Here is a 115,343-nt window from a genome sequence, read left to right as displayed (position 1 = left end):
AAGACCTGCTTGAGCTGTTTGCTTGGGATGAAGCCACTTTTTTAAAAAACACCGAAGGCAGCCCTATTCGTCGTATTGGCCACGAGCGTTGGTTGCGTAATTTGGCTGTAGGCTTAGGTAATGCTGAATTTAGCCCTAGCATTATTCATGCCCTAGAAGATAAAAGCTTAGCTTGCAGTGAACTGGTTTTAGAGCATATAAATTGGGCGCTGCAACAGCAACGCAATAAGCAAGGTACTATACTGCGTAAAACCGCAAGGCTTATCAGAATTGTTGAAAAAGGCCTACCCCGCGACGCTTAAATGTTTAGGTGTGGAGTAAGCACTTTTAATTAATCGCTACGGTTATAGGTGCTTACCAAAAATAGTTAAGCTGTAAGGGTTATTATCCATAATGGCCACCTGTGGTAACTCGCCCCACACACTAAAATTAAAGTGTTTAAATAGTTTAATACTGGGTAAATTATGACTAAAAATGAACCCTAGCAGCACTTTAATGTTAAGTTGCTTAGCTTGCGTTTGGGCAAACTCCATTAGTGTTTTACCTAAACCTTTGCCTTGTGCTTTAGCGGTAATATAAATACTTATTTCTACCGTCCCTTCGTAAGCTACGCGCCCATAAAACGGTTTATAACTAAGCCATGCTAACACTTGGTCATTTTCAGAATATACATAAATTGGCCGCTGAGAAGTGTGACTATCAAACCAAGCTTGCTTGTCGGTAACGCTTACCTCTTCGGTATCGGCGGTAACCATTCTGCTGGCAATGGTTTCGTTATAAATTGCGACTATAGTTTTTAAATCTTCTGGGCGTGCTAAACGGATTGTCATAAGGTCTAGATAAGGTTGATCAGTTGCGTTTATATTAGCGTATCATTGAGGCTATAAACAATATGTAACCTTTTAACTTTAGGCATTAAAAATGATAAAAATAATATTATTAGCATTAATGGCGTTACTTGTACCCGCATTAGCTCAAGCGCAAAGCACGGCTGAGCACCCCATTAAAAAACAAAATAACTGCCAAGACTTTACTAACGTTACTTTGCGTAAACTACGCTCAAAAGAGTTTGTTAACTTATGCCAATTTGAAAACCAACCGCTGCTAATTGTTAATACAGCGAGTAACTGTGGCTTTACGCCGCAATTTGCAGGGCTTGAAGCGGTTTATAATAAATATAAAGATCAAGGCTTAGTGGTATTGGGATTTCCTTCTGATGATTTTTTTCAAGAAGAAAACAACGAACAAGACACCGCCAAAGTCTGCTTTGTTAATTACGGGGTTACTTTCACTATGCTTGCCACCAGCGCAGTGCGCGGCAGCGATGCAAACCCTATTTTTAAACACTTAAATAGCCAAACCAGCTCACCTAATTGGAATTTTTATAAGTATTTAGTGTCTGCTGATCGTAAAACAATTACGCGCTTTAACAGTAAAGTAGCCCCCGAATCAGAAAAACTAACTGCAGCAATTGAAGCGACATTAGCTATTAACTAGGTTAAAACCGTTACAATTAGTTTAAACTAACTAAAATACACGTTAGTATGATTAAAAAACAACCAGATTAATTATTAGGAGATTTTATGACAGTGGCAAGCGCAAGACATATATTAGTAGATAGTGAAGCACAGTGTTTAGATTTAAAAGAAAAAATTGAACAAGGTGAAGACTTTGCTGTGTTAGCAAAAGCACACTCTAACTGTCCTTCAGGTCAAGATGGCGGTGCTCTTGGTGAGTTTGGCCCAGGTATGATGGTGCCAGAGTTTGATAAAGTGGTGTTCTCTGCGCCAATTAATCAAGTACAAGGCCCAGTACAAACACAGTTTGGTTACCATTTACTTGAAGTAACCAGCCGTTCAGAGTAACTTATTCTGTACTGTAAATTTTGAAAAAAGCCGCTTATGCGGCTTTTTTATGGAGTAATTATGCAACTATTTGGTTCTGTTACCTCGCCTTATGTACGCCGTATTAGAATATGGGCGCTGGAAAATAACTGCGATTTAGAGTTTATTAATCTGGATATTTTTTCAGCGCAAGATCGCCCAACTATGGTGAGCAAAAACCCAGCACGCAAAATCCCTATTCTCGTAGATGGCAATTTAACCCTTAGTGATTCAAACTCAATACTGCGTTATTTACTTGAAAAAACAGCACAGCCAAAATTAACTTGGCCGCAAGAGCACTTACTTACCACTATTAATGCCTGTAATGACTCTTTAGTGGAAATGCTTTTATGCCAGCGCTCTGGTTTTGATACGCAAAGTGATGCGTTATTTTTTAATTTGCAAAACGAACGTATTGTTGAAACATTACACTTTTTAAATGATCATTTAACTGATGATGAATTTAAAGGCTGTGAATACCTCAACATCAGTTTATACTGCCTGCTTGATTGGATTTGCTTTCGTGAACTAACCGACATTAGTCAGCATTCAGCGCTTGTTGCTTTTTATGAGCAATATGGCCAACGCCAAGCAGCAATAAATACCAGTCCTAGTCATTAATTTAAAAAGGTAAACACATGAGCGATATCGAGATTGAATCAGAACTAGTCAACTTTGTTGAAAAAGTACGTATGAGCGAAGTAATTTGGGCACTAGGTGCAGAAGATAATGGCTTTGTAGTGTGTGATTCAAATCAATTTGACGAGACTGACGTATTACTACTTTGGGAAAGCGAAGCGGCTGCTAAAGCTCAGTGTAAAGACGAGTGGAAAGAGTACAGCCCAGTAGAAATTGGCCTTGATGAATTTTTAGATGAATGGGTTGAAGACCTAAACGAAGACAATGCTTTAGTTGGCCTTAACTGGAATGACGACCAAGTATGCGTAGAAATTGAACCAGTAGGTTTAGCACGCGCATTAAGTGAATAATTCACTATAGCTTAATTAATAAAGCATAAAAAAAGCCAACTGCATTCGTGCTAGTTGGCTTTTTTGTTTTAATTAATTAGGTATAAGTATTTATACCCAAAACATACTCGCATCTTGCTATGTTTTGGGTATAAAATGTATTTTGTCATTATTTTCAAGGTACACCGTTGAAAACCCATCTTGGTCGCCGTCCTTTTTCAGCTATGGAGCTGCACACACTTTACACTGGCTATATTTATGGCGATATGCGCGTGGTGCGTGAACAAGCAAAACATTGGCATTTTTGGTTGCCATTAATTGCTTACTATACGGGCGCTTATAGTGACGAAATAGGCTGTTTAACACTTGATGACTTAACTGTTGAGCAAAACATTTTATGTTTTAGTTTTCATACCCACGGAAAAATAAAACCGCGACTTATTCCTGTACATCAAGCGCTAATTAATGCTGGCTTTAACGACTATTTAGCATTTATAAAAAGCCAAAACCAACAGCGATTAATGTTCGACTTGCCAGCTAAAACCGGTCGCTACAGCGAAAAAGTTCGCATTTGGTTTAGCGGCGAAGGCGAGCGCGCTGGTTACTTACAAAAATGTGCAATTCCAAACATTGACCAACTCGGAATGAAAACCGCTATAAGTAGCCTGCGGCTTAACTTTGAGCAGCAAGTACGTATTTATGCACTGCAAGCCAACTCTAAAGACGCGTTTAATTATTTAATGGGCTTTAACGAATACCCACACCCAAATTATAGCAATGTAGCAGTGTTAAATAGCATAATTGGGCAAATTCGCGTTATTAACTCACAACTGCATTGGCAGCGCTTTATCAATCGCGATAGTCACTGACAAACTTTGTTACTCTTTACTCGTCCAAATCCGGGGTTATTCGATTACTCCATAAAAGAAAGCTGCTAGGATATCCGCATATAATACCGTTTCTATTGAAGTAGCGTGGTAACGCTGTCTGCTTTAGTCATTTATAACAATAATAAACTAGGGATACTATGTTTCTTAAAAGCCTCTTAACCGTAAGTGTTGCATTCGCGATGAACGCAGCAAATGCTAACGAATTCGTAATTGAAAAACTCGCAAAACCAAGCAGTCAATCAGTGTCGTTAACACTCGATCCAAGCCAAGATACCTTTACTGGAATGACTGAAATTATTTTAGAAGTACTCAAGCCAACTAACTACATAGAACTAAACGGCGTGGCTTACGCAACTAAAATGGCACAATTACTTGGCGAGCAAAATTGTGACTTAAACAGCGAAATGCTCAAAACCGGTAAAGTAAAATTTAGCTGTGATGAGCAAATTCAGCCGGGTAAATACACCTTAAAAATTGATTTTTCAGCGCCATATAATCGCCAAAGTGTTGGGCTATATAAAACATTAGATCAAGGTACACCTTACTTATTTACTCAGTTTGAAATGAGTGATGCGCGCCGTGCATTTCCGGTGTTTGACGAGCCAAGCTACAAAATTCCATTTCAGCTCACTATTACCGCGCCTACCTCACAAAAAGTATATGCCAATACACCTGAGCTTAAAACTACAGTAAATGGCGACATGACCACCCACTTTTTTGATAAAACACCGCCTATTCCTTCTTATTTAGTAGCAATGGCTGTGGGCCCTTTTGAAGAGCTTAATGTTGAAGGTATGTCGGTGCCAGGGCGCGTAATTACCCCACAAGGTAAAATTCATTTAGCCCAGTACGCAAAAGAAAACATGCCAAAAGTACTAGGCGCACTTGAGGCGTATTTTGGTATTCCTTATGTGTATCAAAAACTAGATTCGGTGGCTGTACCTGAATTTCCGTTTGGTGCCATGGAAAACTCAGGACTTGTAACCTACCGAGAAGATATTTTATTGGTTGATTTAGCTGCCGCTACGCGCAGTAAAAAACAACGCAATGTGTCTATTATTGCTCACGAACTTGCACACCAATGGTACGGTAACTTAGTAACGATGAAGTGGTGGAACGATTTATGGTTAAACGAAGCGTTTGCTAGTTGGATGGCGGCAAAAATTACCAAGCAACTAAACCCTGAATTTGAATCGCACCTAGATTTACCACAAAATAACGTTATGCCACTTGATGCACGTTTGAGTACTAAACCAATTCGTAAACCAATTAAAACCGAAGCCGATATTATGGATGGTTTAGGCCTTGCTTATAGCAAAGGTAGCTCGGTACTTGCTATGGTTGAAAACTGGATAGGTGAAGAGGCCTTTCAAAAAGGTATTCAAAATTACTTAAAAGAATTTTCCTATAAAAATGCCGAAGCTGCCGATTTATGGCAAGCACTTGGCAAAGCTTCTAATAAAGATGTAGCGAGTGTTTTAAAATCGTTTATTGAGCAATCTTCCTACCCACTGATTAAAGTAGCTCAGCAAGGTAGTAAAATAACTATATCGCAAAGTCGCTTTGTAAATGCCGGTGTTGATGCGCCTGAGCAATTATGGAATGTGCCTGTTGCAATTAAATATGGCGCGGGCGATAAAGTAAAAACAGCGAACGTATTACTTAATAAACAAAGCCAAACGCTAGATTTAGATTTTGCACCCGAGTGGATTTATCCCGATCAAGGCGCATTGGGTTATTACCGCTGGGTGATGGACGATGCACAGTTTAGTGCGCTTATCGACAATGCTGCTGACAAGCTAGATGACCGCGAACGTTTAGCGTTATTATCTGCTACCGATGCACTACTTGATGCTGGTGTTATATCGGCCGCTAAGTTAATGCAAACGCTTGAAGTATTTATAAGCGACAGCCACCCTCGCGTTGCTAATACCGCGCTGGGCTATTTAGTATCGCAACAACGCACCTTTAAAGACGATAGCAATAAAGACTTATGGCCTAAATTTATTCGTGGTGCAGTAACCCCCGCGGCTAAAAAATACGGCTTAGAGGCAAAAGTAGGTGAAGATGGCGCTATTTCACAACTTCGAGCTGCGGTTGTATCGCGTTTAGGTTTTGATGGCGAAGATCAAAATGTGATCAATAAAGCAAAACAGCAAACTCAGGTTTATTTAAACGATCCACAAAAAGTAGACCCGTACTTAGCAGGTACTTATTTAACTTTAGCTGCTTTTAACGGCGATAAAGCGTTGCTTGATCAATTTATGGCAACCTTTAAAACCACCAAAGATCCACAAGTACGTACTAATATGCTCTCGGCTATGGGCTACTTTGCAAAACCTGCACTGCAAAAAGCAGTATTGGCTTACAGCTTAACAGATGAAGTAACCGCATCCGACATGCGCACTATTTTAGCAGGACAAAGCTATACTGATGAGCGCCAAGCGCTGTTTATTGACTGGGTTTACAGTAATTACGATAAAGTAACAGCAAGCTTACCGCCGTTTTTTATCCCTAACCTACCGTATTTTACAACTGCAAATTGTGATGCAAATAGCTTTGCCACAACACAAAGCTTCTTTAATACTAAGTTAGCTGAAATACCAGGTTACGCTCGTACTTTAAGTAAACTAGAAGAAAGTACTAATGATTGTATTGCACTGAAAAATCGTGAGCTTGAATCGGTTAATAACTTCTTAAAAGGTAAGTAGCTATATTAGGGTTCTAGGTTTTATTTTAGAGCGTAGAGCTGATAACAAAACCAAGCTTCGTAGCTAATAATTTACTGCGAGCTTGGTTTGTTTTTTACTAATACCTAGCATTTTGCGCTGTGGTGTTAAATTTACCAGGCTTTAAAAAAGCGCGGCATACTGCCTTGCCTACTTATAACCTAAACCCAGCTTGGCCGATATTTTGTTAAATCTGAAGCCTGAAAGCTGATTTATAAACCTTTACTATTACCCGCCTAAAATCATCGTTAGTTTAGCAATAAAATCTTTTGCTGCTTGCTCAGAGTTTATTTTAAACGCGACACCATAATGAATCGGCTGTGCACTTTTATAAATGCGCGTAGGAAAACGCGTCATTTCGCTACTATGAAAATAACCCTGAGTACGCACTACCCCATCAATATCGGTAAAATCATCACTAAACACTTCAAATGCTGGGCGAATTATAATTTTACCTTTGCCGCCTTCACTGTGCGTGTAAAACGCTTCTTTTGAATTAACTAACATGTATTCGGCAATATTCTTTATTTTAAAATTACTTCTACACTCTAATTTAATTAGCTGCTCAGTAAGCTCGTCTGCACTATAAGCCACGTTGTAATCCCTATTAGTTAAATTTGCGCATAACCTTAACGCATACGCATTATAAAGTCTGAAATTTATTTAAATTAGTCCTCAGCTACATCACAAACAAAAGCAAGTTTGTCGTTGTTATAACTCATACGGGTAATATTGGTATGGCAATAGGGTGTTAAATCCAGCCATTGCGATACAGTGTTATTGCCACTAAGGTTACGTTGGTAAACACGGTTGTTAAGCGCATAAGCCAGCGTACTGTCGTCTTTTAAGATAAAGTCTTGTACTTGTAGCGGCAATCTAAGTAAGTTTTCTACCTGCTTAGTTTGTGGATTAAAACGCGCTACAATATGTTGCTCATTTTGGGTGTAACTAAATATAAACTGCGCCATTGTATGATTGTAAATAAGCGTACGACCAATGTTTTTTGCCACAACTTGCCCTTTTGCCGCTGCAACCAAGCTATATTGTAATGTATGTGGCTCACCTAAAATAAACATTACTAAATCGTTATTTATACCCCATGCGTGATATCCCACTGGCTCTATCCAGTCAAAAATACGACTTGCTGCAACTTCGCTATCAAGCGGATATTGCCATAGCTTTTGCTTGCCATTGGCCTCTACCACAATTGCCGATAAGCTTTGTTTATTTGGCATTACGGTTGGTGAGTATTCGCTTACTGGCGTATTGGTTATATTAATAATTTGTTTTGTTGCAAAGTCGTAGTAAGCAATATCGGTTTGGCTTTGCTCAATACTTAATACTTCATGGGTAAAGTAAACACCATTATTGTGTATATGAGGCTGATTATTATAACTATCACTGTCGCTCACAATAGTAACTTGCAGGCCATAAGGAGTATTTAAATCGGCTAATAATACTTGGCTTTTGGGCATACTTGCCTGTGCTACTGAGAGCGTTAAAGCGCTTATTGAAAACAACCCTAGTAGTGGTTTTAAAAATTTCATGCTCTATCTCGTTTTATTTTTAAGCACCCCATGATAACGTTATTTGCTGATTACGTCACTTGACCTAGACCAGCAACATCTTTATAACTAACCGGGTCTTATAAAAGAGAATTAATATGTCAGCTAAACATCCTATTATTGCAATAACCGGCTCTTCAGGTGCGGGGACAACTACCACCACGAATGCAATTAAACATATTTTTCGTAGCCTTAACATTAGTGCGGCTTTTATCGAAGGGGATAGCTTTCATCGTTACACTCGCCCTGAAATGGAAAAAAAAGTACGTGACGCGCAACAAGAAGGCAAACATATTAGCTACTTTGGCCGCGAAGCCAACGACTTTGGTTTACTAGAAACCCTATTTGATAGCTACGGTGAAACCGGCCAAGGTAAACTGCGTCGTTATTTACATACCTTTGACGAAGCGGTGCCTTACAACCAATTGCCCGGCACATTTACTCCGTGGCAAAACCTAGAGCAAAATACCGATTTATTATTTTACGAAGGATTGCATGGCGCTGTTGTAGATCAAGAGCACAATGTGGATGTAGCAAAACATGTAGATTTACTTATTGGTATGGTGCCCATTATCAACCTTGAGTGGATCCAAAAGCTGATCCGCGACACCTCTGATCGTGGTCACTCACGCGAAGCGGTAATGGGATCTATAGTGCGCAGTATGGACGATTATATTAACCATATTACTCCACAATTTTCACGCACCCATATTAACTTTCAACGAGTCCCTACCGTAGATACCTCTAACCCGTTCAGCGCAAAAGACATTCCATCACTCGATGAAAGCTTTGTGGTGATCCGCTTTAGGGGCATTGAAGATGTCGATTTTCCGTACTATTTACAGATGATCCAAGGTAGCTTTATGTCGCGTATTAATACCTTGGTAGTGCCTGGCGGTAAAATGGGCTTGGCAATGGAGTTGGTACTTACCCCACTCATTAAAGATATTATTTTAAAAAAACGAGCATTAGAAAACCTAGCACCACTGGATTTACCTATTTGATATTGGATAACCCACAGCCCTTTTTTGTTAAAGCCAACTCACGTACACTGCTGATTTTGCTTAAAGTGAGATCAGCATGTCGCAACCATTAAAAGTTATTGTGGGCTCTAAAAACCCAGTAAAAATAAATGCTGCTAAGTGCATTTTTAGCATATATTTTCCAGAGCGTGACATTGACTGCCAAGGTGTAAATGCTCCCTCGGGTGTGCCTGATCAACCTATTGGTGAAGAGCAAACTCGCATTGGCGCACAAAACCGAGTGAATTACTGCAAAGAGCACTACCAAGCCCACTATTATGTGGCCATGGAAGGCGGTGCAGAGCAATTTAGTTACGGTGCCGCAACCTTTGCCTATGTAGTTATCGATAACGCGGTAAATCAAGTTGTAGGACGCAGTAGCAACCTACCTTTGCCGCAAATACTGTATAACGCATTACTTAATGGTGCAGAGCTTGGCGATGTTATGGATAAGACTTTTAATACCACCAATATAAAGCAGCAAGGCGGCGCTATTGGTTTACTCACTAATAACCACGCCACCCGCGAAAGTACCTATACTCAGGCACTTACTTTGGCCATGGCACCTTTTTTACATTCAGCGCTTTATTGCCAAACAAATTAATTTTAGGAAGTTTAATGAAATACAGTTACGTGCTGTTTGATGCAGACGAAACCTTGTTTAGATTTGATATTTTAGCGGGCATGACTCGCATGTTTAAAACATATAACGTAGATTTTAGCCAAGCCGACTATCTTCATTATCAAAAAACCAATAAGCAACTATGGGTTGATTACCAAAATGGCGACATTAGTGCCGACTACTTGCAGGTTACTCGCTTTAGCGAATGGGCTACTAAACTAAATGTGCCAGCAAAAGAGCTTAATGATGCATTTTTAGATGCTATGGCAGAAATATGCGAGCCGCTACCCGGTGCCATAGAGCTGTTAAATAAACTTAAGCCCCACGCTAAGTTAGGTATTATTACTAATGGTTTTGCACGTTTACAAACCGTGCGCCTTGAGCATACTGGTTTAAAAGATATGTTTGAATGGTTAGTCATTTCTGAATTAGTGGGCATAGCTAAGCCTAATAAAGCTATTTTTGACCATACCTTTGAATTAATGGGTAACCCAGATAAAAGCCAAATATTAATGGTTGGCGATACTGCCACAAGCGATATTTTAGGCGGTAATAATGCGGGGATTGATACCTGCTGGTTACAACACCCAAACGAGCAGTTGCCCGAGGGTATAAAGCCTACCTATACCGTTACTCATTTGAAGCAGTTACAAAGTATTTTAGAGCTGTAGGTAGCTACGCACTTAAAGTATTTTCAATAGGCAAAAAAAATGACGCTAATTAGCGTCATTTTTTATAACTGTGTGAGCAATAAATTAGGCTGGCGCTAATTCAAGGCCGGGTGCAGGCATCGTTACAGGCGTTTCAAAGGTTGCCCACTCCCATGCTGACTCAGTAGCCATTAATTTACGTAGTAATTTATTATTTAAATCGTGACCCGATTTAAATGCAGTTACTTTACCTAAAATGTTATGACCTGTCATAAACATGTCACCAACACAGTCTAATATCTTATGCTTAACAAACTCATCGCTGTAGCGTAAACCGTTTGGATTTAACACTTTAAACTCATCAAGTACTACTGCGCTATCCATGCTGCCACCTAATGCTAGGTTGTTAGCATGCATATATTCAATGTCTTTCATAAAACCAAAAGTACGTGCACGGCTAATTTCTTCAATAAAGCTTTTCGTCGTAATATCTAAACCAATACGTTGGCGACTTTCATTGATAGCTGGGTGATCAAAGGCAATTTCAAAGTCGATATGAAAACCGTCATACGGTTCTAACTCGGCCCATTTATCGCCTTCTTCAATACGTACTTTTTCTTTAATACGAATAAAGCGTTTTGCTGCATTTTGCTCTTCAATACCGCCTTTTTGTAACAAATAAATGAATGGTAATGCACTACCATCCATTATTGGCACTTCTGAGCTATCTAATTCTACAATTAGATTATCAATACCCATTGCAGCAACAGCGGCAATAAGATGCTCAGTAGTTGATAAGCGAACACCATCTTTGTTAATTAAACAGGTACATAATTGCGTATCACCAACGGCTTCAGGTGTTGTTTCAAAATCAACAACCGGATCAAGGTCGACACGACGAAATACAATCCCAGTATTTGCGCTCGCAGGTCGGAGAGTTATTGTGACCTTCTCACCTTTATGAAGTCCAATTCCTATGGCTTTGACTACTTGTGCAATCGTTCGCTGTTTAATCATAGGTTCGCTCACTTAAATTCAGTTACAGTTAGACGGCGGATACTAACATAAATACGCCGCAATTGCAATATTCGTTCACATTTCAAACGAAATACTGTTTATATTAATCAGCTTGTTTACGTAAAAAAGCAGGAATATCAAAATAATCTCCGCCTTCTGACTTATCTGATTTTTTGTTACTTGGCGCTGCAGCACTCGTTGTGCTTTTGTTAGCACTAGATGAAGTTGTTTTTTCGTCACTTTCAACTTGCGTCTTTGCTGTGTTTTCTTCAGCGCTTGTGCCTTGGCTTGCAAAGCTTGGTACGTACATGCTGCTACTTTGGTTTGAAGTGCTGGCTACATCAGAACCTGATGCTTTTTTAAAGCCATTATCAACAATGCCAAACTGCGGACGACGATCGCCACCTAAGCCAGTTGCAACTACAGTTACACGTAATTCATCGGTCATTTCAGGGTCAATTACTGCACCTACAACCACAGTAGCGTTTTCTGATGCCAATGCTTTTACGTGGTTACCAACGATCTCAAATTCTTCAATCGCAATGTCCATACCCGCAGTAATATTAACCAAGATACCTTTAGCACCAGTTAAATCTACGTCTTCAAGTAATGGGCTTGAGATAGCCGCTTCTGCTGCTTCTTGTGCACGATCAGGACCTGATGCAGACGCTGTACCCATCATTGCAGGACCCATTGCTGACATTACTGTACGTACGTCGGCGAAATCCACGTTGATCAGACCAGAGCGAGTAATTAACTCTGCAATACCCTGAACCGCACCAAATAATACGTCGTTAGCTTTAGCGAAGGCATCTAAAAGTGTAGTCCCTTTTCCTAAAACTTTAAGCAGTTTATTGTTTGGAATTGTAATAAGTGAATCTACAATTTCTGACAATTCATTAATGCCTTGTTCAGCAGCTGCAGCTCGCTTTTTACCTTCAAAGTCAAAAGGACGTGTAACTACTGCTACGGTTAAAATACCAAGCTCTTTTGCAATTTTTGCCACTACAGGCGCTGCACCAGTACCAGTACCGCCGCCCATACCTGCTGCAATAAATACCATGTCGGCACCTTCAAGGCTGGCACGAATTGTATCAGCATCTTCTTCAGCTGATTGACGACCTATTTCAGGGTTTGCACCGGCTCCTAACCCTGAGGTTATTTGCGTGCCTAATTGTACAGTAACGTGCGCTGCTGAGTTACGTAATGCTTGTGCGTCTGTATTAGCAGCAATAAAGCATACGCCTTCAATTTGCTGTTTTACCATGTGCTCAACAGCGTTACCGCCGCCGCCGCCCACGCCAATTACTTTTATTACAGCTTCTTCGCTATGTTGTTCCATCATATCAAACATGTTTACTCTCCGACTTGAGTACTAAAACTCGCCTTGGAACCACTTAGTAATGCGGCTCCATAAATTATTATTCCCTTCTGCTTTCAACTTTTGTGCATTCATTGATTGCATGGTACGCCCGTATTGTAACAAACCAACAGCGGTTGCGTACGAAGGATCGTCCACATAGTCTGTCAAACCAACTATCCCAATTGGTTTGCCTATTCTTACCGGCATTTGGAAAATATCTTCTGCTACTTCCATTGCGCCGGCCATTTTAGCAGTTCCGCCTGTGATAACGAGACCTGCTGCAATTTGGTCTTCTAACCCTGAGCGACGAATTTCTTCCATCGCTAATTCAAATAATTCTCTAAATCTTGGCTCTACCACTTCCGATAATGTATGACGCGACATTAATCTAGCTGGGCGTCCGCCTACACTCGGTACTTCTATGGTGTCTTCATTACTGGCCATTTGGCTACTAGCACAGGCGTATTGTACTTTGAGTGCCTCTGCATGTGATATAGGTGTGCGAAATATTTTTGCTATATCGCCAGTTACTTGGTTACCCGCCACCGGAATAACCGCTGAGTGACGCAGTGCACCATTAATGTATATAGTGATATCCATAGTGCCACCACCAATATCAAGTACTGCTACTCCCAGCTCTTTTTCATCATCGGTCAGTACCGAGTAACATGAGGCAAGTGCAGTAAAAATAAGCTGGTCAACTTCAAGCCCACAACGCTGTACACATTTTTCGATATTTTTTGCCATATCGTTTGAGCACGTAATAATGTGAGCACGTGCTTCCATACGTACGCCGCTCATACCGAGTGGATTTTTAATCCCCTCTTGCATGTCGATACTGTATTCTTGTGGTAACGCATGTAGCATTTTACGCTCTGCTGAAATAGGCACTGAGCGGGCAATATGAATCACATTTTCAATGTCTTCATCGGTTACTTCGGTGTTGTTAATTGCTACTACACCGCTTTCGTTTTGGCATTGTATATGCTTGCCAGAGATACCAAGGTACACTGAGCTAATACGACAATCAGCCATCAATTCGGCTTCGTCTATGGCTCGGCGAATAGACTCAGATACTAAGTTTAAATCGTTTACGCCGCCTTTATCCATACCTCGGGATATTTGCGTGCCTACACCAACAATACTGAGTTTGTTGTCTGCGGTGATTTCACCTACCGTTGCAATCACTTTTGAGGTGCCAACGTCTAATCCAATCACTAGGTTTCTTTCTGCTGACTTAGTCATGCCTTACTCTTATTTTGTAATTGTTCTTCTTGCAATGGCTTAAAGCTGACTGCAAGGCCAGTATCGTAGCGTAAATCGATTGCATCTATTTGAGCATCTGCACGCTTTTCCATGCGTGGATAAACGTCTATAAAACGCTGTACACGCTTAGCTTTGTCTTTGCGCCCTAAATTTAAGCGCACTCCATTATCTAGCCACAACTGCCATGAGAAACGCTCCGATAACGCTAAACTTTTTAACGTTAATGCGTTTACTTTTAGCATTTCGTCAAATTGCTGAAACGCAATCCATGCTTCTTGCTCACTGCCCTCTGGGCCATATAGTTGAGGTAAGTTTTTACTTAACTTATTACTTTTAGCTTCAAATGCATCGCCGTTTTGATTAAGTAACAAGTCACTATTCCAATGCGCAACAGCGCGGTGCTCAACTACATAAACTTGCAGTGTGTCGGGCCATTGTTTACGCACCGATACACTTGCCACCCAAGGTAAATCTTGTACCAATTGCTGTACATGCTTTACATTAAGGTCAAAAAAGCTAGTTAAATCTGCTTTTTTAATCGCCCTAATAATAGCGATTTCGTCGGTATATTTAGGATTACCCTGCACCATTAAGTGTTTAATTTGGGCATCTTTATTTTCTACCAACCAATCCGATACACCTGTAGTAATTTGCACTAAGCCGATTACCACAGCTAGAAAAAAACTCACCCCAAAAATTAGCGACCAGTTAAGTTGCTGTTTGATTTGTAGCGTTTTTTCTAAAAGGGGATGCATATTAAAGTGTTTGCTCCAAAATGCGAACAACTAATTGCTCAAAACTTGCACCATGTGCTTTTGCCGCCATAGGTACAAGCGACTTTTCGGTCATACCGGGTACTGTATTTACTTCTAATAAGTAAAAATCACCTTGCTGATCTTGCATTGCATCTACGCGTCCCCAGCCGCTAGCACCTACTAAATCAAATGCATCGAGTGCCATTGCTTGTAAATGCTCGGTATCTGCAGGCGATAAATCTGCCGGGCAATGATACTGCGTGGTGGTTGCCTGATATTTAGCTTGGTAATCATAAAAACCATTGGGGGTTGTCATTTCGATTACTGGCAACACTTCATCGCCTAATACCGTTATGGTAAATTCGCGGCCACTGATCCACTGTTCAACTAGCACTTGGCTATCAAACTTAAACGCATTACTCAGTGCATCTTCAAGCTCTTGTGGCGTGCTTGCTTGTGCCATACCAATACTTGAGCCTTCGTGTGACGGCTTTACCATCACTTTTTTAAATTGCTGCATTATTGCCGCTGCATCAAAGCCTTTTTTGGCATCAACCACGGTATAAGGAGCGGTACTTAACCCTGCCGATTTAAATAAATGCTTACAACGCACTTTATCCATAGCCAGCGCTGAGCCTAGTACGTTACTGCCAGTATACGGCAGGTTCATAAATTCAAGCGCACCTTGCACTGTACCGTCTTCGCCACCACGACCATGCAGTGCAATGAACACTCTATCAATTGCTAACTCATTTAGCTCCCATAACGGGCGCTCTTTTGGGTCAAAGGCAATGGCGTTTATGCCATGATTTTGCAATGCATTTAATACCGCTTGTCCTGATCTTAATGACACTTCACGCTCTGCTGAGTTACCCCCTAACAGCACCGCTACTTTACCAAACTGCGTATTTAACTGTGTCATACTTCACCTTGTTTAAGTTTTTCTATCGACATACCCGTAGCGGCTAAGGTTTTTACTAATTGCCCTATGTTGCCAGCCCCTTGGGTTAATACTAAATCGTTATTTTGTAAGCAATCAGCTAATACGCTTGCCAACTCTGCGCTATTAGCTACGTGGCGGGGCTCTTTACCGCGCTGGCGTAAACTACGGCATAAGCTTTTACTATCTGCGCCTACAATTGGCTCTTCGCCAGCACTGTATACATCGAGTAGTAACAACTGATCAACCTCGGCTAATACCTTTACAAAATCCTCGTACAAGTCGCGAGTACGAGTAAAGCGATGAGGTTGATACACCATAACTAAACGCTTATCTGGCCAGCCTTCACGAGCAGCGGTAATAGTGGCGGCCACTTCTGACGGATGATGCCCATAATCGTCAACTAACATTACGCTGCCACGTTCGTTTTCAAATTCACCGTAGTGCTGAAAACGTCGGCCAATACCTTCAAATTTTTGCAATGCTTCTAAAATAGCGAAATTAGCAATATTTTGATCTTTTGCTACCGCTATAGCTGCAGTGGCATTAAGTGCATTATGCTTGCCTGGCATATTTAGCGTTGCGGTTAAGCTCTCGCCTTGTTTATTGGTTACCGTAAACTTGCACGTGTTTGCCGACTGGCTAAAGTCGCTCATGCGATAATCCGCATCGCTCGACTCGCCATAAGTAATCACTGGGCGACCAAAACGCGGTATAAGCTCGCTCGCGACTTCAGAGTCAATACACACTACAGCTAAGCCATAAAACGGCAGGTTATGAATAAAGTCCACATAAGTGTCTTTCATTTTTTCTAGGCTGCCGCCATAGGTTTCCATGTGATCTTCTTCAATATTAGTGATCACCGATACCATTGGCTGTAAGTGTAAAAATGAGGCATCGCTTTCATCCGCTTCGGCGATTAAAAAGTCGCTTTTACCTACTTTTGCATTGCTGCCGGCACTATTTAACAAGCCACCAATTATAAATGTTGGATCAAGGCCAGCTTGTGCATAAATACTGGCAATTAAACTGGTTGTTGTAGTTTTACCGTGTGTACCCGCAATAGCTATACCGTGGCGAAAGCGCATTAGCTCAGCGAGCATTTCGGCGCGGCGTACCACAGGTACTCTTGCGACCTTTGCGGCTATAATTTCTGGATTTGTTTCATCAATAGCACTGGAAACAACCACTACATTGGCATCTTTTACGTTATTTTCGTGATGCCCAATAAACACCTCTGCACCGGCTTTAATTAACCTGTCTGTCATAGCGCTGTGCGCAATGTCTGAACCGGTAATCCTATAACCTTCAAACGCGAGTACTTCGGCAATGCCGCCCATGCCTGCGCCGCCAATACCAACAAAGTGGATGGTTTCAATGCGACGCATTGCTGGTCGTGTATATTGCTCTCTTATTGACGTTTGTTTCACTTATGCTCTCTTATTGGTTACTTGCTCACAGTGCATAGCTACGCTTGCTGTGGCATCTAAAATGGCTTGCTGTTTTGCATTTGCCGCCATTTCTTTAATTAATGAAGGTTTAGCTAAATATGGGCTTAAAAGCGCAACAATTGATTGTTGATTAAACTGCCCTTGTGGCATTAGTAATGCACCATTTGCCACAACTAAATACTGTGCGTTAGCTGTTTGATGGTCGTCCACCGCATGCGGAAAAGGAACAAACACTGCCATTTTACCAGCAGCGGCAATTTCACTCACAGTGAGCGCGCCCGAGCGGCAAATAACAATATCAGCCCAGCCGTAAGCTGTGTCTATATCATCTATAAATTCAGCTACTTTTGTATTTTCAGTGCTAAATTTATGCGACTTATAAGCAGCTTCAACACTGCCTAAGTGCCCTTTACCCGTTTGGTGCCAAACACTTATAGCATTGGTATTACCCAGCTCTGCAAACGCAGCAGGCAAAGTTGTATTAAGTACTTGCGCTCCTAATGAGCCGCCTACCACTAAAATATTAATTGGGCTTGATACTTCTCGCACTGCAATATTTGCCACGCTTTCTCGCACTGGATTACCAACTAACTCGGCTTGCCCTGTAGCAAATGCACTTGGAAAAGCCGCCAATACCCGATTAGCAAACTTAGCAAGCCACTTATTGCTCATACCGGCAATGGCATTTTGCTCATGGATCACCAGCGGAATACCTAAACTTTTAGCTGCAATACCTGTTGGGCCAGTTACATAACCGCCCATAGCGAGTACCACATCGGGCTTTTCGCTTTTCAATACTTTACGCGCTTGTAATATTGCATTAAGCACCATGAATGGGGCTTTAATAAGACGCTTTATTCCGTTACCACGTACGCCTTTTACATTAATAAAATTGATATCAATATTATGCTTAGGAACAACCGTTGCTTCCATTCTATCGGGAGTGCCTATCCAACTTACTTGCCAGCCTTGCTGCTTTAAGTAGTCGGCCACAGCAATACCCGGAAATATATGTCCGCCAGTACCACCGGCAACTACAACACACTTTTTACTCATCGCTTAGCTCCACCTGACGTGGCTTGTTTGGTCGCCATTTTAGTTTCAAAATCAACACGTAATAAAATACCAGCAGCAATTGTCATCATGAGTAAACTCGACCCACCGTAAGAAATAAACGGCAGTGTTAACCCTTTAGTAGGTAAAATACCCGCACTTGCGCCTACGTTCACCATGGTTTGAAAAGCAAACCAAATACCTATTGCCAACGCTAAATAGCCTTCGTATTCTTTACCATTTTTAAGCGCATTTTGGCCAATTAGTAAGGCTCTAAACACTAAGGTGCCTAATACTATTAATATGCTCGATACACCAACAAAACCAAGCTCTTCGGCTATTACCGCAAAAATAAAATCGGTATGCGCCTCGGGTAAGTATTGTAGCTTTTGTACGCTGTTACCTAGGCCTTGGCCAAACCAATCACCTTGACTGTAAGCCATTAACGATTGCACTAACTGATACCCTTTGCCAAATGGATCGTCCCACGGTTCTAAAAAGCCAATAACCCGCGCCATACGGTATGGTTCTAGCACTATTAGCCCGATAACCAAGGCAACACCGGTTAGAATTAATACAAAAAACTGCCAAAGTTTGGCTCCAGCTAAAAACAATAAACCCACGGTAGTTACAAACATAACGACCACAGTACCTAAGTCAGGCTGCATTAAAATTAATCCTGCATAAGCCGCAAATACTAGTATTGGCTTAATAAAACCTTTTATGTTTTCTTGGACTTCGCTACGTTTACGCACCAAATAACCTGATATATAACTAAAAAAGAATAGCTTAGCCAGCTCAGATGCCTGAATGTTAAACGGCCCTATGGGTATCCAACGAGTTGAACCGTTTACTTCTCGGCCAACAATAAGCACTATAAGTAATAAGCCTAAACCCACTAACAACAAGTACGGATTCGCTTTTTTCCACCAGCTCATAGGCACTGAAGTGGTGATCCAAAATAAACAAAACGACAAAGCTAAAAATATACCGTGCCGAATAGTAAAATGATAAATATTACCAAATAATCTGTCTGCTGTAGGCATAGATGCACTGGTAACCATGACAAAACCCACCCCCATTAACATCAGCATGCAATACAATAATGGTACATCGTAGAGCTGCGCCGAAGGCTTGGGCGTTAGTGCTTCTTTAATATCGGCAAAGGCCATCATGGCTGTTCCGCCATAACACATTGTATAAAGTCATCGCCGCGTTGCATGTAGTTATTGTACATATCAATACTGGCACAAGCTGGGGCAAGTAACACAATATTACCGGGCTCGCTTAATTGCTTAGCCAGTGTTACCGCTTCGCTCATATTATTGGTTAAATGGCTTTTATTGGTTAATGCCATTAAATCTTTGGCATCTTTTCCAAAGCAAATTAGCGCTTTAACATGCTGCTGTAAGTAAGGTGTAAGGGCGTTTAAATCGGCCCCTTTTGCATCCCCACCAGCAATAACTATTAATTGTTGACCATTAGTTGCAAGGCTATCTATTGCAGCAATAGTAGCCCCCACATTAGTGGCTTTAGAGTCATTAAAGTATTTAACTCCAGCACGTTCAGCAACAAACTGACAGCGGTGTGCAAGGCCATTGAATTGGCTAAATGCTGTACTGTATTGTGTTTTACTAATATTAAACGGGCTAAGTAGCGCCATTACCGCAAGAGCATTTAAAAAATTGTGCTTGCCTACTACTGCCAAGCTAGTTACTGGTAAAAAGGCTTTGTTAGCCTGCATAAAATATGTTTGTTGCTGATATTCGCCTAGGCTGTAATCGCCCTGGTTAGCACCAAAACTTAATTGGGATTTTGCTTTACTATGCGTGGCTTCGTCGTCTGCATTGGTTATCACTAAAGCTGCGTTATTATAAATACTCAGCTTGGAATCTATATAAGCTTGATAACTGGCGTAACGATCGAGGTGATCCTCTGAAACATTCAGCACGGTGGCGCTAATTGGCTGTAAACTTGTTGTGGTATCTAGCTGAAAACTAGACAACTCCAATACGTACACATCAACGTCGTTGTTACTTAAATCACTTTGTAGTAAATCAAGCACTGCGGTGCCAATGTTGCCACCTAATGCTGCTTTATAGCCAGCAGCAAGTAATACCTGCTGCGCCAGTGTGACTACTGTGGATTTACCATTAGATCCCGTAACAGCAACCACAGGTTTAGTATTGATGCGGGCAAACAACTCAACATCACCAATCACTTCAACGCCTGCGTTTATAGCTTTAGCAATTGCTGGAATTGTTAAGCTAAGGCCTGGGCTAATAATGATCATATCGCTGGCGCAAAGATCGGCACTGTCCAAATCACCAAAACGGGTAGTTAAGGTTGGCGTATTTTGTTTTAGCCAATCAATTCCCGGTGGGTTTATTCGGCTATCAACCACGGTTGGTGTTAAACCCTGAGACACTAAAAAACGCACAATGCCCAGACCGGTTACACCGAGTCCGAGCACTGTTATTTGTTTGTTTTTTATCTCACTTAAGTATCGCATTTATCGAATCTTTAACGTCGCAAGGCCAGCTAACACTAGCACGATTGAAATAATCCAAAAGCGCACAATAACCCGCGGCTCTGGCCAACCTTTTAATTCGTAATGATGATGGATAGGCGCCATTCTAAAAATTCGTTGCCCGCGTAATTTATACGAGCCTACTTGTAAAATAACCGACAAGGCTTCCATTACAAATACCCCCCCCATAATAATAAGCAGTAACTCTTGGCGAACTAATACGGCAATAATACCCAATGCACCGCCTAATGCTAATGAGCCTACATCGCCCATAAATACTTGCGCTGGGTAAGTGTTAAACCATAAAAAGCCCAGCCCTGCGCCTACTATTGCGGTACATACCACAACAAGCTCACTGGCCAGCGGTAAATATGGAATATGTAAGTAATTCGAAAAATTCACATTACCAGTTAAGTAAGCAATAATTGCCAGTGCTGCTGCCACTAAAATAGTGGGTACTATGGCAAGGCCATCAAGTCCATCGGTAAGGTTTACCGCGTTTGATGTTCCTACTAACGCAAAGTAGGTAATAACAATGTAAAACAAGCCTAGTTGCGGTAATACATCTTTAAAAAATGGTACAACTAACGAAGTTTCATTGGCTTGAGTGCTGGTAAAAAATAATGCACAAGCAACAACTAAGGCTATAACTGATTGCCAAAAATACTTCCACTTAGCAATTAAACCTTTAGGGTCTTTACGAATAACTTTTCGGTAGTCATCCACAAAGCCAACCACTCCTAACGAGCCAATAACAAATAACGTTGCCCAAACATATTTATTTGATAAATCGGCCCATAATAAGGTACTGGTAAAAATAGCCGCTAAAATCAGTAAGCCACCCATAGTAGGTGTTCCCGATTTTGATAAATGCGATTGTGGACCGTCATCGCGCACTGTTTGCCCTATTTGCATACGTTGCAAAGCGCGAATTAACTTAGGCCCTAAATAAAGCGACATCATTAATGCGGTTAAAATCCCTAAAATCGCACGTAGGGTTAAGTACGAAAAAACATTAAAGCCCGTGTAATATTGGGTTAAATACTCTGCCAGCCAAACTAACATTAAAATACTCCATTGATGGCTTGTTGCTGGCCATTAACTAAATCGGTTACTAAAAGCTCCATGCGAGAACTGCGTGATCCCTTCACGACTATGGTGGTTTTTTTATCTACTTTTTTAATACTTGTTTGAATTTGTTGCAGCATTTGCTCACGGTTTGAAAAGTGCCTATTTGGCAGGCCATACACATCACTGGCATAGCGACTTAATACACCTAAAGTAAACAGCTCATTGATGCCTTGCTCTAATGCATATTCGCCTACTTCTTGATGATATTGACGTGCTTCTTCGCCAAGTTCACCCATGTCGCCCAGTGCTAAAATACGATGCCCTTGCATGTCACTTAGTAAATCAATGGCGGCTTTAACCGATTTAACATTGGCGTTATAGGTATCATCAACCACAGTTAATAAGTCTGAAACATTAATTAAATTAACGCGGCCTTTTACATCTCCCATGGTTGCCAGCGCATTGGCTATATCCTCAAGGGTGACATCAAACTCACTGGTTAGTGCTGCTGCAATAAGTGCATTACTAATATTATGCTTACCTGGTAGCGCAAGCTTAACCGGTATTTGTGCGTTTTTAGTGCATAGGGTAAAGCTAGCGCGAGCATTTTCATCTAGGCTAATATTTTCAGCCCAAATATCGAGTTTTTCACTGCTCGAAAAACGCGTTACTTTACGGCCATCGAGTTTATCTAGCCAATATTGGCTAAACTCACTGTCGCAATTAACAATGGCAACGCCATCATCTTTAAGCCCATCAAAAATTTCGCCTTTGGCTTTAGCCACACCCATTAAGCTGCCAAAACCTTCTAAGTGAGCGGCGGCTACATTACATACCACAGCAACATCGGGTTTGGTCATAGCGGTGGTATAAGCAATTTCACCTAAATGATTTGCACCCAACTCTATAACGGCAAAACGGTGTTGCGGCTCTAAGCGTAACAAGGTTAGCGGTACGCCAATATCGTTATTAAAATTACCTTTAGTGGCTAGTACATCACCATGCACAGATAAAATTGCAGCGCACATTTCTTTTACAGTGGTTTTGCCAACGCTGCCAGTAATGGCAATAGTTTTAGGGGCTACTTGCGCCATTACTGCGCCGCCTATAATTCCCAATGCTAAACGGGTATCGGCAACTATAAACTGTGGAATATCAACATCAACTTTGTGCTGCACAATAACGCCAATCGCGCCATTTTGTTTTGCTTGGGCAATAAATTTATGACCATCAAAATTTGGCCCTTTTAGTGCTAAAAACACTTCACCACTGCAAATGCTGCGAGTATCTGTATTTATATTTAGCACTGGTTGATTATCACCTTGATAATCGGTTGCCAGCACGTTAGCTAGCCAATCAAAATCCATCGGGATCATGCTTGAGTCCCTCTTACTGCTTTTTTTAGTTGTTGTTGTACGTAACGGCGATCGCAAAAATCGATGCGCTGATCACCTATTATTTGATAGTCTTCATGGCCTTTACCAGCAATAAGAATAACCTCGTCTGCTTTGGCATTGCTTATAGCGTAACTAATAGCTGTTGCTCTATCGGCCTCTAAATAAGCTTTTGTTGGCTGCGCTAAACCTTGTGCTACATCGGCAATAATGGCGTCAGGATTTTCTGAACGTGGATTATCACTGGTAATAATAACCTTATCCGCATTTTGCTCTGCCGCTTGTGCCATTAATGCCCGCTTGCCTTTATCGCGGTCGCCACCACAACCAAATACACAACTTACTCCACCAGGTACATGCTGCTGTAATGCTTGCAGCGCAAGCGCAAGCGCCTCGGGTGTGTGAGCGTAATCAACAATACAGGTTGGCTTGCCTTTGGCGCTAAATGCTTGCATGCGTCCGGCTACCGGTTGCAATTGCGCACAGCCTGCAATTAATTGTGCTAGCGGATAACCTAGCCCCAATAAAGTTGCAAGTGCCGCAGTTAAATTATATAAATTAAATTCGCCAAATAACGGCGACTTTATAGCAATATCGCCCCAGCTTGTAGTTAATTGTGCTGCTATGCCTTGCGCTGAATAAGTAACGTCTGAAAAGTACACAAACTGTGCATTTTTAGGTGGTAAGTTTTTTCGCCCGTAACACACTAAACTGTTAAAGCTGTATTTTTCGAGCCACTGTTCTGTTTGTCCATCATCTTGATTAAGAACCACAAGTTCAGGCTCAAAGTCTTTAAACAACATTAGCTTAGCATCACCATAACGCGCCATGTCACCATGGTAGTCGAGGTGATCGCGCGATAAATTAGTAAATACCGCCGCTTTAAATTGACACTGTGCAACCCGCTGCTGTACTAATCCGTGGGATGACACTTCCATCGCCACTAGCTTGGTATTTTGCTGCTTTAAATCATTTAAAATTCGTTGTAAATCAACCGACGATGGCGTGGTATTTATTAGTGGTGTTAGATTATCTGGATGACCATAGCCTAAGGTGCCAATAATGGCCGACTGGCTGTTACAAAACTGCGCTAAATGAGCGATCATAGCCGTGGTGGTCGATTTACCGTTTGTACCTGTCACACCAATTAAATCAAGCATGTGGCTTGGCTGCTGGTAAAAGCGACTCGCCAGCTCAGGGAGCTTTTTAGTCAGCTCTGACACTAAGTAAAGTGGCTCAAAACTAGTTTCAAATTCGCATAATCTGTCGGCAATAATTGCAACCGCGCCATTTTCAATTGCCTTCGCAATAAATTGTCCGCCATCTAATTGATGACCTTTAATTGCCACAAATACATCACAGGGCGTTACTTCCCGGCTATCAAGGCGTAGGTGCCCTACCTGCTGCGAGGGGGCATCTATCTCTATATATTTTAAAATTGCTTTTAAATCACGCATCGTTCTCTTTACCTTTTACGTACGCTACCTCTTCCTTATCGGGCGCTACGTTTAATATTCTTAATGCGTTAGAGACGATTTCTGCAAATGCAGGGCCAGCAGTGGCACCTCCATAGTACACATCGCCGCCGGGTTCGTTAATCATCACTACCACTGCTAATCTAGGATTACTTGCAGGTGCAATACCGGCAAAGTAGCCTACATATTCGTCACCGTAGCCACCAACAGCTGCTTTTTTAGAAGTACCTGTTTTACCAGCAGCGCGATAACCATCTACGTTAATTCTGCGCGCTGTACCGTCTTTTTCAAATACACTTTCCATCATGTGTACAACCGCTTCTACGTCTTTTTGTTTAAAAACACGCTCCCCCTCAGGGATGTCATCTTGCTTTAAAATGGTTAATGGCCGATTAATTCCGCCTGCGCCTAACATGGTGTAAAAACGTGCCATTTGCGCGGTACTTACCGCAATAGCATAACCAAATGATAATGTAGCAATTTCGAAGTCAGACCAACGGCGATTTGGATAAAACAACCCACTGCTTTCACCCACCATACCGGTGCCAGAATCCGATCCAAATCCTACCTTTTGAAATAATCCCACTAAATAATCTTTGGGTACCAACTGAGTTACTTTAGCAACGCCCATATTTGAGGAATATTTTAAAATTTCGCGCAGCGTCATCTCACCGTGGTTACGGGTATCTTGTACTAAGCTGCCGCCTAATCGCATCCAACCTGGGTAGGTGTCAATGGTGTCATCGGCCTTAATTGCGCCGTAGTCTAGCCCAGCTAAAATGGCTAGAGGCTTAACGGTTGAACCTGGTTCAAACAAATCTGTAATAGCACGGTTACGGCGCTTATGCGGGGCAGCGTCATTTAAATTATTAGGATTAAACGATGGGCTATTTACCATAGCCAATACTTCGCCGGTTTTAACATCTACCACCATGGCAGAGCCAGATGTGGCTTTATAAGTAAGCACTGCCGATTTTAGCGCTTTGTAAGCAATACCTTGAATGCGCTGATCAATACTTAAGTGAATGCTTTCGGGCTCTACACGCTCTCGCTCGTCAAGTACTGCAACTTCACGGCCTTGGGCGTCTTTACGAATTGTACGACGGCCTTCTTCACCTGTAAGGGCATTTTCGTAAAGCTTTTCTATGCCTTCAATACCCTTACCATCAATATTTGTGAAGCCAATAATATGCGCAGTTACTTCGCCTGCGGGATAATAGCGTTTTGACTCGTCGAGTAAATGAATGCCTGGTAGGCGTAAATCACCAATGTAATTTGCCACTGCGGGGGTTACTTGACGCTTTAAATATACAAAGCGGCGCGTTGGATCGTTTAGCAAGCGTGAGTTTATTTTTTTAGGTTCTAAACGTAAAACATCGGCAAGCTCACGCCAGCGCAAATCGTTTTTATAATAAAGTGCAGTACGCTTATCTAGCTCAGCAGCATTTTCTGCTAATGCTTGGTGATCTTCACCATTTTTACGTGCTTGCCTTAGTACTTTAGATACCAATGATTTGTGCAGTGCTTTGGGGTCTGCATACACACTCACTACAGGTACACTTACCGCTAATTCTTTACCATTGCGGTCAAATATCATGCCTCGTTGTACATGCAGTTTTTCAACTCGCACCGTACGCTTATCGCTTTCTGAGCGGGCTTTATCTGGTTCTAATATTTGCAAATAAGCAGCACGGGCTACCAGTGTTACAAACACTAAAAACACCACTGCGCAAACTAAAGTAAAGCGCCATGTGATTAAATTATTAACCGGTTTTTTGCCGCGAGTTCTCATTGTAGTATTATCACCTGCTCATCTTGGCTGGTTGGCCGTTTCATTTTTAACTGCGATATAGCAACTTCTTCAATGCGTGCATGCTGAGAGTAAAACTCTTCTTCTACTAATAAGTAACGCCACTCTAAATCTAATTCGTCGCGTTGTTGCAGTAACGAGTCTTGCTCGATAAGTTGCCCTCGCGCAAGGTGCGTTATTTGCACCAAAGTTAAACTAGAAGCGAGTATCACAACCAATAAGGCCGAGGTAAGCTTATTAGCACCTAGGCCTTTAATTATTTCAAAAAATAAATTAGGTTGACGATAGCTCGCTTTTTTCCTCATCCCAGCCTCTGCGCAATCCTAAGTACAGAGCTACGTGAACGTGGGTTACGCTCTACTTCTGCAGCGCTTGGCTTAATGGCTTTACCCACAGCTTTTAATGTCAAATTTTGATTTATTTGTGCGTCAGTTAAAGGTAAACCTCGAGGTAGCGTCTCGCCACGGCTTTGCTTTCTAATAAATTGTTTTACAATACGATCCTCTAAAGAGTGGAACGAAATAACAACTAAGCGACCACCTGGCTTAAGAACTTTAATCGCAGATTGTAATGCTGTTTGAATTTCTTCTAATTCACTATTTATATAAATGCGAATAGCCTGAAAAGTTCGTGTAGCTGGGTGTTTAAATTTATCTTTAACCGGTACCGCTTCATCTACCAAGTCGGCAAGCTGCTTAGTGGTGGTAATTGGCGTATGTTCGCGAACTTCCAGCACTTTGTGCGCAATGCGCTTACCAAACTTTTCTTCACCTAGTTTTTTAATAACATGGGTAATATCGTCAAGTTCAGCTTCGGCCAGCCACTGTGCAGCACTGCGCCCTGTGGTTGGATCCATGCGCATATCCAGCGGGCCATCTTTCATAAAGCTAAAGCCACGCAGTGCATCGTCAAGCTGTGGCGACGACACGCCAATATCAAGTAAAATGCCATCAACTTTGCCAATCAGATCGTTCTGCTCAGCCACATCGTATAGGTTTGAAAAGCGTGTATGAGCAATTGCAAAGCGTGGATCATCTGCAAATTTTTCAGCCGATTTAATTGCTTGTGGATCTTGATCTATGGCCTGTAGGCGACCTTCACTACCAAGGCGCGCTAATATTTGACCTGAATGACCGCCACGTCCAAAAGTGCCATCCATGTATATACCGTCTGGCTTAATTGCAAGTGCATCTATGGTTTCGTCCATAAGCACGGATACGTGTTCAAATTGTGCTGTCATTAGCTATTGTTTGCCTTTTATTGTGCCGTTAGAGTGTGAAATTATCTAAATCTGGGTGTGGTTCAAAATCACCAAGCCTTTCAAGCTCTGTATCTTGGCGCATTTGCTGATGCCAACGCGCTTCATCCCATATTTCAAATTTATTCATTAAACCAACTAGCATGATTTTTTTGCCAAGATCTGCATGGGCGCGCAACGAAGGCGCTAGCAAAATCCGGCCATTTTTATCAAGTTGATATTCAGTAGCATTACCCAGCAACATGCGCTGCATACGACGGGCTCGTGGGTTCATATTAGATATTTTTGCTAGGCGGCTTTCTATTTCTTGCCATTGTGCCAATGGATATAACCATAAACACGGCTCATTTAATGCGACGGTACAAATAACCGTTCCCTGATCTTCAGACAATAGATCGTCTCGGTACTTAGTGGGTACCGCAAAACGTCCTTTATCATCCAAACTCAGCGAACTTGCGCCACGAAACATAAAAAGCCTACTTTAAAATTGTTTTAATCAACACTTTTGATTAACCCGATCCATTTTGATCCACTATAAACCACTTTTTACCACAGTGCTCCAGTTTAGGGCTTGACAAGGCTTTTTGTCAAGTAATCAGGCTTCCTTTAACGCGTCTCAAAGCTAGAAAAAATAAGGCTTAGCGTAAAGCGATTGAATTAAGTGGGAAAAAATGGAATTCGTGGTGAGATTTTTCCTTATCATTTTAAGTAACCTTTCGTTTACACTTTTTGCTTACTGAATAACCAGTGAACAATTACAAATTTTAAGGCATGATTTAGCCATTTGTAAAATTTACTCAATTATATGGCAATTGTTACGACTCAAGTTAAAGCTGGCCAACCGTAAAACACATATATTAATATAAATCATGTAGTTAAAGTTATTTTAAAGTTGGTTTGATCATTGCAGCTATATACTTACCAATAAATTTTTTTAACTTTATTTTTATTAAGGATTGATTATGGCTACTGCAACAAATACTAAAACATCAACAACTACAGCGACTAAACCTGAAGTTAACGAAGCACCCTTTACAGAAAAAGCAACATCGGCTGCACACGACGCAGTAGATGCACTTTCTAGTAAAGCAGCCGTAGCAGAGAGCAGCGTAAGAAAAGGGGCAACTAGCTCTGCTGAAACACTGAGTGAAAAGCAACTCATTGCCCGTGAAAAACTAGGTGAATATACATCTAAAACACGCACCCTTGCAGCAGAGAACCCATTAGCAACAGCTGGAATTGCATTTGCCGCAGGTATGCTAGTAACTGCATTGTTTCGTCGTAAGTAAACAATGATGAATAATCCACAAACAACAGCGACCAAGGATGGTGACGCTCAAAATCAAACGGCCCAAGACGCGAGCCAAAAGGAAGATTGGCAAGATCATATTGCTAAGCTTTTATCCTATTCTGAGCAAATAAAGGATGACTACAAAACGCAAGGCAAACTTACCAAACAATTAGCAAAAGCTGAGTGGCATTTGTCGCTCAGATCACTTGCACTCATTACTATACTTTTGGGTTGTTTTGCCAGCGGTTTGATTTTGTTGTGGATTGTTTTATTGGGCGCAATTGGCTTTGGAGTTTATGAGTTATTTGCCTCTGTATGGCTAAGTATAGCAACCGCAACTTTACTACAAGTTATAGGCTTAATTTGGCTTTGGAAAAGTGCTATTTATTTAAGTAACAAAATTGGCTTTAGTAAAACATTACGTAGCTTAAAACAGTTATTTAACCTGAACTCTGGTTAAAAGATTTACTAACGTATTGAATCATAGCTATGTTTAAATTTATTTTTTCTAGCCAGAAACTTTCAGTGAAAACAAGACGAATTGACGCGTCAATAGCTGGCCTATTGCAAGTAAATTCAACGCAGTTAGCGCTTAAAGTAGCTGTTTGAGATAGATTTATTATCCAAAATTCAGGTTATTTAACCTTCAAGGAGATAACAATGCTGGTTAACTATTTAATTCAGTCGCCAAACAAAGCGGTGAATAATCTTAGTAAACAAATGGATTTACAAAGTGAATTAAAACGCCAACATCACATGGCGTTTAAGTACAGATTAAAACGCTTTGCGGTTACCAAAGTTGGTATTTCAAGCGCATTTTTAGCCGGTGCTGTTGTGCAGGCTAGTAGTACTAAATCTGGTTTAATCAAAAAATATGCTTGGCTAGCAAGATTATTAGCTTAATGGATAAAACCAGTGCCGCGCAATAAATAATAGCGCAACACTAATTGATAGCTTTAGCCTTTGTTAAGCGGCTTAATTGATCATTGATCATTGATCATAAATCGGCGATTCTAAATATTACCAAACTCACCGTTTTGATAATCACGAATAGCTTGCTGAATTTCAGCTTCAGTGGTCATCACAAATGGCCCCATGTGAGCAATTGGTTGTTGAAGCTCATCACCAGCTAAAATAAGCACACCTGCTCCTTGCTCTGTATATAAGTCAATGTCACTACCTGGTTCTAGTATTAACAGCTGTTTTGCTGCAATAACGTTACCTGCTTGCGTAGTTAACGAACCGGTATGAATATATAGCATCACTTTTTGCTGGCTCAGTGGTGGCAACTCAAAACGCTGTCCTGCAGGTAAAGTTACATCAGCTAAAGCGGCATTTGCAGCGAGCGTTTGTAGGCTTGATGTTAAAGCCTGATCGGCAAACTGCCATGTGCCTGCCAATGCTTTAAGTGTTACTCCATTATCATTGGTGGCAACTGGCGCAGGGTGCGCTGTTGTATCTTGGTAAATTGGTGCGCGCATTTTTTCTGCACTGGGCATATTGATCCATATCTGAAAACCATGTAACCCTTCATTGGCATCTGCCAATGGCATTTCACTATGCATTACCCCTTTACCTGTACTCATCCATTGTACATCGCCTGCTTTTATGGCCTTTTTATTACCCATTTGGTCACGGTGTTCAAAGCCACCTTTAATAATATAGGTAAAGGTTTCCATACCACGATGAGGATGCGCAGGAAAACCGCCAATGTAATCGTTTTTATTATCTGACTTTAGTTCGTCAATCATTAAAAAGGGATCTAGGTGCTTGCCATCAAAACCGGGAATTCTACTAATATTAACGCCATCACCATCTTGGGTTGCGTGCGCACTTAGTTGTTTAATTACTTTCATTTTATTGCTCCAATAAAGTAGATAACACTATTTAATCACACTGAAAATTTACGTATATATGTTTAATTCGTACCATTTATTCTTTTTAAACGAATTTTAGTTTTTATTCTAAAACATTACAGTTTGCTATAACCATTATTAAATGACTTGCTGTTAAAGTAGTTATTACAGCTGATTTTTGTTTAATAAGTAACACTTTAATCCTTATTATTTATATGGTTATTAAACAAAAAGTTAGCTACAATTATTTTTGGCGTAAATCTCTATTAAGGCATTATTATTTTTACCACTTCACTTAAAAATCAGCTGTACCGTTTGCTTATTTTATTTAGCATTCCTGGGGTCGCTGTGATCATTTTTACGTTATTACTAGAACGTAACTATTCAATTAAGCAAAGTGAGCTACAAGCAACCAATATTGCCAACCGTTTTTCATTACAACAAAAAAATATGCTTGATGATATTGAGCGTTTAGCGCGCTATATCGCACAACAAGAAAGCAAGCATGATGAGCTGCTAACCACCTGTCCTAACTATTTTGAGCTATTTAAGTCACTCTACAATAATGTTGCTAATATTGGCATGATTGACTTGCAGGGGAATGTTAGTTGCGTCACATCGGGGCAAGTAACAAATATAAATATTGCAGATAGAGATTATTTTAAAAATGCATTAAATAGCGACATGTTATCTGTAGGCTATTTTCAGCTAGATCGAAGTTTACAAACAACAACGGTGAATTTTGCGCTGTCGTTAAAAAATACCGCTGGGGTTACCAAAGGCGTTATTGTCATAGTAATTGCCTTAGATTGGTGGAATGCAGCAATAAATGAAATTAACTTACCTGATGGATCGTTAGTTGCCATTGTTGACTCTAACACTAATATTTTAGCTCACTACCCCAAAAACACTGCTTTAATAGGTAATAGTATTGCCCAAAATTATGTGGAGTCGATGCAGGCTGATTCTCATTTTATTACAGATGAGCAAGGTGTTACCCGTATTTTTTCTCGCTCAACTCTTTATAACGATCCACATAATAACAACTTAGATATTTATATTGGTTTACCCGTCACCGATGTTTTAGCACAAATAAATCATAACTTTATAATCTCTTTAACTGTATTTATAACCTTTTTATTACTGCTAACATTTATTGCCTACAAACTACTAAAAGTAAGTATTTTTACACCTATTAATAATCTAACTAAAGCAACCGACAGCTTAGCAAATGGCGTTATGCCATCTGAGCAAAATGACACTCCTAACAGCCCCGAACTCAAGGTTTTATATCAACGCTTTAAAATAATGGCTGAAACTCGCTTAGCTACTGAGGCTAACCTTAAAAATAAACACGATGAGTTAACCAGTTTATTAAGTGCACTGCCAGATAGTTACTTAAAGATTAATAACAAAGGTGATGTTTCTAATATTGGGGGCTCATTTAATATTCCTGATGTTACGCAATCGGTAAACAACTTAACTTTAGCTAGTTTTGTTACTGAGCGTAATGCACAGCTAATTCTCAATAACCTCCCTACTTCAACTTCAAATAACTCAAGTAACTTAGAGTTTACCTTGCAAAGCCAAACTGATATTAAAAACTTTGAAGCCAGAATAAACCCAATGCAAACTAACCATGAGTTTGTAGTAGTGCTACGCGATATAACCCAGCGCAAACAAAATGAAGAAGCCCTACACTTAGCGGCGCTTGTGTACGGTAACAGTAGTGAAGGAATGGCTATAACCGATGAAAATGGCATTATATTCGATGTTAACCCTGCTTTTAGTAAAACCACGCTTTTTTCTAAAGAAGAAGTAATTAATAAAACGATCAGTGTTTTGTCCTCTGGCAAGCACGATAAGACATTTTATCAGGCTCTGTGGGCAGAACTAACAAGCACGGGGCGTTGGCAGGGAGAAATTATTAATCGCCGTAAAAATGGTGAGCTTTACGTGGAATGGTTAACTATAGATACTGTGTATGATGACAATAACATGCCGGTTCGTCGTATAGCCATATTTACAGACTTAACAGAAAAAAAACAAGCCGATGCGCTTATTTGGAAACAAGCTCACTTTGATCACCTTACTGACTTACCGAATCGATTAGAGTTAAAAAAACGTTTAAATGAATGTTTTACGCGTGTAGAAAATAATGCCGAGCAACTGGTTATTATGTTGCTCGACATAGATCACTTTAAAGACGTTAACGACACTTTAGGGCACCATTATGGTGATGCTTTACTTAAATTTGTGTCGCAGCGTATTTTAGAGTCAGCAAAAAATGCCGAGTTTGTTGCCCGCATTGGCGGCGACGAATTTGTAATCGTATTTAGTAAAATTAAAGAACAGCATCTAAAGCAAATAGCTGAAAATATTTTACTTAGCTTGTCATCGGCTATTTATATTGAAAACGAAGAGTTGTTTATTAGTGCCAGTATAGGTATTGCCTCAGCCCCTAATGATGGCGAAAATACTGAGCAGATACTCAAAGCAGCCGATCAAGCAATGTATAAAGCAAAAGTTAATGGCCGTAATGGTTTTGAATTTTTCTCCCATGACATGCGCGAAAAAGCGCAAATGCGCATGCTGCTACTTAAAGAATTACGAACAGCAATAGAGCTTGAGCAGTTTGAATTGTTTTATCAACCTATCGTCTGCCTAAAAGACTTGCACGTACACAAAGCTGAAGGATTAATTCGTTGGCGTCACCCTGAAAAAGGCTTAATAAGCCCTGCTGACTTTATTCCGTTAGCTGAGGAAACCCGACAAATAAATATACTTGGGCAATTTGTTTTCTCCCAAGCATTACAAACACTCAATGATATAAAAGCACACATAACCAATGATTTTCAGCTGAGCGTTAATGTATCGCCAATACAGCTATCTACCCCAGATAGCGGGATAGATGAGTGGGGAGCTATGCTTAATGCAGCAAACCTGCCTGCATCATCAATTGTTGCTGAAATAACAGAAGGCTTAATGGTCAACCCTGAGGCTTTAACACAAAGCCGTTTAAAGGCACTGGTTCAGTCGGGAATGCAATTAGCCCTTGATGATTTTGGCACCGGTTACTCTTCTCTCGCTTACTTACAAGAAATGGATACCGACTACCTTAAAATAGATAAACGCTTTGTTGATAACATTAATAAAGGTAGCCAGGAGCTGGTATTGTGCGAAACCATTATCGTTATGGCGCATCAGTTAGGGTTAAAAGTAATTGCTGAAGGAATAGAAACCAAACAGCAAATGCAACTGTTACTTGAAGCTGGTTGCGACTATGGGCAGGGCTATTTATTTTCAAAACCCTTACCTAAAGAGCAGTTTATGAGCTTACTAACCACAAGCCAAATCATTGCACTAAAATAACCACAGCGTTAGGCACCAAACATTACCCAAGTACTCTATTATGAGTACTTGTAAAGTTACTTACCTATTAGGCTCTTTCACATCAAGATGATCGGCAACATAGGCTCCGCGCTCACCTCTTTTTTTATCTGGGCCTATTGTACTATCTATTGCAGTTTGTTGCTCTGAGGCAGCATTAATTGTCGCCCCTAAAATTACAATATAAGCACTAATATATAGCCACATCAGCATAATAACCACCCCACCTAACGAGCCATAAGTTTCGTTATAACTGGCAAATTTCGATACATAAAATGAAAAACCAATTGAAGCGACTATCCATAAAATTGTCGCAATAACAGATCCTAAGGTGATCCAACGCCATTTAGCAGGTTTACGATGCGGCGCGTAACGGTATAAAAGCACTAAGGCAAAGTTAAAAGTAAATGCTAATAATGGCCATGAAATAAACGTGATGAGTAAATCTATATTTTCTTTTAATCCCACTAAATTAAGTACTACCGGTAAAATACCAATAATTAACAGCGCAAAAATAGCCACTACAATAGCGCCAATCGAAAACAGAAAGCGTACAAGTTGTGCTTTAAAAAATGAGCGTTTTTCATATTCCTGATAACTTATATTACAGGCTGTAATTAATGCTTGGCTGCCCTTTGAACTACTCCAAATAGTTAATATTAATGTGCCAATTGCGCTCAAACTCAAGCTAGTACTTGAGCTTTGGGCGATACTGGCTATTTGCGACAAAATTAACTCTCCGGTACTCTCTGGTAGCAGCTCAATTACCTGACTTAAATGCGCCCCTATATCTGTAGGTGATGCAAAATAGGCATAAATAGATACAAGTGCAGCAAGCGCTGGAAAAATAGCCAGTAACGCATAAAATGCCACGCCAGCGGCCACTAACGATAAATTATCACGACTCATTTGAGTAAAAATACGCTTAGTAATATCCCACCAACCAAGCAACGGAATATTTACTGGTTGCTGTGCATCTTGACCACGTTTTACATCGCTCATTTTAACTCCTTTGTTATATAGCAGTAAGAGAGCAAAATGTTTGCCAACACCAATGCGCTTGGTATTAAACTTGCTATTATTGTTTATAAAGATGATTTAACACGGATAACCCCCATGCTCAGTGCTTTAAATAACATTATAACTGCAGTTAATGCAGCCCCTGCTACTCCAAGCATTAAAGCCGATGTATTGTCGTGGGCGTTTTTGCAAGAGCAAAGCATGCAATTCCTACATGTAGTAGTGCAAACCTTACCCACCCTATTTTTAGGGATTATTATAGTTGTAATAAGTTACATCCTTGCCAGGCCGTTATCACGCCTATTAATTAAACCTATTGAATATTTAACCGATAGTGCACTTATTCATCTGGTTATAAGGCGAAGTATAAGTATTTTAATCCTACTATTGGGTATTTACTTGTTTTTACGTTTAGCTGGGCTGACACAGTTTGCCGTAGCTATAATGAGTGGCACAGGTTTGATAGGGCTTATTCTCGGTTTTGCATTTAGAGATATTGCCGAAAATTTTATAGCTAGTTTATTATTAAGCATACAACGCCCTTTTAAAATAGATGATGTAATTGAGGTAGAAGGCCGCCTCGGCATAGTTAAAAAAGTAACCGCTCGCGCAACCACTTTAGTTGACTACGACGGTAACCATATTCAAATACCTAATGCCACTGTGTACAAAAATATTATTAAAAACCTCACTGCCAACCCTAAAATGCGCGGCAAAGTAGAAATAGGCATAGGGTATGATAACGATATACGCAGCGCACAAACCCTAGCCCTCACAATTGCAAACCAACAAAACGCAGTATTAACCGATCCACCTGCGCAGGTATTAATTAAAAACCTAGGCTCATCAACAATTAACTTTACGTTATTTTTTTGGGTTAATAGCGAGCAGTTCAGTACCGCTAAAGTGGCCTCACAGCTAATGCGAGAATTAGTAAACGAATTTACTAGTCATAACATCAGCATGCCAGACGATGCCAGAGAACGCATTATACTTAGCGATCCTAACCTTGAAGCTGTAACCCCAGAAAAAAGTGAGCCTATAGCGCCAACTAAAAAAGTATCAGAAACACAAGCTCAAGCCAAAAACTTAGATGACGTAAGTAGCGACACCGATGAAATACGCGAGCAAGCAGATCAATCCCGCGATCCCGAGCAAGGTAAAAATATTATCTAGTTAAAAATCAGGGAGCTAGTTTTATAAGGTCGTATCAGGTTATATCGAGCCTACTTTTATTTTAGACACAAAAAAGCCCGCAGTTTGCACTGCGGGCTTTTTATTGAATGAGTGAGTTAGCCGTATAAGCCGGGTTCTGTCCTTTCCGAAGAAAGTGATAATCATTCGTCTAGGCCATAAATCGCTCTATGGCTCAAGCAACCTACCCGGTTCTGACGTGGGCCACGCGTTCATTATTTAAAATGATAGAACCCTATTTGGTCTTGCTCCGAGTGGAGTTTACCTTGCAACCGACTATTACTAGCGGCCCGGTGCGCTCTTACCGCACCCTTTCACCCTTACCAATCCGAAGATTGGCGGTCTTCTCTCTGCTGCACTTGTCGTGGGCTCGCGCCCCCCAGCCGTTAACTGGCACTCTGCCCTATGGAGCCCGGACTTTCCTCCCCCTGATCATTTTCGTCACAGGCAGCGATTATCTTGGCTAACTCGGCGCGGATTATACCTGAGGATAATGCCAAGCGCAGTAAAGATTTACCCTTTTTCGTCAATTATTGTTTTATACAGCGCATTTTTTTTCATACCAAAGTAATCGGCTACAATACCGCAGGCTTTTTTCATTGGCATTTCGCTTTCAAGCAGCGCTAGCATTTTACGCGCTTCAGGCGGTACGTCGTCTATTAGCTTAGGTTTACCCGGCAACATGAGTACTATTTCGCCGCGCTGCTTGGTAGGATCGTTAGTTAAAAATGCTTTTAACTCACTCACACTGCCATTAAAAAATGTTTCAAAGGTTTTAGTCAGCTCTTTAGCAAACACCACTTGCTGATCATCGCCAAGTGCCTCGGCTAAGTCATCAAGGCTTGCCATAATACGATGGGTACTTTCATACATTATGCTAGTAATGCCAGAATTAACTGCATCAATAAAAAATTCTTGGCGTGCTTTACTTTTTGCTGGTGTAAAACCAACAAATTGAAAGCGATCAGTTGGTAAGCCAGAACAGCATACAGCGGTTATTGCAGCGCATGCTCCAGGAATGGGTGTAACATGTGCGCCTTGCTCGCGGCATAAATTAACCACCGCATAGCCAGGATCGCTGATCAAAGGTGTGCCTGCGTCTGATACTAAGGCTATATTTAAGCCTTGATTGAGTTGGTCGATAATTTGTTGTGCTTTTTGCTTTTCGTTATGATCGTGTAAAGCAAAGGTTTTAGCCTTGATACCAAAGTGGCTAAGTAGCTTGCCAGTATGGCGTGTGTCTTCAGCAGCGATTAAGTCAACTTGCGATAATGTCGCGATTGCACGCTGACTTAAGTCGTCATAATTGCCAATTGGGGTGGCTACAATGTAAAGAGTGCCAATTTTCTGTGAATTCTCCTCATTTAACATTGAGGTCTCCTGCGTCAGTCAGTAATATAAGCAAATCGCGTTAACGTATTGGGAAATCATTGTGCGACTTAAACTAGTTAGTCTATTAATTATATTGTCAGGGTTATCGGCGTGTAGCACAACCGAAAAACCAACTAAAAACAGTGATAACTTCAGTAACAGTGCCAATGCACTAAAAAACCAAGCTAATAGTGCGTTATCTATCTACCAATTGGCGCAAAACCGCCAAGGTGCCGATAAAATACAGCTACTTTATAGTGCCCGCGATGCTGCAGTGAATGAGCAAAGTTGGTCGTTATTAGAAAAGGTATGCGGTGAGTTAGAATTAACCCCAAGTGTTGATCAGATTCAAAATCGTCTTTATATTGCGTTTGCGCAAAAGCAGCAAAATAAAAACGCTCAAGCGTTAGTTATTTTGCAGTCTTTAGATGGTCAACTTAAACAGCCTGAACATTTTGCCTGGCATCAATTTTTAACCGCCAGTGTGTATGCATCGCAAGACTTTGCGAAACGCGCAGCCCCTTACTTTTTTGCAGCGTCTGAGTCTGCTACTAAAAACAATATTGATATTGCACAGCTAAACCAAAACTTATGGGATAACTTAAAAAAGCTTTCCTCTTATACACTTGAACGCTTTAACAGAGGGTCGGTTATTCAACAAGGTTGGGTTAACCTTGCTTTGTACCATCAAGTTTATGCTGGCAGTGCCGTTGAACTTGACCAAGCTATTAATAATTGGTTGAGACGCTACCCCGGGCACCCTGCTAAAGTAGTTTTATCTAAACAAGATGAGTTAGTGAATGACTTAACGCCTGTAATAATAGAGCGTTTAGTTGTACTACTGCCGCAATCTGGTGCTAATGAACGCTTAGGTGATGCACTTAAAGCCGGCGTGCTCGCAGCACTTGATCAGCAAAGCATTAATGAAACCATTTTTATTGATGAAAACAGTGATGTTGATGAAATTACGGCTAAAATAGCGCAAATAAAACCCGACTTTGTTGTTGGTCCACTGTTAAAAGCGAATATAGATAAACTTGCTAATGCGCAAGTGCTTATAGACATACCTACTATGCATTTAAATACCTTTGATGGTGAGCGGCTTTCGTTACAGCACTACTTTTTTGCCCTTAATCCCGAGCATGAAGTACAACAAGCATTAGAGCACTTTTTAGCTCAGGGCTACCAAAAGCCTATGTTACTTGCGCCTAATAATGCAAACGGGCAGCGTTTGGTTGATTACTTTAACCTGCAGTGGCAACGCTATAGCGAAACCAAACCACAAATTGGCTTTTATAACAGTAATCAAGACATGCCTGATACGATTACCAGCTTACTTGAAGTTGATAAAAGTAAAGAGCGGATCAAAACCGTTAAAACTTTATTTAAGCAAGAAGTCGAAAACGAAACACGCTCGCGCAGCGATATAGACGCTATTTATATTTTAGGCGATGCAATAGAAACCCGTTTAATAAAGCCGTATTTAGACGTTAATGTAAGTACATTTGCTGATAGGATCCCGCTTTATGCTAGTTCTAAAAGCCATAGTAGCCAAATTGATCGTACCGATAAAGGCGACTTAGATGGCTTATACTTTACCGAACTTCCTTGGATGTTAAAGTCGCAAATTAAACAGCATAATCTTCGCCAGCAATACGAAACATTGTGGCCAGAGCACGCCGATATAAGCCAGCGTTTATTTGCTATGGCCTACGATGCAGTAACTATATTGCATGACATTAAACAACTAAGTCTTTCCCCTGGGAATCAGTTTAGCGGTTTAAGTGGTAAGCTCTCGGTTAATACCAGCGGGCATATTGAACGCACATTAGACTGGGCACAATATACCAATCGTCGGATTAAGGCTGTGCAACTAAAAACACAACGCCCAGTGCCATTATTTATGCAATCAGCCAGTGACTTATACATTACCGAATAACTAAGGGGGCGACATGTCTTGGTTTAAACAGCTGTGGCAAAACAGTCGTGAAAAAGGCCAGTATTATGAGCTCCAGGCACAAAAGTATTTAGTTTCTCAAGGGTTAACAGCAATTGAGCGTAACTATTACTGCCCCTTTGGCGAACTTGATGTAATTATGAAAGACGGTAACACTTTGGTTTTTGTGGAAGTTAAGTTTCGTAAAAACCACGCTCGCGGCGGCGCTAATTACGCATTAAGTATACAAAAACAAGCACGCTTAAAACGCAGTATTTATCATTACTTAGCCGCTAAAAACCTAACAAATCAGCCGTTAAGAATCGATTATGTAGCAATCACTGGAGAGCCGTCTATGCATATTAACTGGCTCAAAAACGTATTTTAAAAACAAAGAACTAGGTATAAATTGTTGGTATTCTATGCAAGACACAATTAAAGAAATTTTTACAGAAAGCATTCAGGTACAAATAGCAGCGGGTGAGGTATTACCCAGTGCATTAGAGTCAGCCGCTTTTACCATTGCTCAAAGCCTGATCAACGGCAATAAGCTTATTTGTTGCGGTACAGCTAACTGCCATATGCTTGCTCAACACATGGCAGGTGTTTTAGTTAATCATTATGAAACCGAGCGCCCTTGCCTGCCAGCTATTGCGTTATCGCAAGAGAGTATTAACTTAGGGCAAAGTACTCAGGTTGACGATTACGACACGTTTGCTCGTCAAGTACGTGCCTTTGCTCAACAAGGTGACTTACTGCTGGCACTGGCTATTAATGGTAATGAAAAACAAATTATTTCAGCGGTAGAGGCGGCACTAACTAAGGATATGAAGGTCATAGTTATGGTTGGTGATGACGGCGGTGAGCTAGTTGGTTTACTTGGCCCTAATGATGTTGAGATTAGAACGCCTTCTAAACGCCCAAGCCGTATTATTGAGTCGCATTTAGTTAACTTACATTGTTTAAGTGAACTGGTTGATTTAACGCTTTTCCCGCAGGATGAAAATTATGTTTAAACGCTCCCTTATTATTTTAGGCACGGTTGTATTACTGCAAGGGTGTGCAGCCGCAGTGGTTGCTGGTACTGCTAGTGCAATAACAGCTGCAAACGATCGTCGCACAATTGGCTCTCAGATCGATGACAGCAATATTGAAATAAAAGCTAGCATTGCAATTAGTGAAGTAGATCGCTTGCATAAATTTGCTCATATTAGCGCTGTAAGCGTTAATGGCATTGTTTTATTAGTTGGCCAAGTTGCCAATGAAGAAATGAAAAACGAAGCTAATAGAGCCATTGAGAGTGTTGCTGGCATTCGAAAAATACATAACCAAATTCGTATTGGTTCAAATATTGGGGTGACTACCCAAACTCATGACTCTTGGTTAACCTCAAAAGTAAAAGCACAGCTATTAACCGCTAAAAATATTAGTAGTAATAATATTAAAGTAGTGACTGAAAATGCCGAAGTATTTTTGATGGGTTTAGTTTCTGACGCAGAAGCAGAGCAAGCAGTAAATATTGCGCGTAATGTATCGGGTGTTGAGCGCGTAATTAAAGTATTTGAATATTTGTAAAGATAGCTGGTTCGATGAATATAAAAGCCTTGTAGTTAACACTGCAAGGTTTTTTATACCGGTGGGAAAACCCGCCGTTACAACAATCAACCTTAACCCACTTCTCGCAGCCCACTCCCGCAAACTTTAAGGCATAAAGCCTTAAGCGAAACTTTGTGCTTGGCTTAATCTTTACCTAATACCTAAAACCTTTTACTTTTATACAGACATAAAAAAACCGCTTATTAGCGGTTTTTCTTTTACCATTAACAAATTATAAAATGTATTATTTTATAACACGTAAATGCGAACCTTTTTTCTTTTCAGGCTTTTCTGGTGGTGTTTCGTCAACATAATTTGCTGATGAATCAACACTTTCAAAATCTGGAGCAAAATCGTCTTCGTCCTCTAAAAACTCATCTGCTGTAAAGACCGTACCCTCGCCATTTTCACGCGCGTATATTGCAAGTACAGCCCTTAAAGGCACATACACTTGCATTGGCTGACCACCAAACCGCGCGCTAAAGCTAAGTTGCTCATTATCTAACGAAAACTGGGTTACCGCTGAAGGACTTATGTTTAATACAATTTGTCCATCTTGCACAAACTGTGTTGGCACTTGTACTGCAGGGTAATCAGCGTCAACCACTAAATGTGGCGTGCATTCGTTATCAACAATCCAATCAAAAAAAGCGCGTAATAAATAAGGACGATTAGGCGTCATTATAAACGGATCTCACGCTCAGTTTCAGTTAAAGAAGCTTGGAATGATTCACGCTCAAATAAGCGGATCATATACTCTTTAAGCTCTTTAGAACCTGCACCGTTAAGCTCAATACCAAATTCAGGTAAACGCCATAATAGTGGAGCAAGATAACAATCTACTAAGCTAAACTCTTCACTCATAAAGTAAGGTGCTTCGCTAAAGATTGCTGCAACCGCAAGCAATGCTTCTGTTAGCTCTTTACGAGCTTGAGCAGCATCTGGTGCGTTGTTAGTGATTTTGTCAGCTAGGCTGTACCAATCAGTATCAATACGGTGCATCATTAAACGGCTACGGCCACGCATTACCGGGTAAACAGGCATTAGTGGAGGATGAGGGAAACGTTCATCAAGGTATTCCATGATGATATTTGCCTGATATAAACCAAGCTCACGGTCAATCAGTGTTGGCACTGTACCGTAAGGGTTAATTTCGTGAAGTGCCTCTGGCAGGTTATCTTTTTCAGCCAAATGAATATCTACACTTACACCTTTTTCAGCAAGTACAATGCGTACTTGGTGGCTATACATACAGTTAGCACCAGAAAAAAGGGTCATTACAGGGCGCTTATTGGCAGCTACGGCCATGCCTACCTCCATTAAATAACTAAAACAGCAATAGGGGCTTAAGCCCCTATTGCAAAATTACCTTTAAACATGTTCAAACTTAATGAACATCTCTCCAGTATTCTTTCTTAAGCATAAATGCCAAGATAAATAGGATGAATAAAAATCCAATTACCTTAATACCTATTGCTTCTGACTCAAGACGTGAAGGTTCACCCACGTACTCAAGGAAGTTGGTTAAATCGCGAGCAGCTTGGTCGTATTCATCTACACTTAATTCACCTGAGCCATCAGTTTCAGTAGCAATAATTCTGGTCACAGTATGACCATTCACTTCTACTTCTTCTGTAATAGCTGTTGGTAAGCCTTGTAGTTCTTGCAGAACATGCGGCATACCTACAGATGGAAACAATGTATTGTTTACGCCAAATGGACGTGACTCATCTTTGTAGAACGATTTTAAATACGTATATATCCAATCAGAACCACGAACACGTGCAACGTTAGTTAAATCTGGTGGCGCAGCACCAAACCACTTTTCAGCATCTTCTTTCGCCATCGCATTGGTAATATGGCTACCTACTTTTGAACCGTCAAAAATTAACTGTTCTGCGCCAATTTCCGTTGGAATACCGATATCACGAAAAGTACGTTCATAACGCTGGTATTGCATTTGATGACAAGCAACACAATAGTTCATGAACAATTTAGCACCGCGTTGCAACGAAGGCTGATCTGTTAGGTCATTACCAGCATCTAATAATGCCACTGAAGGACCTGCAGCCATTGCCGGCAACACATTAATTGATAAAGCAAATAAACCAATAAGTAGCTTTTTCATCATTTCAGTAACCTCTCAGGCAATGGCTTAGTTTTTTCATTCTTACTGTATACAAATAACAGTACGAAGAACATAAAGTAAGTCACAGTACATATCTGCGAAACAATTGTTTTCATGTCAGTTTGTGGTGTTGCACCAACCCAACCTAAAAGAACAAAAGTAACAACAAAGCCTGCAATGTTCCATTTGTGGAAACCACAACGGTAACGAACTGAGCGAACTGAACCACGATCTATCCAAGGTAATAACGCAAGCACTACAATAGATGCACCCATTGCTGCAACACCCATTAACTTATCAGGGATCGCACGTAAGATTGCATAAAATGGCGTAAAGTACCAAACTGGAAAAATATGCTCTGGTGTTTTCAGCGGGTTAGCCGCTTCAAAGTTTGGCGCTTCTAAAAAGAAACCACCCATGGCTGGCATAAAGAACACCACCCAACAGAACAATATTAAGAAACCAACCACACCCACAATATCTTTTACTGTGTAATAAGGGTGGAACGGGATCGCATCAAGAATATCTTTTTTATCAGTATAATATTCATGGAACTTAAACTTAGGTTTATCTTCTTCAGCTACCGTACCTTTTTTACGCTTGTTATCTACGCCTTCAGGGTTATTTGACCCTACTTCATGTAGTGCAACTATGTGTAAAAATACTAAAATCACGATAACTAATGGTAAAGCAATAACATGCAATGCAAAGAAGCGGTTAAGCGTTGCACCCGATATTACGTAATCACCACGGATCCAAAGTGTTAAATCATCACCTATAACCGGAATTGCTCCAAATAGTGAAATGATTACCTGTGCACCCCAAAATGACATTTGCCCCCATGGTAATAAGTACCCCATGAATGCTTCGGCCATTAGCGCTAAGAAAATAAACATACCAAATACCCACAGTAATTCCCGTGGTTTTTGATAAGAACCGTAGATCATGCCACGGAACATATGTAAATATACAACGATGAAAAACGCTGATGCACCGGTTGAGTGTAAATAACGTAATAACCAGCCATAATCAACATCACGCATGATGTATTCAACTGATGCAAACGCCCCCTCAGCAGAAGGTACATAGTTCATAGTTAACCAAATTCCTGTAAGAATTTGGTTAACTAGTACTAACATAGCTAGTGAGCCAAAGAAGTACCAAAAGTTAAAGTTTTTAGGTGCTGGGTACTGTGCAATATGCATGTTCCAGACACGTGTCAATGGTATACGGTCGTCTAGCCAACCAATAATCTTACCAAACATTAGGCCACTCCTTGTTCTTCGCCCACTAATATAGTGGTTTCATCAAGAAAAGTGTATGGTGGTATTTCTAGGTTTAATGGTGCAGGTACCGATTGGAATACACGGCCAGCCATATCAAACTTAGAACCATGACATGGACAGTAAAAACCGTCGTCAGTCCCTTCCACTTTTTCACCAAAGCCACCTTGTAAAAAGCTAGGTGAACATCCTAAATGAGTACAAATACCTACAGCCAAAAATATTTCTGGACGCAATGAACGGTAATCATTTGTTGATGATTCTAATTGTTGTGGCTCTTGCGAATGCGGGTCACGAAGTTGATCTTCATGTCCTTTCATTTGCTCAAGCATTTTTGGGGTCCGTGATACAACCCATACAGGTTTACCACGCCACTCGACACGTATTAATTGTCCTGGCTCAAGTTTGCTTATGTCTACTTCTACAGGCGCACCCGCAGATTTAGCTCGCTCACTTGGATTCCAAGACGCAATAAAAGGAACAGCAGCCCCAGCCGCACCAACACCACCAACAACAGAGGTAGCTATGGTTAAAAAGCGACGTCGGCCATTGTCTACAGGCGCATTGCTCATCCACTTATCTCCACTATGATTCTCAACACTTGCTATATTGAGAACATCAGTTACAGCAGGTTAATTTTTTTGAATTATAAAATAGAAACGATCATATTTAAATCCTTGTTTAAAACAAGGTTACTCACAGCCCCATGCTCGAATAATCCTGACTTGCTCAAAAAATAGATTAAGTTAGCTCGAGTATGAAGCCGAATGACTATCATATCGCTTCTGTAAAAATAATATACTGACTCAGGTCAACCTCACCAAAACAAGCAGTAACAACTGCATTTGCTAGGGCTAAACCTGCTCACATTATTTGCCAGCCAATTGTAGCAAAAAAATTCACCAATTAACTGATGGATTTAAACTAATTACGATAATTATTTAACTTTTTTAGTATTCACTGAGTGTTTTTTTACTTTTGCTCATTAAACACGCTGAGTTTATCAATTACCTATCGTCAAAGTTACCATTTATTATGTCGCGAAAAACAAAAAACCCAGCATAAGCTGGGTTTTTGAATTCTTGATAACGTAAATATTAACGTTTTGAGAACTGTGGACGCTTACGCGCTTTCTTAAGACCCACTTTCTTACGTTCAACTTTACGTGCATCACGAGTTACGAAACCTGCTTTACGAAGTTGTGGACGTAGTGACTCGTCAAACTCCATAAGTGCACGAGTAATACCGTGACGGATTGCACCAGCTTGACCAGTTGTACCACCACCAGAAACGGTGATGTGAAGATCAAACTTTTCAGTCATATCAACAAGCTCTAGAGCTTGATGAACAACCATACGTGCTGTTTCGCGACCAAAGTACTCTTCTAAAGAGCGCTTGTTGATTACGATGTTACCAGTACCTGGGCGTAAGAACACGCGAGCACTAGAACTTTTACGACGACCTGTACCGTAGTATTGATTTGCCATGATGGTGCTCCTTAAATGTCTAGAACCTGAGGCTGTTGTGCAGCATGGTTATGCTCAGTACCTGTGTAAACTTTAAGTTTACGGTACATAGCGCGGCCTAAAGGACCACGTGGCAACATGCCTTTAACAGCTTTTTCGATGATCATTTCAGGCTTTGCAGCTTGAAGTTTATCAAAAGTAGTAGACTTAAGACCACCTGGAAAACCAGAGTGTGAATAGTACACTTTGTTTTTGAATTTGTTACCAGTTACAGTAACTTTTTCAGCGTTGATAACGATGATATAATCACCAGTATCTACGTGCGGTGTATATTCAACTTTATGCTTACCGCGTAGGCGGAGAGCGATTTCAGTAGCGATGCGACCTAAAGTTTTACCTTCAGCGTCAACTACGTACCAGTCACGTTTTACTGTTTCTGGTTTAGCAACAAACGTTTTCATTTATAAAAATCCAATGTTTTTCAATTAAAACCACAAGTAGTTAATATTAACTACTGCTCTAAGTTTGCTATAACCCCTTCGAGTTTTAGACTTTTGCGCCGCTCACAAGTGGCTAGACTATATGAAGGCATAGAACGCAACGTGGCAGGAGCGGGAGTATATCAGCACTTTTATTGCATTACTACCGGCGGGTTGTTTTTTCCACAAATTTTTTAACTGCTAGGCACTTTATATTAAAAAGACCTTCGCTGTGTATTGGGCTCTAGCATTGAGCCCCTTTCTCAAAAGAGTAAATTAGCCCTAAGGCGCTAACTTTTACGCTAAATGCTCTTTCGCTAAATACTCTAGCGACTGCATTTCTTGTAAACGACTTATGCAGCGTTTAAACTCAAAGCTTAAATTACCTTGAGTATAGAGCTCTGTAATGGGTTTTTCTGCCGAAATTATTAAAGTCACGTGGCGTTCGTAAAATTCATCTACTAATGCAATAAAGCGTCTTGCTGCGTCGTCATTCACTTGCCCAAATTGTTTTACGTTAGACAAAATAACTGTGTTATATAAACGGCTAATTTCCATGTAATCTACTTGGCTACGCGCGGTTTCACATAATTCGCTAAACTCAAACATTACAACACAATCAGATACTTTACGGGTTTTAATCATGCGCCCTTCAATTTCAATGGCGGTATTAGATTTACCCTGTTCGTGTGATAACTTATCAAAGTATTCAAATAGATTTTTATCGGCTTGCTCATCGAGTGGGCTGTGAAATATCTCTGCCTGCTCTAAAGTTCTTAATCTGTAATCTATGCCCGAATCGACATTTACTATTTCTGTATTTGCATTAACAAGCGCAATCGCGGGCAAAAAGCGCGCGCGCTGTAAGCCATTTCGATACAACTCATCGGGAATAATATTCGACGTAGCAACTAACACTATGCCACGAGCAAACAGTGCTTCCATTAAGCCACCGAGTAACATAGCATCGGTAATGTCTTGAACGTAAAATTCATCAAAACAAATTATATCGGTTTCGGCTTTAAAAATATCAGCTACTATTTCTAGTGGGTTTTCTTTTTTATTTAATTTTTTAAGCTCGTCATGTACTCGGTGCATAAAGCGGTGAAAATGCACGCGCATTTTACGCTGCCCCGGTAGTGCTTCATAAAAGGTATCAACTAAATACGTTTTACCACGCCCTACTCCGCCCCAAAAATACAAACCTTTTATAGGTGCAGGCTCTGTTTTATTAAATAGCTTTGCAAAAAAACCGGTAGGTTGCGGTTTTGCTTGAGTTAAATCATCATATAAGCGCTGTAAATGACGTACAGCATTTTCTTGTGCTGCGTCGTATACAAAGTCATCACGCTTGAGGTCTTGCTGGTATGTTTGCCAAGGAGTCATATCTATTTACAGTTAAAACGCAGTTTAATTTACAAAGCATATTAACACGCATCATTAGTCAGGGTATATTAGACTTAGTTTGATTTAAGATATTCGTTAGTTATTTTCCCAAAGAGGTGATATTTATGGGTACATTTACATGGGTCGGTTTAGTTATTATTGTTGCTATAGCCGCATTTTTCATCGGTGCATTTGTCACTAAAAAACAGTTCAAGCATGATGAATTAGAAGAGCAGGTTGAACAAGCGAAAAATACGCTAGAGCAATATCGACAAGATGTAGCTGATCACTTAGCAAATACTGGTAAGTTAGTAACTAAAATGAAAGACAATTACGATCAGTTACTTAGCCATGTTGAAGAAACTAATCAGTTGTTACTAGAGGACAGAAATAAAGCACCTGCTGAACCTTTTTTCTCTAAAGAGATGACTGAGCAGTTACAAGCTTCACTTAAAGAGCGCCGCTCAGATCGCTCTAACGCCGATGCACAGCCGGCTGATTACGTATCGGGTGAGTCTGGTTTGTTTGCTGGCGAAGCAAAATCTTCAACAGCATCTTGATGAACTTTTTTTCAACCCCATAGTCTTTAGATATAACAGCTTTGTTGTTTTAAAGGGCCTGTTTTTCTTTCGAGGTTGAATTTGCAGCAGTATGTTTGATTTTTAGGCAAGGCAGAGCCTGTGCCATGTGGTTATTTCACATAAACAGGCGATAACGCAGCATAAATAACAAACATGCGCTGCCCTTGGGTTCGTCCTAGGGGGAATTTACTCATTGTTGCTCGGTTTTTACTTAGCCCACTAGGTTACAAATCTCGCGCCGCGATTAAATCCCCTCTAGATAGAACAAATTACAATCCTGAAAGGTCAACAGGCCCTAAATAAACCGAAAAGGGCTGCTTTTAAAGTAGCCCTTTTTGTTTTCGCTTATCCTAAGTGGAGTAAACCCTGACTATGAAAATGAAATTATCACTTATCAGCGCAGCTATTTTGTCTACTAGCCTATTATTGAGCCCGGTTACGTCTTACGCAAAAATGCCGATTGCAGTAAATGGCCAACAATTACCAACACTTGCGCCTATGTTAGAGCAAATAACCCCTGGTGTTGTCAGTATCCAGGTTTCGGGCTCAAAAGAAATACGTCGCCGCGCCGATCCGCTGGAGTTCTTTTTTGGTAACCCACAACCTCGCAGTCAAAAACGTCAATTTAGCGGGTTAGGCTCAGGGGTTATTATTGATGCTAAGAAAGGTTATGTGGTCACTAACAACCATGTGATCCAAGACGCCGAAAAAATGATAGTCACCCTTGAAGACGGCCGAGAGTTTGAGGCAACCAAAATTGGCACTGATAAAGAGTCTGATATCGCCTTATTACAAATAGATGCAGATGATTTAACCGCAGTAAAGCTAGCTAACTCTGATAATTTACGGGTGGGCGACTTTGCTGTTGCCATTGGTAACCCATTTGGTTTAAGCCATACGGTTACATCTGGCATAGTAAGCGCACTTGGTCGCAGTGGCTTAAATATTGAAGGTTACGAAGATTTCATTCAAACCGATGCCGCTATTAACCAAGGTAACTCTGGTGGTGCATTAGTTAATTTAAATGGCGAGCTAATTGGAATTAACACCGCAATTTTAGGCGCATCTGGCGGTAACGTAGGTATTGGCTTTGCTATTCCTTCTAATATGATGAAAAACTTAGTTGATCAAATTATTGAACACGGTGAAGTTCGCCGTGGCTCGCTAGGAATATCAGGTCGCCCTCTCGATGCTGGGCTTGCCAAAGCACAGCAGCTTGACGTAAAACAGGGCGCGTATGTTATGCAAGTAATGGATAACACTGCAGCCAGCAAAGCGGGCATACAAGCAGGCGATGTTATTATTAGCATTAATGGTAGTGATATTAGCGGCTTTCATGAATTACGCAGTAAAATAGCAACCTTAGGCGAAGGCCGAGACGTTAAATTAGGTATTTACCGCGATGGTAAGATAAAAACCGTTAAAGTAACCCTAGATGGCGCATCTGGTATTACCGCAACAGGCGAAGAATTACACCCTGCATTTCAAGGTGCCACATTAGAAAACGTTAAGAAAAATAACGCTAAGGGTATTGAAGTTAGTACGGTAGATCCGCGCTCTCCTGCAGCGCGTGTTGGTCTTGAAGAAGGTGATATTATTGTGCAAGTAAATCGCCAGCGCGTAGAAAGCATAAATGATATGAACCAGATCATTGAAAACATCAAAGGCAACATTGTATTAGGGGTAAAACGCGGTCGTGAGTCTATATTTGTACTCATTCAATAATTTATAACCGTTAAAATGCAATAAAAGTAACAGCGGCACTTGCCGCTGTTATTTTTTTTGGCCATCATAAAGAGATTGCTCACTAACAATAAGAATCTTGTGCTAAAAATCTTAAAATTTATACTCCCTCCTCTATTTGCAGGCCTAGGTATTGCTTTTTTAGTGGTTTTTTTTAGTCCTAATATGCGCACTGCATTGCTGCCTAATGTGCCACTGCCCAGTGCTATGAGTAGCAACCATTTAAGCTTTTCAGATGCGGTTAAGCGTGCGGCTCCTTCGGTAGTCACCGTTTTTTCAGAAAGTATTTCTAAAGAACCACGCTATAAACGACAAAACACCGTACAAGAACTAGGTTCGGGCGTGATCATGTCGCAAGATGGCTATATTCTTACCAATTATCATGTGATTAATAATGCCGACCAAATACTGGTTATATTAACCGATGGCCGACGCTTTTTTGATGTACAGCTTATTGGTTTTGATACTATTACTGACCTTGCGCTCTTAAAAATTAATGCCGATCACTTACCTGTTATTCCTGTTAACGATGACTACTCATCAAGTGTTGGCGACATTGTACTGGCCATTGGTAACCCTTTAAATTTAGGGCAAACCATTACCCAAGGTATTATTAGCGCCACCGGCAAACAAAAAATCACCGACAGTCCTTATAATAATTTATTGCAAATGGACGCAGCCATTAATGTAGGCAATTCGGGCGGTGCATTAGTTAATTCCAATGGTGATTTAGTCGGTATTACTTCTGCGCAATTTAAAACTCGCGAAAACTTAAACATACAGGGAATATTTTTTGCGGTTCCTTACTCTTTAGTAAAAGAGGTTATGGCAAAACTAATTCGCCATGGCCGAGTGGTTCGTGGCTACTTAGGCTTTGAGGGGACAGCTGTAGATAGCACAGGCAAAGAAGTAAACGACAGCCTAACGCCCGTGGCAGGTATGCGTATTACTAACTTAGACCCACTAGGCCCAGCTTGGCAGGCCGGTATTGAAGAGCAAGATATTGTAATTGAAATAGCAGGACTTTCGGTAGCAAACCCACAAAAAGTGTTAGAAAAAATAGGCAATACCGAACCCGGTAAAGAAATAGAATTTAAGCTGTACCGCAATGGTAAAATAGAAAAAATAATGGTGACGGTTGCAGAGCTTGAAACTAAGCTTTAATAAAAAGGCCGGATAGCAAATTAGCTTATCCGGCCTTTAAAAATACCTTAACTAACTAAATAGTTATTTAACTACTTCTACGTTTAATATTAGCACCTAACGCGCTGAGCTTATCTTCAATGCGCTCATAACCTCTATCAACATGATAAATACGATCAACTATCGTTTCACCTTGCGCCACTATACCGGTTAAAATTAAACTGGCTGATGCACGTAGGTCGGTTGCCATAACTTGGGCACCGCTAAGAGTTTTTGTATCACCACAAATAGCTGTGTTGCCTTCTAAGCGAATATTTGCGCCCATACGTTGTAGCTCAGGTACATGCATAAAGCGGTTTTCAAAAATAGTTTCGGTAATGGTGGCACTACCATTAGCCACTACATTTAATGCGGTAAACTGCGCCTGCATATCGGTAGGAAAACCAGGATGCGGAGCTGTTTTAATATTAACGGCTTTTAATTCTCTGCCGCGCATATCTAAATAAATGCTGTTGTCATGTACTTCTAACAATGCATTGGTTGCACGTAGCTTTTCAATTACCGGCTCAAGTGAATGAAAATCGGTCATCTTACACAGCACTTCGCCACCGGCCATAGCAGCAGCAACTAAAAAAGTACCTGTTTCAATACGATCTGGTAAAATACGGTGCTCACAACCCGCTAAACGCTCAACGCCTTCAATTTCAATACGGTTTGTACCCGCACCCGTAATTTTAGCGCCCATAGCAATTAAGCAATTAGCCAAGTCTGTTATTTCTGGCTCACAAGCTGCATTTTCAAGCACAGTTTTGCCATCGGCTAAGGTCGCGGCCATCAATAGGTTTTCAGTAGCGCCAACGCTAACCATCTCCATAAAGATTTCAGCGCCTTTTAAGCGACCATTTACTTTGGCATTAATATAGCCGTTTTCTACGTTGATTTGTGCGCCCATGCGCTCTAAACCTTGAATATGAATATCCACAGGTCGAGCCCCAATAGCGCAGCCACCAGGGAGTGACACTTGTGCTTCACCAAAACGCGCCACTAAAGGGCCGAGTGTCAGTACCGATGCACGCATTTGCTTAACTAGGTCATACGGAGCAAGTGTTTTATCCACTGTTGCGCCGTCAATCACAAGCGTGTCGCCTTGCCAATTAACACTCGCACCTAAGGTTTTTAATAACGCTTCGGTGGTAACTATGTCACGCAAGCGCGGTACATTAGTAAACGTACTTTTACCATCGGCTAATAATGCGGCAAATAAAATAGGAAGTGCCGCATTTTTAGCGCCAGAGATAGTAACTTCACCCGCAAGCGAAGTGCCACCTTGAATTACAAATTGATCCATGTAGGGGCCTTTTTTATTGCGGTAAAATAAATTTTTGTTCGCGTTTCCACTCTACAGGAGTAAAAGCGCGAATTGATACTGCGTGAATGGTGCCATCTGAAATAGTATTCATTAATGGTCCATAAACTAGCTGTTGCTTTTTCACTCGGCTTAAACCGTCAAAGCATTCGCCAACAGCTATTACTTCATAATGGCTACCATTGGCTTTAACATGTACTTCTGCTAATTGAAGTTCATCGCGTAATAATATTTCGACTTGGCTAGTTTCCATAACTCTCACTCAAATAGGGTTGTAACTTGACCCAATTGCATTAAATTTTGCAATTGTTCAGGTGGATTTTGCAACTCAAGGCGAATGCCTTGTTGCTTGTACTGCGCAAAAGTGTGAATTAACCAAGCTAAGCCTGCTGTGTCAACCCTAGATACGTCACTAAGGTCAAAGTAGCAGATTTTATGCTTGGTTATTGCCTGACTGCCCAGGCCTTTTTCATCGCCAATTGAACTTCGAGTAAGCTCACCACTGACTCGAAAATGTTGCTCATCAACTTGGCTTATCACCAACTTAGTCATTGGTGTCGCTGCCTCTAAACTGTACTGGCAGTTGGCTCTTTTGCTCTAAAAGGTTACTTACGTGGTCAATACCTTGTTGGCGTAACATGCCTTGTAGCTCACTTTGCTTTGCATCTAGTAAGCTAATACCTTCTGCAATCATATCGTAAGCACGCCATTCACCACTTCTGTCTTCACGTACTTTAAAGTCAATTTTAATATCGGGTTTACCCGCTTCAATGATCTTGGTTTTTACTACCACCACATCTTTACCTTTAAAAGGTTGTGGTGCGCCAAACTCGACTTGTTGGTTGGTGTATTGGGTAAAAACACCTGCATACGTTGCTACTAGGTACTCTCTAAATACCACAATAAAGCGCTGAATATCTTTAATTGCGCGCGCTTTTTCAGCTTCATCGGTTATTGCACGCACTTTTGATACTTCGCTGCCTAACACTCGCAGTGCCGCATATTTGTAGTCAATGTAGGGCATTAATTCTTCTTCAACAATGACACGTAAATGCTCATTATTTTTAATAATTAATGGCTGATCTTTTGTGATCCGCTCAAAGGTATTATCTGCCACTTGACGTACCATTTTGTTAGGATCTGTTAGTTTAACATCGGCAGCTTTAACTACCTGTGCAAACGTTAGGGTACTAAGCGCTGCAATAACTAAAAACTTTTTCAACATAATAATTACTCACTACCTTGGTTGAATAAAAACTGCCCAATTAACTCTTCTAGCACTAAGGCAGACTTAGTATCGGTAATAGATCCACCGTCACCTAGCGCTTTACTTTCTACGCCAAATAAATCATCAATTGCTTGATCTTGTTCGTTATGTACCACAGTTAAACCTAAACAACGCTGCTCTGCAGATTCTGGTGCAATAACAGGATTAATCCCTAAGTACTGCTCACCTAAAATGCCTGAGGTTAAAATAGAGATTGAGCTAGTGTCTGAAAAACGACATAAATACTGTGCATCAATGGTCATATTAACAACTGGTAAAAATTCTTGCGGATGAACATAAATAGATTCTACCCGACCAATAACCACACCGCCCACTTTAATGGGTGCACGGGGCTTTAATGAGCCTATGTTTTCAAATTTAGCATTAAGTGTGTATGTGTCACCTGAGCCACTAATACCAGTGTTGGCCACTTTAAGCGCAAGCATAGCAAATGCTAAAATGCCTAATGCGACAAAAAAACCAACTAAAATCTCTAATTTCCGTGAATTCATTATCTATACCCTACTAGTTGGTAAACATTACCGCTGTCAAAAGAAAGTCAAACCCTAACACTGCTAAAGATGAGTGCACCACGGTTTCTGTGGTTGCTTTACTGATCCCCTCAGAAGTTGGCACACAATCATATCCTTTATAAAGGGCGATCCAGGTCACTACAATAGCAAATACAACGCTTTTAATTATGCCATTGAGTATGTCTTGCTGAAACGAAACTTGTGATTGCATAATTGACCAAAAGCTTCCGGTATCAACGCCTAGCCAATCAACGCCGACTAAATGGGCACCAATAATAGCCACTGCCGAAAATATTAATGCTAACAACGGCATACTTATTAAACCAGCCCAAAAACGCGGTGCAATTATACGTTTCAATGGATCAATGGCCATCATTTCGAGTGATGACAATTGCTCGGTTGCTTTCATTAAGCCGATTTCAGCGGTGAGCGCACTGCCCGCCCGCCCAGCAAATAGCAATGCAGTAACCACAGGGCCTAGTTCTCTGAGCAAACTCAGCGCAACTAAAGGGCCTAAGCTATCCTCTGCACCATAACCAACCAACACTGTATAGCCTTGCAGCGCTAATACCATGCCAATAAACAACCCCGACACCACAATAATGAGCAACGATTGTGAGCCCACCATATAGAGCTGGCGAATGAGTAAGGGGGTGCCTTTTTTAAAGTTAGGTATGTGCACAAGTGCACCAAATAACATGTTCGCTGAGCGCCCTAGCGCTGCAAAACGACCTAGTGTTTTATGCCCTATTTTTTGCAGAAAATTCAACATCATTTATTCTCTCCAAGCAACTCATCTGCATATGTTTGTGCCGGAAAATGAAATGGCACAGGACCATCCGATAAGCCTTTTAAAAACTGCTGTACCAAAGGAGATTCATGTTGACGCATTTGTTCTGGCGATCCACTGCCAATAACACCTTGATCGGCAATTATTATAACGTGATCGGCAATGCTCATGACTTCGTTCACATCATGGGTCACGATTAAAGACGATAAACCAAGCACTTCATTGAGTGACTTTATAAGCTTTACCAGTACTCCCATAGAAATAGGGTCTTGGCCTGCAAATGGCTCATCATACATAATTAATTCAGGGTCAAGTGCTATAGAGCGGGCTAAAGCTGCACGGCGAGCCATACCACCTGACAACTCCGACGGCATTAAATCTTTAGCGCCTCGTAAACCCACAGCTTGTAACTTCATTAATACCACTAAGCGAATAAGGTCTTCACTTAGCTTAGTGTGCTCTCGAATCGGAAAAGCTATATTATCGAATACCGACATGTCAGTAAATAATGCACCACTTTGAAAAAGCATACTCATTTTGGTACGCGCTTCATATAGAGCTTTACGTGACATTTTTGGAATGCTACTGCCTTCAAATAAAATATCACCAGAGTCAGGCTTTAGCTGACCGCCAATTAAACGTAGCATGGTAGTTTTACCAATGCCGCTTGGCCCCATAATGGCAGTGATTTTACCTTTAGGAACACTAAAACTCATATTTTTATATATGATTCTATCGCCCCTTGAAAAGCAAACATCCTTGACTTCTACTATTGATTGCGACAAGTCGCTCTCCATAACAATATTCACTCGTATTCCTATTTTAAGGCTTTTTCGACCAAGATGGAAAAAACAATTCGTAAGATTTTGTAATGTAATTGCCAAAACAGTTATAAGGCTCGCTCAAACCACCTTAACCTTGGCTTAAACCTTTGCATAGCATACCCTAAATATTTATAAAATAAGTGATTAACCGCTCTCTTCGCCACTGTTTTATTTATACTTTCAGATTGGCTTTTGTTACTATTCGCGCAATATGTATTTTCAATAACTGGTTCAATACAATGGTTACCTCATTTGTTATTTTAATTTTTGGTCTTGCTGGCCTAGTTTGGAGCGCTGACAAGTTCGTTTATGGCGCCGCAGCACTGGCGAAAAACTTTGGTGTGCCTACTTTAATTGTAGGGTTAACCGTTGTTGCAATGGGTTCATCAGCGCCTGAAATGATGGTTTCGGCTTCTGCCGCTTTAGCCGGTAAAACCGATACTGCCATAGGCAATGCCGTTGGCTCAAACATAACCAATATTTTATTAGTACTGGGTATTACCGCTTTATTGCGCCCGTTGTCTGTTTCATCAAGCACCTTAAAACGTGAAATACCTTTGGTATTAATTATTTCGTTAGCTACTTGGTATATTTTTTCAGATAACTATTTTTCATACCCAGAAGCAATTGCCCTACTTATTGGTTTTGTTGTATTTATTTTTGGACTTATTATTATCTCCCTAAGAGCTAAAAATAATAACGATCCATTTGTAAACGAAGCCTGCGATGAAGTACCCGATAACGTTCCCACTAAAAAGGCAGTTTTTTGGCTCATTGTAGGCTTGATATTACTTCCTGTTAGTTCTCACTTTTTAGTTGGCTCAGCTGTCGACATTGCAAAATTCTTTGGCTTAAGTGACTTGGTAATTGGCTTAACTATTATTGCTATTGGCACCAGTTTACCAGAACTGGCAGCGTCTGTTGCAGGTGTGCTTAAAAATGAAGATGACCTAGCACTGGGTAATATTGTGGGCTCAAATATTTTTAATATTTTAGCCGTGTTACCACTTGCCGGTATTATCAATCCATCGATAATCGACCCTTCTATTGCTAATCGTGATGTACTGATTATGATTGCAGCAACCTTGGCACTTATTGTTATGTCATTGAACTTTAGAGGCGCACAGCGTATCAATAGAGTAGAAGGTGGTTTACTGCTAAGCGCATTTTTGATTTACCAAGGTTACATCTTTAGTCAAATAGGGTAAGAGTTGTCTATGACCAAGCTAAGTTTTATCGAGCAAGGGCTACGTGTTCTTGATATCGAGCGCCAAGCACTTTTTGATATAAAACAATATGTAGATGATAATTTTCATCAGGCATGTCAGCTTATGTATGACTGCAGTGGCCGTATTATAATTATTGGTATGGGTAAGTCGGGGCATATTGGCCATAAAATTGCGGCAACTTTAGCAAGCACTGGTAGCCCTGCTTTTTTTGTGCACCCAGGCGAAGCCAGCCACGGCGATTTGGGCATGATCACTAAAAACGATGTCGTTATGCTTATTTCTAACTCAGGCGAAACCAGTGAAGTACTTAATATTATTCCAGTGTTAAAACGCCTTGGTGCAAAAATTATTTCCATGACAGGAAATACACAATCAACCATGGCCACACTTGCTAACGTGCATGTATGCATTAAAGTAGAAAAAGAAGCCTGCTCATTAGGCTTAGCACCAACAGCCAGTACCACGGCAACACTCGCTATGGGCGATGCAATGGCGGTAGCACTGTTAGAAGCACGCGGATTTACTGCCGATGACTTTGCACTATCGCATCCCGGTGGCAGTTTAGGGAAGCGATTACTGCTCACCTTAAAAGATGTTATGCACAGCGGTGTAAATACGCCTATTATAACTACTTCGCAAACTATTAAAGATGCGCTGATTGAAATGACAGCTAAAGGCTTAGGTATGACCGCCATAGTTGACGATAATCAGCAACTCGCTGGGTTATTTACCGATGGTGATTTACGCCGTATTTTAGAGCAACGCGTTGATATTCATACCACGTCAATAGATGCAGTAATGACTAAATCGTGTACCACGGCAACCCAAGATATGCTTGCTGCGCAAGCGCTTAATATTATGGAACATAAACGCATTAATGGCTTAATTATTATTAATGAGCATAATCAGCCTATTGGGGCACTCAATATGCAAGACCTACTTAAAGCAGGAGTATTATAAATGCAATTTGAAGAACTCTATCAAGCGCTAAGTGATGACGCTAAAGCGCGCGCAAAAAAAGTAAAACTACTTATATGCGACATTGATGGCGTATTTTCTGATGGCCGAATTTATCTTGGCAACCAAGGTGAAGAGCTAAAAGCATTTAATACAAAAGATGGCTTTGGTATTAAAGCACTTATTAACAGCGGCTTTGAAGTAGCGGTTATTACCGGCAGGCACTCGCAAATAGTACAACAACGTATGACCAGCTTAACCGTGCAGCATATTTATCAAGGTCAAGAAAACAAGCTTATTGCCTACCAAGAACTTAAAAACAAGCTTAATTTGAGCGATGAGCAAATTGCTTATATTGGTGATGACGGCCCTGATATGCCTGTTATGGAGTTAGTTGGCTTTGCAGTCGCAGTAAACGACGCGCACCCACTAATTAAACGCTTAGCACATTACACTACGCAAATGCCGGGTGGTTTTGGTGCAGTAAGAGAGCTAACCGACTTACTTATGCTTGAAAACAATAAACCATTAACTAGCCAAGGCACCAGTTCATGAATATAGCGCGCATAGTCTTAAGCGTTTTATTCATCACCTGTATGGTTTGGCTTTGGTACCCTTATTTTACTCAGGTAAATACGGTTGCTAAAGCCGACTCAGAAGTAATAGCTAAACCCGATTACACCGCCATTGAGCTAAAACAAACAGCTTTTGACGAAAACGGTGAAATTAGCCATAAAGTAACTGCGGTTAAAACGGAGCTTTACGAGCAGCTAGGATTTACCTTATTCGAAAAACCTACTTTCATATTGTACGACGACAGACAAAAAACGTGGCGTATCAATGCTGATGAAGCAACACTTTACGATGAAAGACAATTAATTTTAGAGGGTAATGTAACTGCCCAAAACTTAATTGATGGCGCAATGATAGACAAAATTACCGCCGACAATATTCAAGTAGATATAATGCTACTCACTATGCGCAGCGAACAGCCCGTTATTATAACTGGACCGAATTTAAAGATCACCGGTAAAGGCCTTGAAGCCAATTTAACAACCGAGGTGATAAAACTAATTAACCATACGCGAACACTATATTATGACCAATAACCTTGCAAAAATACTTATTATTCCATCGCTTATACTTGTATTTAATAGTAATGCGGCAGAGCAAAGTACTTCCCCATTAGCTAATCAAATTTCTATTAGTGCTGACCGCCAAGAAGGCCAACTAAAAGAAAACGTTGGTATTTTTGAGAAAAACGTCGAGATAATTCACGGTAATCGTCGTATCACCGCCGATCGTTTAGAAGTACATAAGCGCGACGAACTTGGCGATAATAAACAACTATTAATTGCCACGGGCAGCCCTGCATATTTTGAAGAAAAGCAAGCAGATGGCACTGTCATGAGCGCCAGCGCTAACGAAGTACGTTACGATGTAGCGAAACGTTTTTTAACCCTGGTAGGAGATGCAAACATTTCTCAAGCTGGGCAAAAAATTACGGCTAAAAGCATCACCTATGATATAGAGCAACAGCTTATAAGTGCTGAAAAAGATGAAAACTCAACTGATCGGGTACACACTATTTTAGTGCCTGTAGACGTAAAAAAAGAACAAAAACTCAATAAAGGTCAGCCATGAGTACATTAAAAGCAGAGCTATTAGCAAAAAGCTATAAAGGCCGTGAAGTTGTTAAAAATGTAGGACTTGAAGTAAAAGCTGGCAGCATTGTTGGTTTACTTGGCCCAAATGGCGCAGGTAAAACCACTACCTTTTACATGATTGTAGGCTTAGTACCTAGCGACAAAGGTAAAATATTAATTGATGATAACGATATTACCTTACTTCCTATGCACAGCCGTGCTCGTTTAGGTATTGGTTATTTACCACAAGAATCTTCTATTTTTAGAAAGCTCACTGTGTATCAAAATTTAATGGCTATTTTAGAAACGCGTAAGCAACTAAATAAACAAGCCAGGGAAGAAACCCTAAATAGTTTATTGGACGAATTTAGCCTGCAACATATTCGCGACAGCTTAGGTATGGCGCTATCTGGTGGTGAACGTCGCCGCGTAGAAATAGCACGTGCTTTAGCTGCAGATCCTAAATTTATATTGCTTGATGAGCCCTTTGCTGGCGTGGATCCTATTTCAGTACTCGATATTAAAAAAATTATAGAACACCTTAAAAATCGTGGTATTGGCGTACTAATTACCGACCACAATGTAAGGGAAACCCTTGATGTTTGTGAAAAAGCCTACATTGTTTCTCATGGGGAGCTAATTGCATCTGGTACTCCTGAATTTGTATTAAACGATAAAACAGTACGTGATGTTTATTTAGGCGAGCAGTTCAAACTGTAATATTTATGTTATTACTATAAGCATCTGCTAAGATTAATCATATCAATTTATAAGGATTGTTAGAGATAAATGAGGCAATCATTACAGCTGCGCATGGGCCAGCAACTTACAATGACTCCGCAACTGCAACAGGCTATTCGCTTATTGCAGCTTAGTACCTTGGATCTCCAGCAAGAAATACAAGAAGCACTTGATAGCAACCCATTACTTGAAGTTGATGAACAAGATTACACGGAAGAATCAGCAGGTAAAAACGAGCAAAAAGCAGATGACATTACTGTTAGCGCCTCTGCTGACGACACCCCAAGCGAGTATGAGCAAGATAGCGGTGAAGCACTAAATAAAGACACCATAAGCGACGACATGGCCATGGATGTATCATGGGATGAATATATGAGCGCAGCGCCTGCCTCTTCATCAGGGCCAATGCCTGAAGATGAATCTATTTATCAAGGTGCATCAACCGAAACCCTGCATGAATACTTAATGTGGCAATTACAGCTCACCCCTTTTAGCCCTACCGACGAAGCTATTGCCATAGCTATCGTTGAAGCCGTAGATGACTCTGGTATTTTAACCCTCAGTTGCGAAGACCTTTTAGCAAGCTTTAACCAAGAAACTGACGACGAACACGAAGTAGAACTAGATGAAATAGAAGCAGTGCTAAAGCGCATTCAATTATTTGATCCTGTTGGTATTGCAGCTCGCAGCTTGCAAGAATGCTTATGCATTCAATTAAATCAATTTGATAAAGACACCCCTTATATTAACGAAACAAAAATGGTGTTAACTGATCATATCGATTTACTCGCTGCTCGCGACTATCGTACGTTAATGAAAAAAACTAAGCTCAAAGAAGAAGAGCTTAAAGAAATAATGACACTTATTCATACGCTTAATCCTAAGCCTGCGGATACTATTGTCAGAGAAGAGTCTGAATACGTTATACCTGACGTGTCTGTTAAAAAAATAAAAGGCCGCTGGGTGGTAGAGCTAAACCCTGATAGCATGCCAAAAATACGTGTTAACAGCCAATATGCGGCTATGTCTCGTACAGTAAAATCCAGCGGTGACAGCCAATTTATTCGCTCGCACTTACAAGAAGCTAAATGGTTTATTAAAAGCCTAGAAAGTAGAAACGAAACACTCCTGAAAGTAACTAATTGTATTGTTAAGCAGCAACAAGCGTTTTTTGAACATGGCCCAGAAGCCATGAAACCTATGGTATTAAACGATGTTGCCGAAATAGTTGAAATGCACGAGTCGACTATTTCACGGGTCACTACGCAAAAATATATGCACACTCCACGTGGCATTTTTGAGCTTAAGTACTTTTTTTCAAGCCATGTAAGCACCGAAAATGGTGGCGAATGTTCATCAACTGCCATACGTGCCCTGATTAAAAAGTTGATAGCTGCAGAAAACTTAGCCAAACCATTGAGTGATAGCAAGATTGCAGATATATTGGCTGAGCAAGGAATTAAAGTAGCTAGACGGACAATTGCAAAATATCGCGAATCTCTGGCTATTCCCCCGTCGAATCAACGTAAAAGCTTGATTTAAGACGTACAACAAAGAGGAAAATGCTGATGCAACTAAACTTAACTGGTCGTCATGTAGACATTACAGACTCATTAAGAGACTATGTAAATAATAAATTTGCAAAGCTGCAAAGACACTCAGATCACATAACTAATGTGCATGTTATTCTCGATGTAGAAAAATTAAGTCAAAAAGCTGAAGCAACAATTTTTGTAAGTGGCGCTGAGCTATTTGCATCGACCGAACACCAAGATATGTACGCTGCCATTGACTCGTTGATTGACAAACTCGATCGTCAAGTAATTAAACACAAAGAGAAGTTTGCTCGACACTAACACTATGAAATTAAGCTCACTTATATGCCAGGACTGCAGCAAAGCTGTGGTCCTTTTTAATAGTAAAAAAAGAATTTTAGAATTCATCAGTGAACTCGCGCATAAAAAAATGCCGTATTTACCTCAGCAAGATATTCTCACTGCTTTATTGGCAAGAGAAAAGCTAGGTAGTACCGGTATTGGCCGAGGAATAGCAATTCCACATGGCCGTATGAGCGGGGCACAAGAGCCTCTTGCCTTAATTTTAATAAGCGAAACCGCTATTAATTTTGATGCAATTGATAATCGTCCAGTTGATATTTTTGTTGCGCTTATAGTGCCCGATGGCGATAACCAGCAGCACTTGAAAACACTAGCCACAATAGCTGATAAACTAAACGATAAAGAGTTTTGTAAGCAATTGCGTGCGGCAAAGTCTGATGAAGCGTTATACCAAGTTATTTTGGATCAATCCTAGTTACTAATAAAGGGGTGGTAAATGGAATTAATTATTATAAGTGGCCGTTCAGGTTCTGGTAAGTCAGTTGCTTTACGTGTTGTAGAAGATTTAGGTTACTATTGTGTAGATAATATTCCGGTAAATTTGCTGCCTTCATTAGTGCGCAGTGTCTCTGATAACTACGATAAAATAGCCGTTAGTATAGACGTGCGTAACCTGCCTAAAGACCAGCAGCAGTTTAACGATATCCTTGAGTACTTGCCCGACTTTGCTAAACCAACGTTATTTTATTTAGATAGCGACGATCAAACGTTAATCCGCCGTTATTCAGAAACACGTCGTTTGCACCCGCTTTCGATTGATTCGCTACCGCTAGATTTAGCAATAAAAAAAGAAAAAGAATTACTCGATGTACTCGTAACGCGGGCTGATCATGTCATTGATACAACCGATTTAAGTGTGCATCAACTTGCTGAATCTATGCGTGAAACCATACTCGGTAAAAAAGACAAACAGCTTATCATTACCTTTGAGTCGTTTGGCTTTAAGCATGGTATTCCCAAAGGTGCTGATTATGTTTTTGATGCGCGTTTTTTACCAAACCCACACTGGGAACCGGAGCTCAAGCCTTTAACTGGATTAGATCAACCAGTAAAAGATTATTTAGCTAGTCATAGTATTGTGCAAAAATTCACTTGGCAAATTCAAACCTTTGTACAAACGTGGTTACCACACCTAGAGCGTAATAATCGCAGTTATTTAACCATTGCTATTGGTTGTACTGGTGGTCAGCACCGCTCAGTTTATTTAGCGCAAACAATTGGTGAAAGCTTTGCTATGTCTCACCCTAATGTAAAAATTCGCCATCGCGAGCAAGAAAAATAATTCAATTTAAATAATCATCTGTTCAGCTTAAGTAGAGTATCTTATGCGCTTAGAAAATACATTTTTAATAAAAAACAAGCTAGGCCTGCATGCTAGAGCTGCTACCGTATTAGCACAATTAGCGGTACAATTTGACGCATCTATTACCTTATTTCAAGATGAAAAAGAAGCCGCTGGCGATAGCGTACTGGCTTTAATGTTACTAGAAAGCAGCCAAGGTAAAGAAGTAAAAGTAGTGTGCGAAGGACCCGATGCAGAGCATGCTTTACATGCCGTTGGCCAATTAATAGCGCAGCGCTTTAACGAACAAGAATAGTAGGCACTTTATTTAAACCAAGTAAACGAGCTAAAATATAGGGTTAGTGAAACCTTAAGCTAGTTTGGCTAAAAAAAGTAAGATAAACTGAACGAAGTTAATGACTAACTTCTTCCCTAACGTTATAAAAATAAATTAAGGACGCCAATGCCCGAAACTTTCGAACAAGACTACCCACTACAACAATTACAACAAGTGACCAAGTCACTCAATAGTGGTCAGTTTGTTCAAGTTAGGCGCATGCTGGCAAAAACAGCTCCTTGTGATACCGCACTTTTACTAGAATCATCACCGCATAAAGTTCGTCGCCTGCTCTGGCAATTAGTTGATCCAGATGTACAAGGTGATGTTCTTGAAGAACTCTCTGAAGATGTACGTTTAGGCATTATTGCCCAAATGGAACCTAAGCACATTGCTGCTGCCACTGAAGACATGGGCCACGATGACTTAGGTGAAGTACTGCGAAGCCTGCCTGACACGGTTTATAAAGACGTGGTTAGCGCCATGGACATTCAAGATAGAGAACGTGCTACGCAAGCACTCTCCTATCAGGAACGCTCTGCTGGCGCGCTGATGAACACAGATACAGTAACCATTCGCCCTGATGTAACCCTAGATGTGGTACTGCGTTACATTCGTCTGCGCGGCGAACTCCCTGAGGGTACCGACGACCTTTACGTTGTCGATAAGCATAACTGTTTTTTAGGCGCTTTATCGTTAAGTACCTTACTAACCAATTCGCCCGAAAAAATTGTTCACGACCTAATGGATGAAGACTGTGAGTCTATTCCTATTTCGATGGATGAAAGCGAAGTGGCGCAGTTATTTGAACGTCATAACTGGATATCAGCCCCAGTAGTTGACGACAACGCCCAGCTACTTGGCCGTGTTACTATCGATGACATTGTTGATGTAATTCGTGAAGACGCAGAGCATCACTTATTAGGTTTAGCGGGTCTTGATGATGAAGAAGATACCTTTGCACCGGTTTTAAAAAGCTCAAAAAAACGCTCTGTTTGGCTAGGTGTTAACTTATTAACGGCTCTGGCAGCTGCTTTTGTTGCCAGCTTTTTTGAAGGCACTTTAGCAATACTGCCTATTTTAGCCGTGCTTAACGGCATTGTCCCCTCAATGGGTGGGGTGGCCGGTAGCCAGTCATTAACCTTGGTTATTCGTGGTATAGCAGTGGGCCATATTAACCAAACTAACCAACGTTTTGTAATGATAAAAGAGCTCGCCATTGGTGCATTAAACGGTATTTTATGGGCTGTTTTAATTGCCAGTGTTATAGCCCTATGGCAATGGGACTTAATGCTTGGCGCGGTACTGGCGTTTGCAATGTTTATGAACTTAGTTGTTGCGGGTGTGGCGGGTGCGTGTATTCCTATAATACTTAAACGTATGAAAATAGACCCTGCACTTGCTGGCAGTGTAATACTCACTACAGTAACCGATATAGTAGGTATATTTGCCTTTTTAGGCACCGCAACTTGGTTGCTGGTTTAATAAATAAACCAGCGCACATTACTGTGTAAATACGCGCTGGTTAAAAGTAACTTTTACGCAATATAATTTAACCAGCGTTCAGGTTATCAGGTTATCTAGTCTTCTTTATTGATTGTAGAGCCATCGACTCCTTCTTGCTTTGACGATTGTGTATTTACTTTATTACTTATTATTGCATCGAGGTTTTCGCCACCTTTAACCCCAAAATCTAAACTGCGTATTGGGAATGGAATACGAATATCAGCCTCATTTAGTGCTTGCTGTACTGCCACAACACCTTTGTGGCGTACTGTCATAAAGTCTGGCTCACCAGGGTATTTAATCCAAAACCACAATAATAAATTAATACTACTGTCGCCAAAACTCTCTGCGTATACGGCCGTTTCATCTTGGCGTATTACAAACTCAAATTGATTAATTTTATCCACAATAACGTTTGCGGCTTTTTCTATGTCTTCTGTTAATGAAATTCTTACCGGCACTTCTATGCGTCTAACGCCTAGCGTGCTGTAGTTTCGCAATACATTTCTAAATAGTATTTTATTAGGCACTAGTATTTGCTGCCCATAAAAGCTCTCTATTAGTGTATTACGCAGGTTTATTGAATGCACAGAGCCAAACACATCATCAGTTTTTATTACATCACCTGGTTTAAATGGCTTACGAATACCCATAGCAATACCTGCTATTAAGTTTTCGGTCATATCTTGAAATGCAAAACCAATCGCTAAACCAACAATACCGGCACCAGCTAGTAATGACGTTACCGTGCCTTTTAAGCCCATAAAATCCAGTGCTATAAACACTCCTACACTTAATATCAGCACTTTAAATATAGAAGCCATTAAATCAGCTATCTGTTTTGAATCGAGGGAGCGGCGTAATAAATTTTTCATTAAGTTACCGGCAAAGCGAGCCAGCATAGAAAATAGAATGACAATAATAACTGCCACAATAAAATTAGGAATATGGCTTATAACGACATCAAACCACCCTCCGAGCTTTTCTTCGATAAGTTTTTCGGCGTCGCTAATTGAGGGAATACTAAACATGTAACTTGCACCTATTGATTTATAATGTGATTAGAATCAATCTTGAATTCGCATATCAATTGCAAGTATAGCGCCAGTATTAAAAAAGCCATGCTGTGCATGGCTTTTATAGATTAGGTAAAGGTTTAAGTTTTAGCTTTGTTCATCGCGTAAAAATACTGGCTCAAGCTCTTTCACACTTGCTTCGGCGCTAAAGTAATAACCCGCTACTGTAAACTCTTTAAGCTGGCTTAGCTGAGTTACTTTATTTTCGATGAGGTAACGCGCCATCATGCCTCGTGCTTTTTTAGCGTAAAAACTAATTACTTTATATTGACCATTTTTACAGTCTTTAAAGTGTGGAGTAATTATTTGTGCATTAAGGGCTTTTTTATCAACCGCTTTAAAGTACTCGTTTGAAGCAAGGTTAACTAAGTATTGGGCGTCCTCGGCTTTTAATACCTCGTTAAGTTTATTGGCAATTACACTGCCCCAAAACTCATACAGGTTTTTACCACGGCTGTTTTCAAGCTTGGTGCCCATTTCAAGGCGATACGCTTGCATTAAATCTAGCGGCTTTAAAAGCCCATATAAGCCCGATAATATGCGTAGGTGGCTTTGTGCGTAATCAAGCTGATTAGCCGTTAGCGTGCTAGCATCTAAACCACCATATACATCGCCATTAAAGGCCAGTACCGCTTGTTTAGCGTTTTCTGTGGTAAATGGCTGTGCCCACTCACTAAAGCGAGCAGCGTTAAGCCCTGAGAGCTTATCGCTAATTTTCATCAGGCTGCCAATTTGCGCAGGTGTTAGTTCACGGCATACTTGCATCAGTGCTTCGCTGTGCTCAAGTAATTCCGGTTGAGTGAACTTATCGGTTGCAGGTGGCGTGGTGTAATCAAGATTTTTTGCAGGTGAAATAACAGTGATCATAGTTAGCTATTGACTTGTAATTTATTTAATGTCAATTTCAACATTAAATGAAACGAAAAGCACGTTTTGTTTAATATTAAACAGACTGATCCTACCTTAATAATTCATACATAACCGTTTTTATATTGATAAGGACATAAGACCTATCAAGCATTACTTCGCTGTTGCAGTATGGTGTAATATTAAAGTAGTTTAGATTTTCTTTTAACTTGCTTGGAATGAGGAAAGCAAATGACTAACGCGCTACAAAGGCTAAAACAACATTCATCAATCGTGGCCGACACGGGTGATATTGAAGCAATTAAAAAGCATCAACCAGAAGACGCAACGACCAATCCGTCATTGTTATTAAAAGCGAGCGAGATTGAAGCCTATAAGCCTTATTTAAATAAAGCATGGAGCTACGCCAAAGAAACCGAGCAAGATCCAGCGAAGCAACTAGCGCTAGCATGCGACTACTTTGCGGTATTATTAGGTAAAGAAATTAGCGCTATTGTACCTGGTTATATTTCTACTGAGGTAGATGCACGTCTTTCGTTTGATACCCAAGCAACTATTGATAAAGCGCACACGCTACTTAGTCTTTACGAAAAAGAAGGCGTAAGCAAAGATAAAATCTTAATTAAAGTAGCCTCTACTTGGGAAGGCATTAAAGCCGCTGAACAACTAGAAAAAGAAGGTACTAAATGTAACCTTACTTTATTGTTTAGTGATGCCCAAGCACGTGCTTGCGCCGATGCTAACGTATTTTTAATCTCGCCATTTGTTGGTCGTATTTTAGATTGGCACGTTGCTAACGGTATGGAAAAACCGACCGACCCACTGCAAGATCCTGGGGTACAATCGGTACGCAGCATTTTTGAATTTTATAAACGCCACGACTACAAAACGGTAGTTATGGGTGCAAGTTTTCGTAATACCGGCGAAATTATTGCCCTTACTGGTTGCGATAAGCTAACTATTAGCCCCAATCTTTTAGAAGAGTTGGGTAACCTTGAAGATGCACCAGAATACTTACTAGCAAAAGATGTTGCGCAGCAGCCAAAACCGGCACCGCTTAGCGAAGCTCAATTTCGTTGGTTGCATAACCAAGATGCTATGGCGACTGAAAAGTTAGCTGAAGGTATTCGCTCTTTTGCTGATGCTCAAGAACAATTAGAAGCACGCTTTAAAGCCATGTAATTGGCTCAAACGCTTGTATAAAAACGTCGCAGTTGCGACGTTTTTTTATGCCTGTAATTTATATGCAAGAAACTTATAAACCCATCATAAAGTAAAGCTTCATCAACAAATCACACTTTAGTAACATAAATGTCACTTTTATATTCTATTTTAGCTAGGCCTATGGTATAGGTATTCGCGAAGTTAATACCTATTGCGTTAAATTAGTGAGCCGTTATAGCTTATGTTTTTAATAAGACTGGTATCAAATGCAGTCTAAAGGAGATATTCATGGATAGCCTAAGCAATATAATAGAAGGTCCTGAAACAAAAAAGGAAGCTTCTCAAAAAAATAAAAAAAGAAGATGGCGCGAAATCGAAGCAATACAAGAAAAGTATCGTTTACGCAAAGAACTACAGGAGTTGGACTACTTTACAGACAGTATAGCCGTTAATGAGCTCGACTTTTAAACGACTAACTCAAAGGCCCGCATTACTGTGCGGGCCTTTGGTTTTAAAAGTTAAAATTATACTTGCCAATTAATCGGCGTTTTACCTTGAGATTGCAATAACGCATTCGTGGCTGAAAAATGCCTACAACCAAAAAAACCTCGATGAGCAGACAGTGGCGATGGGTGCGGCCCTGCTAAAATATGCTGGCGTGCGCTATCAATTCCCTTACCTTTTTTTTGTGCATGAGCACCCCACAAAATAAATATTACGCCTTCACAATGGGTGTTTATATGCGCAATAACCTTATCGGTAAATTGCTCCCATCCTAAGTGTTTATGCGAATGGGCTTGGCCTTGCTCTACCGTAAGTACTGTATTGAGTAAAAACACTCCCTGCTCTGCCCAGCTTTGCAAGTAACCATGGGTAGGAATAACAAAATCGTTTATATCGCTAGCCAGCTCTTTATAAATATTTTTAAGCGAAGGTGGCAGCTTTTTAACCTCAGGTAATACTGAAAAACACAAACCATGTGCTTGGCCTTCACCATGGTAAGGATCTTGCCCTAAAATAACAACGCGTATATCACTAAGCGGTGTTGCAGCAAATGCGCTAAACACTTGCTCTTTTGGAGGATAAACAGCAACACCTTCACTGCGGCGCTTGGCAACGTAGTCGAGTGTTTGCTGCATATATGCTTGCTGTAATTCTTGCTTTAAAAATGCAGTCCAATCGCTCATTGTATGCTCTTTATTTGTTGACGTGATACGTCTATTTTATCACACATATCGGCCAGCCCATCTAGCATACGCGCTGAAAAACGATGTAGTAAGTCGGCATTTACAGATAAAAACTGCTTGTTTTTTACTGCGGGTATTTCTGGCCATTGCTGCCAATTAATAGTGGGTTGCGGTGTTGCTGATTTTTCATCCGGAATAATTATAATTTGCGGTTTAGCCACAATCACATTTTCTATGCTTATTTGTGGATAGTCGGTGCGGCTATTTGCAAATACATTGGTTACTTGGCAAGTGGCTATTAACTCACTTATTCCGGTATTTTTCGACACAGTCATCATCGGCTCAGACCAGAGTTGATAAAAGCCAGTGAGTTTACTTTTACCCTGTTGCTTGGCTTTAATGGCTGCAAGTTTAGCATTAAATGCTTTTACCACTTGCTCGCTTTGTTTAATGTTACCGGTAAGTTTTCCTAGCATAAGCAACTCATCGGCAATACCTGTAATTGTCGTTGGATCAGTTAAATAAAGCTTAATACCTAAGCGCTCTATTTGTGCTAAATCATCGCTTTGATTACCACTTTTCCAAGCAATTACTATATCTGGCTTAAGGACTAAAAGCTTTTCGATTGAAATACCATAGTAACCGCCAATACGGGTAATACCTTTTGCCGCTGCAGGGTAGTCGGCGTAATCAACTGTGCCAACAATATTATCTCCCGCGCCTATTGCATACAGGTTTTCTACTATGTGCGGGGCCAGTGCCACAATACGCAGTGTTTTAGCTGGCTGTACTTTATCAATTTGTACCTTGTTGGCCTGCGCATGCTGGGATAAACAGAGTAACAATAGGCCAACAACAAGCTGTTTAAACATTAGTAATCAAAACCTTGCAGAGCTTTAACACCTGCATCAAATGCATGTTTTACATTACGCACTTCGCTTACTGTGTCAGCCAGTTCTATTAATTTACGATGTGCTGCACGGCCGGTAATAATAACCGACTGCATTGGCGGTCTGTTGCCAATCGCCTCTAGCACTTCATCTACATCAATATACCCATAGGTTACCATGTAGGTAAGCTCATCGAGCAGCACTACATCTAGGCTTGCATCGCTAAGCAGTCGCTTTGATTCTTGCCAAGCAGCTTGCGCGGCTGCGGTATCGCTCTCTTTGTCTTGGGTATTCCATGTAAAGCCTGTGCCCATTACCACAAACTCCACACCCGCACCCTGTAACAAGTTACGCTCTCCGCATTCCCAAGTGCCTTTTATGTACTGACACACAGCGGCTTTTTTTCCATGGCCAACACAACGTGCTACCACACCAAATCCTGAGGTCGACTTACCTTTGCCATTACCAGTTATAACTTGAAAAATACCTTTTTCTTGTTGCGCTGCAGCTATTCGTGCATCAACTTGATCTTTTAATTTTTGTTGGCGTTGCTGATGTTTATCTTTACTTTGTTCGCTCATGATTATGCCCTTCATAAATTTTAATAATGTGTGCAATATTTAAATGCGTTTCACACATGGCAGCTAAACGCTCTAGTTGCTGCTCACGGTGCTGGTTAATATTAACCGGATTAATAACTGTATCGGCTTTGAGCCACTTTAATATTTGCAATGTGGCACTCGCTTGATCAAATAAGCCATGTAAATAAGTACCCGCTATGGCGTTATCATCACTAATAAACCCATCGGCTGTAAAGCCATTTGGGTGTTCATTAAAGCTTAAAAATGGTTTATTAAGTGCTTCACCTTGGCTAATGCCTGCATGAATTTCGTAGCCACTACAAAGTATTTGCTGGTTATTTAATTGCATAGTCGCGGTTACATTACTCAATATTTTTTGTGCTGTAAGTGTGCTGGTAAAATCACTTAACGCTAGCCCCGGCATCTGCTGTAATGATGACTCAACACCTAGGGGATCATTAATACTATTGCCAAGCATTTGCATACCACCACAAATACCGAGCACTTTACCACCATAACGTAAATGGCGTTTTATTTGTGTATCCCAGCCTTCATTTTTTAAAAAGGCTAAATCACTTAATACGTTTTTACTCCCCGGTAAAATGATCAAATCAACATCGGGGATCGCTTGTGTATGCGCTACATAATTAATATTTATATTGGGATGTAAGCGCAGTGCATCAAAGTCAGTATGGTTGCTAATGTGCGGCACAAGCAGCACGGCAATATTAACGCTGGCATTAGTTAGCGTATTATCAATAGCAATTGCATCCTCAGCATCTAATGCAAGGTCGTGTAAATACGGCAATACGCCTAACACCGGTTTACCTGTGTACTGTTCCAGCCAATCAAGTCCACTTTGTAATAAGCTTATATCGCCTCTAAAACGATTTATTACAAAGCCTTTTACCCGCGCTTGCTCCGACTCACTCAACAATGCCAAAGTACCCACTAAATGAGCAAACACACCGCCTTTATCTATATCGGCAATTATAATTACGGGGCAGTCAACGGCTTCGGCGTAGCCCATATTAGCAATGTCGTTGGCTCTGAGGTTTATTTCGGCTGGGCTGCCCGCCCCTTCCACCAGCAATAAATCAAAACGTTGTGCTAAACGGTTATGCGACGTGAGTACTGCATCCATAGCTACTTTTTTATAATCGTGATACGCCCCAGCTTCAATATTACTTATGGCTTTACCATGAATAATAACCTGCGCGCCAGTATCGCTATTTGGCTTAAGTAATATGGGATTAAAGTCAGTTTCAGGGGCTACCTTTGCCGCTATAGCTTGCAGTGCTTGAGCACGACCTATTTCACCACCATCATCTGTAACTGCACTATTTAATGCCATATTTTGTGGCTTAAATGGCGCTACATTTAGCCCTCTATTAGCAAATACTCTACACAGCGCCGCAACCAGTGTACTTTTACCCGCATCGGATGTGGTGCCTTGCACCATTAACGTTTTCATTTTATAGCCCTACACCTGGCGCTTACGAAAATACAATAAGCTTAAAAAGAACACGCTACCAATAGCTGCAGTAATAACCCCAACGGGTAACTCTTGATTAGTTAACAACGTGCGCGCTAGCACATCAACCCAAACCATAAAAGTACCGCCCACCAAACTCGTTACCAGTAAGCCAGATAAGCTACCTTGGGAGATAAAAAAGCGCACTATATGCGGCACCATTAATCCTACAAAGCCAATTCCGCCACACATAGCCACTAACACTGCCGTTATCAGCGAACTTAAAACTAGCATCAATATTCTAAAGCGATGTACCCGCACACCCAGTGTTATAGCACTTTCATCGCCGAGCAGCATGGCATTTAGTTGGCGCCTAAAACTAAGCATTGTAAATGTACACAATACAATAACCACAAAAGGTAACCACAGCGTTGCCCACTGCGCTCGTGCAAAACTGCCGAGCGTCCAAAATAAAATAGCCGCAACTGCCTGAGGATCGCTCCAGTAAAGTAATAAACTGGTAAATGCGCTAAATAAAAATGACAAGGCCACACCTGCCAGCAGCATAGATTCTACTTGCCCACTTTGCTGCCGCCCTGCAATCAATATAAGTAAACTCATAGCCACTAAACTGCCAGCCAATGCCGCTGCCGATAATGCAAAGCCCGCACTAATGCCCACAAACGCCATGAGTATAACTACCCCCAAAGACGCCCCAGACGATATCCCAAATAAATAAGGATCTGCTAACGGATTACGCGTCACGGTTTGCAAAATAAGCCCGGCAATGGCTAAACCACTGCCAGCTAAAAATGCCAGTAATGTGCGTGGCATTCTTAATTCAACAATAATTCGAGTGTTAAAGGAGCCCTCTGTTGAGGTGAAAATACTTTTAAATACATCAGTTAATGATGTGTCGGCAGCGCCATAACTCAGCGCCGTAAATAACGTAAATAATGCAGCTAGTACTGTGACTAAAAGTGCTATTGAATGATTGTTAAGCATGCGCATATTATTCATACCCATAAAAGTAAGTAATATGTGGAATAACACCACCTAGTTTAGACATTTGCGGGTGGTGGCTTACTTGTGCACATACACCAAATACATCATTGAGCATGTCCTCGCTGAGCACATCGATGGGAGAGCCTGTATTAACAATTTCGCCGTGATTTATAACCACCAGCTCATCGCACATAGCAGCGGCTAAATTTAAATCATGAAACGATGCAAACACAGTAACGCCAAGCGATTTAGCCAACTCCATTACCTGAATTTGATACTTCACATCTAAGTGGCTGGTTGGCTCATCCATAATTAATAGTTGCGGTTGCTGCACCATAGCCCGAGCAATTAATGCACGTTGTTTTTCTCCTCCCGAAAGCGACTCAAAACGTTGGCTTGCATGATCCTGCAAGCCAACTCGCGCTATAGCTTGGTTTATTTTTTGTGTGTCGGCTGTTGTGGTGGTGCTAAATAATGCTTTATGCGGGGTTAACCCAAGTGCAACCACATCTAATAAAGTTAAATTAAATTGTGATGGGGTTTCTTGTAAAACAACCGCAACCTGCTTTGCGTATTCATGGCTTTTTAACTGCCAAATATCAGTATTATTAAATTTAATTTGCCCTGCAGTGGGCTGATTAAAGCGATACAAACACCGCAGTAAACTAGATTTACCTGCGCCATTGGGGCCAATTAAGCCAACGAACTTACCTTGCTTTATTTGCAAATTAACATTGTTGAGGATAGTTTTACTGCCAATATTCCACGACACGTGATTAACATTTAACAATGGTGTATTTAATGGCGTTTGAGTTTGCAATAGTTAGCCCTAGGCAGGAATGCGCTCACTAACAATGCAACTAACTATGGCTAGTACATAACTTGAAGATGAGTAAACCCGCTCGTTAAAATAGTTTATTTGTATCTGACTTAAAGCGTTATGCTAATTACAGTTGCGGGAACAGTTGAGGAGTTGCACCTCATTCCAAATGAATACTCTATTATGGGCGGCTAAGTAAATAATTTAAAGCAAAAAAAACCGCACTTAACAAAGTACGGCTTAAAAAGGCAGTGCTAAGCGCTGCTTAAAATTTATATTCTATACCTACACCTAAGTAGTCTTGGTCAACGTTGTTGTCCATATCGAAATTAGAATAAAAACCAAATAATTTAGTGTTTTTATTTAACTGATGATCAACACCTGCCGAAATAGCCGTTTTGTCATCACTGCCTTTAAAATCCATTGCCTGGTACTGCAATTTAAAGGTATTGCTAGCCATAGTGTAAGCCGCACTTAATAAATAACCGTCGGCCTCACTACTGCCATCAACTTTTTCTTGCGTTTGATACATAGCGCCTAATTTAAAATCGGCTACTTTACCTTGTACTGATGCGCGCACTACATCGTAGCCGTTCACTTCACTATCGGCAGCAATAGCGGCATATATTGCGCTCTTTTTAAGGGCTGCGTCACCATAAGTTACTGCCATTGAATAGCCATTTTTAGCACCTGCTGCATCGCTATCCTCTGCAACAAACGTAGCCAAAAGCTTAAAACCTTGGTAAGAATTAGAGGCATAAGAAACACTACTGCCCATTCTATTTTCACCTTTAAAGGCATTTTTAATGTCGCCTTCAAGGTCGCTAAATAAATCAACTTTACCTTGTGACTGCTTAAGCGCGGTATCGTTACGGCCAATAACAACTTGGCCAAACGCACCTTTTAAACCTATATACTGATTACGAGCAGAGATATTGTCGTCATTATCACCTTTTGAGTCGGCGTCAGAAACATCAACTTGAAATTCAAACTTATAAACAGCTTCTAAGCCATCAGATATTTTTTCAGACCCTTTTAAGCCCAAACGTGATGAGTTACTTTTAATCTCGGTAAAAGACCCCTCACCATCATCCGACGACTGTAGTGTTACGTTCGCTTTACCGTAAAAATCCACTTCAGCAAGCGCATTAAAAGACAAACCACCTAATAAAGCTACACATAAGCTCGACTTTACAAATTTCATGTTATTTCCTCGATAATCACAACAGACTCGTTTTTAATGCAACAGGAGTTTGGCACTGTTAAATGACAAAAATATTACAGCCGTCATATTTTTACACTTTTAAATTCATAAAAACACATAATAGTTGCAATCAAACGTACATATACAGCAAAACCATTGGCCTTACTCAACGGGTAACTTAGGAGTCATTTGGGTTAATAAATTTACTAATGTTTCTATTAACTCTTTTTGCTCATTGTCTCTGTGATAGGCAACAAATATATCGCGCGAGGTGGTTTCTACGTCTTTCACATGAAATAACTCGCCTTTTTCTAAATGCGCTGCAACAAGTACTTGAGGAATGAATGCACTCCCTCCGCATTGCAATATTAAATCAAGTGCTATACGCCCAGTACTTGTTCTAAAGTAAGGTGGGGTTTTGCCAGTAAACTGGCGAGCATGCCACAGTGAGAATGTCGTGCCCCAGTCAACATATACGTACTGGTTATCAAAAAAGTTATCGTAACTGGCAGTATCAAACGCGCTTACCGGTATAATGGGTAGTTCACAAATTCGCTCAACCACCAGCTCATCAACTTTTGGTGGATCAAATAAAATAGCTAAATCTAAGGTGCGCTCTAATAACAGGCGGGTACTTTCTTGTTGTGCTTTTACCTCAGCCACCAAAGACACACCGGGCATTGCCGATACAATATTAGTAATACCAAACTGTAAAAATGCATCCCAAATGTTTGGTGTACCCGCTAGGCAAATTTGTTTATGCATATTATCGGCAAGTGCCACATCTACTTTTGCTCTTTGCATGCCAGTAATGATCATTTGTGCATGGGGTAATAAACGCTCACCTGGCGCTGTTAGTTGAATATTATTGCGCTGGCGAATAAACAAATTAACACCAAGCCCTTGCTCTAATTGACGAATTCTAAAGCTTACTGCAGACTGTGTGATATAAAGGTTTTCAGCCGCTTTGCCAAAGTGACGAGTGCGTACTACCTCAACAAATGTTTTTAATAAATCGATATCCAATTTTTTATCCTCACGATAAAAATAACTTGTTTAAAATATTTGCAAACTTGCCGCATACTCCAGCAATTACCAAGGTATGAGGGTACAACAATGAGCAATGATATTTCACTACTTCGCCAAGCATTTGTTAGTCAACGTCAGTTTTTTGATGATCAAAATTTCCCACGCGGATTTGGTCGCAGCGGAAACTTTACCTTATTAGAAGCCAGTATATTAGAGCAACACGGTGTTGTTTTAAAAGGCTTACATAATAAAGCCCTAGAGCCACAAAATGAACATCAGCAACAATTTGTCGCTGTTATTAGTGGTGCTTTAGAGCCAACCAATGCAATTGAGCGCGCTTGGGTTAAATACTTAAAGTTAACAACCAGCAAAGCAAAGTTCCATACATTATTTGGCCGCTCAAAAATAGCGACCCCAGCACCAATAAGCCAAGACTATTACGCCGAGTCAGACAGTATGTAATTGCTTTAACTATTTAATTTTTACATTTTAAATAGTTAAACATACACCAAGCCTAGCGCGAGTACAAAATACATCGCGCTACGTGCTTACTTAAGTTAACTAACTTTTAAACCACGCCTGAGGCCACAATAGCGGCTTTTTTACGTTTACGAGATTGCCTAAAAGAGTCCCAACTAAAAATAGCCAATGCACTCCAAATACAAACAAATGTAACTACTCGCTCGGCATCAAACACTTCACCGTAAAGCATCACAGCTAATATAAACATCAAACTTGGCCCTATGTACTGAAAAAAGCCTAAAGTGGTGTATTGCAAACACTTAGCAGCGCCGGTAAAGCACAGTAGTGGTAAGGTGGTAATGATCCCGGCACTAATGAGTAACACATTGGTATGCCAGTCATTAGCAGGCAAGCTTGACGTTGCTGTAGGCACCATTAAATACCAATAAATAAGCGCTACGGGCAAGAGTATAAATGCTTCTATTGAAATACCGGACAATGCTTCCACTGGCAGTTTCTTACGCAGTAAACCATATATTGCAAATGATATAGCTAACGAAAAAGCAACCACAGGAAATGAACCAAAACTTATTAATTGCAGCAGTACACCGGTAAATGCTAAAGCAACAGCAACCATTTGAAACTTACGTAAACGTTCGCCTAAAAATAACACTCCCAGTAATACATTTAGTAACGGATTAATGTAATAACCTAAACTGGCATCGAGCATATGATTATTATTAACTGCCCATATAAATAGGCCCCAGTTAAACCCCAGTATCGACGAGGTTAAAACCAGCATTAACAATAATTTAGGCTGTACTATAATGCGTTTAATTCTATCCCACTGGCCTAAAATACTCACAATAATAATTAAAAACATCACCGACCACACAACACGATGCGTTAAAATTTCAAATGCAGTAACATGCTGGAGTTGCTTAAAGTATATAGGTGCTAAACCCCATATAGTAAAAGCGATGCAAGCCAAAATGGCGCCCTTGCGCTTCTCGGTATCAATCGGCATAAATAAACACTTAGTTATTCAAAAGGTCGCCAGTTTACTCCGCAAACTTTTATTAGCCAACTAAATACGTACCCGTACCAAATGCTATTTGTACTGCTTGCTCATTATGCAATTCCATCCTACAAACACATACTTTATTGCCCGAGCGAATTAAAGTGGCACTGGCTATAAATTTCTCGCCTTTGCCTGGGCGTAGGTAATCGGTGCGCATATCTATAGTGCCCAAGGTGGCTAGTTTTTGCTGCACAGATAAAATATCAACATCGTTTAGCTTATCTATTACACTTGCTGCAGCTAACATACCACCTACGTTATCGAGCACTGCCGAAATAACGCCGCCATGGAGTATTTTTTGTGCCGGATTACCTATGAGTATATCCTGCCAAGGAAACGATATTTTTGCTTGTTCTGGGCTAAGTGATTCTACCGATATTTTTAAAAACTGATTAAACGGCATATTATTTACAAACAGCGAGCCTACATGCTCTATTAACATTTCTTTATTCATTATTATTCTCTATGTTATATCTGGTAAGAGGAGTAAAGCATAACTAGGATAAAACTAGCAACACAGTTAAATTTATTAGCCGCTTAAAGTCAGCTAATATCCCCCCCCCTGAGCGAGTAAATTCACACGTTATAAATTTATTCAAAAAACATTCAACACTCGCTAAAGACATCCTGTACAAAAAACACTAAAATACCCCGCAATGAATACATTAACACCACCCTCTAGCTCACTTGTGCGCACCCCTGAAGCTGTACTCAAACAAGTGTTTGGTTATAGTGAATTTCGCGACGGCCAAAAAATGGTTATTGATGCAGCCATTAACGGCCAAGATTCGTTGGTATTGCTGCCAACCGGTGGCGGTAAATCTGTGTGCTATCAAATACCCGCTTTAGTGCTTGAAGGGGTAACTATTGTTATTTCTCCGCTAATATCGCTAATGCAAGATCAGGTAACTCAACTACAAGCGCTGGGCGTTAAAGCCGCATATATAAATAATAGCTTAGCCCGCGAAGAGCAGCAGCAGGTATACCAACAACTCCATCAGGGATTAATTAAACTACTGTATGTTGCCCCTGAAAAAGTGCTGCAGCGCGAGTTTTTAGAGCGCTTATCGCATTTAAAAATCAGCTTATTTGCTATTGACGAAGCGCATTGTGTATCGCATTGGGGGCACGATTTTAGACCCCATTACTTTCGTTTAAACGAATTAAAACAGCGCTTTGCTCATGTACCTATGATGGCCCTTACTGCAACTGCCGATAAAGCCACTCGTTTTGATATTGTTGAGCAATTAAAGTTACAACAACCCTATATTCATACCGGCAGCTTTGATCGCCCTAATATTCGCTACACCATAGAAGAAAAATTTAAACCTATGGTGCAACTGCTGCGCTATTTAAAAGAACAAAAAAGCCAAAGCGGCATAATTTATTGCACCAGCCGTAAGCGCGTAGACGACATAGCCGAAAAGTTAGCCGACGCGGGACTTAACGCCGCCGCCTATCATGCAGGTATGAGTAACGAGCAGCGCCAATTTGTGCAAACCGGCTTTGCCCGCGACGATATACAAATAGTGGTTGCTACAGTGGCCTTTGGTATGGGTATAAATAAACCCAATGTGCGCTTTGTATTGCATTACGATATTCCCAAAAGCATAGAGTCGTACTATCAAGAAACTGGCCGCGCTGGGCGAGATGGCCTTGCCGCTGAGGCTATAATGTATTTTGATCCGGCTGATATAGGCCGCGTAAGACGCTTTTTTGAAGATATTGACGACGAGCAACGTCGCCGCGTCGAAGAGCAGCGCTTTAATGCCATGGCCAGTTTTGCCGAAGCACAAACCTGCCGTCGACAAATCCTGCTTAACTATTTTAGTGAGTATCAACGTGAGCCATGCGGTAACTGCGATATTTGCTTAAATCCGCCCAAAAGCTTTGATGGCACTTTAGTAGCGCAGCAGGCACTATCGTGTGTGTACAGAGCAGAGCAACGCTTTGGCCTTGGATATATTGTTGAGTTACTACGCGGTGCAAACACCAGTCGTATTCGCGATAATAACCATCATCAACTCAGCACCTACGGCATTGGCAAAGACAAAAGCAGTGAATTTTGGCTAAGTATTTTACGCCAACTTATTCATCAAGGCTTATTAAGCCAAGATATAACCCAAGGTGCATCACTGCGTTTAACCGAAGCCGCGCGCGCTATTTTAAAAAGCGAATATGCGTTGCAACTCGCAGAGCCTCGCCTGCAAGCTAAGCATGTTTATCAAGATAAATTAGCTCAGTTTAATTACGACAAAAAGCTATTTGCTCGCTTAAGGGCGCTGCGAAAAGAGTTAGCCGATGCCGACGATGTACCGCCGTACGTGGTATTTAACGACAAAACGCTTGCAGAAATGGCGCAGCTAATGCCGACCAACGACAGCGAATTTTTAAAGGTGTCGGGTGTTGGCTTTACTAAATTAAATAAGTATGGCGGTGAGTTTTTAACTGCAATTCGCAACTACCTTGCTACTAACTAAGAGCATTATGACCATAATAGAATATCACCACACGCATCAATGCATTATTATTACGCCGGTAGAGCCGCCCCACGACGAAGACTTTGAACTGTGGAGTCGCTTGTTTTTACACCACGATGAAATAACCATTAATGAGTACTCTGCTGGTGCCGATCGTCATCAACTGCGCTTCACTTATCAGCAGCAAACATTTAATTTAAACTTTGAACACTACAGCCAAAGTATTTGGATTAACGGTGAAGGCCATGACGCTGAACATTTATTAGCCGCACTTACTTTTTACCTAAGTTAATAGCAATTAAATAACTTCAAGCTCTCTACTTTTAACTTACATTTTAGTAACAATGATGTAAGCTGATATTACGGTAGTAATTTGCTACGTAGCAGTAAAGGGTTTGAATGATTACTAAAAAATGGATTTCATCTTGTTGTTTTAGCCTCTGTATTCCAAGCTTTTTTATGTTCAGTTTAGCTGCGCAAGAAACCCCTCATGCGCAAAATGATTGCGCAAGCGAGCAACCAACGCCATCAAGTAGTAATAATTTACGCCGTCAACTAGATCAACCAACGCCACTGTTAAAGCAAAGTAGTAATGCAAAAATTGCCAATATTACTTTGCAGCAACTTAACGTATTTAATACTGAACTCGAAGCCGAAAATAACGCCCTATTTCGCTTTGCTAACCGCGCGCATATTCAAACTGAGCCAGAGGTTATTAAAAGTATTTTATTGTTTGAGAGCGGTGATAATTTTGATCCTAAAAAGCTCGCCGAATCAGAACGCTTACTGCGTAAACAAAACTATTTATACGATGCTCAAGTCATTGCCACCGAAAACTGCGAAGGGAACGTTAATGTTACCGTCGTTACGCGTGACTTATGGACACTGCTACCAGAAATAAGCTTTAGCCGCAGTGGCGGAGAAAACAAGTCGAGTATTGGTTTTCGCGAATCTAACTTATTTGGCTGGGGTAAGCGTTTGTCGTTGTCGCGCACTACAGATAGCGATCGTAATGGTTATTTATTTGTATACGACGATCCTAATATTTTATCAACCCGCTATCGTGGGCGTTTAGAGTACGCCGATAATAACGATGGTAAACGCCATCTGCTAGAACTTACCTATCCGTTTTTTGCTATAGACACCCCTTTTAGCTACGGTATTTTAAGCTATTCAGAGCAACGCGAAGAAGCGCTATATCAGCGCGGTGAAAAGTTTAGCGAGTTTGATCAAACGACCGACTACAACAGTTTTTTTGTTGGTCACTCCAAAGCATTAAGCCGTAACTGGACCCAGCGCCTCAGCCTGGGCTACGTTGATGAGCAACATACTTTTGCTGCAATAGACTCTACCTTTGCCCCCTTAGCCGTCGATCGCAGCTTAAGCTACCCTTATGTAAGCGGACACTGGTTTGAAGATAACTTTATAAAAGTACGCAATTTCGACAGTATTTATCGTACTGAGGACTTAAACTTAGGTTGGAACATAAAAGCCTTACTAGGCTACTCCGATGAATCTGTTAGTAACGATGATAGCCGCGCGGTTTACTCTTTTAATTTTAAAAAAGCTCACTTTAGTGGCGATAATACCTTATGGCGCTTTAGTGCAGACATTGATGGTTACTGGAATAAAGAGCAGGACAAATTTGAAAACCTGATCTCCACCAGCCAAATACAATATTATTTAAATACCAGCATTGATCAGTCTTGGTATGTAAAAGCTCAGGTGCAGTACGCTAAAAACCTCACTAACGATAAACAACTTACACTCGGCGGCGAAACCGGCCTACGTGGCTATCCTATGGATTATCAGCATGGAGATCGCAGCTTTTTAGTGAGTTTAGAAAAGCGTTACTATTGGGAATATGATTTGCTGCAATTATTTAAAGTAGGCGGCGCGGCTTTTCTTGATGTTGGCCGAGCATGGTCTAACACCCCAAACAATGTTGAAGATAGCCGCGTTCTTAAAAATGTAGGTATAGGCCTGCGCTTAGCACCAAGCCGTGCAAATGCCGGCACCATGATCCATATAGATATAGCTGCACCGCTAGATAGTGCCGATGGCGTAGATTCGGTACAGTGGCTGGTAAATGTTAAAAATTCTTTTTAAATGGCTATTTCGTCGCACCCTAAAGCGTTAAACTGGGCATATATAATTATTGTGAGACTATAACTTTGGAATTGTTAGCTCTGCTTGGCACCCAATATAAACTGGTCGTTACCCTTATTGCGTTATTACTTTTTCCGATACTGTTAAAAGGTACTAAAAAGCTTCTCGAAAAAGCTATTAAAGGAAAAATAGACCTACACCGAAAATATCGTGCTGAGCTATTACTTAAAATTATCCTCGCATTTGTGATGTTATGTTTAGTGCTGGTATTTTGGGGTATCGAGCTACGTGGACTCCTAGTACTAGGTTCGTCGCTATTTGCTATGCTAGGTGTTGCACTGTTTGCCGCTTGGTCATTACTTAGTAATCTCACCGCTTTTTTACTGATGTTTATTCAAAATGACTGCCGCGTTGGCTATTGGGTACGTATTGTTGATGGCGCAAATAGTATTGAAGGGCGCATTATAGAAATGGGCTTAATGAATGTAGTGCTTGAGCACATTGACGGGCATAGAGTTATATACCCTAATAACTTATTTGTAACTCGTCCGGTACTGGTTTTAAACAAAGAACCTAAGCCAACAAAAGCACCGGTAATTAGGCGTATTATTGGCCCCAAAAAGCCAAATAAATAGTAATAAAAAAGCCGTTTTGTTATCCCAACTGGGTTAACTAAAACGGCTTTACAATTTATTCTACCAACATTTAATAGCTTACTATTATAACTAGTTATTTAACTCTGCAGTTTTAAGCTCATCATCTAAATCATTTATTTCATCAATAAAAGTGCCAAGCTGTTGCTCAACCAAGCTATTTGCATGAGCAAAATACGCAATATGAAACACCGCATCACCCTCATTTACTAATGGCATAGTTTGCTGGCCAATAATAATTCCACTGCGTGGTGCTGGTAGCTCAAGTTCAGAGTCGCCAAGTGGGCTGCTAATATAAGCAAGTACTTGCCCCTTAGTAACACGCCCTCCAAGCGATACCTGCGCACGCACAATGCCATCTACATTAGCACGCACCCAACTTGTAGAGCTGGCTATAATAGGCTCAGGAAGCTTTCTAGGACGCTTACCACGGATCATTTTTAAATGGCGCATAACATAGTCAACGCCTTGTACACCTGCAGCAATCGCAAATGGGTCAAAACGCAGTGCTTCACCGGCTTCATAAGTAATAACCGGGATCCCTAAGTTAGCGGCTTCGCTGCGCAGTGAGCCATTACGTAACGAGGCATCTATCACTGCGGGTGTACCAAATGCTTTAGCCATTTGTGCGGTGGCTTCATCGGCTAAATTAGCGCGTATTTGCGGTAAGTTAGTGCGGTGAATAGCTCCCGTATGTAAATCAATAATATGGGTACAATGTACTGCCACTTGATTAAAAAACATATACGCCATACGACCAGCCAGCGAGCCACGCTCTGAACCCGGAAAACTGCGGTTCATATCGCGTCTATCAGGTAAGTAGCGCGACTTATGTATAAAGCCAAACACATTTACAATCGGCACCGCAATCAGCGTGCCGCGCAACTGGTTAGGATCTATTTTAGCAAGTAATTGCCGCACCACTTCTACGCCATTGAGCTCATCGCCATGAATAGCCGCACACACCATAAGTACCGGACCTTCCATAACACCATTAACCACTTCAATTGGAATATTAAGTGGAGAGTGGGTATAAAGTTTTGCCGCTTCTAAGGCCAGCGTTTTACGCTCGCCTACGCCAACACTTTCACCTAATAAGGTAAAAGAACGGTTAATTTTAACCTTTGCCACGAGTTGCTGTTCCTTTACTTGATGCTGTTTTTTCAATGAAATCAATCACCATGCCTGCAATATCTTTACCTGTTGCTATTTCAATGCCCTCAAGGCCTGGTGATGAGTTAACTTCCATCACTAAAGGACCACGTGATGAGCGAAGTAAATCAACACCGGCTACATTTAAGCCCATCGCTTTAGCAGCTGCAACGGCTGTTTTACGTTCTTCTGGTGTAATACGCACCAATGTGGCGCTACCACCACGGTGAAGGTTTGAGCGGAACTCACCTTCTTGTGCTTGACGTTTCATTGCTGCAATCACTTTGTCACCTAAAACAAAACAACGGATGTCAGCACCACCGGCTTCTTTAATGTATTCTTGCACCATAATGTTAGCTTTTAAGCCCATAAATGCTTCAATAACACTCTCAGCCGCTTTACGCGTTTCAGCCAATACCACACCAATACCTTGCGTGCCTTCTAGTAGTTTAATTACTACCGGCGCACCGCCTACCATTTCGAGCAAGTCTTTTACATCATCTGGTTTACTAGCAAAACCAGTCACTGGCATACCTACACCTTTACGAGATAAAAGCTGTAATGAGCGCAACTTATCGCGAGAGCGAGAAATAGCAACCGACTCGTTTACTGGATACACGCCCATCATTTCAAATTGACGCAGCACCGAACAGCCGTAAAACGTAACTGATGCGCCAATACGCGGAATAACTGCATCAAAGCCTTTTAAGTTTTCACCACGATAGTGAATTTCTGGTAGCTCAGAGTTTATATTCATATAACAACGCAGTGCATCTACTACTTTAACTTCGTGACCACGAGCTTCAGCCGCCTCAATTAAACGACGCGTTGAATACAATTTTTTGTTGCGAGATAAAATACCAATTTTCATAATTTAAACCTTAAATAAGTACGTATTATTTTAGAAGCTTAGTCCCTCTAAAAGTTAATACATCCTTATAATAAATGAGATAAAGCCGGGTCAACGACTATACGATTTTCCATGGCTGTACGCCCGAGTAACATTCTAAACTTCATTGTTGCGCGGCTAGTTAAGGTAATTTCTATAGGCCAGCTATATTTACCCGCATGCAATGTTGTTTCTATAAAGTAACGTAACTCTTTTTGCCCGCCAGAGCTGGTTACGTGCTTCTTCTTTTTAACTTTTGCATTGCAAACAACTTGTGTTTCTTCATCTTCTTGCAATGGCTGGGTAATAAATTTAACCCACTTTTCGCCATCAACTTCATACTCTTCTATATTAAGTGCATGAATACATGAGGTGCGGGCACCGGTATCAATTTTTGCTTTTACTTTCTCGATGCCTAGCTCTGGTAAACTCAACCACTCACGCCAACCAACGGTAATCTTTGCTGTCATAAATGTGCCCTTAATAAAAAAGTGTCTTATACGCTACCGGAAAAAAAACACCAACAAAATAAATTTATCAAGTCGACAAATTGATTTGATTGATCTTTATAGCCGACTAGTTTAACAATATAAGCGTAACAAACTAGTCAACTTTAAGGGCCAAAAACCCCCTTGTTCGAAGCGCTAAATAAATTTAACTTCTTAAAAAAGAAAGATAAGTTTAATTTACTAAAGTAAATACACTATAGTAAACGGTATTAAAAACACACCATCTATGAGAAATTATTATGATTAATGGCTTACTTCACGCCCTTGTACTTGATGAGCAAGGCGGTGCGCGTACTATAGAAAACAGCGCCGAACTACATAATTGGCAACCAGAGCAAGGCAAGCTTTGGGTGCACATGGATTATAGCCAAGCTGACGTTGTCACTTGGCTAAAAGGCTGTGAATTTTTAACCGACTACGAATTAGAGTCGCTAACTGCAGACGAAACTCGTCCACGTATCACCTCTGCTACAAACGGCCATATGTTATTTTTACGCGGTATTAATTTAAATCCGGCACAAAGCCCTGAAGACATGGTTTCAATTCGCCTTTTTATTAACGATGATATTGTTATTACTACCCGAAAGCGTCGCTTACTATCTATTCAAGATATTTTAGCTTCATTTAGTAACAATACCGGTCCGCGCAGTATTTCTGAACTCGTCTGCACTATCACCCAAAAACTCACTTCCCGTATGGAAAGTGTTATTGATGCTTTAGATGAAACCCTAGATGAATTTGAAGAAGAAATAGATGAGCCAAGCAAAAAGTTTGATAATCAAGGTTTGTCGCAATTACGTCGGCAAACTATTGCTTTAAAACGCTATTTAAAGCCACAAAAAGAAGCGCTTATTAGCATGGTTAATCATCACTATTCATGGCTCTTCGATGAGGATAAAGCTAAGCTTAATGAAACCACTAATTTACTAACTCGTTACCTTGAAGAATTAGACAGCTCAATAGATCGGGCGCAAATTATTCAACAAACAGTCACTAACCAAGTATCTGAGCAGCTAAATCAGCGTATGTATGTTATGTCGGTGGTGGCTGCATTATTTTTGCCTCTGGGCTTTTTAACCGGCTTATTAGGCGTAAACGTAGGCGGCATACCTGGCACAGAAAGCCCTTATGCGTTCACTTTATTCGTCGTTTTTTTAGTTGTACTTACCGGCAGTATTGGCGTGTACTTTAAAAATAAAAAATGGCTGTAACAATATAAATTAATTATTTAGTGGAAGTAACGCGCTACGGGTAAAGCAATAAGCAAAGATAGCTTATAAATACGCTAGGTAATTTAAGGTGAGCCGCATCAGGTTTTTATGCAATAAAAATCTGATGCGGCTCTAAACACGCAAAAAAATTCAAATATAAAACCCTCTATATTCTCCTAAAAACAAACTACACCAAAATAAAGCAACAATTTAATTACAATAAACTAGCAAAACTCTTAACTATTTGTTACTAATATAGGAAATAATAACTAGGAAGCTCTGATAATATCACCTCCTGCCTTTTCCCTATTATGCCTTTAAGCAAGTGAATTAGTACTGTGGTTTATTTTTGCGTCTTTGACCTTATTAAGTTGTAGCTCGGTTAAAAAGCCAACTTTTAATAGCGATATTGTAGTGATTGATGTAGCTGATTTAAACCAATATTGGGTCGCTAAGACATCTAAGGTAGTTTTCTTACCTGGGCGTCCAAAGTAGATACCTAAAGGAATGGGTAAAGCATCTTTTTTTATTACTATTGATTCTAACGTAACTTTGGTTAGTAGAGAGTTAATTGACTCCATACCTAATGATTGGATGACACAAAAAATATTAGATAAAATGCCAATACAACAATATAAGCCTTCCATAACTAACCCGACTAAAATTCCGGTTAAGGTTAAAATAAACTCAGAATTAAAGGCACTTGTTGATATAACTTAATACTGATTAAACGTGAATATTTAAAACACCAAACTGCAACATCTGGTTGCTTTATATTTTAAGGAAAAATAATGAGAAAACTCGGAATTTCAATTGCTTTATTAGCTTTAGCAGGATGTGCATCAACAAATTATTCAGATTTTGACGTTAGTGAAGCTGTAATATCAAAGCTTAAAATTAACGAAACTCATAATTTAAATGAAAGGCAGCATAAGCTAGAAATATCTTTTGATTATGAAATATCTGAATACGTAGATACGAACAATTTATATAATTGTTCTGTACAGTTTTTAGCTTTAGATGGCACAACAATCTCAATGTCGAATGGTAAAAAATCACCTTGTGAGTTGAATAAAGCCAAAGGCAAAAAGTCTATAGTATGGCCAACCATATTAGATAAGGCGCACTCTCCTTCTGAAGAGCAGCTTTCTAAAATAAAGTACCCTATAGAATACTTTGTAGCTATTCATCAACGAACAGGTAAAAACACGAATAGAATAATCGGAAAGTCCGCCATCCAAGTTAGCGCGGTAAAAATATAGCTCACTAACGATCTAATACAGTTTGTAGAGATTATACCAATATAAAAAAGGCGAACATTTTACAATGTTCGTCTTTTTTATAGCTGCTACGCTTACTCTTGAAAGTAAGTACCCCAACCGTCGTATTCTACTTCGCATTCAACAGCAAGTGCTGCCAGCTTATCAACGTCTTCCATTATTACGTCAACATCAAGCTCTGACTCTACAACTATGTCAAAACTCCAAATTTTTGCACCGTCTTCAAGCTCAAGCTCTGCTGGTTCTTCCACATCGTAGCCTAATTTAAAAGCGGCTAATGCGGCCTGCTCTAACTTAGGGAAGTCTTCACATACAAAGTGATGTTCTACTTCGTAAAGTATTTCAGGGTCTGAACCATCTTCGAGTAATGAAGATACGATGTCTTCACTTATTTCACGCCAGTTTTCCATTAATTTTCTCTCACTTGAGCATCTAATTCAGTTATTTTAGCAGCCATAATACTGTGCACACTTTTAGCGTGCTCGCGCGCGCTGATGTTTTTATCAAGCGATATGGGGGCTAACATTTCAATATAAATTGTACCATTATCCCAACGATTTAGTTTAATGGTTTTATGCGTTGTGCTCATACATACGGGCACTATGGGTACTTGCGCACTTAAAGCGGTATGAAATGCGCCTGTTTTTAAAGGTAATAAACCGCGTCCGTAACTGCGTGTACCTTCTGCAAACATCCATACTGATAAGCCATTTTTCTTTATTTTTTCAGCGGCTTTAGAAATAGTTCCCGCAGCTTTTGAGCGGTTTGTACGATCAATTAAAATATTCCCCGAAAGCCAATACAACTGACCAAAAAATGGCACCCACTTTAAGCTTTTTTTACCTACGCTCACGCAGTTTTTAGGCACCATTGCAGGAATAGTAAATAAGTCATAACTATTTTGATGATTTGCCACATAAACCGCAGGACCAAGATTTACGCTATCCGGATGGTACTTTCGTACAACTTTAACGCCCAGCATTTTTGCTACTGAGCCAAACCAGCTCGCTATAATATGCACATTATTAGGATGAAATGGCCTCACTATTGATAACAGTAACCCAAAAATACAACTTAATAATATAAACAACAGCATAATAAAAATACGTATAACAGCAAGCAACAGAGCGTCTCCAAATATAATCGCGTTAAGCCAGCGGCTATTATAACGTTATTTTATGATCTACACGAGAAAATAGCGCACAAGTGTACGCTCAATTTTATAACAAACTAAATTTATAACAAAAAAATGGCCTGCATAAGCAAGCCGTTTAATATGAGCGAATGTGAATTAATCGCTACTCATCAATAGCATTTTCAATTGGCTCGTCGTTTTGCGGGCTAAACTCTACAACAGCTTCATCTACTCTTTGTAGGCCTCGTGGTAGTTTATTACCCCTACGCCCTCGCTCGCCATAATAATGCTCTAAATCACTTGGTTTAAGCGTTAGTTTTCGCTTACCTGCATGCAGCGTTACACTACTGCCCTCAGGCACTACTGCTAATACTTTTACAAACTCTTCGCGGGCTTGTACTTTAGCCCCCGGAATAGAAATTATTTTATTACCTTTACCTTTACCTAATTTTGGTAAGTCGCGCAGCGGAAATAACAACATCCGCCCTTCGTTGGAAATGGCCATACAATAATCACTAGCGACCTCGTTAACCCTAATTGGCGACAGTAATAAACCGCCTTTAGGTACGCTCACCAATGCTTTGCCGTTTTTGTTTTTACTCACTAAGTCTTTAAAGTCAGTAATAAAGCCATAACCTGCGTCTGATGCCATAAGTAATACTTGGTTATCTTCACCCATTACTACGTGCTCAAAGTTAGCGCCTGCACTAAGGTTAAAACGCCCTGTCATGGGCTCACCTTGGCTACGTGCTGAGGGCAGGCTATGCGCATCGGTTGCAAACGCTCGTCCTGCTGAATCTAAAAACACGGCGGGCTGATTACTCTTACCCCGAGCTGAGGCTCTATATGCATCACCGGCTCGATAACTTAACCCTTGCACATCTAAATCATGTCCTTTGCCAACGCGTGCCCAGCCCTTGTCTGAAAGCACCACTGTGACCGACTCTGATGGGATTAAATCTTTTTCATTTAACGCTTTTGCTTCTAGGCGTTCAACAACTGGCGAGCGACGGTCGTCGCCATATATTTCAGCCGCTTCTTGAATTTCTTTTTTAAGCAACGTTGACATACGACGATCTGAGCCTAACGTTTGCTGCAATTTATCACGCTCTTTAGCGAGTTCATCTTGCTCACCACGTATTTTAAATTCTTCTAACTTAGCTAAATGACGAAGTTTTAGCTCTAAAATAGCTTCTGCTTGTATGTCTGTTAAATCAAAGCGCTCCATTAATACTGGCTTTGGTTTATCTTCGCTGCGAATAATTTCAATCACTTCGTCAATATTTAAAAAGGCTGCTAATAAGCCTTCTAAAATATGTAAACGCGCTAACACTTTATCTAAACGATATTGTAGACGTCGACGTACTGTTTCGCGTCTAAACACTAACCACTCGGTTAAAATAGTCAGTAAATTTTTAACTTGCGGACGCCCATCTAGGCCAAGCATATTTAAGTTTACACGATAGCTTTTTTCTAGATCTGTGGTGGCAAATAAGTGCGCCATTAATGGCTCAGCTTTAATGCGATTTGAACGCGGAATAATGACGATACGAGTCGGATTTTCGTGATCTGACTCATCGCGTAAATCGGCTACCATTGGCAGCTTTTTAGCGTTCATTTGCGCTGCAATTTGCTCCAGTACTTTACCACCAGAGCACTGATGTGGCAGTGCGGTAATAACTATATCACCCTGTTCTTGCGTATAAACAGCACGCATTTTGATTGAACCACGCCCAGTTTTATATATTTTGTGAATATCGGCTTTTGGGGTAATTATTTCTGCGTCTGTAGGGTAATCTGGCGCATGTACCAAGGTGAGTAATTCTTCAAGCTCAGTTTTTGGTTTATCAAGTAATAAGCAACAGGCACTGGCTACTTCACGCACATTATGAGGCGGAATATCGGTTGCCATACCAACTGCAATACCCGTTATACCATTGAGTAATATATGCGGTAAACGCGATGGCAGTACCACAGGCTCATCCATGGTGCCGTCAAAGTTTGGCGTCCAATCTACCGTCCCTTGGCCTAGCTCTTTGAGGAGTATTTCAGAGAACTTAGATAAACGTGCTTCGGTATAACGCATTGCCGCAAACGATTTAGGATCGTCGGCCGCGCCCCAGTTTCCTTGCCCGTCAACCAATGGATAACGATAAGAAAACGGCTGCGCCATTAATACCATGGCTTCATAACAGGCACTATCACCATGGGGATGGTATTTACCTAGTACGTCACCTACGGTACGGGCTGATTTTTTATACTTGGCATTAGCCGATAACCCCAGCTCGCTCATAGCATAAATAATACGTCGCTGTACTGGTTTTAAGCCATCGCCCACATGGGGTAATGCCCTATCCATAATTACGTACATAGAATAGTTTAAGTAGGCGTCTTCGGTAAAACGCCCCATTGTTTGTTGCTCAATTCCTTGCATTAGCAAGGTATCTGTATCACTCATTAAAGCTTACCTAGTTTTTCTTATAGCTTACACGGTAGATCACATTGGCGTAATCATCGCTTACCAATAGACTGCCGTCACCTAATTCTGCAAATGCAACAGGGCGTCCATATGTTGTTTCGTCTTGCATAAAGCCTGTAATAAATGGCGTATATTTAGTTACACGGCCTTGCTCAATGCTCGCTAATGCCACTTTATAACCTGACTTTTTAGAACGGTTCCACGAGCCATGTTCAGCAACAAATAACTGCTGCTTATAGCTTGCTGGAAATTGCTTACCGTTATAAAAATGAATACCCAAAGGCGCTACATGCGCCGGTAAGGCTAGTGCAGGTGAAGTATAGTCGGCAATTTTTTTACCTTTTCCAAATTCAGGGTCAATAATCGCGCCTGCGTGAACATACGGAAAACCAAAATGCTCGCCCTCTTTAGTGACTCTATTTAACTCATCTGGCGGAATGTCATCCCCCATCATGTCGCGACCATTGTCGCTAAACCATAACGCTTGTGTGCTAGGGTGAAAGTCAAACCCTACTGAGTTACGTACGCCTTGCGCCAGTGTAGTAATTTGCTTGGTTTCTACGTTTAACGCAAAAATACGGCCAAAACGCTCGTCTTCAGCGCAAATATTACAAGGTACACCAACCGGAATTATTAGCTCGCCAGTTGGGGCAAAGCGTAAAAATTTCCAACCATGATGGCGCTCTGATGGCAGCGCATCGTAAAGCACCTCAAACTGTGGGTTTTTTAATTGCGTATCAATATTTTTAAAACGAATGATGCGGTGTACTTCACCAACATATAAATCGCCATCTTTCATTGCTAAACCTGAAGGCATATTTAAGCCCTCTGCAACCAGCATTTTTTTATCTGCTACGCCATCGCTGTTATGATCAATAAGTGCATATACATTGCCTGCTTTGCGCGAGCCAACATATACTATGCCTTTTTTTGATACTACAACTTGCCGTGCATTTTCAACATCACTGGCAAATAAGCTAAGCTCAAACCCCGGGGCTACCGTGAGTTTATCTAATATATTTTTAGCCATTACGGTATTGCTAGTTAAACCTAGTAATAGCACTATTTTTAGTACCGTATTCATATATTCTCCTTGTTTATTTAAACGCAGACGCTAATTAAACTTGTGCCTTGTTACCGTGATCCTCTAGCCATTGACGCCTATCTGCAGAGCGCTTTTTAGCCAGTAACATATCCATCATTTCCATGGTTAATTCTTCTTCATCCAAGGTGAGTTGCACTAAACGCCGGGTATTTGGATCCATAGTAGTTTCACGCAGTTGCAACGGGTTCATTTCACCCAAGCCTTTAAATCGCTGTACGTTTACTTTACCGCGTTTTTTCTCAGCTTCAATGCGCGCTAAAATACCGGTTTTTTCGTCTTCATCTAGTGCGTAATAAACATCTTTACCAATATCGATTCTAAAAAGTGGTGGCATAGCAACATACACATGCCCTGCTTTTACTAGTGGCTTAAAGTGGCGCACAAATAAGGCGCACAATAGGGTAGCTATGTGTAACCCATCCGAGTCAGCATCGGCTAATATACATATTTTATTATAGCGCAGCGCTGTTAAATCGTCTGAATCTGGGTCTATACCTAATGCCACGGAAATATCGTGCACCTCTTGCGATGCTAATATTTGCCCCGAATCAACTTCCCAGGTATTTAATATTTTACCACGCAGCGGCATTATTGCTTGAAACTCACGATCTCGCGCTTGCTTAGCCGAGCCACCTGCCGAGTCACCTTCTACTAAAAATAGCTCGGTGCGATCGTTATCTGCGGCACTACAATCGGTTAATTTTCCCGGAAGTGCAGGCCCTGCGGTTACGCGTTTACGGATCACTTTTTTAGCAGCACGTAAACGTCGCTGCGCATTAGAAATACACAATTCAGAGAGTTGCTCTGCAATATCGGTATGCTCGTTTAGCCATAAACTAAAGGAGTCTTTTACTACGCCCGATACAAATGCCGCACATGAGCGTGACGATAACTTTTCTTTAGTTTGACCGGCAAACTGCGGATCTTGCATTTTAACTGAAAGCACATAGCTACAACGCTCCCAAATATCATCTGGGGTGAGTTTTACACCTCGTGGTAATAAATTTCTAAACTCACAAAACTCACGCATTGCCTCAAGTAAACCTTGGCGTAAACCGTTTACATGAGTACCGCCTTGTGCGGTAGGTATTAAGTTTACGTAACTTTCAGCTATTGACTCGCCCCCTTCAGGTAGCCAAATCAATGCCCAGTCTGCACCTTCAATTGAGCTTGAAAACTCACCTACAAAGGGCACATCTGGTAATGTTTCGTAGCCTTTAATGGCTTCAATTAAGTAATCTTTTAAACCCGTTTCGTAAAACCATTCTTGGGTTTCTTTAGTTTGCTTATTAACAAACTTAATGCGTAAGCCTGGGCATAACACGGCTTTAGCTTTTAATAAGTGATTTAGTTTAGTGATTGAATAGTTAGGCGAATCAAAGTAACTAACGTCTGGCCAAAAACGTACTGTGGTACCGGTATTGCGCTTACCCACCACGCCAATTACGCTTAAGTCTTCAACTTTTTCGCCATTTTCAAATGCCATTCTGTATTGCTGGGCATCTCGTCTAACGGTCACTTCTACGCGGGTTGATAGCGCATTTACAACCGAAATACCAACGCCGTGTAAACCACCCGAAAACTGATAGTTTTTGTTAGAAAACTTACCACCAGCATGCAGTTTGGTAAATATTAGCTCAACCCCGGGAATACCTTCCTCTGGGTGAATATCAATAGGCATACCACGGCCATCGTCACTCACTTCGAGCGAGTTATCTTCGTGTAAGATCACATCTATTCGAGTGGCATGGCCGGCCATTGCTTCATCGACACTATTATCGATAACTTCTTGGCCTAAATGATTTGGCCGCGAGGTATCTGTATACATACCGGGGCGGCGTTTTACCGGATCTAACCCATTGAGTACTTCAATAGCTTCGGCGTTATAATTTTGCTGACTCATAATTTTTATCTTTATATGCGCTAACTAGTTTTATTTAATTTAAGAAAATCGACAATGCTTGCAATAGTGCGCTCAAAGCCAATAAAGCTGTGATCACCACCAAATTCTATTAATTGCTTACAGTGTGAATAATAATTTACTGCGTGTTGAAAATTTAACACTTCATCACCCGTTTGTTGCAACAAGTACAACAACTCAGGGTGCTTTAACTCGCTCAATGTTAATACTTTTAAAGCATCTATATGACGGTTATTTAGTTCATAATTATAATCTTGATACGGATTATAATTTGCCCCAAGTAAAGGCTGTAATAAATTGCCCGGTGCTACCGCTGGGTTAATAACCACCGCAGGAATATGATAACGCTGCGATAAATAGGTGGCAAAAAAACCGCCTAATGAACTACCCAATAACGCGGTATTAGGTGTGATTAACTGCTCTAACTCGATAATAGCTTGCAGAGGTTCGTGGTTTAAACGTGGTACATAATAGTCAACATCATAGTGTGCCATAAGCTCACCAAAGCGCACAGCTTTATATGATTTTTCAGAACTATTAAAACCGTGAATATAAATTACGCGCTTAACCATATCACGTCCGTATTTATATGCACTTGCCCTTGCGATGAGTTTATATAAAGCATTCTATAAGCTGGGCCATTATTTTGCTGTTGCCACGCTTTACTGTGCTTAGTAAATTGCACTGAGCTTGCCGGCGTAGCGTAAATATCAAGCTCTCTAAAACATTGCGTATAATCATTATGCACATGACCATGAATAAGCGCAGCAACATTGCCATTATTAACCAACGTATTTAATAGTTGTGGGCCATTTTCGAGCATATGTTTATCTAAATAACCGTTTATTGGCAACGGATTATGATGGCAAAATACCAGTTGCTTGCTAACTGGCTGCGCTAAACAATCGGATATTTCATTTAAATGCTCACTTGTCACCCAACCGGCTGGAGTGAGCCCTTTGGAGTTAATAAGTAATAGCTCAATATCAGTGCTTGCGTTATTAGTTAGGTTATTAGCCACTAAGCGTTTTGCCGCTTTTATTTGTCCACCACTGATTTGCTCAAGCAAGGCAATTTCGTCATGATTACCTGGTAGCCAAAATACTGGGCAAGTAAGTGTACTGTTGCTTATAAGCTCACTAAATAATAAGTAAGATTCCACACTATGATCTTGTGTTAAATCACCGCCAAATACCACTGCATCTAGTTGTTGTAACAACATATGTTCAAGCGCTTGTTGAAAATATGTGGCTGTATTTACCCCAAAGTACTCAGCATTTCTATCGGCAAATAAATGGCAATCTGTAACATGAGCAATACGTAAAGATGGCTTATTAAAAGTATAAGTATCATCAAACCAAGCCATTATTTACATCCCAATTTAGCGTGGCTTGGCCATGCTCAACACACGCCACCAGCCAATCATATAAAAAGGCGTTAAGCTGATATTTTTCATCTTTTTGATGCATTTTAGGATTAGGATAACCGTAAGAAGGTTTTATGCGCTGATGATAGTCGTGATGAATAATTTCGGCCACTTTCGCATCATTATAAAGCCTAACGGTTAAGTATAATGGGGTAATGCCTTTTACCATTCCTGATAGCTGTTTAATGGAGACATCCATAGTGTATTTAGCCATGTCATCTATTTTTACAGCAAACTCACTGTTACCCAACTTTACCTCGCGAATACTTTGTTTAGTTTGCTCGCTTGGTAATAACTTTAAAAGCCGCACGTAATTATGCTCGCAAAGTGTTAAATACTTTGGAAGGTTTTGAATATATCTTTGGGTTGCTAAAAGTGCTGTCAAAGTACCGCCATTACAATTTATAAATTACTATTTATGTATAAAATTTATGCCCACTTGTTGATCATACCATCACGATTGAGCGCTAACCATTGCAAACAAATAACCGTTGCAGCATTGTCTATTTCCCCACTATTAAGCCGTGCCAGTGCATCATCTAGCGTTAATATATGGGTTTTAATATCCTCCCCTTCCGTTTCTAAACCGTAAACTCCGCTGTTTACTTGGCTTAAATCGGCGCGGGCTAAATATAAATGTAACCGCTCAGTAGTGCCTCCTGGGCTTGAAAGATACGAAAGCATAAACTCGAGCTCGGTTAAATTAAGTCCGGCTTCTTCATAGGCTTCTTTTTTTACTACCGCTGCATAATCCTCACTGCCATCGGTCATACCTGCAATACATTCTAACAGCCATGGCGAATGTTTGCTTTTTATTGCACCAATGCGTATTTGCTCTATTAATAACACTGTATCGGTTACAGGGTCGTAAGGCAGCACGGCAATAGCATCGCCGCGTTCTAAAATTTCACGGCTAATGAGTTGCGACTCGCCACCGGCAAATAATGCATGTTCAAATTGATATAAGTTAATTTTAAAAAAACCATCGTAAAGGTTAGTAATAGGTTTTAACCTCACATCTTGGTGAGTAAATTCGATCAACTTTTTATTGGTCATATAACTACCTCTTACTTATTTTAATAAACTAAAGTGGATTAATATATTCTGTTACACTTACAAACATTGTTTTACTCATTTTTTTTTTAGTTATGAGCCAAAACAGGTTAACATGCCCAATAGTATAAAATTTGTCTAAGGACCGAACCACACATGAAAAAGAACATCCTTGCGGCGCTGGTTAGTTTATCATGCGCAATTGGCGCTACAGCTGCTCACGCTGAAGATTTACTACAAGTTTTTGAAATTGCGACAGCAAACGATCCTACCGTGTTAAAGGCAAAAGCCCAAGCGGATGCACAATCTTATCAAAGTGATCGTGCGATGAGCGCATTATTACCTCAAATAGGTTTAAGCTTAGGCTACGAAAAAAGTGACTCTACCTCTTTTCAAGTTGATGAAAGTACCTTCAACCAAGTTAAACTAGAAAGCGATACTGACCAATTCACTCGTGGTGTTAGCTTAAGCCAAACACTGTTTGATTTAGGCGCATGGAATAACCTAGGTATTGCTGATAAACAAGCTTTACAAGCCAGTGCACAGTACGATTTTGCTAAGCAAGATTTAATAGTACGTGTTGCCGATGGTTACTTTAATGTATTAAGTGCTATCGATAGCCTTGAATTTGTTAAAGCTGAAAAGCGCGCTATTGAACGCCAATTAGAGCAAACAAAGCAACGCTACGCGGTAGGCCTAACTGCTATTACCGACGTACACGAAGCGCAAGCTCAGTTTGATAACTCAGTAGCACAAGAAATTGTTGCCGGTAATGCCGTAGAAACAGCACGTGAACTACTGCGCGAAATAACAGGTAAGTACCACGCAAAACTTGACGTTTTAAATACCGAAACATTTTCAACTGTAAAGCCAAATAAACCCTCTAGCGACTTAGTTAAAGTGGCTGAAGAAAAGAACTTAAATTTACAAGTAGCAAAAGTCACAGTTGATATAGCTAAAGATCAAATTGAGCTAGCGAAAGCAGGCCACTACCCAAAATTAACACTTGATGCGCGTTACGGTGATTCTTTAACCAATCGCGACACAAACGGTGCAAGTTTTGATAACCAACCTCGTGCCGATTCGACCACTATAGGTATTAACTTTAGTGTGCCTCTTTACTCAGGTGGTGCCACGGTTGCTGCAACTAATCAAGCACGTGCATTTTACGTCGCTGCAAGCCAAGATTACGAAACTAACTATCGCGCAGTTACACGCACAGTTATTACTTCTTATAATCAAGTGGTTTCAGATATAGCGACCTTTAGAGCGCTAGAGCAAGCGGTTATATCTGCCGAGAGTGCACTTAAAGCAACTGAAGCAGGTTTTGAAGTAGGTACTCGTACTATTGTTGATGTACTTGTTAGCACACAAAACTTGTACAATGCAAAACGTAACCTTGCCAATGTTCGCTATCGCTACGTGGTATCTACGCTGCGTTTAAAACAAGCAACAGGAACACTGACAAATGCTGACTTAATGGCGATTAATAAAGGTTTAAACGCAATTTAACACAGCTTAGTCTAGTAACTAAAAAGCCAGCATTTTGTTGGCTTTTTGTGTTTTATAGCGCTTAGCGTTAAACTAGCGTTTTTATTATTAGAGAATTTTTTGTGGTTACCTCATCTCCTTTTAAAATATCTTTTTTTGGTCCTCGTTACTGGTTAACTTGGGTGGGTGTTTTCTTTTTATATTTAATTTCGTGGCTACCACAAAAGCTACAACTAGCAATGGGCAAGCAGCTTGGCCGATTAGTACATAAATATATGAAGCGACGCCGCCATATTGCTGAGGTAAATATAAGACACTGCTTCCCAGATATGAGCGAAGCAGACCAACAAGCATTAGTATTAAAAAACATGGAAAATACCGGAATGGCCATGGTCGAAACCGGTATGGCATGGTGGTGGCCAAAGTGGCGAGTACAAAAAGCTTACGGTTCAATTAAAGGGCTTGAGCACTTTGAGCGCATTCAAGCGTCGGGCAAAGGCGTGTTAATGCTAGTTCCGCATATTTTGCATCTTGAAATGGCGAGCCGTGTAATGGGATTAAAATACCAAGGCTTAGGTTTTTATCGCCCGCACAACAATCCGCTTATGGAATACTTTACTACCAATGGTCGCTTGCGCTCTAACGAATATTTAATTGGCCGAAAAGACGTAAAAGGTTTATTAAAAGCACTTAAAAACAAAAAAATATGTTACTACTTACCTGATCAAGATTATGGTCGTAAGCATTGTGAATTTGTGCCATTTTTTGCCGTACCAGACACAGCAACAACCACAGGAACGCTAATGTTTGCAGCCAGCAAGCACTGTGAAACAGTTAGTTTAGTTAGCCGTCGCGACGAACACGGTAAATACCACTTAGAAGTATTACCTGAACTTGAAAACTTCCCCAGTGGCGACAACAGAGCCGATGTCACTCGTGTTAACCAACGTATAGAGCAAGCAATTAATGCCGCTCCTGAGCAATATATGTGGCTACACCGCCGCTTTAAAACACGCCCCGATGAAAATAGCACTTCTTTTTATTAAAAGTAATGGTATAACAATAGATAATAAAAATAAAAATGAGTACCAACTATGTGGTTCTGGATTAAACATTTATCACTGGCTGCGGGGCTAATAATTCTCGCAGTCTACTTTTTATTAGGTGATGGTCCAGTATTTGATTTTAAAGAATCAAACAATGCAGCGGCGCAAGGATTAAGTCGGTTTTACTCTTCAATTCGTAATAAAGTGAGCGACGAGCAAGGTAAGTTTGTATTGCAGCTTAAAAAGCCAGAACAAACTCTTGAGCGTGTTTTAGCTGAGCGCATGCGTATTATTGAACCGATTCCAAAAACCTGGACAGGTAAAATTGAGCCTCGACGCTTTGAAAACGGGTCAACACTAAAAAAGGCGTTATCGCAATATGCCAGTAATGAAGGCATAGAGTTATATTGGTATTTAAGTAAAGATTACGTCGTTAAAGATCATTTTAGAGTCGATAGCAATTTCACTTCTACCTTGTATCAAGTAGGGCGTGCAATTAACGACGACTTTGAAAACGAAGTATACACTTACTTATGTCATAAACAGCGCGCGGCCGTAATTACTGAACTACCTTCTGAATTTGTTCGCACTAACTGCTTACAACTTAAAGCTTGAACTTAATAATTAGCACTTTGATACTCATCTGAGTATCAAAGTGACGCGCGCTTAACCAAAGTTCAAGTTAACTTAATTCAAACACAGTTTGCCAGATTGCAGTTACATTTTTAATGTCATCACTAAATTGTGCACGCTCTGTGCAGCGCCCTTGCTGATCTAAACTCAACACATGATAGCGCGAACGGTAATTAATATACGCCTGAATTAATTGCTGCTTTTGCGCCTTGGTAATGCAGCCAAGCTTTGCAGCATCAGTTAAAATTCTGACGTTATCGGAATACACACATAGCTCTTCAAATTGTTGCGCATAATTTAGCACTAAGTACTGAGTAATAAATTCAATATCTGTCATTGCGCCAACATCTTGCTTTAAATCAAATTGCTGCTCATTTCCTGTTGCTAAATGTTCACGCATTTTTTCACGCATTTTTATTACATCGTCTTTGAGCACTTTTTTATCGCGCGGCTGACACAGTATATTTTTACGAATTTGCGCAAAACGCTCAACAAATTCAGCTTGCCCTAAAATCAGCCTAGCTCGCACTAGCGCTTGATGCTCCCACGTCCATGCCTGTGTTTGTTGGTAATGATTAAAGCTCTCTAGGTTAATTGCCAGTAACCCCGATGCGCCTTCAGGGCGTAGTCGTGTATCAAGCTCATATAAAATCCCCGAAGCGGTTCGGGTATTAAATAAATGCATTAAACGTTGCGCCAATTTTAAATAAAATTGCCTTGAATCTATTGGCTTTACACCATTAGTTTGGCTGCTGCCATCGTGGTTATGTACAAAGACTAAATCTAAATCAGAGTCATAACCCACTTCAAAGCCACCGGTTTTACCATAGGCAATAACCGCAAAACCTTTGCTTTCGTCGTTAGTACTAGGTGGCATACCAAAGCGTTTTACACAATTGTGCCATGCAATATTAACGGCCTGATCGACAATAGCCTCCGCCAGTGCCGTTAAATGATCGCTCACCTTCATTACATCCATAACATCGGTGGCATCGGCAGCGGCAATTCGTAACTGATGCGTTTGTTTAAACTGCCGTAACGCCTCCATTTGCATTTCTAAGTCGTCGGGCTCAATACGTAAAAAATATTGCCTAATTTCGTCTTTATAGGCGCTTAAAGGTGTTGGCTTATAAAGTACTGCGGGGTCTATTAGCTCATCAAGCAAAATAGGGTAAAGCGAAATATGCTCACCTATCCATTTACTATAACAACACAATAATACTAACTGCTTTAAGGCACCTGGGTTTTCGTATAACAGCTCTAAATATGCGGTACGCGAAATTATTTTATTGAGTATTTGGCAAATAACATTAAATGTTTCGGCAGTGGCATTAAAGTCGTTCATTTGTTTGAGTAAAACCGGCATTAATTTATCAAGAATATTACGCCCTCGATTACCCACTTTTGCTTTAGATATACGTTGTTTAAAGTCGTGTAGTGGTGTTTGCCAATCTTCCCTGGGATCATTTAAAAAACTCACATCACCATGATCCCAAGTACTAATAAATGCGCCTTCGCAAGTATCTAGCGGCTCGGTTTCCTCCCCTATTACATGATTAAACTCATTATGAATTTGCCCCATTACATGCTCTAAATAGCTTAACGTAGCGCTAAAGTCGGGCTGATTGAGTAAATAGTTTAAACGTTGCTGATTTAGCTCCTCATCCGGGAGGGTTTGCGTTTGTTGGTCATCAAATATTTGTAGGTACTGCTCTACTTTACGCAGGTATAAGTAGTTTTTTTGCAGATCTTTTGCTTCAAGCTCATCAATTACTTGGCTTAAGCTAAGCTCTTTAAGGGCGTGTAATAATGATTGAGTTTGCAAATTAGCCTCTCGCCCACCACGTACCATTTGTAGTGCTTGTACAATAAATTCAACTTCTCGTATTCCGCCTGCGCCTAGTTTTATATTGTTGGTTAGGCGCTTACGACGTACTTCTTGAGCAATCATCAACTTCATTTTTCGCAGCGACTCAATCACCGAAAAGTCAATATAGCGTCTATATACAAACGGCTTTAATAGCTGGTTAAACTCGCTAAAATAAATGTTAGGCGTGCCAATTAAGCGCCCTTTTAACATGGCATAACGTTCCCAATCACGGCCTTGCTCTTGGTAATAATCTTCAATTGCATTAAAGCTCATAACTAACGGGCCACTTTCGCCAAAAGGTCGCAGTCGCATATCTACTCTAAATACTTGGCCGTCAACGGTCACTTGATTAAGTGCGGTTATTAACTTTTGCGCCACTTTGGTATAAAACACTTGAGCTTCGAGCGAGCGACGCCCGCCTTGGGTTTTAATATTGCGAGGATAGGCAAAAATAAGATCTATATCTGATGAGTAATTTAGCTCTTGTCCGCCAAGCTTACCCATTCCTAACACCATTAAAGGCAATGGCTGACCTTGTTCATTTAAAGGCTCACCATTGGTTTTTGCCACCTGTGTATAAGCCCACTGATTTGCACTTTCTATTAGGTTATCTGCTAATTGGCTTACATACTTGATACTATCGGCAATTGGGTTGTCGCAACATAAATCTAAAAAAGCCACTTTAAGCCAGTACTTTTCTCGGTATTGCCGCAGTAATTTATGGCAATCGCGCTCATCAATATTATTTAGGTCTAAGTCAATAAAAGGAGCTGCAATCACCCTATTTTTAATTTCGGTGTTACATAATAACCAGTTTTTTAGCTCAGGTTGCGATGTTAAACAGCGCCATGCAAAGTCACTCAAGGCTAATAACCGTACCAGCGCTAATTCTTGCTTTTGTTGTGGATAAAGCTGTTCGAAGCGTGTTTCGCCAAGTTTTTGTAATTGAATGGGAAGTTGCTTTACGTTACTCATCAATACTCTCTTTTATATCATCAATAACCGTACTAGAATGATTAAAAACCTATTAAGGTAAATACTACTTAGGAAAACCATGTCATATTTGTCATTATCTAACACTAGTTTACTTGCGATTGCTATTAGTTTTATTGTTATTTGCGTGATCATAATGAGCTTAAGAATAACCACTCAACTAAAAGCAAAACAAGCGCTTAAAGATGAGTTAGCGCAGCATGATAACTTTGCAATGGGGATTAGTTTTGCCTCAGAAATATCGGTGGTGATTGCCTCAGTAGCATTTTTATTTGATGAAATAAGCATAAGCACAGCGCAATCGAACCCATTAAAAGTGATCTTTTTAATCGTTTTATTATTTTTATTTATTAAAGTAGGTCACTTAATTCATCGCAAATGGATTTTGCATCGCTTTAATGAAGAAGCCGCTATTTTAAAACAAAATGTCTGCGCCGCACTGGTCGACTCAGGTATGTTAATTGCAAACTGTATTATTACTTTAGGGCTTTACACTTGGACTCACACTCAAGGTTTTAGCAGTTTACTCATTGCCTTTGTAAGTTTTTTTGTACTACAAGGTATGTTTGCTTTTGATAGTAAAATACGTGAATACCACTTTGCCAAAGCTAACCAAGGCGCATCGCTACAAAGTAACTTTGGCCTTGAAAATACCTCTATTGGTATTCGTTACGCGGGTAAATCAATTGGTTTATCGCTGGCCGCGTATGCTGGTTTGTCCAGCGCAGCGTTTCAAAATGGTAAGATGGTCGAAAATTTATTTACACTCGTGATGCATTGCGGTGTAATGTGGGTGCTACTTTACAGTTTAACTTATGTAATAAAAAAGATTTCGTTACCAAATATCGATACTTCGCTGGAAATTGATCATCAAGATAATATTGGTATTGCTTGTATCGAATTTGCGGTTTTTTGTGCTGTAGGTTATTTGCTTATTAGTATGTTTTCAATTTAACACCAAGCTGATTAAATATAATATTTAATCAGCTTGTGAACACTTTGCTTAAGTGTAATGGGGCCTTATGCTATTTGATGTAACCAATTATCTGTTAGTTGATATAGATAATGAGTTTAGCAGAGCATTTGCTGAGTACTCTTTTAATCATGCTCAGAGCCAATCACCCAGCGGGTTAATAGCAGCTGGTAGCCACACCCGGCAGTTAGTAAAAATGATGTTTGATGAACTTATAAAAGATTACTGCTATTGCGACTTTGAAAATGAAATTAGTGTATCAGAGCTCGCTACCTACTTGCATGATCATCATAAAATTAAAGGCGTATTATTTAACCGTGTTGATTACTTACTTGGCGATGATAAACAGCGCTTTATTTATAACTCACTACACAAAAGTCGCTTTTTAGTTAGCCAAGACGAAAATGGCTTTTCGTTTAGCCCAGTAACAGACCCAGGGCATTCAAATCACTTATCGTGCCATACCGATATAGCACAAGCGTCACTAAACCTAATAGAGACTGATGAGCAATTTAATAAAAATAAATAATTGCACCTAGCTCACAGCTTACTTACCATAGCGGCATATAACTTTTATGCACTAACCAATAAGTGATACCACATGCGAGTTCCTCATATTTATCAGGCATCGAGTATTGCCTTAAACACTCCCGTTACATTAGATGACGACGCTGCAGGGCATATTGGCCGAGTATTGCGAATGAAAGTAGGCGAGCACGTGTCTATTTTTAATGGTGAAGGCGGTGAATACCTTAGTGAAATTATTGAGGTGACTAAAAAAAATGTCGTGGTTATGCCACAACAGCTAAATACTCATGATGTAGAGTCGCCCTTAAAAATTCACTTAGGCCAATGCGTATCCCGTGGCGATAAAATGGATTTTACCATTCAAAAATCGGTGGAACTGGGTATTACCGAAATCACCCCTATTTTTAGTCAGCGTTGCGGCGTTAAATTGATGGGCGATCGACTTGATAAAAAACACCAACAATGGCAAAAAATAGCCATAGCCGCCGCAGAGCAATCTGGGCGTAATTTTGTACCTGTTGTTCATCCGCCGGTAGATCTAAAGCAATGGCTTGCACAGCAAAGTGCAGCAATTAAGCTCACTTTGCATCCACGTGCCGAGCACAGTATCAAAACAATTACCGTCCCAAAAGATGGCGTACGCTTTTTAGTTGGCCCTGAAGGCGGCTTTACTGATGAGGAAATGGCGCAAACAAAGCAACAAAACTTTGTAGATATTCGCTTAGGCCCGCGCGTATTACGCACCGAAACAGCAGCATTAACTGTTTTAAGTGCATTACAGCTGCAGTTTGGCGACTTAGCTAATTGAAATAACTAAAAGTACCCACATATATATATTAATATTCATATTAAGGCACAGCGCATGGCAATTAAGTTAGGCATTATTTCAGATCCTATTAGCGGATTTAATATTAAAAAAGACACTGGTTTTGCAATGATGATGCAAGCGCAAGCACGTGGCTATGAAATTTACTATATGGAAATGGATGATCTTTCACTACGCCAAGGTCAGGCATATGCTACAGCTGCAAAAGCACAGGTTTTTGACGATCCAAACAATTGGTACCAGCTTGAGCAAAAAACCACTATTGCACTTGGCGATTTAGACGTTATTTTAATGCGTAAAGATCCCCCTTTTGATACCGAATACATATACGCAACTTATATTTTAGAGCGTGCCGAACAAGCAGGTACACTCATAGTTAACAAGCCACAAAGCCTGCGCGACGCAAACGAAAAGCTGTTTACAGCTTGGTTTAGCGAACACACGCCCGACACTTTAGTAACGCGCAGCCAAAAGCAAATTCGTGAGTTTTTAGCGCAGCATAAAGACATTATTTTAAAACCGCTTGATGGCATGGGTGGCGCGTCGATTTTTAGAGTTAAAGCAGACGATGCTAACATTGGTGTAATTTGTGAAACATTAACCGAGCACGGCAGTCGCTTTGCCATGGTACAAAATTATGTTCCAGAGATCACTCAAGGCGATAAGCGCGTATTGGTTGTTGATGGCGAAGTAATTCCATATTGCTTGGCGCGTATTCCACAAAACGGAGAAACACGCGGTAACTTAGCCGTAGGTGGACGCGGCGAAGCACGTCCTTTAAGTGAATCCGATTTAAAAATTGCACAAGCTGTGGCACCAACACTTAAAGAAAAAGGCCTAATTTTTGTCGGCTTAGATATTATTGGCGACAAATTAACCGAAATTAACGTAACCGCACCAACCTGTGTTAAAGAAATTGAAGCGGCGTACGATATTTCAATTACGGGTATTTTATTTGACGCAATTGAAAAACGACTCGCTAAATAAGTTAGCGTTATTAAAAGCGCTTTCATATTGTAAGGTTTAAGGTATTCATTATTTTTAAATCGTATGAAAGTGCTTATTTTGTTTTAAAAACATGGGTATGTGCCATACTAAAAATTCATTAACTAAAAAGGGTGAAATCTATGCAGTCATTAGAAAATCATTTTTTAATCGCAATGCCGTCGATGCAAGACCCTTTTTTTAAACGTGCTGTTACCTATATTTGTGAGCACAATGAAGACGGGGCTATGGGCTTGGTAATCAACCAACCTATTAATATTACCGTAGGTGAGTTACTCGATAAAATAGAAATTGATAACGACAAAACTCAGCAAGCAGCGCAAGTTAGCGTATATGCTGGCGGGCCGGTTAAAACCGACCGTGGTTTTGTACTGCACTCTCCAAAGCATGGTTACTCTGCGAGCCAAGCGCTCAGCAGTGATATCATGATCACCACCTCTAAAGATGTACTCGCTTCGTTAACCACAGCACAAGCACCTGAACAATTTATTATTACTTTGGGCTACTCTGGCTGGGAGCAAGGTCAATTAGAACAAGAGCTATTGGATAATAGCTGGCTGATAATTAAAGCTGATCCGAAAATTATTTTTGACACCCCCGTTGAAAAACGCTGGGAAAAAGCAGTTTCTATGCTGGGCTTTGATATAAGTCAACTCAGCCCTGAAGCTGGTCATGCTTAACAAGATAAACTTATGACAAAAAAAAACTTCAAGCCGCAAGGCCAGCGTACTGTAATGGGCTTTGACTTTGGCACCAAAAGTATTGGTATTGCTATAGGTCAAGAGCTCACTGGCAGCGCATCGAGCCTTAAAGCTGTAAAAGCACAAGATGGCATTCCTAATTGGGATGACATAGCAGTACAAGTAAACGAATGGCAACCCGATTTAATGGTGGTAGGTTTACCGCTAAATATGGATGGCACCGCCCAAGAGGTAACTTTTAAAGCTAAAAAGTTTGCTAATCGATTACACAATCACTATGCCATACCGGTAGAAACACAAGATGAGCGCTTAACCACCGCCGATGCTAAAGCGCGCTTGTTTGAGCAAGGCGGTTATAAAAACTTAGGCAAAGGCAAAGTAGATAACATGTCTGCGGTGATTATTTTAGAGAGCTTTTTTGAAACAAGTTACGGTGAGTGAAAATATTAGGTGTTAGGCTTTGAATATCAGAGCTTTTAAGCTGATACCCAAAGCCTTCTCTTTAACTTAACTAATATTGCCTTTATCATCAAGGCCATCAATAGTGACCCCTTGTAAAAAGCCCGCCCCTTGCTGCTCATTGTTGCGCAGCTTTATCATTAAGCGCAAATCGTTCGCCGAATCGGCATGGTGCAATGCATCTGCATAATTGATTCGTTGCTGTTTATACAACTCAAATAAGGCCTGATCAAAGGTCTGCATACCCATTTCTTTCGATTTAGCCATGGTTTCTTTAATACCGCCTATATCACCATTTTTAATTAGCTCTGCAACCATAGGTGAATTAAGTAATATTTCAATAGCAGCAACTCGACCTTGCCCGTCAGATGTGGGGATCAGCTGCTGGGCAATAATAGCGCGTAAATTTAATGCTAGATCGTACTTAAGCTTATCGTGCTTTTCTTTTGGCACTAAATGCATGATCCGATCTATCGCCTGGTTAGCGTTGTTTGCATGCAAGGTAGCCACACATAAGTGCCCTGTTTCTGCAAAGCTTAATGCATACTCCATGGTTTCTTGTGAGCGTATTTCGCCTATTAATATTACGTCGGGTGCTTGGCGTAACGAGCTTTTAAGCGCTGACTCAAAACTTTCGGTATCTAGCCCTACTTCGCGTTGAGTAATAATACTTTTACGGTGTTCGTGTACAAACTCAATCGGGTCTTCAATGGTTAATATATGTCCGCGCTGATTACGGTTTCTATAGCCAATAAGTGCAGCAAGTGAGGTTGACTTACCCGTACCGGTTCCCCCCACAAATAGCACTAAACCACGTTTCGACATAATCACATCGGTAAGTGTAGACGGCAGCCCAAGTTCGCCAATTTCAGGTATTTTAGTAACAATACGACGAATAACCATGCCCGCTTTATCGCGCTGCCAAAATGCCGAAACACGAAAACGTCCTTCGTCAGTGGCAATCGCAAAGTTGCATTCTTTCGTTGTATGAAACTCGGCTTTTTGTTTTTCACTCATTGCCGATTCAACCAACTCAAGTGATTGCTCATCGCTGAGCGGCTCATCATCAAGCGGGGTTAATTCACCATTAATTTTAGCGCTGATAGGCAGTTGGCTTGAAACAAATAAATCAGAGCCTTTTTTATCTATCATTATTTGTAAAAAGTTATTTAAAGATAAAGCCATTAGTATTCCTTAACCACCGAACTGAGTTTTGTCTTGCGCTTTAGCTTGCGCTGCAATATTGGTAACAATGCCATGATTAACTAAGTTTGTTAAACATTGATCCATCGTTTGCATTCCATGCGAAGCGCCAGTTTGAATAGACGAGTACATTTGCGCCACTTTATCTTCACGAATTAAGTTACGAATAGCAGGTACTGCAAGCATAATTTCGTGAGCAGCTACTCGCCCACCGCCAATTTTTTTAAGCAGGGTTTGCGAAATTACCGCACGTAATGATTCCGAGAGCATAGAGCGGATCATGGCTTTTTCTTCACCTGGGAATACATCTATAATACGGTCAATGGTTTTAGGTGCAGAGGTGGTGTGCAAAGTGCCAAATACTAAGTGACCAGTTTCGGCTGCTGTCATTGCCAGGCGAATGGTTTCCAGATCACGTAATTCACCAACTAATATTACATCTGGATCTTCACGAAGTGCACTGCGTAGCGCATTTTTAAAGCTATGTGTGTCGCGATGTACTTCTCGCTGATTAATCAGACTTAATTTGTTATCGTGGACAAACTCTATTGGATCTTCAATAGTGAGAATATGGTGATGTTTTGTTTGATTTATATAATCAACCATAGCCGCTAATGTTGTCGACTTACCTGACCCTGTAGGGCCAGTTACTAATACTAAGCCGCGAGGGTTATCGGCAATGGTTTTAAAAATATCGGGAGCACCTAAATCATCTAGTGTGAGCACTTCACTGGGGATCGTACGAAATACAGCGGCTGGGCCACGATGAGTATTAAAAGCATTAACACGAAAACGTGCTAAATTAGGCACTTCAAATGAAAAATCCACTTCGAGATTTTGTTCGTAGTCCTTGCGCTGGTTATCGTTCATAATATCGTAAACTAGGTTGTTTACATCTTTGTCTCCTAGTGCTGGTATATTAATACGCCGCACATCGCCGTCTACGCGTATCATAGGTGAAACCCCTGATGATAAATGTAAATCGGATGCTTTGTGTTGCACACTAAACGCCAATAATTCGGTAATATCCATTTATGACTCCACAACTAACTGATAAATATATGGTTACAATAGCAGAACGACTCACATCCGCCTACGCTAGAATTGCAGTAGCGGCAAAAAACGCCCAACGAAATAGTAACGAAATAACCTTACTTGCAGTATCAAAAACCAAACCAAGTGCCGATATTATTGCAGCCTACAAGCATGGCCAACGCCAATTTGGTGAGTCTTATGTTCAAGAGGCTGTAGATAAAATAGCGCAACTACACGCATATAGCGATATCATTTGGCATTTCATTGGCCCTATTCAATCAAATAAAAGCGCATTAGTGGCCGCCAATTTTGCTTGGGTACAAAGTGTTGATCGGATTAAAATAGCGAAACGCTTAAACAGCCAACGACCAGCCGATAAAGCCGCGCTTAATGTGCTTATTCAAGTAAATATTAGTAATGAAGAGGCTAAGTCGGGTTGCCAGCTTAATGAAGTAGCCGAACTGGCCAGTTTTATTAACCAATGTGAACAATTAACTTTACGCGGACTAATGGCTATTCCGGCTAAAAGCGATGATATTACAACGCAAACTCAATATTTTAAGCAATTACAAACTTGCTTTGATAAACTACAGACCCAATATCCTCAAGTAGATACTTTGTCGATGGGGATGAGCAATGATGTTGAAGCTGCAATTAGTGCAGGCTCAACAATGGTGAGGATCGGCACAGACATTTTTGGCACACGAACTTAAAAGGTGATAACAGATATATGTCAGATAAAACAATCGCATTTATAGGCACAGGTAATATGAGCTACGCCATTATTGGTGGCATGGTAAAAAATGGGTTTAATGCAAACAATATTATTGCCACAAACCGTAACCAAGAAAAGCTGGCCAAAGTGGCAGCCGATTTCAAGGTGAAAACCACCAGTGACAATAACGAAGCCCTGCGCGATGCTGACGTAATTGTACTTTCTGTTAAACCACAAATGATGGGCGATTTATGTAAATCGTTTCAAGAGTCGGGTGTCGACTTTAGCGATAAACTGTTTATTTCAGTAGCAGCTGGTTTAACCGTAAAACGTTTGCGCGAAATGCTTGGCCAAGACGTGAAAATGATACGTTGTATGCCTAATACACCTTCGCTACTTGGCCGTGGTGTATCCGGTTTATATGGCGCTGGCGAAACGCCAAGCGAGCACGAATTTGTACAACAAGTTTTTGAATGCACTGGCATTGTAGTGTGGGTTGAGCAAGAATCGCAAATTAACGATATTATTGCAGTTACAGGCTCATCGCCTGCTTATTTTTTCTTATTTATGGAAGCCATAGAAGAGAAAGCCAAAGCACTGGGCTTTAACGATGCAGATGCACGTCGCTTAGTACAACAAACAGCACTTGGCGCTGCCGAAATGGCACTAAGCCAACCCGATATAACCATTTCGCAGTTACGCTCAAACGTAACATCTAAAGGTGGTACTACGCATGCAGCCGTTGAGCATTTAAAAGATAAAGGCTTAACCCAAACCGTTGCCGATGCCATGGATGCGTGTATTACGCGTGCACAGCAAATGGAACAAGAACTTTAAGAAGGTTAAATTATGAATGCCATGCAATTTTTAATCAGTACCCTGTTTGATCTATTTTTAATGGTGGTATTACTGCGTTTTTGGCTACAGTGGGCAAAAGCCGACTTTTACAACCCAATGAGCCAATTTGTGGTTAAAGCCACCTCTTTCGCAGTAAAGCCACTGCGTAAAATTATTCCTGGGTTTGGAGGCCTTGATTTAGCCTCGCTATTGCTGGCATTTTTTGTTGCCGCAGCCAAAATAAGTGTGCTTATGTGGCTTATTTATAAGTCATGGGCTATACAACCTGTGCTTATTCAAGCATTAATCACCGTACTAAAAGAAGGTTTAAACTTAGTTTTTTGGGTACTTATTATTCGCGCTATTCTAAGCTGGGTTAGCCAAGGCTACAACCCAATAGAAGCGGTATTCCACCAGCTGACTGAACCTATGTTAAAACCTATTCGTAAAATTCTACCATCGCTAGGTGGCTTAGATTTATCGGTTTTAGTGCTTATTATTGGTATTCAGTTTTTACAAATGCTGCTTATGGATCTGTTAGTTTAAGCGCTTATTTTAGCTAAAGAGGTCACAAGACCTCTTTTTTATTTTTTAGGAGTTAATTATGCAACGGTTAATTAAATTGTTTTTTATTACCTGTTTAGCTTTTACCTTTAATGCCCACAGTGAGCAAGTTTCCGGCGCGCAGTACAAAGAGTTAGGTCAGTGGCAAGTACATTACATCGCTTTTCCTTCAACCTTTGTGCAACCTAAAATAGCCCAAGCTTATGGCCTTGAGCGTAGCGGCTACAAAGGGATTGTTAATATATCTATATTAGCTAATGATACCAATAACACGGCGCAAAAGGCCGTGCTAAAAGGCACAGCTAAAAATCTACTCGGCAATAAACAAACGCTTAACTTTAAAGAAGTAATTGAAGGCGATGCAATTTATTACCTTGCTCAAGTTAACTACACTAACGAAGAAGTTTTACGTTTTGAGATTGAAATACAGCAAGACTCACAATTTCAAAAATTACAGTTTCAGCAAAAATTTTACGTAGATTAAATAACTTATGATAAAAACTTTAGTACTTGCCACAGGCAACCCTGGCAAAGTAAATGAACTTGCAAACATGCTCAGCCCACTCAATATTAATGTTGTGCCGCAAAGCGACTTTAACGTAGGTGAGGTGGCCGAAACCGGTACCACTTTTGTAGAAAATGCCATTATTAAAGCCCGCCATGCTGCCCTAATTACCGGTATGCCTGCTATTGCTGATGACTCGGGATTAGAAGTAGATGGTTTAAATGGTGCGCCAGGTGTGTACTCGGCGCGCTTTGCCGGTGCAGGTGCAACCGATCAAGATAACATAGATAAGCTACTACTTGAGCTGGGTAATAACCCAATTAGAACCGCACGCTTTTGGTGTGTACTGGTATTAATGCGCCATGCTAATGACCCAACTCCGCTTATTTGTAGTGCCAGTTGGGAAGGTGAAATAACCCTAACCCAAAATGGCGAAGGCGGCTTTGGTTACGACCCGGTATTTTTTGTACCAACGCTTAATTGCACCAGTGCCGAGCTTACAAAAGAGCAAAAAAATGCCATTAGCCATCGCGGTCAAGCATTACAAAATTTACTACAGCAACTTAAGCTAAAAGGCGGCCTGTGAACCTACCACCACTAAGCTTATATGTGCACGTACCTTGGTGCGTGCAAAAATGCCCATATTGCGACTTTAATAGCCACGGACAAAAAGGTGAAATTCCTGAAGCTGAATATGTGCAGCATTTAATTGATGATTTAAAAGCCGACCTGCATTTGGTGCAAGGGCGTAAAATTCATAGTATTTTTATTGGTGGTGGCACACCTAGCTTATTAACTGGCGCAGCTTACACACGCCTACTTAGTGAGGTTAAAAGCCTTATTGGGCTTGAAGATAACTGCGAAATAACCCTTGAAGCAAACCCAGGCACCGTTGAAACTGGCCGCTTTAAAGATTATGTAAAAGCAGGTATTAACCGCATTTCTATTGGTGTGCAAAGCATGCAAAACGACAAGCTTAAAGCGCTTGGCCGTATTCATGGCAGCGACGAGGCAAACTACGCCGCAGAGCAAGCTAAAGAAGCGGGGTTAAATAGCTTTAATCTTGATTTAATGCATGGCTTACCTGGGCAAACTCTCGATGATGCACTGGGTGATTTAAAGCAAATCATTGCCCTTAACCCGCCGCATATTTCTTGGTATCAGCTTACTATTGAGCCCAATACACAATTTGCTTCTAAGCCGCCTACCCTGCCACAAGACGAAACCCTATGGGACATTCAAGAGCAAGGCCAAGAGTTACTTGCCCAAGCAGGTTACCTGCAATACGAAATATCAGGCTATGCAAAGCCCGGCTATCAATGCCAACACAACTTAAATTATTGGCGTTTTGGCGATTATATCGGTATTGGTTGTGGCGCGCATGGTAAGGTAACTGATGCAAATACAGGCATAATAACCCGCACCGAAAAAGTTAAGCACCCGCGTGGTTACATGGATCTGATCAAACCTTACTTGTTTAAAAGCTGGCAGGTTGAACAAGACGATTTAGCATTTGAGTTTTTTATGAATCGCTTTCGTCTAGTAGAGCCTTGCCCTATTAACGACTTTAATGCGCTTACACAGCAGCCATTACAAAGCCAACAACACGCGCTACAACAGGCAATTAAAACGGGCTTATTAATACAAACCGATAGCCATTGGCAAGTAACACTGAAAGGTCAGCGCTTTTTAAATGATCTGCTAGAGTTATTTGTTTAACTCTAGGCTCTAGGCTCTAGGCTCTAGGCTCTAGGCTCTAGGCTCTA

The 115,343-nt window shown here is 40.6% G+C and carries 123 protein-coding genes, 1 other RNA gene and 1 riboswitch (1 of these 125 running past the window's edge); of the genes, 58 read left to right on the top strand and 66 right to left on the bottom strand.

Annotated elements, in window-relative coordinates:
* Window positions 1–302, top strand: partial view of a tRNA epoxyqueuosine(34) reductase QueG gene (gene queG, locus H5079_RS09185; RefSeq protein ID WP_220488969.1) — the end only. 838 nt of this gene lie to the left of the window's left edge; only the last 302 of its 1,140 coding nucleotides appear in the window; the start codon falls outside the window, past its left edge; its stop codon occupies window positions 300–302.
* Window positions 303–344: 42 nt separating this feature from the next.
* On the opposite strand, the gene H5079_RS09180 is transcribed toward queG, so the two are convergent.
* A complete protein-coding gene (locus tag H5079_RS09180; protein ID WP_011329134.1) occupies window positions 345–830 on the bottom strand; it encodes a GNAT family N-acetyltransferase in 486 nt (161 codons plus the stop codon).
* Window positions 831–921: 91 nt separating this feature from the next.
* On the opposite strand from H5079_RS09180, the gene H5079_RS09175 reads away from it, so the two are divergent.
* From H5079_RS09175 to H5079_RS09150, 6 genes are all read left to right on the top strand, one after another.
* Entirely contained in the window at window positions 922–1,497 is a 576-nt protein-coding gene (locus tag H5079_RS09175) for a glutathione peroxidase (protein WP_182683932.1), read from the top strand.
* An 86-nt stretch (window positions 1,498–1,583) separates the two neighbouring features.
* On the top strand, window positions 1,584–1,865 hold the full coding sequence (locus H5079_RS09170; RefSeq protein ID WP_011329136.1) for a peptidylprolyl isomerase: 282 nt from the start codon (window positions 1,584–1,586) through the stop codon (window positions 1,863–1,865).
* A gap of 60 nt (window positions 1,866–1,925) precedes the next feature.
* Window positions 1,926–2,504 carry a glutathione S-transferase family protein gene (locus H5079_RS09165; RefSeq protein ID WP_011329137.1) on the top strand — a complete coding sequence of 193 codons (579 nt, stop codon included), beginning with the start codon at window positions 1,926–1,928 and terminating at the stop codon, window positions 2,502–2,504.
* 17 nt (window positions 2,505–2,521) lie between these two features.
* A complete protein-coding gene (locus H5079_RS09160) occupies window positions 2,522–2,872 on the top strand; it encodes a DUF2750 domain-containing protein (protein ID WP_011329138.1) in 351 nt (116 codons plus the stop codon).
* A 167-nt stretch (window positions 2,873–3,039) separates the two neighbouring features.
* Window positions 3,040–3,720 carry a hypothetical protein gene (locus tag H5079_RS09155; RefSeq protein ID WP_011329139.1) on the top strand — a complete coding sequence of 227 codons (681 nt, stop codon included), beginning with the start codon at window positions 3,040–3,042 and terminating at the stop codon, window positions 3,718–3,720.
* 158 nt (window positions 3,721–3,878) lie between these two features.
* Window positions 3,879–6,452: a M1 family metallopeptidase gene (locus tag H5079_RS09150; protein ID WP_089368724.1), complete on the top strand. Its 2,574-nt coding sequence runs from the start codon at window positions 3,879–3,881 to the stop codon at window positions 6,450–6,452.
* 246 nt (window positions 6,453–6,698) lie between these two features.
* Here the strand turns inward: H5079_RS09150 and H5079_RS09145 are convergent, their stop codons facing one another.
* Both H5079_RS09145 and H5079_RS09140 read right to left on the bottom strand, forming a co-directional pair.
* Window positions 6,699–7,064, bottom strand: coding sequence for a hypothetical protein (locus H5079_RS09145; protein ID WP_011329141.1), 366 nt, complete (start codon window positions 7,062–7,064; stop codon window positions 6,699–6,701).
* 74 nt (window positions 7,065–7,138) lie between these two features.
* Window positions 7,139–8,017 carry a hypothetical protein gene (locus tag H5079_RS09140; RefSeq protein WP_086993260.1) on the bottom strand — a complete coding sequence of 293 codons (879 nt, stop codon included), beginning with the start codon at window positions 8,015–8,017 and terminating at the stop codon, window positions 7,139–7,141.
* Window positions 8,018–8,133: 116 nt separating this feature from the next.
* Here H5079_RS09140 and H5079_RS09135 point away from each other — a divergent pair, with 116 nt between their 5' ends.
* The 3 genes from H5079_RS09135 to yjjG all read left to right on the top strand — a co-directional run bounded on the left by H5079_RS09135 (window position 8,134) and on the right by yjjG (window position 10,350).
* On the top strand, window positions 8,134–9,039 hold the full coding sequence (locus H5079_RS09135) for a phosphoribulokinase (RefSeq protein ID WP_011329143.1): 906 nt from the start codon (window positions 8,134–8,136) through the stop codon (window positions 9,037–9,039).
* 76 nt (window positions 9,040–9,115) lie between these two features.
* On the top strand, window positions 9,116–9,661 hold the full coding sequence (gene yjjX / locus H5079_RS09130) for an inosine/xanthosine triphosphatase (protein ID WP_089368725.1): 546 nt from the start codon (window positions 9,116–9,118) through the stop codon (window positions 9,659–9,661).
* 14 nt (window positions 9,662–9,675) lie between these two features.
* Window positions 9,676–10,350, top strand: a complete 675-nt coding sequence (yjjG, locus tag H5079_RS09125) for a pyrimidine 5'-nucleotidase (protein WP_011329145.1) — start codon at window positions 9,676–9,678, stop codon at window positions 10,348–10,350.
* An 84-nt stretch (window positions 10,351–10,434) separates the two neighbouring features.
* Here the strand turns inward: yjjG and lpxC are convergent, their stop codons facing one another.
* From lpxC to mraZ, 16 genes are all read right to left on the bottom strand, one after another.
* Complete coding sequence (lpxC, locus tag H5079_RS09120) at window positions 10,435–11,346, bottom strand: UDP-3-O-acyl-N-acetylglucosamine deacetylase (RefSeq protein ID WP_011329146.1); 912 nt, start codon at window positions 11,344–11,346, stop codon at window positions 10,435–10,437.
* A 103-nt stretch (window positions 11,347–11,449) separates the two neighbouring features.
* Window positions 11,450–12,700 carry a cell division protein FtsZ gene (gene ftsZ / locus H5079_RS09115; RefSeq protein WP_011329147.1) on the bottom strand — a complete coding sequence of 417 codons (1,251 nt, stop codon included), beginning with the start codon at window positions 12,698–12,700 and terminating at the stop codon, window positions 11,450–11,452.
* A gap of 21 nt (window positions 12,701–12,721) precedes the next feature.
* On the bottom strand, window positions 12,722–13,954 hold the full coding sequence (gene ftsA, locus H5079_RS09110; protein ID WP_011329148.1) for a cell division protein FtsA: 1,233 nt from the start codon (window positions 13,952–13,954) through the stop codon (window positions 12,722–12,724).
* Window positions 13,951–14,730, bottom strand: a complete 780-nt coding sequence (locus tag H5079_RS09105) for a cell division protein FtsQ/DivIB (protein WP_089368728.1) — start codon at window positions 14,728–14,730, stop codon at window positions 13,951–13,953. Before H5079_RS09105 ends, ftsA begins: the two co-directional genes overlap by 4 nt.
* A gap of 1 nt (window position 14,731) precedes the next feature.
* Entirely contained in the window at window positions 14,732–15,652 is a 921-nt protein-coding gene (locus H5079_RS09100; RefSeq protein WP_089368729.1) for a D-alanine--D-alanine ligase, read from the bottom strand.
* Window positions 15,649–17,058: a UDP-N-acetylmuramate--L-alanine ligase gene (murC, locus tag H5079_RS09095; RefSeq protein WP_220488968.1), complete on the bottom strand. Its 1,410-nt coding sequence runs from the start codon at window positions 17,056–17,058 to the stop codon at window positions 15,649–15,651. The genes H5079_RS09100 and murC overlap by 4 nt, the downstream gene beginning before the upstream one ends.
* Window positions 17,059–17,100: 42 nt before the next feature.
* Window positions 17,101–18,177 (bottom strand): undecaprenyldiphospho-muramoylpentapeptide beta-N-acetylglucosaminyltransferase, encoded by a 1,077-nt coding sequence (murG, locus tag H5079_RS09090; RefSeq protein WP_086993258.1) that lies wholly within the window; start codon window positions 18,175–18,177, stop codon window positions 17,101–17,103.
* Window positions 18,174–19,349: a cell division protein FtsW gene (gene ftsW, locus H5079_RS09085; protein WP_041454565.1), complete on the bottom strand. Its 1,176-nt coding sequence runs from the start codon at window positions 19,347–19,349 to the stop codon at window positions 18,174–18,176. The genes murG and ftsW overlap by 4 nt, the downstream gene beginning before the upstream one ends.
* Complete coding sequence (murD, locus tag H5079_RS09080; RefSeq protein ID WP_182683930.1) at window positions 19,346–20,686, bottom strand: UDP-N-acetylmuramoyl-L-alanine--D-glutamate ligase; 1,341 nt, start codon at window positions 20,684–20,686, stop codon at window positions 19,346–19,348. Before murD ends, ftsW begins: the two co-directional genes overlap by 4 nt.
* Window positions 20,687–21,769, bottom strand: coding sequence for a phospho-N-acetylmuramoyl-pentapeptide-transferase (gene mraY / locus H5079_RS09075; RefSeq protein ID WP_011329155.1), 1,083 nt, complete (start codon window positions 21,767–21,769; stop codon window positions 20,687–20,689).
* A complete protein-coding gene (gene murF / locus H5079_RS09070) occupies window positions 21,769–23,151 on the bottom strand; it encodes a UDP-N-acetylmuramoyl-tripeptide--D-alanyl-D-alanine ligase (protein ID WP_011329156.1) in 1,383 nt (460 codons plus the stop codon). Before murF ends, mraY begins: the two co-directional genes overlap by 1 nt.
* Window positions 23,148–24,626 carry a UDP-N-acetylmuramoyl-L-alanyl-D-glutamate--2,6-diaminopimelate ligase gene (murE, locus tag H5079_RS09065; protein WP_182683929.1) on the bottom strand — a complete coding sequence of 493 codons (1,479 nt, stop codon included), beginning with the start codon at window positions 24,624–24,626 and terminating at the stop codon, window positions 23,148–23,150. Before murE ends, murF begins: the two co-directional genes overlap by 4 nt.
* Window positions 24,619–26,436: a penicillin-binding transpeptidase domain-containing protein gene (locus H5079_RS09060; protein ID WP_182676487.1), complete on the bottom strand. Its 1,818-nt coding sequence runs from the start codon at window positions 26,434–26,436 to the stop codon at window positions 24,619–24,621. The genes murE and H5079_RS09060 overlap by 8 nt, the downstream gene beginning before the upstream one ends.
* On the bottom strand, window positions 26,433–26,759 hold the full coding sequence (gene ftsL, locus H5079_RS09055) for a cell division protein FtsL (protein WP_086993255.1): 327 nt from the start codon (window positions 26,757–26,759) through the stop codon (window positions 26,433–26,435). The genes H5079_RS09060 and ftsL overlap by 4 nt, the downstream gene beginning before the upstream one ends.
* The gene (gene rsmH, locus H5079_RS09050) at window positions 26,756–27,694 is read right to left on the bottom strand and encodes a 16S rRNA (cytosine(1402)-N(4))-methyltransferase RsmH (RefSeq protein ID WP_089368734.1); all 939 of its coding nucleotides are present in this window, start codon (window positions 27,692–27,694) and stop codon (window positions 26,756–26,758) included. Before rsmH ends, ftsL begins: the two co-directional genes overlap by 4 nt.
* Before the next feature lie 28 nt (window positions 27,695–27,722).
* Window positions 27,723–28,181: a division/cell wall cluster transcriptional repressor MraZ gene (gene mraZ, locus H5079_RS09045; RefSeq protein WP_011329161.1), complete on the bottom strand. Its 459-nt coding sequence runs from the start codon at window positions 28,179–28,181 to the stop codon at window positions 27,723–27,725.
* A gap of 493 nt (window positions 28,182–28,674) precedes the next feature.
* On the opposite strand from mraZ, the gene H5079_RS09040 reads away from it, so the two are divergent.
* The 3 genes from H5079_RS09040 (at window position 28,675) to H5079_RS09030 (ending at window position 29,906) form a co-directional block, all read left to right on the top strand.
* On the top strand, window positions 28,675–29,001 hold the full coding sequence (locus tag H5079_RS09040) for a hypothetical protein (protein ID WP_011329162.1): 327 nt from the start codon (window positions 28,675–28,677) through the stop codon (window positions 28,999–29,001).
* A 6-nt stretch (window positions 29,002–29,007) separates the two neighbouring features.
* Complete coding sequence (locus tag H5079_RS09035; protein WP_182683955.1) at window positions 29,008–29,463, top strand: hypothetical protein; 456 nt, start codon at window positions 29,008–29,010, stop codon at window positions 29,461–29,463.
* Between the two features lie 200 nt (window positions 29,464–29,663).
* Entirely contained in the window at window positions 29,664–29,906 is a 243-nt protein-coding gene (locus tag H5079_RS09030) for a hypothetical protein (protein ID WP_011329164.1), read from the top strand.
* A 110-nt stretch (window positions 29,907–30,016) separates the two neighbouring features.
* Here H5079_RS09030 and H5079_RS09025 read toward each other — a convergent pair whose 3' ends face one another.
* Window positions 30,017–30,859, bottom strand: a complete 843-nt coding sequence (locus H5079_RS09025) for a pirin family protein (protein ID WP_086993251.1) — start codon at window positions 30,857–30,859, stop codon at window positions 30,017–30,019.
* A 348-nt stretch (window positions 30,860–31,207) separates the two neighbouring features.
* On the opposite strand from H5079_RS09025, the gene H5079_RS09020 reads away from it, so the two are divergent.
* Complete coding sequence (locus H5079_RS09020; protein ID WP_310736335.1) at window positions 31,208–34,231, top strand: EAL domain-containing protein; 3,024 nt, start codon at window positions 31,208–31,210, stop codon at window positions 34,229–34,231.
* Window positions 34,232–34,291: 60 nt separating this feature from the next.
* On the opposite strand, the gene H5079_RS09015 is transcribed toward H5079_RS09020, so the two are convergent.
* Window positions 34,292–35,251, bottom strand: a complete 960-nt coding sequence (locus H5079_RS09015; protein WP_182683928.1) for a YihY/virulence factor BrkB family protein — start codon at window positions 35,249–35,251, stop codon at window positions 34,292–34,294.
* Window positions 35,252–35,365: 114 nt separating this feature from the next.
* On the opposite strand from H5079_RS09015, the gene H5079_RS09010 reads away from it, so the two are divergent.
* On the top strand, window positions 35,366–36,445 hold the full coding sequence (locus H5079_RS09010) for a mechanosensitive ion channel family protein (RefSeq protein ID WP_011329168.1): 1,080 nt from the start codon (window positions 35,366–35,368) through the stop codon (window positions 36,443–36,445).
* Window positions 36,446–36,554: 109 nt separating this feature from the next.
* Here the strand turns inward: H5079_RS09010 and rnpB are convergent.
* Both rnpB and rsmI read right to left on the bottom strand, forming a co-directional pair.
* An RNA gene (gene rnpB, locus H5079_RS09005) (RNase P RNA component class A) lies at window positions 36,555–36,933 on the bottom strand.
* A gap of 43 nt (window positions 36,934–36,976) precedes the next feature.
* A complete protein-coding gene (gene rsmI / locus H5079_RS09000; protein ID WP_086995415.1) occupies window positions 36,977–37,834 on the bottom strand; it encodes a 16S rRNA (cytidine(1402)-2'-O)-methyltransferase in 858 nt (285 codons plus the stop codon).
* Between the two features lie 61 nt (window positions 37,835–37,895).
* Here rsmI and H5079_RS08995 point away from each other — a divergent pair, with 61 nt between their 5' ends.
* The 4 genes from H5079_RS08995 to dolP are packed head-to-tail and all read left to right on the top strand — an operon-like array spanning window position 37,896 to window position 41,345.
* Window positions 37,896–39,773, top strand: a complete 1,878-nt coding sequence (locus H5079_RS08995) for a penicillin-binding protein activator (protein ID WP_182683927.1) — start codon at window positions 37,896–37,898, stop codon at window positions 39,771–39,773.
* A 13-nt stretch (window positions 39,774–39,786) separates the two neighbouring features.
* Entirely contained in the window at window positions 39,787–40,158 is a 372-nt protein-coding gene (locus H5079_RS08990) for a YraN family protein (RefSeq protein ID WP_011329171.1), read from the top strand.
* Window positions 40,159–40,192: 34 nt separating this feature from the next.
* Window positions 40,193–40,786 (top strand): SIS domain-containing protein, encoded by a 594-nt coding sequence (locus H5079_RS08985; RefSeq protein WP_011329172.1) that lies wholly within the window; start codon window positions 40,193–40,195, stop codon window positions 40,784–40,786.
* Window positions 40,779–41,345: a division/outer membrane stress-associated lipid-binding lipoprotein gene (dolP, locus tag H5079_RS08980; protein WP_011329173.1), complete on the top strand. Its 567-nt coding sequence runs from the start codon at window positions 40,779–40,781 to the stop codon at window positions 41,343–41,345. The genes H5079_RS08985 and dolP overlap by 8 nt, the downstream gene beginning before the upstream one ends.
* Before the next feature lie 265 nt (window positions 41,346–41,610).
* Here the strand turns inward: dolP and H5079_RS08975 are convergent, their stop codons facing one another.
* The 8 genes from H5079_RS08975 to zapE all read right to left on the bottom strand — a co-directional run bounded on the left by H5079_RS08975 (window position 41,611) and on the right by zapE (window position 48,108).
* Entirely contained in the window at window positions 41,611–42,048 is a 438-nt protein-coding gene (locus H5079_RS08975) for a ClpXP protease specificity-enhancing factor (protein WP_011329174.1), read from the bottom strand.
* Window positions 42,048–42,674, bottom strand: a complete 627-nt coding sequence (sspA, locus tag H5079_RS08970; protein WP_011329175.1) for a stringent starvation protein SspA — start codon at window positions 42,672–42,674, stop codon at window positions 42,048–42,050. The genes H5079_RS08975 and sspA overlap by 1 nt, the downstream gene beginning before the upstream one ends.
* 79 nt (window positions 42,675–42,753) lie before the next feature.
* Complete coding sequence (locus tag H5079_RS08965; protein ID WP_011329176.1) at window positions 42,754–43,497, bottom strand: cytochrome c1; 744 nt, start codon at window positions 43,495–43,497, stop codon at window positions 42,754–42,756.
* Window positions 43,494–44,759 (bottom strand): cytochrome b N-terminal domain-containing protein, encoded by a 1,266-nt coding sequence (locus tag H5079_RS08960; RefSeq protein ID WP_011329177.1) that lies wholly within the window; start codon window positions 44,757–44,759, stop codon window positions 43,494–43,496. Before H5079_RS08960 ends, H5079_RS08965 begins: the two co-directional genes overlap by 4 nt.
* Entirely contained in the window at window positions 44,759–45,349 is a 591-nt protein-coding gene (gene petA / locus H5079_RS08955; protein WP_011329178.1) for a ubiquinol-cytochrome c reductase iron-sulfur subunit, read from the bottom strand. Before petA ends, H5079_RS08960 begins: the two co-directional genes overlap by 1 nt.
* Window positions 45,350–45,874: 525 nt before the next feature.
* Window positions 45,875–46,267 carry a 30S ribosomal protein S9 gene (gene rpsI, locus H5079_RS08950; protein ID WP_086995409.1) on the bottom strand — a complete coding sequence of 131 codons (393 nt, stop codon included), beginning with the start codon at window positions 46,265–46,267 and terminating at the stop codon, window positions 45,875–45,877.
* An 8-nt stretch (window positions 46,268–46,275) separates the two neighbouring features.
* Entirely contained in the window at window positions 46,276–46,704 is a 429-nt protein-coding gene (gene rplM, locus H5079_RS08945) for a 50S ribosomal protein L13 (RefSeq protein ID WP_011329180.1), read from the bottom strand.
* 315 nt (window positions 46,705–47,019) lie between these two features.
* Window positions 47,020–48,108: a cell division protein ZapE gene (zapE, locus tag H5079_RS08940; protein ID WP_011329182.1), complete on the bottom strand. Its 1,089-nt coding sequence runs from the start codon at window positions 48,106–48,108 to the stop codon at window positions 47,020–47,022.
* Between the two features lie 125 nt (window positions 48,109–48,233).
* Here zapE and H5079_RS08935 point away from each other — a divergent pair, with 125 nt between their 5' ends.
* The 3 genes from H5079_RS08935 to H5079_RS08925 all read left to right on the top strand — a co-directional run bounded on the left by H5079_RS08935 (window position 48,234) and on the right by H5079_RS08925 (window position 51,596).
* Window positions 48,234–48,668 (top strand): YhcB family protein, encoded by a 435-nt coding sequence (locus H5079_RS08935; protein WP_011329183.1) that lies wholly within the window; start codon window positions 48,234–48,236, stop codon window positions 48,666–48,668.
* A 393-nt stretch (window positions 48,669–49,061) separates the two neighbouring features.
* Complete coding sequence (locus H5079_RS08930) at window positions 49,062–50,414, top strand: Do family serine endopeptidase (protein WP_086995406.1); 1,353 nt, start codon at window positions 49,062–49,064, stop codon at window positions 50,412–50,414.
* Between the two features lie 99 nt (window positions 50,415–50,513).
* Window positions 50,514–51,596 (top strand): trypsin-like peptidase domain-containing protein, encoded by a 1,083-nt coding sequence (locus tag H5079_RS08925; protein WP_182683926.1) that lies wholly within the window; start codon window positions 50,514–50,516, stop codon window positions 51,594–51,596.
* Between the two features lie 67 nt (window positions 51,597–51,663).
* On the opposite strand, the gene murA is transcribed toward H5079_RS08925, so the two are convergent.
* Genes murA through H5079_RS08890 form a run of 7 tightly spaced genes read right to left on the bottom strand, consistent with a single transcriptional unit; the run spans window position 51,664 to window position 56,328 of the window.
* Window positions 51,664–52,923, bottom strand: a complete 1,260-nt coding sequence (gene murA / locus H5079_RS08920; protein WP_011329186.1) for a UDP-N-acetylglucosamine 1-carboxyvinyltransferase — start codon at window positions 52,921–52,923, stop codon at window positions 51,664–51,666.
* Window positions 52,924–52,936: 13 nt separating this feature from the next.
* The gene (locus tag H5079_RS08915) at window positions 52,937–53,194 is read right to left on the bottom strand and encodes a BolA family protein (RefSeq protein ID WP_011329187.1); all 258 of its coding nucleotides are present in this window, start codon (window positions 53,192–53,194) and stop codon (window positions 52,937–52,939) included.
* 5 nt (window positions 53,195–53,199) lie between these two features.
* Complete coding sequence (locus H5079_RS08910; RefSeq protein ID WP_011329188.1) at window positions 53,200–53,493, bottom strand: lipid asymmetry maintenance protein MlaB; 294 nt, start codon at window positions 53,491–53,493, stop codon at window positions 53,200–53,202.
* Window positions 53,486–54,166: a phospholipid-binding protein MlaC gene (locus tag H5079_RS08905; protein WP_011329189.1), complete on the bottom strand. Its 681-nt coding sequence runs from the start codon at window positions 54,164–54,166 to the stop codon at window positions 53,486–53,488. Before H5079_RS08905 ends, H5079_RS08910 begins: the two co-directional genes overlap by 8 nt.
* Window positions 54,167–54,171: 5 nt before the next feature.
* Window positions 54,172–54,720, bottom strand: a complete 549-nt coding sequence (gene mlaD, locus H5079_RS08900; protein ID WP_011329190.1) for an outer membrane lipid asymmetry maintenance protein MlaD — start codon at window positions 54,718–54,720, stop codon at window positions 54,172–54,174.
* A 13-nt stretch (window positions 54,721–54,733) separates the two neighbouring features.
* Complete coding sequence (gene mlaE / locus H5079_RS08895; protein WP_041454775.1) at window positions 54,734–55,513, bottom strand: lipid asymmetry maintenance ABC transporter permease subunit MlaE; 780 nt, start codon at window positions 55,511–55,513, stop codon at window positions 54,734–54,736.
* Window positions 55,513–56,328 carry an ATP-binding cassette domain-containing protein gene (locus H5079_RS08890; protein ID WP_182683953.1) on the bottom strand — a complete coding sequence of 272 codons (816 nt, stop codon included), beginning with the start codon at window positions 56,326–56,328 and terminating at the stop codon, window positions 55,513–55,515. The genes mlaE and H5079_RS08890 overlap by 1 nt, the downstream gene beginning before the upstream one ends.
* Window positions 56,329–56,594: 266 nt before the next feature.
* Between H5079_RS08890 and H5079_RS08885 the strand changes: the two genes are divergently transcribed.
* The 12 genes from H5079_RS08885 to mgtE all read left to right on the top strand — a co-directional run bounded on the left by H5079_RS08885 (window position 56,595) and on the right by mgtE (window position 65,930).
* The gene (locus H5079_RS08885) at window positions 56,595–57,563 is read left to right on the top strand and encodes a calcium/sodium antiporter (RefSeq protein ID WP_041454567.1); all 969 of its coding nucleotides are present in this window, start codon (window positions 56,595–56,597) and stop codon (window positions 57,561–57,563) included.
* A gap of 9 nt (window positions 57,564–57,572) precedes the next feature.
* Complete coding sequence (locus H5079_RS08880) at window positions 57,573–58,544, top strand: KpsF/GutQ family sugar-phosphate isomerase (RefSeq protein ID WP_011329194.1); 972 nt, start codon at window positions 57,573–57,575, stop codon at window positions 58,542–58,544.
* Window positions 58,545–59,096, top strand: coding sequence for a 3-deoxy-manno-octulosonate-8-phosphatase KdsC (kdsC, locus tag H5079_RS08875; RefSeq protein WP_011329195.1), 552 nt, complete (start codon window positions 58,545–58,547; stop codon window positions 59,094–59,096).
* Window positions 59,093–59,650, top strand: coding sequence for an LPS export ABC transporter periplasmic protein LptC (lptC, locus tag H5079_RS08870; protein ID WP_089368740.1), 558 nt, complete (start codon window positions 59,093–59,095; stop codon window positions 59,648–59,650). Before kdsC ends, lptC begins: the two co-directional genes overlap by 4 nt.
* Complete coding sequence (gene lptA, locus H5079_RS08865) at window positions 59,640–60,185, top strand: lipopolysaccharide transport periplasmic protein LptA (RefSeq protein WP_011329197.1); 546 nt, start codon at window positions 59,640–59,642, stop codon at window positions 60,183–60,185. Before lptC ends, lptA begins: the two co-directional genes overlap by 11 nt.
* Window positions 60,182–60,907, top strand: coding sequence for an LPS export ABC transporter ATP-binding protein (gene lptB, locus H5079_RS08860; protein WP_011329198.1), 726 nt, complete (start codon window positions 60,182–60,184; stop codon window positions 60,905–60,907). The genes lptA and lptB overlap by 4 nt, the downstream gene beginning before the upstream one ends.
* 69 nt (window positions 60,908–60,976) lie before the next feature.
* Entirely contained in the window at window positions 60,977–62,470 is a 1,494-nt protein-coding gene (locus tag H5079_RS08855) for an RNA polymerase factor sigma-54 (protein WP_041454568.1), read from the top strand.
* 26 nt (window positions 62,471–62,496) lie between these two features.
* On the top strand, window positions 62,497–62,784 hold the full coding sequence (gene hpf, locus H5079_RS08850; protein ID WP_011329200.1) for a ribosome hibernation promoting factor: 288 nt from the start codon (window positions 62,497–62,499) through the stop codon (window positions 62,782–62,784).
* Between the two features lie 4 nt (window positions 62,785–62,788).
* Window positions 62,789–63,241 (top strand): PTS IIA-like nitrogen regulatory protein PtsN, encoded by a 453-nt coding sequence (gene ptsN / locus H5079_RS08845; RefSeq protein WP_041454569.1) that lies wholly within the window; start codon window positions 62,789–62,791, stop codon window positions 63,239–63,241.
* 21 nt (window positions 63,242–63,262) lie between these two features.
* Entirely contained in the window at window positions 63,263–64,108 is an 846-nt protein-coding gene (gene rapZ / locus H5079_RS08840; RefSeq protein WP_011329202.1) for an RNase adapter RapZ, read from the top strand.
* Window positions 64,109–64,151: 43 nt separating this feature from the next.
* The gene (locus H5079_RS08835; RefSeq protein ID WP_011329203.1) at window positions 64,152–64,424 is read left to right on the top strand and encodes an HPr family phosphocarrier protein; all 273 of its coding nucleotides are present in this window, start codon (window positions 64,152–64,154) and stop codon (window positions 64,422–64,424) included.
* A gap of 147 nt (window positions 64,425–64,571) precedes the next feature.
* A complete protein-coding gene (gene mgtE / locus H5079_RS08830; protein WP_011329204.1) occupies window positions 64,572–65,930 on the top strand; it encodes a magnesium transporter in 1,359 nt (452 codons plus the stop codon).
* A 95-nt stretch (window positions 65,931–66,025) separates the two neighbouring features.
* Here the strand turns inward: mgtE and H5079_RS08825 are convergent, their stop codons facing one another.
* Together H5079_RS08825 and yaaA are read right to left on the bottom strand one after the other, a co-directional pair.
* The gene (locus H5079_RS08825) at window positions 66,026–66,982 is read right to left on the bottom strand and encodes a mechanosensitive ion channel family protein (protein WP_179806969.1); all 957 of its coding nucleotides are present in this window, start codon (window positions 66,980–66,982) and stop codon (window positions 66,026–66,028) included.
* A gap of 132 nt (window positions 66,983–67,114) precedes the next feature.
* The gene (yaaA, locus tag H5079_RS08820; RefSeq protein ID WP_011329206.1) at window positions 67,115–67,894 is read right to left on the bottom strand and encodes a peroxide stress protein YaaA; all 780 of its coding nucleotides are present in this window, start codon (window positions 67,892–67,894) and stop codon (window positions 67,115–67,117) included.
* Between the two features lie 231 nt (window positions 67,895–68,125).
* Here yaaA and tal point away from each other — a divergent pair, with 231 nt between their 5' ends.
* Entirely contained in the window at window positions 68,126–69,076 is a 951-nt protein-coding gene (gene tal, locus H5079_RS08815; protein WP_089368743.1) for a transaldolase, read from the top strand.
* A gap of 270 nt (window positions 69,077–69,346) precedes the next feature.
* A complete protein-coding gene (locus tag H5079_RS08810) occupies window positions 69,347–69,526 on the top strand; it encodes a DUF3545 family protein (RefSeq protein ID WP_011329208.1) in 180 nt (59 codons plus the stop codon).
* Between the two features lie 56 nt (window positions 69,527–69,582).
* On the opposite strand, the gene ung is transcribed toward H5079_RS08810, so the two are convergent.
* From ung to H5079_RS08770, 8 genes are all read right to left on the bottom strand, one after another.
* Window positions 69,583–70,245, bottom strand: coding sequence for a uracil-DNA glycosylase (gene ung / locus H5079_RS08805; protein WP_182683925.1), 663 nt, complete (start codon window positions 70,243–70,245; stop codon window positions 69,583–69,585).
* Entirely contained in the window at window positions 70,242–71,117 is an 876-nt protein-coding gene (locus tag H5079_RS08800; protein ID WP_182683924.1) for a cobalamin-binding protein, read from the bottom strand. Before H5079_RS08800 ends, ung begins: the two co-directional genes overlap by 4 nt.
* Window positions 71,117–71,716 (bottom strand): cob(I)yrinic acid a,c-diamide adenosyltransferase, encoded by a 600-nt coding sequence (cobO, locus tag H5079_RS08795; RefSeq protein ID WP_182683923.1) that lies wholly within the window; start codon window positions 71,714–71,716, stop codon window positions 71,117–71,119. Before cobO ends, H5079_RS08800 begins: the two co-directional genes overlap by 1 nt.
* Entirely contained in the window at window positions 71,700–73,190 is a 1,491-nt protein-coding gene (locus tag H5079_RS08790; RefSeq protein WP_182683922.1) for a cobyric acid synthase, read from the bottom strand. Before H5079_RS08790 ends, cobO begins: the two co-directional genes overlap by 17 nt.
* A gap of 9 nt (window positions 73,191–73,199) precedes the next feature.
* Window positions 73,200–74,201, bottom strand: a complete 1,002-nt coding sequence (locus H5079_RS08785; RefSeq protein ID WP_011329213.1) for an iron ABC transporter permease — start codon at window positions 74,199–74,201, stop codon at window positions 73,200–73,202.
* 1 nt (window position 74,202) lies between these two features.
* Window positions 74,203–75,015, bottom strand: a complete 813-nt coding sequence (locus H5079_RS08780) for an ABC transporter ATP-binding protein (protein ID WP_011329214.1) — start codon at window positions 75,013–75,015, stop codon at window positions 74,203–74,205.
* A 78-nt stretch (window positions 75,016–75,093) separates the two neighbouring features.
* Window positions 75,094–75,235, bottom strand: a riboswitch (cobalamin riboswitch).
* A gap of 45 nt (window positions 75,236–75,280) precedes the next feature.
* Window positions 75,281–76,219 (bottom strand): porin, encoded by a 939-nt coding sequence (locus H5079_RS08775; RefSeq protein ID WP_182683921.1) that lies wholly within the window; start codon window positions 76,217–76,219, stop codon window positions 75,281–75,283.
* Between the two features lie 162 nt (window positions 76,220–76,381).
* Window positions 76,382–77,245 carry a LysR family transcriptional regulator gene (locus H5079_RS08770; RefSeq protein WP_011329216.1) on the bottom strand — a complete coding sequence of 288 codons (864 nt, stop codon included), beginning with the start codon at window positions 77,243–77,245 and terminating at the stop codon, window positions 76,382–76,384.
* 90 nt (window positions 77,246–77,335) lie between these two features.
* Between H5079_RS08770 and H5079_RS08765 the strand changes: the two genes are divergently transcribed.
* Window positions 77,336–77,710, top strand: a complete 375-nt coding sequence (locus H5079_RS08765; RefSeq protein ID WP_011329217.1) for a DUF413 domain-containing protein — start codon at window positions 77,336–77,338, stop codon at window positions 77,708–77,710.
* 106 nt (window positions 77,711–77,816) lie between these two features.
* Here H5079_RS08765 and rarD read toward each other — a convergent pair whose 3' ends face one another.
* Together rarD and H5079_RS08755 are read right to left on the bottom strand one after the other, a co-directional pair.
* The gene (gene rarD / locus H5079_RS08760; protein WP_182683920.1) at window positions 77,817–78,737 is read right to left on the bottom strand and encodes an EamA family transporter RarD; all 921 of its coding nucleotides are present in this window, start codon (window positions 78,735–78,737) and stop codon (window positions 77,817–77,819) included.
* A gap of 52 nt (window positions 78,738–78,789) precedes the next feature.
* Window positions 78,790–79,245, bottom strand: a complete 456-nt coding sequence (locus H5079_RS08755; RefSeq protein WP_172459223.1) for a thioesterase family protein — start codon at window positions 79,243–79,245, stop codon at window positions 78,790–78,792.
* A 202-nt stretch (window positions 79,246–79,447) separates the two neighbouring features.
* Here H5079_RS08755 and recQ point away from each other — a divergent pair, with 202 nt between their 5' ends.
* The 4 genes from recQ to H5079_RS08735 all read left to right on the top strand — a co-directional run bounded on the left by recQ (window position 79,448) and on the right by H5079_RS08735 (window position 84,015).
* Window positions 79,448–81,271 (top strand): DNA helicase RecQ, encoded by a 1,824-nt coding sequence (recQ, locus tag H5079_RS08750; protein ID WP_182683919.1) that lies wholly within the window; start codon window positions 79,448–79,450, stop codon window positions 81,269–81,271.
* 7 nt (window positions 81,272–81,278) lie between these two features.
* Window positions 81,279–81,563, top strand: coding sequence for a DUF3630 family protein (locus H5079_RS08745; RefSeq protein WP_011329221.1), 285 nt, complete (start codon window positions 81,279–81,281; stop codon window positions 81,561–81,563).
* A gap of 107 nt (window positions 81,564–81,670) precedes the next feature.
* The gene (locus H5079_RS08740) at window positions 81,671–83,380 is read left to right on the top strand and encodes a ShlB/FhaC/HecB family hemolysin secretion/activation protein (protein WP_182683918.1); all 1,710 of its coding nucleotides are present in this window, start codon (window positions 81,671–81,673) and stop codon (window positions 83,378–83,380) included.
* Window positions 83,381–83,445: 65 nt separating this feature from the next.
* Window positions 83,446–84,015 carry a mechanosensitive ion channel domain-containing protein gene (locus H5079_RS08735; protein WP_011329223.1) on the top strand — a complete coding sequence of 190 codons (570 nt, stop codon included), beginning with the start codon at window positions 83,446–83,448 and terminating at the stop codon, window positions 84,013–84,015.
* Window positions 84,016–84,105: 90 nt separating this feature from the next.
* Here H5079_RS08735 and H5079_RS08730 read toward each other — a convergent pair whose 3' ends face one another.
* From H5079_RS08730 to H5079_RS08720, 3 genes are all read right to left on the bottom strand, one after another.
* Window positions 84,106–85,164: a succinylglutamate desuccinylase/aspartoacylase family protein gene (locus tag H5079_RS08730; RefSeq protein ID WP_182683917.1), complete on the bottom strand. Its 1,059-nt coding sequence runs from the start codon at window positions 85,162–85,164 to the stop codon at window positions 84,106–84,108.
* A complete protein-coding gene (gene rimK, locus H5079_RS08725) occupies window positions 85,151–86,056 on the bottom strand; it encodes a 30S ribosomal protein S6--L-glutamate ligase (RefSeq protein ID WP_011329225.1) in 906 nt (301 codons plus the stop codon). Before rimK ends, H5079_RS08730 begins: the two co-directional genes overlap by 14 nt.
* Before the next feature lie 65 nt (window positions 86,057–86,121).
* Complete coding sequence (locus tag H5079_RS08720; protein ID WP_086995212.1) at window positions 86,122–86,544, bottom strand: ATP-dependent zinc protease; 423 nt, start codon at window positions 86,542–86,544, stop codon at window positions 86,122–86,124.
* Between the two features lie 278 nt (window positions 86,545–86,822).
* Here H5079_RS08720 and H5079_RS08715 point away from each other — a divergent pair, with 278 nt between their 5' ends.
* Window positions 86,823–87,794, top strand: coding sequence for a zinc transporter ZntB (locus tag H5079_RS08715; protein ID WP_089368750.1), 972 nt, complete (start codon window positions 86,823–86,825; stop codon window positions 87,792–87,794).
* A gap of 317 nt (window positions 87,795–88,111) precedes the next feature.
* Here the strand turns inward: H5079_RS08715 and H5079_RS08710 are convergent, their stop codons facing one another.
* Window positions 88,112–88,441 (bottom strand): hypothetical protein, encoded by a 330-nt coding sequence (locus H5079_RS08710; RefSeq protein WP_182683916.1) that lies wholly within the window; start codon window positions 88,439–88,441, stop codon window positions 88,112–88,114.
* Window positions 88,442–88,585: 144 nt separating this feature from the next.
* Here H5079_RS08710 and H5079_RS08705 point away from each other — a divergent pair, with 144 nt between their 5' ends.
* On the top strand, window positions 88,586–89,056 hold the full coding sequence (locus tag H5079_RS08705; RefSeq protein WP_182683915.1) for a hypothetical protein: 471 nt from the start codon (window positions 88,586–88,588) through the stop codon (window positions 89,054–89,056).
* A gap of 92 nt (window positions 89,057–89,148) precedes the next feature.
* Here H5079_RS08705 and rraB read toward each other — a convergent pair whose 3' ends face one another.
* The 9 genes from rraB to H5079_RS08660 all read right to left on the bottom strand — a co-directional run bounded on the left by rraB (window position 89,149) and on the right by H5079_RS08660 (window position 98,196).
* Entirely contained in the window at window positions 89,149–89,484 is a 336-nt protein-coding gene (rraB, locus tag H5079_RS08700; protein WP_011329231.1) for a ribonuclease E inhibitor RraB, read from the bottom strand.
* Window positions 89,484–90,197 carry a 1-acylglycerol-3-phosphate O-acyltransferase gene (locus tag H5079_RS08695; protein ID WP_011329232.1) on the bottom strand — a complete coding sequence of 238 codons (714 nt, stop codon included), beginning with the start codon at window positions 90,195–90,197 and terminating at the stop codon, window positions 89,484–89,486. Before H5079_RS08695 ends, rraB begins: the two co-directional genes overlap by 1 nt.
* Before the next feature lie 175 nt (window positions 90,198–90,372).
* Window positions 90,373–92,667 carry a DNA topoisomerase IV subunit A gene (parC, locus tag H5079_RS08690; RefSeq protein WP_011329233.1) on the bottom strand — a complete coding sequence of 765 codons (2,295 nt, stop codon included), beginning with the start codon at window positions 92,665–92,667 and terminating at the stop codon, window positions 90,373–90,375.
* Window positions 92,668–92,677: 10 nt separating this feature from the next.
* On the bottom strand, window positions 92,678–93,772 hold the full coding sequence (locus H5079_RS08685; RefSeq protein WP_011329234.1) for a sorbosone dehydrogenase family protein: 1,095 nt from the start codon (window positions 93,770–93,772) through the stop codon (window positions 92,678–92,680).
* A gap of 34 nt (window positions 93,773–93,806) precedes the next feature.
* Window positions 93,807–95,696 (bottom strand): DNA topoisomerase IV subunit B, encoded by a 1,890-nt coding sequence (gene parE / locus H5079_RS08680; protein ID WP_011329235.1) that lies wholly within the window; start codon window positions 95,694–95,696, stop codon window positions 93,807–93,809.
* 20 nt (window positions 95,697–95,716) lie between these two features.
* A complete protein-coding gene (locus H5079_RS08675; RefSeq protein WP_011329236.1) occupies window positions 95,717–96,286 on the bottom strand; it encodes a YqiA/YcfP family alpha/beta fold hydrolase in 570 nt (189 codons plus the stop codon).
* The gene (locus H5079_RS08670) at window positions 96,271–97,080 is read right to left on the bottom strand and encodes a metallophosphoesterase (protein ID WP_182683914.1); all 810 of its coding nucleotides are present in this window, start codon (window positions 97,078–97,080) and stop codon (window positions 96,271–96,273) included. The genes H5079_RS08675 and H5079_RS08670 overlap by 16 nt, the downstream gene beginning before the upstream one ends.
* On the bottom strand, window positions 97,067–97,525 hold the full coding sequence (locus H5079_RS08665; protein ID WP_058374175.1) for a DUF1249 domain-containing protein: 459 nt from the start codon (window positions 97,523–97,525) through the stop codon (window positions 97,067–97,069). The genes H5079_RS08670 and H5079_RS08665 overlap by 14 nt, the downstream gene beginning before the upstream one ends.
* 44 nt (window positions 97,526–97,569) lie before the next feature.
* A complete protein-coding gene (locus H5079_RS08660) occupies window positions 97,570–98,196 on the bottom strand; it encodes an NUDIX domain-containing protein (RefSeq protein WP_011329239.1) in 627 nt (208 codons plus the stop codon).
* Window positions 98,197–98,349: 153 nt separating this feature from the next.
* On the opposite strand from H5079_RS08660, the gene tolC reads away from it, so the two are divergent.
* From tolC to H5079_RS08645, 3 genes are all read left to right on the top strand, one after another.
* The gene (tolC, locus tag H5079_RS08655) at window positions 98,350–99,705 is read left to right on the top strand and encodes an outer membrane channel protein TolC (RefSeq protein ID WP_182676521.1); all 1,356 of its coding nucleotides are present in this window, start codon (window positions 98,350–98,352) and stop codon (window positions 99,703–99,705) included.
* A 101-nt stretch (window positions 99,706–99,806) separates the two neighbouring features.
* Window positions 99,807–100,730 carry an LpxL/LpxP family Kdo(2)-lipid IV(A) lauroyl/palmitoleoyl acyltransferase gene (lpxL, locus tag H5079_RS08650; RefSeq protein ID WP_182683913.1) on the top strand — a complete coding sequence of 308 codons (924 nt, stop codon included), beginning with the start codon at window positions 99,807–99,809 and terminating at the stop codon, window positions 100,728–100,730.
* 48 nt (window positions 100,731–100,778) lie between these two features.
* Window positions 100,779–101,345: a toxin co-regulated pilus biosynthesis Q family protein gene (locus H5079_RS08645; protein ID WP_182683912.1), complete on the top strand. Its 567-nt coding sequence runs from the start codon at window positions 100,779–100,781 to the stop codon at window positions 101,343–101,345.
* A gap of 67 nt (window positions 101,346–101,412) precedes the next feature.
* Here the strand turns inward: H5079_RS08645 and glnE are convergent, their stop codons facing one another.
* Window positions 101,413–104,208 (bottom strand): bifunctional [glutamate--ammonia ligase]-adenylyl-L-tyrosine phosphorylase/[glutamate--ammonia-ligase] adenylyltransferase, encoded by a 2,796-nt coding sequence (gene glnE / locus H5079_RS08640; RefSeq protein ID WP_182683911.1) that lies wholly within the window; start codon window positions 104,206–104,208, stop codon window positions 101,413–101,415.
* Between the two features lie 79 nt (window positions 104,209–104,287).
* Here glnE and H5079_RS08635 point away from each other — a divergent pair, with 79 nt between their 5' ends.
* The 6 genes from H5079_RS08635 to ruvX all read left to right on the top strand — a co-directional run bounded on the left by H5079_RS08635 (window position 104,288) and on the right by ruvX (window position 108,700).
* Window positions 104,288–105,181, top strand: coding sequence for a hypothetical protein (locus H5079_RS08635; protein ID WP_011329244.1), 894 nt, complete (start codon window positions 104,288–104,290; stop codon window positions 105,179–105,181).
* Between the two features lie 67 nt (window positions 105,182–105,248).
* The gene (locus H5079_RS08630) at window positions 105,249–105,728 is read left to right on the top strand and encodes a hypothetical protein (protein WP_089368757.1); all 480 of its coding nucleotides are present in this window, start codon (window positions 105,249–105,251) and stop codon (window positions 105,726–105,728) included.
* A gap of 72 nt (window positions 105,729–105,800) precedes the next feature.
* Window positions 105,801–106,535: a 16S rRNA (uracil(1498)-N(3))-methyltransferase gene (gene rsmE, locus H5079_RS08625; protein ID WP_011329246.1), complete on the top strand. Its 735-nt coding sequence runs from the start codon at window positions 105,801–105,803 to the stop codon at window positions 106,533–106,535.
* 54 nt (window positions 106,536–106,589) lie between these two features.
* A complete protein-coding gene (gshB, locus tag H5079_RS08620) occupies window positions 106,590–107,540 on the top strand; it encodes a glutathione synthase (protein ID WP_089368758.1) in 951 nt (316 codons plus the stop codon).
* 140 nt (window positions 107,541–107,680) lie between these two features.
* Window positions 107,681–108,238 carry a YqgE/AlgH family protein gene (locus H5079_RS08615; RefSeq protein ID WP_011329248.1) on the top strand — a complete coding sequence of 186 codons (558 nt, stop codon included), beginning with the start codon at window positions 107,681–107,683 and terminating at the stop codon, window positions 108,236–108,238.
* 12 nt (window positions 108,239–108,250) lie between these two features.
* Window positions 108,251–108,700, top strand: coding sequence for a Holliday junction resolvase RuvX (gene ruvX / locus H5079_RS08610; RefSeq protein WP_011329249.1), 450 nt, complete (start codon window positions 108,251–108,253; stop codon window positions 108,698–108,700).
* A gap of 66 nt (window positions 108,701–108,766) precedes the next feature.
* Here the strand turns inward: ruvX and H5079_RS08605 are convergent, their stop codons facing one another.
* Together H5079_RS08605 and H5079_RS08600 are read right to left on the bottom strand one after the other, a co-directional pair.
* Window positions 108,767–109,903, bottom strand: coding sequence for a PilT/PilU family type 4a pilus ATPase (locus tag H5079_RS08605; RefSeq protein WP_011329250.1), 1,137 nt, complete (start codon window positions 109,901–109,903; stop codon window positions 108,767–108,769).
* Between the two features lie 9 nt (window positions 109,904–109,912).
* Window positions 109,913–110,953 carry a type IV pilus twitching motility protein PilT gene (locus H5079_RS08600; protein ID WP_041454575.1) on the bottom strand — a complete coding sequence of 347 codons (1,041 nt, stop codon included), beginning with the start codon at window positions 110,951–110,953 and terminating at the stop codon, window positions 109,913–109,915.
* A 2-nt stretch (window positions 110,954–110,955) separates the two neighbouring features.
* On the opposite strand from H5079_RS08600, the gene H5079_RS08595 reads away from it, so the two are divergent.
* From H5079_RS08595 to hemW, 6 genes are read left to right on the top strand one after another with little or no spacing between them, the layout of a single operon-like run.
* Window positions 110,956–111,669: a YggS family pyridoxal phosphate-dependent enzyme gene (locus H5079_RS08595; protein WP_011329252.1), complete on the top strand. Its 714-nt coding sequence runs from the start codon at window positions 110,956–110,958 to the stop codon at window positions 111,667–111,669.
* Window positions 111,670–111,686: 17 nt separating this feature from the next.
* Window positions 111,687–112,508, top strand: coding sequence for a pyrroline-5-carboxylate reductase (proC, locus tag H5079_RS08590; protein WP_011329253.1), 822 nt, complete (start codon window positions 111,687–111,689; stop codon window positions 112,506–112,508).
* A gap of 12 nt (window positions 112,509–112,520) precedes the next feature.
* Window positions 112,521–113,054, top strand: coding sequence for a YggT family protein (locus tag H5079_RS08585; protein WP_011329254.1), 534 nt, complete (start codon window positions 112,521–112,523; stop codon window positions 113,052–113,054).
* Window positions 113,055–113,112: 58 nt separating this feature from the next.
* Window positions 113,113–113,556, top strand: a complete 444-nt coding sequence (locus tag H5079_RS08580; protein WP_011329255.1) for a DUF4426 domain-containing protein — start codon at window positions 113,113–113,115, stop codon at window positions 113,554–113,556.
* A gap of 7 nt (window positions 113,557–113,563) precedes the next feature.
* Window positions 113,564–114,163, top strand: coding sequence for an RdgB/HAM1 family non-canonical purine NTP pyrophosphatase (gene rdgB / locus H5079_RS08575; protein ID WP_041454577.1), 600 nt, complete (start codon window positions 113,564–113,566; stop codon window positions 114,161–114,163).
* Complete coding sequence (hemW, locus tag H5079_RS08570; RefSeq protein ID WP_011329257.1) at window positions 114,160–115,296, top strand: radical SAM family heme chaperone HemW; 1,137 nt, start codon at window positions 114,160–114,162, stop codon at window positions 115,294–115,296. The genes rdgB and hemW overlap by 4 nt, the downstream gene beginning before the upstream one ends.
* The last annotated feature ends 47 nt before the right edge of the window (window positions 115,297–115,343 follow it).

The sequence above is a fragment of the Pseudoalteromonas sp. SG44-5 genome (genome assembly GCF_014164175.1).
In the GTDB taxonomy this organism is placed as follows: Bacteria; Pseudomonadota; Gammaproteobacteria; order Enterobacterales; family Alteromonadaceae; genus Pseudoalteromonas; species Pseudoalteromonas nigrifaciens.
Note: the sequence above shows the minus strand (reverse complement) of the source record. Positions and strands in the feature narration are given on the sequence as shown.

Bases quoted from the DNA above. Each gene is read 5' to 3' on its own strand.
- yjjG (WP_011329145.1), top strand. From the start codon at position 9,676: ATGAAATACAGTTACGTGCTGTTTGATGCAGACGAAACCTTGTTTAGA.
- ruvX (WP_011329249.1), top strand. From the start codon at position 108,251: ATGACAAAAAAAAACTTCAAGCCGCAAGGCCAGCGTACTGTAATGGGC.
- parE (WP_011329235.1), bottom strand. From the start codon at position 95,696: ATGAGTCAGCAAAATTATAACGCCGAAGCTATTGAAGTACTCAATGGG.
- H5079_RS08990 (WP_011329171.1), top strand. From the start codon at position 39,787: ATGTCTTGGTTTAAACAGCTGTGGCAAAACAGTCGTGAAAAAGGCCAG.
- H5079_RS09010 (WP_011329168.1), top strand. From the start codon at position 35,366: ATGCTCAGTGCTTTAAATAACATTATAACTGCAGTTAATGCAGCCCCT.
- mraZ (WP_011329161.1), bottom strand. From the start codon at position 28,181: ATGTTTCGTGGCGCAAGTTCGCTGAGTTTGGATGATAAAGGACGTTTT.
- cobO (WP_182683923.1), bottom strand. From the start codon at position 71,716: ATGAGCGAACAAAGTAAAGATAAACATCAGCAACGCCAACAAAAATTA.
- H5079_RS09175 (WP_182683932.1), top strand. From the start codon at position 922: ATGATAAAAATAATATTATTAGCATTAATGGCGTTACTTGTACCCGCA.
- H5079_RS08885 (WP_041454567.1), top strand. From the start codon at position 56,595: ATGGTTACCTCATTTGTTATTTTAATTTTTGGTCTTGCTGGCCTAGTT.
- H5079_RS09025 (WP_086993251.1), bottom strand. From the start codon at position 30,859: ATGAAAGTAATTAAACAACTAAGTGCGCACGCAACCCAAGATGGTGAT.
- glnE (WP_182683911.1), bottom strand. From the start codon at position 104,208: ATGAGTAACGTAAAGCAACTTCCCATTCAATTACAAAAACTTGGCGAA.
- yaaA (WP_011329206.1), bottom strand. From the start codon at position 67,894: ATGATCACTGTTATTTCACCTGCAAAAAATCTTGATTACACCACGCCA.
- H5079_RS09180 (WP_011329134.1), bottom strand. From the start codon at position 830: ATGACAATCCGTTTAGCACGCCCAGAAGATTTAAAAACTATAGTCGCA.
- murF (WP_011329156.1), bottom strand. From the start codon at position 23,151: ATGATCCCGATGGATTTTGATTGGCTAGCTAACGTGCTGGCAACCGAT.
- H5079_RS08915 (WP_011329187.1), bottom strand. From the start codon at position 53,194: ATGGAAACTAGCCAAGTCGAAATATTATTACGCGATGAACTTCAATTA.
- rsmI (WP_086995415.1), bottom strand. From the start codon at position 37,834: ATGTTAAATGAGGAGAATTCACAGAAAATTGGCACTCTTTACATTGTA.
- ftsW (WP_041454565.1), bottom strand. From the start codon at position 19,349: ATGATGGCCTTTGCCGATATTAAAGAAGCACTAACGCCCAAGCCTTCG.
- H5079_RS09035 (WP_182683955.1), top strand. From the start codon at position 29,008: ATGAATAATCCACAAACAACAGCGACCAAGGATGGTGACGCTCAAAAT.
- kdsC (WP_011329195.1), top strand. From the start codon at position 58,545: ATGCAATTTGAAGAACTCTATCAAGCGCTAAGTGATGACGCTAAAGCG.
- H5079_RS08935 (WP_011329183.1), top strand. From the start codon at position 48,234: ATGGGTACATTTACATGGGTCGGTTTAGTTATTATTGTTGCTATAGCC.
- H5079_RS08720 (WP_086995212.1), bottom strand. From the start codon at position 86,544: ATGACAGCAAAGATTACCGTTGGTTGGCGTGAGTGGTTGAGTTTACCA.
- H5079_RS08810 (WP_011329208.1), top strand. From the start codon at position 69,347: ATGGATAGCCTAAGCAATATAATAGAAGGTCCTGAAACAAAAAAGGAA.
- lpxC (WP_011329146.1), bottom strand. From the start codon at position 11,346: ATGATTAAACAGCGAACGATTGCACAAGTAGTCAAAGCCATAGGAATT.
- H5079_RS08960 (WP_011329177.1), bottom strand. From the start codon at position 44,759: ATGTTTGGTAAGATTATTGGTTGGCTAGACGACCGTATACCATTGACA.
- H5079_RS09165 (WP_011329137.1), top strand. From the start codon at position 1,926: ATGCAACTATTTGGTTCTGTTACCTCGCCTTATGTACGCCGTATTAGA.
- murD (WP_182683930.1), bottom strand. From the start codon at position 20,686: ATGCGATACTTAAGTGAGATAAAAAACAAACAAATAACAGTGCTCGGA.
- rarD (WP_182683920.1), bottom strand. From the start codon at position 78,737: ATGCCGATTGATACCGAGAAGCGCAAGGGCGCCATTTTGGCTTGCATC.
- H5079_RS08645 (WP_182683912.1), top strand. From the start codon at position 100,779: ATGTGGTTCTGGATTAAACATTTATCACTGGCTGCGGGGCTAATAATT.
- H5079_RS08975 (WP_011329174.1), bottom strand. From the start codon at position 42,048: ATGACGCCTAATCGTCCTTATTTATTACGCGCTTTTTTTGATTGGATT.
- H5079_RS09030 (WP_011329164.1), top strand. From the start codon at position 29,664: ATGCTGGTTAACTATTTAATTCAGTCGCCAAACAAAGCGGTGAATAAT.
- H5079_RS08785 (WP_011329213.1), bottom strand. From the start codon at position 74,201: ATGCGCATGCTTAACAATCATTCAATAGCACTTTTAGTCACAGTACTA.
- H5079_RS08965 (WP_011329176.1), bottom strand. From the start codon at position 43,497: ATGATGAAAAAGCTACTTATTGGTTTATTTGCTTTATCAATTAATGTG.
- H5079_RS08595 (WP_011329252.1), top strand. From the start codon at position 110,956: ATGACTCCACAACTAACTGATAAATATATGGTTACAATAGCAGAACGA.
- mlaD (WP_011329190.1), bottom strand. From the start codon at position 54,720: ATGAATTCACGGAAATTAGAGATTTTAGTTGGTTTTTTTGTCGCATTA.
- ftsL (WP_086993255.1), bottom strand. From the start codon at position 26,759: ATGAGGAAAAAAGCGAGCTATCGTCAACCTAATTTATTTTTTGAAATA.
- H5079_RS08635 (WP_011329244.1), top strand. From the start codon at position 104,288: ATGTCATATTTGTCATTATCTAACACTAGTTTACTTGCGATTGCTATT.
- lptB (WP_011329198.1), top strand. From the start codon at position 60,182: ATGAGTACATTAAAAGCAGAGCTATTAGCAAAAAGCTATAAAGGCCGT.
- H5079_RS09015 (WP_182683928.1), bottom strand. From the start codon at position 35,251: ATGAGCGATGTAAAACGTGGTCAAGATGCACAGCAACCAGTAAATATT.
- mgtE (WP_011329204.1), top strand. From the start codon at position 64,572: ATGCCCGAAACTTTCGAACAAGACTACCCACTACAACAATTACAACAA.
- parC (WP_011329233.1), bottom strand. From the start codon at position 92,667: ATGAGTGATACAGATACCTTGCTAATGCAAGGAATTGAGCAACAAACA.
- H5079_RS08905 (WP_011329189.1), bottom strand. From the start codon at position 54,166: ATGTTGAAAAAGTTTTTAGTTATTGCAGCGCTTAGTACCCTAACGTTT.
- H5079_RS09170 (WP_011329136.1), top strand. From the start codon at position 1,584: ATGACAGTGGCAAGCGCAAGACATATATTAGTAGATAGTGAAGCACAG.
- H5079_RS08985 (WP_011329172.1), top strand. From the start codon at position 40,193: ATGCAAGACACAATTAAAGAAATTTTTACAGAAAGCATTCAGGTACAA.
- H5079_RS08775 (WP_182683921.1), bottom strand. From the start codon at position 76,219: ATGAAATTTGTAAAGTCGAGCTTATGTGTAGCTTTATTAGGTGGTTTG.
- yjjX (WP_089368725.1), top strand. From the start codon at position 9,116: ATGTCGCAACCATTAAAAGTTATTGTGGGCTCTAAAAACCCAGTAAAA.
- murE (WP_182683929.1), bottom strand. From the start codon at position 24,626: ATGCGTGATTTAAAAGCAATTTTAAAATATATAGAGATAGATGCCCCC.
- lptC (WP_089368740.1), top strand. From the start codon at position 59,093: ATGAATATAGCGCGCATAGTCTTAAGCGTTTTATTCATCACCTGTATG.
- gshB (WP_089368758.1), top strand. From the start codon at position 106,590: ATGGCAATTAAGTTAGGCATTATTTCAGATCCTATTAGCGGATTTAAT.
- sspA (WP_011329175.1), bottom strand. From the start codon at position 42,674: ATGGCCGTAGCTGCCAATAAGCGCCCTGTAATGACCCTTTTTTCTGGT.
- H5079_RS08890 (WP_182683953.1), bottom strand. From the start codon at position 56,328: ATGGAGAGCGACTTGTCGCAATCAATAGTAGAAGTCAAGGATGTTTGC.
- H5079_RS08800 (WP_182683924.1), bottom strand. From the start codon at position 71,117: ATGTTTAAACAGCTTGTTGTTGGCCTATTGTTACTCTGTTTATCCCAG.
- H5079_RS09040 (WP_011329162.1), top strand. From the start codon at position 28,675: ATGGCTACTGCAACAAATACTAAAACATCAACAACTACAGCGACTAAA.
- petA (WP_011329178.1), bottom strand. From the start codon at position 45,349: ATGAGCAATGCGCCTGTAGACAATGGCCGACGTCGCTTTTTAACCATA.
- recQ (WP_182683919.1), top strand. From the start codon at position 79,448: ATGAATACATTAACACCACCCTCTAGCTCACTTGTGCGCACCCCTGAA.
- ung (WP_182683925.1), bottom strand. From the start codon at position 70,245: ATGAGCGATTGGACTGCATTTTTAAAGCAAGAATTACAGCAAGCATAT.
- ftsZ (WP_011329147.1), bottom strand. From the start codon at position 12,700: ATGTTTGATATGATGGAACAACATAGCGAAGAAGCTGTAATAAAAGTA.
- ptsN (WP_041454569.1), top strand. From the start codon at position 62,789: ATGAAATTAAGCTCACTTATATGCCAGGACTGCAGCAAAGCTGTGGTC.
- H5079_RS08765 (WP_011329217.1), top strand. From the start codon at position 77,336: ATGAGCAATGATATTTCACTACTTCGCCAAGCATTTGTTAGTCAACGT.
- mlaE (WP_041454775.1), bottom strand. From the start codon at position 55,513: ATGTTGAATTTTCTGCAAAAAATAGGGCATAAAACACTAGGTCGTTTT.
- proC (WP_011329253.1), top strand. From the start codon at position 111,687: ATGTCAGATAAAACAATCGCATTTATAGGCACAGGTAATATGAGCTAC.
- H5079_RS08715 (WP_089368750.1), top strand. From the start codon at position 86,823: ATGATTAATGGCTTACTTCACGCCCTTGTACTTGATGAGCAAGGCGGT.
- tal (WP_089368743.1), top strand. From the start codon at position 68,126: ATGACTAACGCGCTACAAAGGCTAAAACAACATTCATCAATCGTGGCC.
- H5079_RS08660 (WP_011329239.1), bottom strand. From the start codon at position 98,196: ATGACCAATAAAAAGTTGATCGAATTTACTCACCAAGATGTGAGGTTA.
- H5079_RS08855 (WP_041454568.1), top strand. From the start codon at position 60,977: ATGAGGCAATCATTACAGCTGCGCATGGGCCAGCAACTTACAATGACT.
- hpf (WP_011329200.1), top strand. From the start codon at position 62,497: ATGCAACTAAACTTAACTGGTCGTCATGTAGACATTACAGACTCATTA.
- rraB (WP_011329231.1), bottom strand. From the start codon at position 89,484: ATGGAAAACTGGCGTGAAATAAGTGAAGACATCGTATCTTCATTACTC.
- zapE (WP_011329182.1), bottom strand. From the start codon at position 48,108: ATGACTCCTTGGCAAACATACCAGCAAGACCTCAAGCGTGATGACTTT.
- H5079_RS08615 (WP_011329248.1), top strand. From the start codon at position 107,681: ATGCAGTCATTAGAAAATCATTTTTTAATCGCAATGCCGTCGATGCAA.
- H5079_RS09135 (WP_011329143.1), top strand. From the start codon at position 8,134: ATGTCAGCTAAACATCCTATTATTGCAATAACCGGCTCTTCAGGTGCG.
- dolP (WP_011329173.1), top strand. From the start codon at position 40,779: ATGTTTAAACGCTCCCTTATTATTTTAGGCACGGTTGTATTACTGCAA.
- H5079_RS08580 (WP_011329255.1), top strand. From the start codon at position 113,113: ATGCAACGGTTAATTAAATTGTTTTTTATTACCTGTTTAGCTTTTACC.
- H5079_RS09105 (WP_089368728.1), bottom strand. From the start codon at position 14,730: ATGCATCCCCTTTTAGAAAAAACGCTACAAATCAAACAGCAACTTAAC.
- H5079_RS08670 (WP_182683914.1), bottom strand. From the start codon at position 97,080: ATGGCTTGGTTTGATGATACTTATACTTTTAATAAGCCATCTTTACGT.
- H5079_RS09150 (WP_089368724.1), top strand. From the start codon at position 3,879: ATGTTTCTTAAAAGCCTCTTAACCGTAAGTGTTGCATTCGCGATGAAC.
- H5079_RS09100 (WP_089368729.1), bottom strand. From the start codon at position 15,652: ATGACACAGTTAAATACGCAGTTTGGTAAAGTAGCGGTGCTGTTAGGG.
- H5079_RS08585 (WP_011329254.1), top strand. From the start codon at position 112,521: ATGAATGCCATGCAATTTTTAATCAGTACCCTGTTTGATCTATTTTTA.
- H5079_RS08710 (WP_182683916.1), bottom strand. From the start codon at position 88,441: ATGGAAGGCTTATATTGTTGTATTGGCATTTTATCTAATATTTTTTGT.
- H5079_RS08685 (WP_011329234.1), bottom strand. From the start codon at position 93,772: ATGAATACGGTACTAAAAATAGTGCTATTACTAGGTTTAACTAGCAAT.
- rimK (WP_011329225.1), bottom strand. From the start codon at position 86,056: ATGAAAATTGGTATTTTATCTCGCAACAAAAAATTGTATTCAACGCGT.
- H5079_RS08835 (WP_011329203.1), top strand. From the start codon at position 64,152: ATGCGCTTAGAAAATACATTTTTAATAAAAAACAAGCTAGGCCTGCAT.
- ftsA (WP_011329148.1), bottom strand. From the start codon at position 13,954: ATGACTAAGTCAGCAGAAAGAAACCTAGTGATTGGATTAGACGTTGGC.
- H5079_RS09060 (WP_182676487.1), bottom strand. From the start codon at position 26,436: ATGAGAACTCGCGGCAAAAAACCGGTTAATAATTTAATCACATGGCGC.
- rplM (WP_011329180.1), bottom strand. From the start codon at position 46,704: ATGAAAACGTTTGTTGCTAAACCAGAAACAGTAAAACGTGACTGGTAC.
- H5079_RS08675 (WP_011329236.1), bottom strand. From the start codon at position 96,286: ATGGTTAAGCGCGTAATTTATATTCACGGTTTTAATAGTTCTGAAAAA.
- H5079_RS08755 (WP_172459223.1), bottom strand. From the start codon at position 79,245: ATGAATAAAGAAATGTTAATAGAGCATGTAGGCTCGCTGTTTGTAAAT.
- mraY (WP_011329155.1), bottom strand. From the start codon at position 21,769: ATGTTAGTTTGGCTGGCAGAGTATTTAACCCAATATTACACGGGCTTT.
- H5079_RS08745 (WP_011329221.1), top strand. From the start codon at position 81,279: ATGACCATAATAGAATATCACCACACGCATCAATGCATTATTATTACG.
- H5079_RS08705 (WP_182683915.1), top strand. From the start codon at position 88,586: ATGAGAAAACTCGGAATTTCAATTGCTTTATTAGCTTTAGCAGGATGT.
- H5079_RS09160 (WP_011329138.1), top strand. From the start codon at position 2,522: ATGAGCGATATCGAGATTGAATCAGAACTAGTCAACTTTGTTGAAAAA.
- rapZ (WP_011329202.1), top strand. From the start codon at position 63,263: ATGGAATTAATTATTATAAGTGGCCGTTCAGGTTCTGGTAAGTCAGTT.
- H5079_RS08790 (WP_182683922.1), bottom strand. From the start codon at position 73,190: ATGAAAACGTTAATGGTGCAAGGCACCACATCCGATGCGGGTAAAAGT.
- murA (WP_011329186.1), bottom strand. From the start codon at position 52,923: ATGGATCAATTTGTAATTCAAGGTGGCACTTCGCTTGCGGGTGAAGTT.
- H5079_RS08825 (WP_179806969.1), bottom strand. From the start codon at position 66,982: ATGTTTAGTATTCCCTCAATTAGCGACGCCGAAAAACTTATCGAAGAA.
- murC (WP_220488968.1), bottom strand. From the start codon at position 17,058: ATGCGTCGCATTGAAACCATCCACTTTGTTGGTATTGGCGGCGCAGGC.
- H5079_RS08930 (WP_086995406.1), top strand. From the start codon at position 49,062: ATGAAAATGAAATTATCACTTATCAGCGCAGCTATTTTGTCTACTAGC.
- murG (WP_086993258.1), bottom strand. From the start codon at position 18,177: ATGAGTAAAAAGTGTGTTGTAGTTGCCGGTGGTACTGGCGGACATATA.
- tolC (WP_182676521.1), top strand. From the start codon at position 98,350: ATGAAAAAGAACATCCTTGCGGCGCTGGTTAGTTTATCATGCGCAATT.
- H5079_RS08600 (WP_041454575.1), bottom strand. From the start codon at position 110,953: ATGGATATTACCGAATTATTGGCGTTTAGTGTGCAACACAAAGCATCC.
- H5079_RS08880 (WP_011329194.1), top strand. From the start codon at position 57,573: ATGACCAAGCTAAGTTTTATCGAGCAAGGGCTACGTGTTCTTGATATC.
- H5079_RS08910 (WP_011329188.1), bottom strand. From the start codon at position 53,493: ATGACTAAGTTGGTGATAAGCCAAGTTGATGAGCAACATTTTCGAGTC.
- H5079_RS08740 (WP_182683918.1), top strand. From the start codon at position 81,671: ATGATTACTAAAAAATGGATTTCATCTTGTTGTTTTAGCCTCTGTATT.
- rsmH (WP_089368734.1), bottom strand. From the start codon at position 27,694: ATGACAGCACAATTTGAACACGTATCCGTGCTTATGGACGAAACCATA.
- H5079_RS08630 (WP_089368757.1), top strand. From the start codon at position 105,249: ATGCTATTTGATGTAACCAATTATCTGTTAGTTGATATAGATAATGAG.
- rdgB (WP_041454577.1), top strand. From the start codon at position 113,564: ATGATAAAAACTTTAGTACTTGCCACAGGCAACCCTGGCAAAGTAAAT.
- lptA (WP_011329197.1), top strand. From the start codon at position 59,640: ATGACCAATAACCTTGCAAAAATACTTATTATTCCATCGCTTATACTT.
- rsmE (WP_011329246.1), top strand. From the start codon at position 105,801: ATGCGAGTTCCTCATATTTATCAGGCATCGAGTATTGCCTTAAACACT.
- H5079_RS08605 (WP_011329250.1), bottom strand. From the start codon at position 109,903: ATGGCTTTATCTTTAAATAACTTTTTACAAATAATGATAGATAAAAAA.
- H5079_RS09140 (WP_086993260.1), bottom strand. From the start codon at position 8,017: ATGAAATTTTTAAAACCACTACTAGGGTTGTTTTCAATAAGCGCTTTA.